Source organism: Microbacterium radiodurans (assembly GCF_008710705.1).
Lineage (GTDB): Bacteria > Actinomycetota > Actinomycetes > Actinomycetales > Microbacteriaceae > Microbacterium > Microbacterium radiodurans.
In genome coordinates, this window is sequence record NZ_VYRZ01000003.1 from 515,532 (window position 1) to 628,312 (window position 112,781).

Genomic DNA, 112,781 nt, shown 5'->3' on the forward strand with positions numbered 1-112,781 from the left:
TGCCGGTCGAGGAACAGGACCTGATGACCTCGGGCGTCGTCGACGGCCGCATCCTGCTCAGCCTCGCCCAGGTCGCGGCGATCGGGCGCGTCGACATCGCCGACATCGCCCAGCTCGACGGCGATCCCTCCGGTGTGCACCGTCAGCTGGTCATCAGCTCGTTCGTCGGTGAGGATGCGCGCGGAAACGGGGCCGGGGCGGATGCCGCGCTCCGCTTCTTCCGCTCGCTCACCGGCGCTCTCGCTCCGCTGTCCGTGGAGCGCGGGGATGCCGGGGTCGTCGTGACCTTCTCTCCCGTCGAACCCGCCGACCTCCTGCCGCGACCCGCGGCGTGACCCCCGTGCCGGGCGGAACCCTTCCCGGCTCAACCCCGAAGAAAGGATCACCATGATTCGGAACACTTCGCACATCGACCCCACCGCTCGCACGTCGCGGCGCGGCATCCGCGGTCTGGCGCTCGCCGCCGCTGCGGTCATCCCCTTCGCGATCGGCGTGGCCGTCGCTCCGGCCGCATCCGCCGCACCTGCGGAGCCGGGCGGGTGGGCCCGCGTCGCCCACCTCTCGCCCGACACGAAATCCGTTGACGTGCAGATGACCGCGCTCGCCGGCGGCGCCGTCGTCTACGAGCTCGACGACGTCGCCTACGGCGCGGTGAGCGATTACATCCCGCTCGCGGAGGGCACGTACGTCGTCTCGATGGTGCCCTCGGATGCCGCGGACGACGCGGAGCCGGTCGTGCAGCAGTCCGTGGATGTCGCCGCCGGCGGCCCCGTGACGGTCGCGGCCTACGGCGTCAACGCCGACCTGCAGACGGTCGTCTTCCAGGACGACCTCTCGGCACCGGCCGCGGGCGAGGCGCGCGTGCGCGTCATCCAGGCCTCGACGGTCGAGCCGACTGTGAGCGTCGACACCGCGCAGGGTCGACCGATCGCGCGTGACGTGCCGACCGGGTCGGCCACGGATTACGCCGCCGTCGCGGCGGGATCGTGGAACCTCGAGCTCACCGGCGCCGACGAGGTCTCGTCGGCGGCCGTCGATCTGCCCGCCGGATCGGTCTCGACGCTGTTCGTGCTCGACACCGCGGCGGGATCGCTCACGGCATCGGCCGTGACCGACTCCGCCACCCTCGCCGACATGCCCGTCGGCGGCATCGAGACCGGTGGCGGCGGAACCGCGCGCGACGAGATCTCACCGGTCGGCATCGCCCTGGGAGCCGGCGCTCTGGTGGGCGGAGCCGTCATCGCGATCGTCGCTGTGCGACGCCGCGGATCGCGGGAAACCGTCTGATGCGGGCGCCGCGAGTTCTCGCGGCGGCCGCCTCGGCCGCCGCCGTCGCACTGGCGGTCACCGCCTGTTCCGGGCCGGTCACCGATGGTGCCGAATCGGAGCAGGGCGCCACGGCGGCGGCCGACGCCTTTTTGGACACGTACGTCGACGAGGGGCGCGTCGTGCGCACCGACCAGGGCGGCGACACGGTGAGCGAGGGGCAGGCGTACGGTCTGCTGCTCGCCGTCGTCGCCGGAGACGAAGCGCGCTTCGACGACATCTGGGACTGGACCACCGCGAACATCCAGCGCGACGACCTTCTGCTCGCGTGGCGGTGGGAGGGCGGTTCCGTCGTCGACGACGAGCCGGCATCGGATGCCGATCTCGATGCGGCGCGCGCTCTCGTGCTCGCCGGCGAGGCCTTCGGCCGGGATGACCTGACGGACGACGGTCTCGCCCTCGGCGAAGCTCTGCTCGACGAGATGACGGCGACCACCGATCTCGGCCGGATCCTGCTGCCGGGCACGTGGGCGACGGCCTCGCCGCACGCCTACAACCCGTCGTACGCGTCGCCGGCTGCTTACGCCGTCCTGGCGGATGCGTCGGACGACTCCCGCTGGGACGAGCTCGCCGACGGCAGCCACGCCGCCACCGAGGCCCTGCTGGATGCGAACGCCCTTCCCACGAACTGGGCGACGGTCGCCACCGACGGATCGGTGGCCATCGCGGGCGCAGCCGACGGTACCGGCGAGCCCGGCTACGGGTACGACGCGGCACGCGCGTCGATCCGTTATGCGGAGTCCTGCGACCCGGCCGACACCGTCCTCGCCGGGCGGATCGCCGCGGCGCTGCCGGGCGAGGAGCAGCTGCCCGCCGAGCTCGACTCCGGCGCCGGCGCAGTCACGACCGATCAGCATCCCGTCGCCTACGCCGCACGCGCTGCCGCATACGCCGCGGACGGCCGTGCCGACGACGCCCGCGCGGATCTCGCGCGGATGGGGGACACCGCGACCCGGACGCCGACCTACTACGGCGATGCCTGGAACGCCCTCGCCGAGGCGATGCTCACCGACGACGCACTGGCCGGGTGCCCCCCGCTCGAGTCGTCGTCGACGGCCGCGGCATCGAGCTCGAGCGCCGGGGCCCTCCAGGATCCGGTGCGGGCTGCGGCGGCGTCGGATGCCGTCCCGGTGCACGTCTCGATTCCCGCGATCGGCATCGAGTCCGACCTCATCGGTCTCGGACGCGGCGCGGACGGCTGGATCGAAGCACCGGCCGACTACAACGACGTCGGCTGGTACGAGGACGGGGTCGTTCCGGGGCAGATCGGGCCGGCGGTGATCGCCGCGCACGTCGACTCGAAGACGGCACCCGCGGTCTTCCACAACCTCCCGCAGCTGAGACCCGGCGACACGGTCTCGGTGACGCTCAGCGACGGGACCGTCGCCGACTTCGTCGTCACGGGCCAGCAGAGCGTCAAGAAGCACGGCTTCCCCACCGAATCGATCTACGCACCGGTGCCAACTCCGGAGCTCCGACTCGTCACCTGTGGCGGGCCCATCAGCTCCGAGACCGGGCTGTACGAAGACAACATCGTCGTCACGGCGATCGCGGCCTGAGACCCCCGCACCCCGACCGACCCACACGTGAATGGAGATTGCCGAGATGAACGTCGCGCTCACCATCGTTCCCACCTATAACGAGATCGAGAACATCGAGGGGATCGTCGACCGCGTCCTCGCGGTGGGACTGTCGGACGTCCTGATCGTCGATGACTCCTCGCCCGACGGCACGGGTGAGCTCGCCGACCGTCTCGCCTCGCAGCACGCGGGCGTGCACGTGCTCCACCGCACCTCGAAAGACGGTCTCGGCCGGGCGTATCTCGACGGATTCGCCTGGGGGCGCGCCCGCGGTTTCGATGTGCTCATCGAGATGGATGCCGACGGCTCGCATCAGCCGGAATCGCTTCCGACCATGCTCGACGAACTCCGGACGGCCGACATCGTGCTCGGCTCCCGCTGGGTGCCCGGCGGGCGCGTCGTCAACTGGCCGCTGCACCGCAAGGTGCTGAGCATCGGCGGGAACGTCTACGCGCGCCTCGCCCTCGGGATCGACATCCGCGACGCCACCGGCGGCTTCCGCGCGTACCGCACGACCGCTCTCGAGACGATCGGCCTCGACGGCGTCGAGTCGCACGGGTACTGCTTCCAGCTCGACCTGCTGTGGCGCGGGCTGGAGCGCGGTCTGCACGTCGTCGAGGTGCCGATCACCTTCGTCGAGCGCGAACACGGCGAGAGCAAGATGAGCAGTGACATCGTCCGCGAGTCCCTGTGGAAGGTCACGGTCTGGGGAGTGCGACGGCGTCTGACGGCCGTGCGCGAGCTGGTCGTGAACCACCGCCGGCTTCCGTCGGTCCGCGCCAACACGCGGCGGCTCGCCCCTTCCTGACCCGTCAGCCGATCTCGAAGCCGACGGCGTGCAGCGTCTCCTCGCGCGAGGAGGGGCCGATCAGGAGATCGAAGGCGCCGCGCTCGACGATGCGCTCACCCGAGGCGTCGACGATCGTGCAGTCGGCCGCGGCCACCTCGAGGTCGATCGTCCGCGTCTCGCCGGGAGCCAGATCGACGCTCCGGTACGCCTTGAGCTCGCGGTCGGCCCAGCTCACCGACGTCACGCGATCGCGGACGTAGACCTGGACGACCTCGTGCGCCGGACGCTTCCCGGTGTTGCTCAGCGTGATCCGGGCGCGCACCGCGTCATCGACGCCGACCCGCGGCGTGCGGATCGCCGCATCCCGGTACGCCACCGTCGAGTACGACAGTCCTTCGCCGAACGCGAAGGCGGGCTCCTGCGTGAGATCGGCGTACCGGTCGCCGTGCTGACCGCGGATCTGGTTGTAGTACGTCGGCTGCTGGCCGGCATGGCGGGCGAACGAGATCGGCAGACGGCCCGCCGGCTCGATGCGTCCGAGCAGCAGCTCGGCGATCGCGCGACCGCCCTCCATCCCGGGGTTCGCGACCCAGATCAGCGGTGCACCCCGCACCGCCTCGGGCAGCACGAGCGGCTTCGACGCCATCAGCACGACGACGAGCGGCGTGCCGGTCGCCGCGAGGGCCTCGAGCAGGGCGCGCTGCCCGCCGACGAGTTCGAGCGTCGCCGTGGAGCGGCCCTCGCCGACGAGTTCGATGCGGTCGCCGACGACCGCCACGACGACGTCCGAGCGTCGCGCCGCAGCGACGGCCTCCGCGATCTGCGCCGCGTCGGGCTCCCGGGGAACCGCGATCGGCGGCCGGGGCTGTCCGTCGGGAAAGGTGCCGGCCGGGTCGTCCGTCAGGTCGAGGATGCCGGCGCCCTCCACATGCTCGAGCGACCAGTCGGCCGGGGCGAGCCCCCGGAGGCCGTCGAGCACGGTCGTGATCTGCGCGCGCGGGTGGCCGTCCGGCATCCAGTCGACCTGCCCCGACGATCCGGCCCAGTCGCCGAGCTGCGTCTGCGCATCGTCGGCCAGTGGGCCGACGATCGCGACGCGACGAGCGCCGGCCTCCGGGTTCAGGGGGAGTGTGCCGTCGTTGCGCAGCAGCACGAGCGATCGCCGCGCGACCTCGAGGTTCAGCGCCGTGTGATCGCGCGAGGCGATGACGGCGCGGATGCGTTCGGGGTCGGGCAGCCGCGGGTTCTCGAAGAGTCCGAAGCGGAACTTCAGGCTGAGGATGCGCGAGACCGACCGGTCGATGTCGGCCTCGTCGAGGAGGCCCCGTTCGACGGCCTCGAGCGCACCGGGGAAGAACCCCGGCGTCGACATCACCATGTCGTTGCCCGCCTTCACGGCGGCCGCGGCCGCGTGGGCGTAGTCGGGCTGCACGTGCTGCTCCCACACCATGCGTCCGACGTTGTCCCAGTCGGTGATGAGCGTCCCGGTGTACCCCCATTCGCCGCGCAGCACGTCGCTCAGCAGCCAGTCGTTGACCGTGATCGGCACGCCGTCGGTGCTCTGGTAGCCGAGCATGAAGGTGCGGCATCCCTCCCGAGCGACCCGCTCGAAGGGCGGCAGGAACCACGAGCGCAGCTTGCGCCGCGAGATGTCGGCCTCGCTCGCGTCGCGACCGCCCTGGGTCTCGGAGTACCCGGCGAAGTGCTTCGCGGTTGCGAGGATCGCGTCGGGATCGCCGAGGCCGCCGCCCTGATAGCCGCGCACCATCGCCGAGGCCAGCTCGCCGATGAGGAACGGGTCTTCGCCGAACGTCTCGTCGATGCGTCCCCACCGCAGGTCGCGGGCGATGCAGAGCACGGGCGAGAAGGTCCAATGGATGCCGGTCGCCGCCACCTCGGCCGCGGTCGCGCGCGCGACCCGCTCGACCAGGTCGGGATCCCAGGTCGCCGCCATGCCGAGCTGGGTCGGGAAGATCGTCGCGCCCTCCCAGAACGAGTGGCCGTGGATACAGTCGTCGGCGACGAGCAGCGGGATCCGCAGCCGCGTCTGCGCCGTGAGCTCCGCGGCGCGCAGCACCTTCTCGGGCGAGGTGTGGAGGATCGAGCCGGCGTGGTGCTCGAGCACGATGCCCTCGAGCTCCTCCCGGGCGTCGTACTGCATCATCTGCCCGACCTTCTCGGGCAGCGTCATGCGCGACAGCAGGTCGGCGACGCGGTCGTCGACGGACAGCCGGGGGTCGAGGTAGGCGGCGGTCGAGGTGTCGACGGCGGTCATGCGGTGGGGTCCTTCGGGGTGACGGGACGGACGGCGGTGACGGGACGCACGGCGGCGACGGGACGGACGGCGGTGACGGCGTCGTTCACGTCGAGCCCCTTCTTCTTCATCGCGCGGGCGCGCTCGCCGGCCGAGCGCAGGCGCGGGTTGACGTACTCGTCGATGCCGAAGTTGATGAGCGAGAGGGCGACGCCGATCGCGGCGATGCAGAGACCCGGGGGCAGGTACCACCACCACTGGTTCTGACGGAAGGCGCCCTGGGCGCTCGCCCAGTTGAGGATCGTCCCCCAGTTGTAGGTGTTCACCGGGATGACGCCGATGTACGACAGGGTCGTGAGCCCCAGGATCGCGGCGGTGACTGTTCCGACGAAGCTCGCGGCGATGAGGGCCATGAGGTTCGGCAGCATCTCGACGGTGATGATGCGACGCAGCGGCTCGCCGTTCGCGCGGGCCGCCTGGATGAAGTCGCGGTTGCGCAGCGACATCGTCTGCGCGCGGAGCACGCGCGCTCCCCAGGCCCACCCGGTGATGCCGAGCACCGCGGCGATCAGGATGAGCGACGGGTCCTCGAACATCGAGGCGACGATGATGATGAGCGGCAGCCCCGGGATGACGAGGAAGACGTTCGTCAGCGCCGACAGGCTCTCGCTCCGCCATCCCCGGACGTAGCCCGAGACGACACCGACGACGATCGCGATGACGGTCGCGATGATCGCGGCGAGGAATCCGACGACGATGACGCCGCGGGTTCCGTAGATCACCTGGCTGAGCACGTCCTCGCCGATGTGGGTGGTGCCGAGCCAGTGCGCGGCCGAGGGCGGCTGGAAGCGCGCGGTGTTGTCGACTTTCGTCGGCGAGAACGGTGCGAGCACGTCGGCGAAGATCGCGATGAGGACGAAGAAGCCGAGGATCGCGAGCCCGGTGATCGACTTCGCGTTGCGGAACATCGCGAACGCGGCGCCGAGCCGCGCCCAGAACGTCGTCGGCGTCGGGTCGTTCTCGCGGGCCATGCGGATGGTGGAGGTGGTCGTCATGTCAGGCCTCCGTCTGGCGCGTGCGCGGGTCGAGGAACGCGTAGGCGACGTCGGCGAGGATGTTCGCGACGAGCACCGAGAGCGTGATCACGAGGAAGACGCCCTGCATGAGCGCGTAATCCTTCGCGTTGGTGGCGTCGAGCAGCAGCTTGCCGACGCCCGGGTAGCTGAAGACCATCTCCATGACGATCGTCCCGCCGACGATGAATCCGATCGACAGGGCGAAGCTCTGGATCTGAGGGAGCACCGCGTTGCGGGCGGCGTAGCGCCACAGCACCCGGCGGTTCGGCATGCCTTTGGCCTGAGCGACGGTGATGTAGTCCTCGTCGAGCACCGTCAGCATCATGTTGCGCATGCCCAGCATCCAGCCGCCGAGCGACGCGATGATGATCGTCACCGCCGGCAGCGTGCCGTGATGGATCACCTGGCCGATGAACTCGATCGAGAACTCGGGCGAGATGCCGACGCCGTACGCCTTGCCGATCGGGAACCAGCCGAGGTTCACCGAGAAGAGCGCGATGGCGAGCAGTCCGAGCCAGAAGTAGGGGATGGTGCTCAGGAACGTCGTGATCGGGATGAGCACCTCGGCGCGGCTGCCCCGGCGCCAGCCGACGATCGCGCCGCCGACCGTGCCGATCGCGAACGAGACGATCGTGGCGAAGCCGACGAGGCCGACCGTCCAGGGCAGCGCCTGACCGATCACCTCGGTGACGGGGCGGAGGCCATGCAGCAGCGAGATGCCGAGGTCGCCGCGCAGCAGCAGCGCCCAGTAGTCGAGGTACTGCTGCCAGAGGCTCTTGTCGGTGTCGAGCCCGAGCAGGGCGCGCAGGGCGTCGGCCGCTTCGGGTGTGACGGTGCGGTTGCGGGCGAGGTACTGGTCGACCGCGTCGCCTCGCATGAGACGCGGCAGGAAGAAGTTGATCGTGATCGCGGCCCACAGGGTGAAGAGGTAGAACGCGGCGCGGCCGCCGAGGAAGCGCCACGGCACCCGCGAGCGTCCCTTCACGGCCGTGGTCGCGGTCGTGCCGACCTCGAGCGCGTCGTCGACGGGCAGCTGGGGTTCGACGGCGGTCATCGCGCACCTCCGTCGATGCCGGGAGCCGTCGCGAAGAACCGCTCGGGATCGGGGGATGCCGCTCGCAGCTCGCGCGTGTAGGGGTTCTGCGGTCGGAGGATCACGTCGTCCGCCGTGCCGGTCTCGACGACCCGGCCTTGATTCAGCACGAGGATCTCGTCGCTGAAGTGCCGGGCGGTCGCCAGGTCGTGGGTGATGTAGAGCACGCCGAGGCCCTCTTCGCGCTGCAGGTCGGCGAGCAGGTTCAGCACGCCGAGTCGGATGGAGACGTCGAGCATCGAGACCGGCTCGTCGGCGACGAGCAGACGAGGCCGCGAGGCGAGGGCACGGGCGATCGCGACGCGCTGGCGCTGGCCGCCCGAGAGCTCGTGCGGACGGCGGTCGATGACGCTGTCGGGCTGCAGCCGCACGCGTTCGAGCAGGCGGCGCACCTCGTCGTCGAGCTCGTTCTTCGGCACGACCTTGTCGAGGCGCAGCGGCCGCTCGATGTGGTGGCGGATGGAGTGGTACGGGTTCAGCGAGGCGAACGGATCCTGGAAGACCATGCGCAGCTGCTGCCGGTAGGCACGGAGCCCCGCGCCGCGGCGGGGGATCGGCACGCCGTCGAGGCGCACCTGCCCGCTCGTGGGGGTCTCGAGCTGCGTGAGGATCTTCGCGATCGTCGACTTGCCGCTGCCCGACTGACCGACGAGGCCGATCGTCTGACCCGAGCTCAGGGTGAAGGTGACGTCGTCGAGAGCCCTGATCTGGCCGGCGCCGCGGACGTTGTAGATCTTCGTGACGCCGTCGAACTCGAGGGTGGTCATCGCACCACCACCCCCCGCTCGCCGGTGAGGCGGGGGAAGGACGAGAGCAGGGTCTGCGTGTACTCGTGCTGCGGGTCGCGCCAGATGCGCTCCGCGGTGTCGAGCTCGATGATCTCCCCTTCGCGCATGATCGCGATGCGGTCGCTGATCTCGAGCAGCAGCGGCAGGTCGTGGGTGATGAAGACGACCGAGAAGCCGAACTCGTGGCGCAGCTGCGAGATCTGGCGGAGGATCTCGCGCTGCACGAGCACGTCGAGCGCGGTCGTCGGTTCGTCCATCACCATGAGCTGAGGCCGCAGGGCAAGGGCCATCGCGATCATGACGCGCTGCCGCATCCCGCCCGAGAGCTCGTGCGGGAACGAACGGATGCGGGCCGCCCCGACCTTGACGATCTCGAGCAGTTCGATCACGGCCTCGCGGCGCTCGGCCCGGCGCATGTCGGGCCGGTGGATCTCGAAGACGTCCTCGAGCTGAGACCCGATCGTCGCGACCGGATTGAGCGCGTTCATCGCGCCCTGGAAGACCATGGAGATCTTGTCCCACCGGAAGCGGCGCATCTGCTCGGGGTCGAGCGCGTTGATGTCGATGTCGTCGCCCGAGGCGTCGTGGAAGACCACCGACCCGCTGGAGATCACGGCGGGGGCCTTCAAAAGGCGCTGCACCCCGTAGGCGAGGGTGGTCTTGCCGCATCCGCTCTCTCCGGCGAGACCGAGGATCTCGCCGCGGCGGAGCTGAAGGGTGACGTTCCTGACGGCTTCGACCGGGGGATCGACGTCGTAGACGACCGAGAAGTCGTCGATGGAGAGCAACGAATCGCGCATCGGTGCGTGCTCGCTTTCGGGGAGACGGGCGGGACGTGTGGGAGGGGAGTGGGGCGGATGCCGCGGCATCCGCCCCACTCGAACGGGTTTACTCGGCGGGCTCGAGCTTCGTGAGGATCTGGACGATCCCCGGCTGCGTCGGGTCTGCGGAGCTGTAGTGATCATCGAGCGACGGCCAGCCCACGTAGTTGCGCGTGTTGAATTCGCCCAGCAGCGGGTGCGCGCCGAGCGGGATCGCCGGCACCTGCTCGGCGAAGGCCGTCTCGAGCACCGCCGTGGCCGTCTGACGCTCGTCGTCGGACGAGGCGTTGGCGTAGGTGTTCAGCGCCTCGGTGACGGCGGGGTCGTCGAAGCGGCCGAAGTTGAACGAGGCGTTGCCGTCGACGATCCACTTCGGGTCCATGGTCGAGGTGTACAGGCCGTAGGCGTTGCCGGTGTCTTCGAGCCAGTGGATGATCGCCTGGAAGGTTCCCTCCTGGCGCGCGGCGTCCCAGCCGCCCCAGTCGGGCTGGTCGACCGTGACCTCGATGCCGAGGGCTTCGTCGAGCTCTTCGGCCAGCAGCGCCTGCTCGGTGTTCCAGTCGCTCCAGCCGGCGGGAACCGAGATCGAGAACGACACGGTCTCGCCGTCGGGGTCGGTCAGCGCGCCGCCGGGCCAGGTGTAGCCGGCGTCGGTGAGCAGCTGCTTGGCCTCATCGACGTCGACGGAGTACTCGACGCCCTTGTACTCGTCGATGATCTCGCTCTCGAGCAGGCTGCCGAGGCCGGTGACGTTCCAGATCGGCTCGCTCGCGCCCTCGCGGGCGATGTCGACGTAGGCGTCGCGGTCGATCGTCCAGGCGAGCGCCTGGCGGAGGGCCGGGTCGTTGAAGGGCTTGGTCTGCAGGTTCATGAAGAGCGTGCCGGCGCCGGCGGTGGGGGAGACGAGGAACTCGTTGTGCTCGTCGGCGGCGAGGAAGCTCGACTCGATCTGCGGGATGAACGCCTGCGCCCAGTCGGCCTCGCCCGAGACGAGGGCGGTCGTGAGGGCGGCGTTGTCGCCGTAGGAGACGTAGTTGAGCGTCGGCACCGCGAGGTCGCCGCCCCAGTAGTCGGGGTTGGCGTTGAGGGTGACGGACTCGGTCGACCAGTTCGCGAGGACGTAGGGGCCGGTGCCGACGGCGAGGCCCTCGTCGGTGAGGGGGTCGGTGTTGGGGTCGTCGATGTTCTCCCAGATGTGCTTCGGCACGATCGGGGTGTGCAGCACGCGCGCCTGCGCGGTGAACTTCGAGTCGGCGAAGGTGAGCGTGATGGCGTCGCCGTCGACCGTCGCCCCTTCGTAGTTGAGACCGCCGGTGTCGGTGAGCTTGCCGCTCAGGTACTGGTCGAAGGTGAAGACGATGTCGTCGCCGGTGAACTCGGTGCCGTCGTTCCACGTCACACCCGAGCGGGGGACGACCGTGAGCTGCGTGTAGTCGTCGTTCCATTCCACCGACTCGGCGAGCCAGGGTGTGGTGCCGAGGTCGCCGGTGGGGTTCACCAGGGCGAGGGGCTCGAACATGACCTTGGCGTAGCCGTACTTCGAGGCGGACGAGTCGCCGAGGTAGGGGTTGTGCGATTCGGTGGTGATCGCGCCGTCGGGCTTGGCGATCGTCAGGGCGGCGCCGTCCTGGCCGGAGTTCGACTGGTTCGCTGCGCCCGAGCAGCCGGTGAGCACGAGTGCAGCGGCGAGACCGGCGGCGGCGAGGGAGGTTTTCAGCCTCATTGCATCTCCTTCGTGAGTGGTTCCCGGCGCCGCGAACGTCCCCGAAGGGTGAGCACTCGGCGCTGAGTGTGATTGCATGGGAGAACTTACTACCCAGTAAGTAAGTTGACAACCACCGGTCGCCGGGGTGCGTCGAGGACGTGCGTAAACTCTGATCCGGCATTCGAGAAAGGGGCGGATCATGGTCGATACCCGCCGCCAACCGCGCTCGCGACCCGAGACGCTCGTGCGCCGTCGCGAGATCATCAACGCCGCCGTCGACATCTTCGGAGCGAAGGGGTTCGGTGGGGGGACCCTGCAGGACATCGCTGCTCAGGTCGGCATGACGCACGCCGGCATCCTTCATCACTTCGGTTCGAAGGAGGCGCTGTTGCTCGAGGTGCTCGAGCATCGCGACCAGGAGGACGTCGCCGACCTCGAGGGTCAGCACATCCCGGGTGGCATCGAGCTGTTCCGCCATCTGGTCCGGACGGCCGTGGCGAACGCGCGCCGGGCCGGCATCGTGCAGGCGTTCTCGGTGCTCTCGGCGGAGTCGGTGACCGACGGGCATCCGGGTCATGCGTACTTCCAGGAGCGGTACCGCAATCTGCGTGAAGAGGTGACCGCCGCCTTCGAGGAGGTGTGCGCCGAGCGCGGCGTCACCGATCGGACGACGGTCGTGGATGCCGCGGCGAGCATCCTCGCGGTGATGGACGGCCTTCAGGTGCAGTGGCTGTTGGCGCCGGATGCCGTCGACCTCGGCCGCTCGTCGGAGTTCGCCATCGAGGCGATCGTCTCGGCCGTGCTCGAGCCGCGGGGGAGAGTGCTCTAGGGCGCTGGGCGCTGGGTGGTTATGGCTGGGAGAGCGTGGCGGGTTCGACGACGGTGACAAGCGAGCCGGCGGCTCGGATGAGTTCGCCGTCGGCTGTCGCGAGGGCGTCGGCCTGCAATTTCGCGACCGCAAGGTACTCGGCGAGTCGGAGGTCGGGCCAGTCGTGCTCGCGGGCGAGGTTCCAGGCGCTGCGGCGCGAGACGCGATTGCCGAGGAGGCGGATCTTCGTCTCGGTCGCGCGAGTGTGGAGCGTGAGCGCGTCTTTCTCCGCGCGCTCGCCGGAGCGCACCTCGGTCAGGAGGATGCCGAGCAGATCCGGCAGTACGCGGTTCGGCGCGACGAGGGTGTGGCTGGGATGCAGCGTGATCTCGCCCATGGCGATGAGCAGCAGCGTCGGTGCATCGATGGCGTATCGCACGCCGTCACGCTACGCCTGGTCGGATGCCGATGGGTCTCTTCTTTGCCGGGGAGGACGCCGGTTGCATCGCACCGCGAGCACGATCGCCGCGGTGGCAGATGAGGCCGCGGCCGCGAGGAGAAGGACATCGTGGAGACGTACACCCCCCACTTGTCCGCGAGCATCCACGTCGTACCCGTAAGCCGTCACGCTGAACATCCAGACGATGAGGGCGACGACGGATCCCAACGCGAGGAGCGCCACGAGCCATGTGCAGCGAGTCGACTTCTGCTTTGTCATCGATCGTCAGTTCCAGTTGCACGCCTGAGGATTCACGCCCCACCAGTCGTTCGTACCACGCCAGCGTTCGAGGTTCCACGGGTTCTTGGCGGCCGCATACAGCGTGTGGCAGTCGTACTGCTGCCGGATCGTAGCTGCTGTGCTCAGTCCCTTCGACACAGCTTCGATCCAGCCTTGATCGCGCATGATGGCTGCGCCGAGCAACGGATCGTCGCCGCCGCCGAGACCATAGCCGAGGGAGATGCTCTGTCCAAATGTCGTCTTTCTGACCGAGTAGCGCGGATAACCATTCTCGGATCCGGTCGTAACCGAACTGATCAGAGCCTGGCCCGCATATGGATCGGCAACAACGGGATACGCGGAGCCGGCGTGCTCGACGACCTGAGTTAAGACGTTCCCTGCGACCTCGAAGTGCGTCGGCACTGTGGCTCCCGACGCGTCCAGCGCCCAAGGCGGAAGGATGATCCCGCTGTACACACCGGCCGCGTCGCTCACGACGATCACGCCGTTGTCGTCGACCCGCAGGGTTGATCCGGCGGAAAAGCTGTAGTCGTATCGGTGCGGGGCGTTGGGCCCCTCCAAGACCATTGCGAGTTGGACTGAGCCATCGTTCTTGATGGCGGGGATGATGCTGGCATCGTCGCCGGCTGGGTAAGAGGTGAGCCCGTTTTGACCGACGGTGTCGGGGTCAGAGTTTTCGATAGGAAGGACCAATGAGAGTTGCGCCGCCCCGTTTCGCATGATGAGCGGATCCGAGGCATGTTGCGGAAGAGACACGGTCGAGTCGGTTCCGATGACATCGATCGCCGAGGTGCTGGATCTCGCTTCCTTCTGGACGCTCGAGTGGGCCAGATCGTCCAGGACGAACGGCGCGACCGTCGCGACGGCCGCAACCGCTTCGTTCGGGTCCGACGGACTTGGCGGGGGCGCGACGACTCCGCTCAGGAGCGAGGCCGCTCCGATGAGGATGCTCGTGGCTCTATGAAGCCGAGAACTGGACATGGTCACCTCTGATTGCGTCTCGGGGCGGGCGTGGGTCCGCGCGTTCGAGTGTGCCGATCGGGGTGCTGGAATTCCAGGACAGACCTGGCAAAAAGCCACTGTTGGCAAGCGCCCAAACGTTGAGGGGGCGACATCCCGGCGCGGCTACTTAGACGAAGCGGCGGTAGTGTTTCCTCCCCGTCGAGTATCGGTCTCGAGACGGTTCAGGCTAGTTGGGTACAGGGGAAGCGAGGGGCAGAGCCTTCTGAGGTCGTCGATGTCCAGCTGACCGCTGAAAGCTTGCTGCGGTCGATGCGTGGGCGGAGCTCGAGCACAAGTGCGATCGGAGCCCTGTCAGGCTCGATGGCGACAAGATCAGCGAAGAACGACGTTCCCTCGCTTGTCGGCCCCGCGTATGAGAGTGGTCTTCGCCGCGCTCCGGGTGCCCTTGGAGCCGGTCTCGCTCTCGTAGGCGTCCCGCGGGTCTTGGTCTGCACACCTTGCCCCAAAGGGAGTGTCTTGCGGTGCGGTCACGCCTGAGGATGCTCGCTGTGATCCTCGACGTCGGGCTCGGCGCGCAGCACGTCGGCGACCTCTTCCTCCGGCCGGGGCGCGATCGTCTCGTCCGCCTCGATCTCGGGAACACTCGGCTCGTCCGCTGTTGGGATGTGGTGGTCAGGAGTGTTCTCGTGATGCACGGGGAATCCTTCGCTAGCTATCACTGACAGGGTATGCCGATATCTATTCAGGGATCGCTCGATAACGGGAAGCGAAATCGCATTGAAGACTCAACGAATCGCGGCGAATGAGAGGTGGTGGGCCCCGTGGGGCTCGAACCCACGACCCGCGGATTAAAAGTCCGATGCTCTACCGACTGAGCTAGAGGCCCTGAGCTTCCCAGCTTAGTAGTCCCCGCGAACGAGGCTTCGACCGGACGCGCAAGCCACACCAACGCGAACACCGCGAAACGACGGATGCCGCGACACTGCACAAAGGCAGCGCCGCGGCATCCGTCGGGTGAAACCACGAAACCGCCGGTGTGCTCGCACCGGCGGTCTCGCGTTCGGCCACTAATGTCCGAATGCTTGGCTGCAGGAACCCCTCACCGCAACCAAGTCGGGTGTCACATCGGGGGCATCAGGACCGTGTCGATGAGGTACACCGTCGCGTTGGCGGTCGTCACGCCACCGCAGATGACGGCGGCCTGGTCGCCGACCATGATGTCGTCGCCCGAACCGGTGACGGTCAGGTCGGCACCGTTAACGGTGGTGTGGGTGCCGTCGATCTCATCCGGAGCCAGCTGGCCGGGGATGACGTGGTAGGTGAGGATCGAGGTCAGCGTGGCCGAGTCGGTCTTCAGCGACTCGATCGTGGCGGGGTCGATCTTGGCGAAAGCGTCGTCGACCGGCGCGAAGACGGTGAACTCGTCGCCGTTCAGCGTGTCGACGAGGTTCACGTCGGGGTTGAGCTGACCGCTGACGGCAGCAACGAGGGTGGTGAGCAGCGGGTTGTTCGACGCTGCGACGGCCACCGGGTCCTGAGCCATGCCCTCGACCGAGCCGGCGCCGGAGGGAACGGCCTCGGCGTAGTCAGCACAGCCGGGTCCGACGAGGTTGGCGGCCGGGTCCATCGTGGCGTCGGGCGTAGCCGACTCCATGGGAGCTGCAGACGAGGGCGACGTGGTCTCCTCGGTCATGGCGTCACCCGAGCCCGACGAGCAGGCCGAGAGCGCGAGAGCTCCGGCGAAGCCGAGGGCCAGGGCAGCAGTGAACTTCTTCTTGGTGCTGAGCATGATTGCCTCCGTTGTTCTCCGCCGTGGGCCTCTCCCCGGCGTCGAGGGTTCTTCGGAGGCCCCCGACCATCGGATGGGAAAAACTCGAAAAAACTTTGCGGGAGAGTTTTTCGGCATCGGAGCTACCGCCCACTTACGCGCACGCGAGCACGCGCGCGTGGGCCGGCATCCACGGCCTCTCCGCGCCAATCCGATTCGCGCTCACCCTCGAAAGCCCTCACAACAGAACGCGAGACCGGACGAGCATCCGGCACCGAGGTAAGGAACCGATAACACCTCGGCGCCAAAGTCCGGATCGGGACAGGGGATGCGGCATGCTTGTCGAGATGGTCATCGATGGAATGGACGTGCCCGAGGACGGGCCGTCGACGGATCACGCCGCGGAGCTTCTTCTACGCTCCGCCGACGGTGACCAGGCAGCTTTCGCCCGCCTCTACGACATGCTCGCACCGCGTGTGTTCGGCCTCATCCTCCGGGTTCTCGTCGACCGCGCGCAGAGCGAAGAGGTGCTCCAGGAAGTGTTTCTCGAAGTGTGGCAATCCGCTTCGAGCTTCGCTCCGAAGAAGGGCCAAGGAAGGTCGTGGGTTCTCACGATCGCCCACCGCCGAGCGGTCGATCGCGTGCGATCGTCGCAGGCGAGCAGCGATCGCGATGTGCGTGCGGGCTACCGGGACCTCGCGTCGCCGCCCGAAGGCGTCGCCGAACAGGTCGAGCTGCGCATCGAGGGACGGCGCGTGGCCCGGGCTCTGAGCGTGCTGCCCGAGGCGCAACGAGAAGCAATCACCCTGTCCTACTACGGGGGATACAGTCAAAGTGAGATCGCGGCGCTGGTGGGGGCGCCTTTGGGAACGATCAAGACACGCATGCGAGACGGCTTGACCCGCCTGCGCAGCGAAATGGGGGTGACATCGTGAACGAACAGACTTTCGCCGAACTCTCGGCCGGCTACGCCCTGGGCGCGCTGTCGCCCGAAGACGAGCTCGCCTACCACGAGGCGCTCGACGCCCACCCCGAGTGGGCCCACTACGTCGCTGACGACTCGTCCGCCGCCGCTCTTCTTGCCGACGGTGTCGCCGAGGTCGCACCTCCTGTCGACATCCGCTCGCGTCTGCTCTCGCAGATCTCGCGGCCCGATGCGACGGACGCCTTCTTCGCCGAGACGGATGCCGCGGCATCCGACCTCGATGACGACGACGACGACCGTGCTCCGGTCTCGGCGCTGCCGACCGGATCGCCCGAGACCGAGCAGTTCCAGACCGTCGAGCGACGCAACTGGACCCGTGGCCTCTTCGCCCTTACCGCCTCGGTCGCGCTGCTCGTCGGTGTCGGCTGGGGTGTCGGCTCGCTCACCGAGGGGATGCGCGCGCCGACCGCGGCAAGCGTCCTCGCGCAGATCCAGGACGCCGACGACGCCCAGTCGCGCACGACCGAGCTGGCCGAGGGGGGAGAGGCGACCGTGCACTGGTCGCCGAGCGTCGACGGCGTCGTGCTCGTGGCCGACGGCCTTCCCGACATCGCCGACGACCAGTCGTACGAGGCGTGGTTCGTCCGCGGCGAGGCTCCGATCCCCGCCGGTGCGTTCGACTCGACCGACGGCTCGGCCCAGATGCTGCTCGACGGCGACATGGAGCCCTCGGACATCATCGCTCTGACCGTCGAGCAGGAGGGTGGATCACCCACCGGCCTGCCGACCTCCGACCCGCTGTTCGCCATCCCGACAGCCTGAGACTGCCCAACCCCGTTGTTCGGCAGCGAAGCGGCCGGTCCTTCTCGGACCGGCCGTTTCGTCATGTGCGGGCGGTGGCGGTGGCGGGCGGTGCGGAGGGGATCTGCCGTTCGGAGGGCGGCTCGACGGCATCCCGGCCTGTGGACGGCGGATCTCCTCCGAAGCGAAGGCATCGCGGGGCCGTCGCGGGTCCGTCGCGGGCAGGGAGCGCTGGCTGGACAGGGGACTCCCGCCCCCGGATGCCGCGGCCTCGCCTAGCCTGGAATGATGACTGATCCCCGGGAGTACCACCGGCCCGTGCGCCGCCCCGCCGACGAGTTCGACCGGCACTTCGCCGGCGAGGACCCGGCCGAGGTCTCGCGGGTCGCCCACGCCACCGCTGGCGCTCTGCTCGCCCGCGTCCGCGAGGATCCCAGCGACGACGTCGTCGAGCGTCTCGTCGGCTTCACCGCCGAGCACGGCATCGACACCCTGGCCGAGCTGTGGTCGCGCTCGCCCGCGAAGTCGCTCCCGGGGGCGCTGTGGCGCCTGTACCTGCTGCAGCTGATGATCCATAAAGACCCGCGCACCGCGGCGCTCCTCTACGAGCGCGGCCGCCTCGCCCTGTCTTCGGCGGACGAGGTCATCGCGGGGGCTCCGGCGCCGGCGGGTCCCGACGAGCTCGTCGCGCTGATCGACATCATCCTGCGCGGCGTCTTCCGCGGTGACTTCGCGGTGGCCCTCGAGCGCGCCGCATCGTTCTGCCGCGTCCAGGCTGCCGGCGCCACCACCGTCGCCGACGACCACGACGTCTCGGAGCCCGATCGCGCATCGGCGATGACCGCGCGCGCTCTGCGCCTCGACACCTATGCCGACGATCTGGGAGCCTGTGCCGGACTGTGGCGGCGCGAAGGTCTCACCTGATCAGGTGCGCGCGCGGCGTGTGCGTGGCGCCTGCCTGCGGGCAAGAAAGCGCCGGGCCGCAGAACGCCTCTCGGCGCGTGGCCGCTCGCAGCGGCTGAAGATGGAGCCCGGGGTTACTGCGGCCCGGCACATACAAGTCTAACGGAGCCCGTCCGTGACGCATTCCCTCAGCGACGTGAAGCGGATGCCGCGGGCCGACCCGGGCGTGTCGCTCGGGCCTTGCGGCGCTCGGCGCTCCGGCCCGCGCCGCATCGATCGGGCCTGCGCCGCATCGCTCGCGCGCCGCGGCGCGCCGCGCTCGACGTCGCGCCGCGCGTCGCCTCTGCACCGAACCGGGCTCGAGCGCAAGCCCGCCCTCCTGGTCGCGGTCGCGCGCCGCCGCGCGCGTAGGCTCGCCCCATGGCTCTGCGCACCGCCCTCATGATCGCGCCCCTCGGGGCCGATGAGACCACCGACGACCTCGCCGCGACGTTCACCACTGTCGACCCGGCCGCGCCGGCGCTGACCGTCGGAGAGCTGAGCACCCAGCGCGGAGACGGCATCTTCGAGTCGATCGGCGTCGTCGACGGTCACCCGCAGGAGGTGGAGGCGCACCTCGAGCGTCTCGCCCATTCCGCGCAGCTCTGCGATCTGCCCGCCCCGAATCTCGAGCAGTGGCGCGGCGCCGTCCTCACCGTCGCCGCCGAATGCGGACCGGGTGAGAGCGTCATCAAGCTCATCCTCAGTCGTGGAGTCGAGCACGGTCCGAGCCCGACAGCGTGGGCCACGGCCGCCTCGGCGGCGGATTTCAGCCGGGTGCGCACCGACGGCATCCGCGTCGTGACGCTCGACCGCGGATACTCGATCGACGCGCCCGCGAGCGCGCCGTGGCTGCTGCTCGGCGCGAAGACCCTGTCGTACGCGGTGAACATGGCGGCCCTGCGCGAAGCGCACCGGCGCGGCGCGGACGACGCTGTGTTCACGAGCTCGGACGGCTACGTGCTCGAGGCGCCGACCGCGACGCTCATCCTCCGTCGCGGAGACACGTTCGTCACACCGGCGCCGAACGGCGGCATCCTGCATGGCACGACGCAGCTGAGCCTGTTCGAACACCTGGCCGACCGCGGCTTCACGACCGTCTACGAGACGATCCCCGTCGCGGACCTCCGGACCGCGGATGCCGCGTGGCTCGTCTCGAGTGTGCGCCTGGCGGCCCCGATCACCGAGCTCGACGGCGCGGCGCTCACGGTCGATGCCGAGTTCACGGCATCCCTCAACGACTACCTGCTGTCCCCGCGCGACTGACCTGGGCCGCGCCGGGCCGCGCCGCGCCCGGCCTCGTCCGCGCGCCCGCTCAGGTACCGCGATGCAAGGGATCGTGCACGACACGCCGTCAGCCGTGGGCGACCGGCGGTGTGTCGCGGTCGAAACCTTGCATCGCGGCACCGCGACGCGCGGCCGGGCCGCGATCTGTGGTTGGCCTGCGTCCGGTCCGAGCTCGGCACCGGCCCGATCGAGCCCGACCGGCCCGTGCCGCGATGCAAGGGATCGTGCGCGACGCGCCGTCAGCCGCGGGCGACCGGCGGGGTGTCGCGGTCGAAACCTTGCATCGCGGCACTGAGCCGCGTGGCCGACCCGCGATCCAGGGCGCCGAGAATGGCGGCCTCGACGAGGTCCCAGTCGTGGACGATGTGGGAGTAATCGAACCTCAGCGACGTGTAGCCCCACGCGGCCGCAGCGGCGTCGCGCACGAGGTCCTTGTGCCTGAGCGACGGGCCGTCGTGGTTGTCGCGCCCGTCGACCTCGACGATCAGTCGATCGCCGATCAGCGCGTCGACCCTGCCGACGCCGTAGACCGACACCTGCGTGCGCACCCGTAGTCCGTGCCGGCGCAGCCGCCACCGCAGCAGCGACTCGAGACCGCTGTCGGCGTCGGATCGCGCGAGCCGCAGCGCCTCGCGTCCCCAGGCGTTGCTGCGCTGCCGGAGCCAGCGCAGGTCGTCGCGCGTGAGGCGGCCGAGTCTCAGCGCCGATTCGAGTGTCACGAAGAAGGTCTCAGCGCCGCGGCATCCGAGTATCTGACGCAGCACCTGCCGCAGGGGGAGCGGGCCCGTGGGTGCCTCGCGCTGATCGTGATCCCAGTGCTCGATGCAGCCGCAGTTTGAATCGTGGTGCGCCCGTTGGCCCTCACGCAGCCAGACGTGAGAGGCGTCGTCGTCGTCGAGCACCCAGAGGCCGTGGTGTCGCGCGGCGGTCACGCACGCCATCCGGCCGCCGTGCGCAGCGACGCCTCGAGCCGCATCGCACGCGCCGGATGCGGCGTACATCCCGATCCGCATGCGCTCCAGCCGCCCGCTCCCCACCGCGTCCGCGATCTCGCGACGCGATAGGCCGTCGTCCCGCAGCTGCCGGGTGGTGAAGATCGACGGGGCCTCGCACATGCTTCGACCATCGGGCGTCTGCGGGTGAGGCGGCGGCGGGCAGGGACGGGTTGTGGTCAACCAGGCCGTCGGCGCTCCCGGGGAGGAAGTGCTGCGCAGTTCAGACCCCCACCCGCTCGGCCCCGATGCAAGGGAATGGGCACGACACCCCGGTGTTCGATGACGGATGCCGGGGTGTCGCGCCGAATCCCTTGCATCCGGGTACGGGGGCAGAACCGGGGCGGAGGGAGAGCCCGACCGAGCCCGGGCCGGCAGCCACACGGGGCCGGAGCCCCGCCGGGCCAGCACACGGGCCGGAGCCCCACCGGGCCGGAGCCCCGCGGGGCCGGAGCCCGACCGGGCCGGCAGGGTGCGGGGCGGGGAACTCCGCACCCGGGGCTGGCCCCGCCGCGTGCCCGGATGCAAGGAGAAATGCGCGACGCGCCGGGCGAGAGGGTCTCGCACCGGCGCGTCGCGCACGATTCCTTGCATCCCGGCACATGCGGCGGGGCAAGCGGTACACGCGGCGGGGTGCCCGGCACGCCCGGCACGCCCGGCACGCCCGGCCCGGCACGCCCGGCCCGGCACGCCCGGCCCGGCATACCCGGCCCGGCACACCCGGCCCGGCAAGCACCCCCCCGGGTCACCCCGGAAGCGGGGTCATCCGAAGCGGCCGGAGACGTAGTCCTCGGTGGCCTGGACCGACGGGGTCGTGAAGATCGACGTCGTGTTGTCGTACTCGATGAGCTTGCCGGGCTTGCCGGTGCCGGCGATGTTGAAGAACGCGGTCTTGTCGGAGACGCGGGAGGCCTGCTGCATGTTGTGCGTGACGATGACGATCGTGTAGTCGCTCTTGAGCTCCTCGATCAGCTCCTCGATCGCGAAGGTCGAGATCGGGTCGAGGGCCGAGCAGGGCTCGTCCATGAGGAGGACATCGGGCGACACCGCGATCGCGCGAGCGATGCAGAGGCGCTGCTGCTGACCGCCCGAGAGACCGGAGCCCGGCTTCTCGAGACGGTCCTTGACCTCGTTCCACAGGTTCGCGCCGCGCAGGGACTGCTCGACGAGCGCGTCGGCGTCCGAGCGCGAGATGCGCTTGTTGTTGAGCTTCACGCCCGCCAGCACGTTCTCGCGGATCGACATCGTGGGGAACGGGTTCGGGCGCTGGAAGACCATGCCGATCTGACGGCGAACGAGCACCGGGTCGACGCTCGGGCCGTACAGGTCGTCGCCGTCGAGCAGCACGCTGCCCTCGACGCGGCCACCGGGGATGACCTCGTGCATGCGGTTCAGCGTGCGGAGGAAGGTCGACTTGCCGCAGCCCGAGGGGCCGATGAATGCGGTGACGCTGCGCGGCTCGATCTGCAGCGAGACACCCTCGACTGCCAGGAAGTCGCTGTAGTAGACGTTGAGGTCGTTGACTTCGATGCTCTTGGACACTTCTGAATTCCTCTAACTGGCTTCGGGATGCCGGTTCAGCGGCCGAACTTGGGGGCGAACTTCTTCGCGACGAAGCGCGCGACGAGGTTCAGGACCATGACGATGATGATGAGGGTGAGAGCACCGGCCCACGCGCGCTGGAGCGCCGCGTCGATGTTGGTGCCGGGGTTCTGGAACTGGTCGAAGACGAAGACCGGGAGGGTCATCATCGGCTGCGACGCGAGGTTCATGTTGAGCGAGTTCGTGAACCCGGCGGTCAGCAGCAGCGGCGCCGTCTCGCCGATGACACGCGAGACCGACAGCATGATGCCCGTCGTGATGCCGGCGATCGAGGTGGGGAGGACGACCTTGAGGATCGTCAGCCACTTCGGCACACCGAGCGCGTACGACGCCTCGCGCAGCTCGTTGGGAACCAGGCGCAGCATCTCCTCGCTCGAGCGCACGACGACCGGGATCATCAGCACAGACAGGGCGAGCGCGCCCATGAAGCCGGTGTTCAGGCCCGGGCCGAAGAGCAGCGCGAAGAGGGCGACGATGAACAGACCCGCGACGATCGAGGGGATGCCGGTCATCACGTCGACGAAGAAGGTGATCGACTTCGCGAGCCGCCCGCGGCCGTACTCGACGAGGTAGATCGAGGTCATGAGGCCGATCGGCACCGAGATGAGCGCGGCGACGCCGGTGATGAGGAGCGTTCCCCAGATCGCGTGCAGCGCGCCGCCGCCCTCGCCGACGACGCTGCGCATCGTCCAGCTGAAGAAAGTGCTGTCGAAGCGGGCGACGCCGTTGGCGACGACCGTCCACAGCAGCGACACGAGCGGGAGCAGCACGATGAGGAACGCGATGCTCACGACGACGGTCGCGAGGCGGTTCACCGCGTGGCGGCGCGACTCGACGATGGCGGAGAGCGTCACGAGACCGATCGCGAAGACGACCGCGGCGACGACCGTCGCGCCGGCGATGTTGAAGTCGGCGAGCTCGTTGCCGATGTTCAGCACGGCGAAGATGACGATGCCGATGAGGGCGCTCAGCCCGAGCAGAGCCCACGGCATCCACTTCGGCAGGCGACCGGCGGTCAGCGAGCTGCGCGCCGGGCGGGACTCGGCCGCGCGGGGCGGGCGAACAGCGGTGGTCGACATCTCAGTTCGCTCCAGAGAACTCGGCGCGGCGGTTGACGATATACCGGGCGATGGCGTTGACGGCGAAGGTCACCACGAACAGGATCAGACCCGTCGCGATGAGGACGTTGACGCCCGTGCCGTAGGCCTCGCCGAAGTTCAGGGCGATGTTGGCCGGGATGGGGGTCGGGTTGCTCGAGGTGAGCACCTGGAAGGTGACGATGCCGGTGGCCGAGAGCACCATGGTGACGGCCATCGTCTCGCCGAGCGCACGACCGAGCGCGAGCATCGCGGCCGAGACCATGCCGCCGCGGGCGAACGGGAAGACGGCCATGCGGATCATCTCCCAGCGCGTCGCGCCGAGGGCGAGCGCTGCCTCTTCGTGGAGCTTCGGCGTCTGCAGGAAGACCTCGCGGCAGATGGCGGTCATGATCGGGAGGATCATGACGGCGAGCACGAGGGATGCCGTGAGGATCGTGCGGCCGGTCGGCGAGGGCTGACCGGAGAAGACGATGAACCAGCCGCCCGCTTCGTTCAGCTCGACGTAGAACGGCTGCAGCAGGCGGGAGAACACCAGCGCACCCCAGAGGCCGTAGACGACCGAGGGGATCGCCGCGAGCAGGTCGATCACGTAGCCGATCACGGAGGCGAGGCGACGGGGCGCGTAGTGCGAGATGAAGAGCGCGACGCCGATGGCGAGCGGCGCGGCCACGAGCAGCGCCATGAACGACGCCCAGATCGTGCCGAACACGAAGGGCCAGACGTACTGCAGGAACGGCACGCCGTTCAGGAACTGCGTGCCCTCGGGATCGGCCGTCAGCGCCGGGATGCTCTGGGCGATGAGGAAGAAGGTGACCGCCGCGAGGACGGCCAGGATGACGATACCGGCGCCGAGCGCGGTACCGGAGAAGGCGAGGTCACCAGGACGCTTCTTCGCCTTCGTCGTGACCGGCGCCGACGTGTCGGCGGCCGGGGGAGCTGAGGTGGTCATCTTCTCCTCTGTGATCCGTTATCTCCGCGCGAAGCCGGGTGGCGCCCGAGGAGGCACCACCCGGCTCGCTGGGGTGACTTACTGAGCGGTCCCGATCAGGGCGACGGCGTCGGCGACCTGCGAGCGCAGGTCGGCCGACAGCGGAGCGGAGCCGGCAGCCTCAGCGGCGGCGTTCTGGCCCTCTTCGCTGGCGACGTACTCGAAGTACGAGCGCACGATGTCGGCGGTCGCCTCGTCCTCGTACTGCTCGCACGCGATGAGGTAGCTCACCAGGGCGATCGGGTACGAGCCGGCGGGAGCGGCAGCCGGGTCGACCTCGAAGACGAGGTCGCCCTCGCCGCGGCCCTCGGCCAGCGGCGATGCGGAGACGAGCTGCGCAGCGGCCTCGGCCGAGAACGGCACGAAGTCACCGGCGACGCCGATGGCGACCGAGCCGAGGTCACCGGCGCGCGAGGCGTCGATGTAGCCGATGGTGCCCTCACCCGCGGTCATCGCGGCCTCGACACCCGAGGTCTGCTGAGCCGACTCGGAGCGCGTGGTCGAGACGGGCCACTCGTCGCCGTCCTCGTAGGGCCACGCCTCGGGCGCGACCGAGGCGAGGTACTCGGTGAAGGTGCCGGTGGTGCCCGAGGCGTCGCCGCGGTAGACCGGGGTGATGTTGGTCGACGGCAGGTCGGCGTCGGGGTTCAGCTCGGCGATGGCCGGGTCGTTCCAGGTGGCGATCTTCTCGTCGAAGATCTGGCCGATGACGTCGGGCGTCAGGTTCAGCTCGGTGATGCCGGGCAGGTTGAACACGACGGCGACCGGCGAGATGTAGGCCGGGATCTCGACGATGTCGGGGGTCACGCACGAGCCGAACTCGCCGGCGGCGAGCTCCTCCTCGTTGAAGGCGCGGTCGGAGCCGATGAACTGGCTCGAGCCGGCGATGAAGTTCTCGCGGCCCGTGCCCGAACCGGTGGGCTGGTAGTTGATCGTCACGCCGCCGTTGGTGTTCTGGAACTCGGCGGTCCAGGCCTGCTGCGCAGCGCCCTGCGACGAGGCGCCGGTCGCGTTGACCGTGCCCGACAGCGACGAGGCGTCGCCCGAGGCGTCGCCGCCCGGAGCGGGCTCGTTCGCCGGGGTGCAGGCGGTGAGCGCGAGGGCGGCAACGGCGCCGAGGGCGCCGATCTGGGCGAAACGGGAAAGCTTCACGTTGTGATTCCTTCGGGTATGAGGGACTGCCCTTGGTGCAGGGCACGGAGAGAACGTAGACACCGTGCCTTACGAGAGTGCGCTGTGAGGGTGAACGGAAGGTGAACGGCCGGCGGGCAACCGAGGGCGTTCCCCGTGTGGGTGCGGGCGTGCCGTGCGTCGATCGTTTACCTGGCATCGGTACGGTGTGCGCCATGTCGAAGACCCCGAAGGTCGAACGCGCGGCGCGTGATGCCGTCGACGAGACCACTGCCGCCATCACCGATGCCCGCAAGACGGCCAAGAAGCTGCCGAAGAAGATCGCCCGTCCGGTGCACGCCGCGATCGACGACGCGCGCGACGCGACCGACGTGTCGAAGAAGGACGTGCGGAAGAGGCCCAAGAAGGTCGCGAAGCGTGCGCGCGCCGCCGCCGAGCGCCTCGAGAAGGCGGTCGCGACCGCTCTCGCCCGCGCCGCCGAGAAGGCGCGGCTGCGCGCGGAGGCGGATCGCGCCGAGCGCGAGGCCCGCCGGGCCGAGGACGAGGCCGCCGCCAAGAAGGCGGAATCGAAGGCCCGCCGCCGTGCCGCGGCGAAGGCCGAGAAGGCGGCCGCGCGTGCCGCGCTGGCGTCGCGCGAGGCGGACGACGAGCTCGCCGCCGCCCTCGGCGCCCCCGGGGCGGATGACGACGACATCGAGACGCCGGTCGACGACGACGCCGAGACGCCTGCCGAGACGACCGGCGCGGACCTCGCGGCGCTGTCGGACCTCACCGTCGCCGAGCTCCGCGCCCGGGCGCGCGCGGCCGGGCTGACCGGATACTCGCGCCAGACCAAGGCCGAGCTCGTCCAGCGGCTCAGCTGAGGTGGACGCCACGGCGCCGGCCACGACGCAGGCTTCACTCGACCGGAGCGCGCGCACCCCTCCCGAGCGCACGCTCCTCGACGTGCTCCGGGCCACGGCGGCCCGTCACCCCGAAGCGTCCGCCCTCGACGACGGCTCGGGTGCGCTGAGCTACCGCGAGCTGATGGCCCGCGTGGGGCGTCTGGCCACCCGGCTGCACGAGGCCGGGGTCGGTCGCGGCGACCGCGTCGGCGTGCGAATGCCGTCCGGCTCCCAGGAGCTGTACCTCTCCATCCTCGGCATCCTCGCCGCCGGCGCCGCCTACGTGCCCGTCGACGCCGACGACCCCGACGATCGCGCCCGGCTGGTGTTCGGAGAGGCAGGGGTCCGCGGGATCATCGGCGGCGACGGCGACTTCGTGCCCTCGGCGCAATTCGCGGACTCGGCCGGGGCCGGCGAGACGTCGGCCGCCACCGCGCCCGCACCGCTGTTCGCGGGCGATGCGCCGCATCCGTCGACCGACACCCTCGGCAGCCTGCCGCAGCCGACTCCCGACGACGACGCCTGGGTCATCTTCACGTCCGGGTCGACCGGTGTGCCCAAGGGCGTCGCGGTCTCGCACCGGTCGGCCGCGGCCTTCGTCGACGCCGAGGCGCGGCTCTTCGTCGCCGCCGCGCCGCTCGGCCCGGGCGACCGCGTGCTCGCGGGACTCTCGGTGGGTTTCGACGCCTCGTGCGAAGAGATGTGGCTGGCCTGGCGTCACGGCGCCTGCCTCGTGCCCGCCCCGCGCGCTCTCGTGCGATCCGGCGAGGACCTCGCCCCGTGGCTCCTCCGCCAGGGCATCACCGTCGTCTCGACGGTGCCGACCCTCGCCGCGATGTGGCCGGCCGCGCTCATCGAGAATGTCCGGCTGCTCATCTTCGGCGGGGAGGCCTGCCCGCCCGAGCTGGCCGCACGGCTCGCCTCGGCCGATCGCGAGGTCTGGAACACGTACGGGCCGACCGAGGCGACGGTCGTCGCGTGCGCAGCGCCCCTCACCGGCGAGGGGCCCGTGCGCATCGGGCTGCCGCTCGACGGCTGGGACCTCGCCGTCGTCGACCCCTCCGGAGCGCGCGTCGCCGAGGGCGAGACGGGCGAGCTCATCATCGGCGGCGTCGGCCTGGCGCGCTACCTCGACCCGGTGAAGGATGCCGAGAAGTACGCGCCGATGCCGAGCCTCGGCTGGGAGCGCGCCTACCGTTCGGGCGACCTCGTCCGCTTCGAATCCGCGGGGCTGGTCTTCCAGGGGCGCGCCGACGACCAGGTCAAGGTCGGCGGCCGCCGCATCGAGCTCGGCGAGGTCGAGTCGGCGCTGCAGGATCTGCCCGGCGTCTCGGGCGCGGCGGCCGCCGTCCGCACCACCGAGGCGGGAGTGCCGATCCTCGTCGGCTACCTCGCCGCCGCCCCGGACTTCGACCGCCTGGCCGCGCGCGCCCTCCTCGCCGAGCGCCTGCCCGCGCCCCTCGTGCCGCTGCTCGCCGTGGTCGACGAGCTGCCCGTCCGCACGAGCGGCAAAGTCGACCGTGCCGCGCTCCCGTGGCCGCTGCCCGAGCTCGACGCGCCCTCCGCCGACTTCACCCCGGCCGAGGCGTGGCTCGCGCAGCAGTGGCAGGCCGTGCTCGGGATGCCGGTGCCCGGCCCCAAAGCGGACTTCTTCGACCTCGGGGGCGGCTCGCTCGCCGCCGCTCAGCTCGTCTCGCTCATCCGCGTCCGCGTTCCGGAGTTCGCGGTCGCCGACATCTACGACCTGCCTCGCCTGGGCGCGATGGCGCGCGCGCTCGGTCCGCTGCCCGCCTCGGACGAGGCCGGCAGCTATCACCGCCCGGCGCCGACGCCGCGGCGCACCCAGTGGGTGCAGACGCTCCTCGGCATCCCGCTGTTCGTGCTCTCGGGCGCTCGATGGCTGCTTTACCTGATGACCGCCTCCGCCATCCTGCGCCTCGCACCCGGATTCGAGGTGCTCCCCGAGGTGCCGTGGCCCGTGCTCGTGGCCGGACTCCTCGTCTTCGCGACGCCCTTCGGCCGCATGGCCGTCGCGGTCGTCGCTGCCCGCTTGCTGCTGGGCGGCCTCCGCCCGGGCGACTACCCGCGCGGCGGCGCCGTGCACCTGCGGCTCTGGCTCGCCGAGCAGGTCGCCGACCAGATCGACGCCGTCGGCCTGTCGGGGGCGCCCTGGGCCGTCGCCTACGCGCGTGCCCTCGGCGCCCGCATCGGCCGCGGCGTCGACCTGCACAGCCTGCCCCCGGTCACCGGGATGCTCGAGATCGGCGACGGCGCGGCCATCGAGCCCGAGGTCGACCTGTCGGGGTACTGGATCGACGGCGATGTCGTACGCATCGGCGGCATCCGGATCGGCGCCGACGCGAGCATCGGCGCGCGCAGCACGCTGGCTCCCGGGACGAAGATCGGCCGTCGAGCCGAGATCGCGCCCGGCTCGGCCGTGTTCGGACGGGTGCGGGCCGATCAGACGTGGGCGGGTTCGCCCGCCGTACGCGTGGGCGGTGCGGCCGAGTCGGGCTGGCCGACGCACCGTGCGCCCGCCGGGCGGCGCTGGCTCGTCGCGTACGCCCTCGCCGCGGCGGTCCTCGGCCTGCTGCCGCTCACCGCGCTCGCCGCGGGCGGTCTGGTGCTCGCGCAGGGTGTGCGCGGAGCCGAGACCCTCGGGGCGGCGCTCGCCGGTGCGATGGTGTGGCTCGTGCCTGCGACGCTGGCCGCCGGCATCCTGTTCGCGCTCGCCGTCGTCGTGCTCGTGCGCCTGCTGAGCATCGGGCTCGTCGAGGGCGTCCATCCGGTGCGCAGCCGCATCGGATGGCAGGTGTGGGCGACCGAGCGCCTGCTCGATTCGGCGCGCACCGTGCTCTTCCCGATCTACTCGAGCCTCGCGACACCGGTCTGGCTGCGTCTGCTCGGCGCGCGCGTCGGTCGCGACGTCGAGGCCTCGACGGTCCTGCTTCTGCCGTCGATGACGCGCATCGAGGACGGCGCCTTCCTCGCCGACGACACGATGGTCGCGTCGTACGAGCTGCACGGCGGCTGGATGCGGATCGGTCCGGTGCGCATCGGTCGCCGCGCCTTCCTCGGCAACTCGGGCATGGCGGCTCCCGGGCACCGCGTTCCGCGCGACGGTCTCGTCGCGGTCCTCTCGTCGGCGCCGGCCAAGGCGAAAGCGGGAACCTCGTGGCTCGGATCGCCCGCGGTGCGTCTGCGGCGTCAGACCTCCGACGCCGACGAGAGCCGCACGTACCGTCCGCCGGTGCGCCTGCGCGTCGCGCGAGCTCTCTGGGAGATGTGCCGCATCGTCCCCGTCGTCGTCACGTGCGGGGTGGGAGTGCTCGTGCTCTTCGCGCTCGCAGCCCTCACCCTGACGGCGGGACCGCTCGTGGCGCTGCTGCTGTCGGGCGTCGTCATGCTCGCGGCGGGAGCGGTCGCGGCCGGTGTGTCGGCCGCCGCGAAATGGCTGATCGTCGGGCCCATCCGTGCGGGGGAGCAGCCGCTGTGGTCGTCGTTCGTCTGGCGCACCGAGGTCGCCGACACCTTCACCGAGATGGTCGCCGCGCCCTGGTTCGCGCGCGCGGCGGCGGGAACTCCCGCGCTCGCGGTGTGGCTGCGCGCGCTCGGTGCCCGGATCGGGCGCGGCGTGTGGTGCGACAGCTATTGGCTGCCCGAGCCCGATCTCGTCGAACTCGGCGACGGATCGACGGTGAACCGGGGGTGCGTCGTGCAGACGCACCTGTTCCATGATCGAATCATGAGCATGGATGCCGTTCGACTCGAGCCCGGGGCGACCCTGGGTCCGCACAGCGTCATCCTCCCCGCAGCGACCATCGGCGCTCACGCCACCGTCGGCCCGGCGTCGCTCGTGATGCGCGGCGAGACCGTCCCCGTCGGATCGCGCTGGAGCGGCAACCCCATCGGCCCCTGGCGCGTCGTGCGCGTGCGCTCCTACCAGTCGACGTCGTGACGGACCGCTCGTGAAGGATCGCACATGACCGCGCCGGTGCGCACCGACGCGTACGCGCCCCAATCGGGCGATGCCTCGTGGGATGCCCTCGCCTACGACCTCGACCTCGTGTACCGCGTGCGCACGAACCGGCTGCACGGCACGGCGACGATCACCGCGCGGGCGCGCGAGGACCTGACCGCGGTTCGCCTCGACCTCGTCGGTCTGCGGGTCGAGCGGGTCGAGGTCGACGGTGTGCGCGTGCGCGGCGTGCGTCAGGGGCCGCGGTCGGTGCGGGTGGCGCTGCCGGCCGAGGTGCTCTCGGGCGACGCGTTCACGGTGCGGGTGACCTACGCCGGGGCTCCCGCGCCGCGCCGTTCCCGGTGGGGGAGCATCGGGTGGGAGGAGCTCACCGACGGCGCCCTCGTGGCCGGTCAGCCGACCGGTGCTCCGACCTGGTTCCCCTGCAACGACCGCCCCGATGCCCGTGCGCCGATGCGCATGTCGGTCACGACCGACGCCGAGTACACCGTCGTGGCGACGGGGACGCCGGCACCCGTCGAGCGCGCCGGGGGTCTCCGCACCTGGCGGTTCCGGTGCGATGAGCCGGTCGCGACGTATCTCGCCGCTGTGCACATCGGCCGCTATGCGCAGTCGGCCGTCGGGGGCCGCCCGGCCGGCGGGTCCGCCGTGCCGGTCAGCCTGGCCGTACCCGTCGCCCACCGCGCCGCGGCCGAGCGCGCGTTCGGGGAGGTCCCCGGCATCCTCGCCCTCTTCGCGCAGAGCTTCGGCCCGTACCCGCAGGCGGCCTGCGCCCTGGTCGTCACCGACGACGAGCTCGAGATCCCGCTCGAGGCGCAGGGTCTCGCCGTGTTCGGTGCGAACCACCTGGCCCCCGAGCACGCGCGTCTGATCGCCCACGAGCTCGCGCACCAGTGGTTCGGCAACAGCGTCGGCGTCGCCGCGTGGCGCGACATCTGGCTGAACGAGGGCTTCGCCTGCTACGCCGAGTGGCTGTGGTCGGAGCGCTCGGGCGGACCGTCGGCCGACGACTGCGCCCGCAGCCATCACGCACGCCTCGCCGCCCTGCCCCAGGACCTGCTGCTCACCGACCCCGGCCCCGACCTCATGTTCGACGACCGCGTCTACAAGCGCGGCGCCCTGACGCTGCACGCCCTGCGTCTCACCGTCGGCGACGACGCCTTCTTCGGCCTGCTGCGCGCCTGGACCGGCGAGAACCGGCACGCGCTCGTCGACACCGCGGACTTCCGCGACCTGGTCGAGCGCCGGCTGGGGGCGGCGTCGACCGTCCTCAGCCCGTGGCTCGACGCGCCGGCGCTTCCGGCGCTGCCACCGCGACGCTGACGACGACGTCCGCGGGACCGGGCAGCGGATGCACCGCGTACCTCCGCGGCGCCGGCCCCGAGCCTGCCGCCGGCCCGGTGCTGGCCGCCGGCGCCGGGACCTCCGCGAAGACGCACCCGCCGCGGGTCGACAGCCGCACCGTCGCCGGATCGACGCGCAGTCCGCGCCCGTCCGCCTTGAGCGCGGCCTCCACGCGGGTCCACGTCGTCGTGTCGGCGCGGTCGTCGTGCAGAGCATCGCGGATGCGGCGGACCGCCGCCGCGTCGAGGTTCGCGGGGGCCGCGTCGATCGCGAACCCGGCCCCGAACCCCGAACCGCCGCCCGCCCTGCCCGCGGCCCCGCCCTCGAGGTCGGCCGTCGTCGCGACGATCGCCCATCCCGCCGCGTAGGTGACCGACACGGCGCCCGGCCACCCCGCCGCCCGCACGGCCCCGTGGTCGCCGCCGCACCACCCGCACACCCGCGAGAAGCGGATGCCGGCGGCATCCGCGCCCTGCCGCGACAGCGACGCGCGCAGCGCCTCGTCCGCGGCGATCCGGCGGTCGCCGCCGGTGCGCCGCCAGCCGACGTCGACGGCGATACGTCTGTCGGAGCGCTGGGGCTCCTGGGGCTCCGGCTCGAGGATCAGGCGACACCAGTCCCGCGCGTCCGACGAACGCATCGCGTCGGGGTCCGCGGAGAGCATCAGACCTTCGGCAGGTGCGTCTCGATCGACACGATGCCGGCGCCGGGGGTGAGCCGCGACAGGTGGACGACCGAGAAGGCGCCCGTCTCGAGCGCCGAGGCGCTGCCGAGGTACGAGCCCCGCAGGGTTCCGGTCGCGAGGGCCATCTCGTTCAGCAGGTCGGGCAGCACCGGGCCGTGGCTGCAGAGCACGACGGGCTTTCGCGCGCGGACCCGGGCGCCGACGACGCTCCGCACATCGGCCTCGCCGCGCTCCCACGCGTCCTGCCCGAGCGCGGGCAGACGTTCGGTGTGCTTGCCGATCGCGCCGGCGAGCGGGGCGACCGTCCGCAGGCACCGTTCGGCGTCGGATGACGCGATGCGCCGCACCCCGAAGGCCAGCAGCGGACCGACGATCGCGTTCGCCTGCTTCTTGCCGCGCGAGCTGAGCGGCCGCGCAGCATCCTCGCCGTCCCAGTCCTCGCGCGAGACCGCTTTGGCGTGCCGCAGCGCGATGAGCGGGAACGTGTCGATCGCGTTCTCGTCGACGAGGCGCACGAACTCGTCGAGGATCTCGATGTCGACCGGGTAGCTCAGGCGGCTCCGCGCCTTCTTGAGCCCCACCCACTCGACGGCGGCGATCTCCTTGTTCGGCACGAAGCTCGACATCCGGATGGCGAGATCGGTCGCCTCGGTCGCCCAGTAGTGCACGATCTTCTGCTTCTTGCTCGGCAGACGATAACGCGAGACCCCCACGGGAGGGCCGAGCCGGACGGCGATGCCGGTCTCCTCGCGGATCTCGCGCACCGCGGTCTCGGCGAGCATCTCGCCGGGCTCGACCTTGCCCTTGGGCAGGGTGACGTCCCGATACTTCGTCCGGTGGATCAGCAGCACCTTGATCTTGTTGTCGACCACCCGCCACACGACACCGCCAGCCGCATAGATCGCGGTGTCGGTCATCGCACCGCCCGAGCGCGCCGGCGCCGCTGGACCTGGGTCATCGTCCGATCCTGCAGGTCGATGAGCGGCTTGCCGTCGGCGTCGAACGCGTGACGCGTCCAGACGCCGCCCTCGCCGAGGTGCCACGAGCTCGTCTCATCGCTCATGGCGAGGTCGAACAGGGCGATGAGCTCCTTGACGTGTGCCGGAGCGACGACGCGGACGAGCGCCTCCACACGGCGGTCGAGGTTCCGGTGCATCATGTCGGCGCTGCCGATGAACGCCAGCGTGTCGCCGTCGTTGTGGAACGTGAAGATGCGCGAGTGCTCGAGGTAGCGACCCAGGATGGAGCGCACCGTGATGTTGTCGGTGACGCCCGGCAGGTCGGTGCGCAGGGAGCAGATGCCGCGCACCCAGACGTCGACGCGGACGCCCGCCTGGCTCGCCCGGTACAGCGCGTCGATGATCTGCTCGTCGACCATCGAGTTGACCTTGATGCGGATGTGCGCCGGCTTGCCCTCGAGCGCGTTGCGGCGCTCGCCGTCGATGTGGCGGAGGAGGCCCTTCCGCAGGTGCAGCGGAGCCACGAGCAGACGCTTGAACTTCTTCTCGATCGCGTAGCCGCTGAGCTCGTTGAAGAGGCGGGTGAGGTCGCGGCCCACCTGCTCGTCGCAGGTGAAGAGGCCGAAGTCCTCGTACAGCCGGCTCGTCTTCGGGTTGTAGTTGCCCGTGCCGATGTGGCTGTAGTTGCGGAGCTTCCCGTCCTCTTCGCGGATGACGTGCAGCAGCTTGCAGTGGGTCTTCAGCCCCACGAGCCCGTAGACGACGTGCACGCCGGCCTTCTCGAGCTTGCGCGCCCAGACGATGTTCGCCGCCTCGTCGAAGCGCGCCTTCACCTCGACGAGCGCGAGCACCTGCTTGCCGCGCTCGGCGGCGTCGATGAGCGCCTGCACGATGGGGCTGTCGCCCGAGGTGCGGTAGAGGGTCTGCTTGATGGCCAGCACGTGCGGGTCGCGCGCCGCCTGCTCGAGGAACGCCACGACGCTCGTGGTGAACGACTCGTACGGGTGGTGGACGAGCACGTCGCCCGCGCGGATCGCGCTGAAGAAGTCGGTGCGCCCGTTCTGCTCGCCCGGCTGGAAGGCCGTCGCGGTGGTCGGCACGTGCGGCTGGTACTTCAGCTCCGGGCGGTCGATCCGCGTGAGGTCGAACAGTCCGCGCAGATCCAGGGGCCCCGGGAGGCGGTAGACCTCCTGGTCGGTGATGTCGAGCTCGCCGAGGAGCAGATCGAGGGTGACGTCGTCGATGTCCTCGGTCACCTCGAGACGGATCGGCGGACCGAACCGGCGGCGCAGGAGCTCGGCCTCGAGCGCCTGGATCAGGTTCTCGGTCTCGTCCTCCTCGATGACGACGTCCTCGTTGCGCGTCAGGCGGAACGTGTGGTGCTCGAGGATCTCCATTCCCGGGAAGAGGTCCTCGAGGTTGTTGGCGATCAGGTACTCGAGCGGCAGGTAGCGCGTGCCGGGGCCCTCGGTGTCGAGCTCGACGAAGCGGGGGAGCATCGGCGGCACCTTGAGGCGCGCGAACTCCTGGCGACCGGTCTTGGCGTTGCGGATGCGCACCGCGAGGTTCAGCGACAGGCCCGAGATGTAGGGGAAGGGGTGCGCGGGGTCGACCGCCAGCGGCATGAGGACGGGGAACACCTGCGCCTGGAAGTACTCGTACAGACGGGTGCGTTCGGCGTCGTCGAGGTCGTCCCAGCCGATGATCCGGATGCCGGATTCCGCCAGGGCCGGCATGACGTCGTCGGCCCAGGCCCGCGCGTGGCGCAGCTGCAGCGCATGGGCCTCGGCCGAGATGTCGGCGAGCACCTCCTGCGGCGCGCGGCCGACGTTGGTGGGCACGGCCAGCCCGGTGATGATGCGGCGCTTGAGACCGGCCACGCGCACCATGAAGAACTCGTCGAGGTTGCTCGCGAAGATGGCGAGGAAGTTCGCCCGCTCGAGCACGGGGAGCGTCGGGTCCTCGGCCAGTTCCAGCACGCGCTGGTTGAACGCGAGCCAGCTGATCTCGCGGTCGGTGTAGCGGTGGTCGGGCAGCTGCGCGTCGCCGGCTTCGAACGCGGGCTCGAAGTCGTCGTCGTCGGCGTCACCCAGTCCGGAGTCGAGAGCCTCGGTGTCGATCATCCCCTCATCATGGCAGTCCCGCGTGTCCTGCCGGTGAACGAGGCGTGGTCAGCTCTGCGCGGACTCGCGGGGGGTCGGCACCTGGTCGTCCTCGTACACGTTGAACCGGTACCCGACGTTGCGCACCGTGCCGATGAGCTGCTCGAGGTCGCCGAGCTTGGCTCGCAGGCGCCGGACGTGAACGTCGACGGTCCGGGTGCCGCCGAAGTAGTCGTAGCCCCACACCTCGCTGAGCAGCTGCTCGCGCGTGAACACCCGCGACGGGTGCGTCGCGAAGAAGTGCAGCAGCTGGAACTCCTTGTAGGTCAGATCGAGCGGCTTGCCGTGGACCTTCGCCGAGTACGACGACTCGTCGATCGAGATCCCCGAGGTCTGGATGCGGGTCGACACCTGCTCCTGACTGGTGCGTCCGGCGACGAGGCGGATGCGCGCGTCGACCTCGGCGGGACCGGCCGTGGCGAGGATGACGTCGTCGACGCCCCAGTCCGGCGAGACGGCCGTGAGGCCGCCCTCGGTGACGATGAGGACGAGCGGAGCATCGAGCCCCGTGGTGCTGAGGATCTTGCAGAGCGACTTCGCGCCGACGAGGTCCTGCCGCGCATCGAGGAAGATGACGTCGGCGCTCGGGGCGCTGACGAGCTGGGCGGGTTCGGCCGGGATGAGGCGGACGCGGTGGCTGAGCAGCTCGAGGGCGGGCAACGGCATCCCACCGCCGGGGGTGGAACTCAGGATGAGAAGCTGGGCCAACGGGGATTCCTCCGGGAGCTGCCGGGACGTGACCTCATCTTAGGCGCTGCCCGACGAGCCGCCGCGCGCGGCGGATCGGCGCCGGCCGGCGCGGTGCGTCACAATGGACGGGTGACCGCGCCCGATCTCGCCCCGCCCCGCACCGTCGGCGGAGTCGTCGCGGTCTGGGTCGTCGCCGCGCTCGCCGCCGTCGCGGTGGGGGTCCTCGCCCCGGTGGAGGATCGCGCGCTCTGGATGCCGATCGCCCTCGGCGCGTGCGTCGTCGTCGCCTTCGTCGTCCAGCTCGCGGTCGGCCGTTCGCGCGGTTTCATCCAGCGGGTCGCGGCGAGCGCTCTGGGTGCCCTGCTCGTCATGGGCCTCATCGGCGTCGGGTTCGCTCTCTCGGCCCTGATCGCCGCCTGAACGCACGCTCGGGCGTAGAGTGGAGAACATGGATCTCCTCGCGCTCGAACTGTTCTTCGTGGGCCTGCTCGGACTCGCCTCGCTCGCGATCTTCTTCGTGTCGGGCGTCGTCCTGAAGAATCTCTACCGCGGCCAGCGCTGACACCGTGCTCGAGCTGCCCACGGATCTGCCATCGGACCTCGTTCCGCTGTCGTGGCTGATCGGCGTGTGGGAGGGGTCGGGCGTCATCGACTACGAGACCGCCGACGGCCGGCTCACCGGCGAATTCAGCCACCGCGTGAGCTTCAGCCATGACGGCGGCGACTTCCTGAACTACTCCGCCACGGCGCGCCTCCGAGGCGACGACGGCACCGCGGGAGCCCCGCTCGTCGCCGAGACCGGCTACTGGCGTCTCGCCCGTCCCGCCGGGCCGTCCGACGCCGGACCCGGTCTGCTGCCGCCGTCCGCCGCCGCTGTCGAGCGCACCGTCGACGACGTCGAGGGCCTGCGCAACGGCGAGGGCGCCTTCGACATCGAGGCGGCGATCGTCCATTCCGACGGCATCAGCGAGCTCTACCTCGGGCAGGTGAACGGCCCCCGCATCGACATCGCGACGGATGCCGTCGTCCGCACCGCCGGCGCGAAGGCGTACACGGCCGCCACCCGCATGTACGGCTACGTCGACGGTCACCTCCTCTGGGCCTGGGACATCGCGGCGCTCGGCGGCGAGCTCGCCGCGCACGCGTCGGCGCGCCTGGCGCGAGCGGACTGATGGGCGGCGAGACGGACGTCTTCGCCGGGGTCGCCGGTGCCGTGGCCGACGAGCGCGGACTCGTCCACGTCGGCAACCCGCTGCGCGAGCAGCAGCTGCTCGAGCGCGGCACCGCCGTGGCGCCCCTGGGCGACCGCCGTGTCGTGTCGGTCGCGGGTCCCGACCGGCTGTCGTGGCTCGACTCGCTCACCTCGCAGGCGCTCGCGCAGCTCGCTCCCGGGGCGAGCACGGAGCTGCTCGTGCTCGATCCCCACGGCCACATCGAGCACGCGGCATCCGTCGTCGACGACGGCGAGACCGCGTGGCTCATCGTCGACGCCGACCGGGCGGCGGCTCTCGCGACCTGGCTGCAGCGGATGCGCTTCCGGTTGCGGGTCGAGATCGCCGACCGCGGCGACGAGTTCGCCGTCGTCGGCGGAACGGCCGCTGCCGTGGATTCCCTGGCAGCCGTCGCGCGGTGGCGCGATCCCTGGCCGAGCGTGTCGATCGGCGGCTGGGGCTACGCGTCCGGTGACGGGCACCCCGGCGTCGAGCGCGACTGGTCCGAGGCGGTCGTCTCCCACGAGGTGCTCGCGTCGATCGTCGCCGAGGCGGCCGCGAGCGAGCGCTCGCTCGCGGGGCGTCTCGCCGCCGACGCGCTCCGGGTCGCCGCCTGGCGTCCCCGCGCCGCGAGCGAGGCCGACGGGACGACGCTCCCGCACGAGGTGGACTGGCTGCGGACCGCCGTCCACCTGTCGAAAGGCTGCTACCGCGGCCAGGAGACCGTCGCGAAGGTGCACAACCTCGGTCACCCGCCCCGCCGGCTCGTCGCGCTGCAGCTCGACGGCAGCGACGCGGTGCTCCCCGAGCCTGGCGCCGCGGTCTTCTCGGGCGACGACGAGGTCGGGCGCGTGACGTCGGTCGCGCGCCACTTCGAGCAGGGGCCGATCGCCCTCGCGATCGTGAAGCGGAGCGTGCCGACGGATGCCGCGCTCACGGTCGCGGTCGACGGCGAGCCGGTGGCCGCCGAGCAGGAGACGATCGTCCCGCCGGATGCCGGGCGCACGGCGGCGCCGCCGCGGCTGCCCCGCCTGAGCCGCCGCCGCTGACGTGGCGCCCGAGCGCGCCGGCGAGCCGCCCGCGGTCACGGCTCCCGTGACGACCGGGTGGCGCCGCCACATCCGGCCTCGCCGCGGATTCGATCGCTCACGCGAATCGATCCCGGCCATCGTGCAGATCACGGTCGCGGCATCCGTCGCCTACGCCTTCGCGCATCTGGTCCTCGGTCACGCGGCGCCCCTGCTGGCCGCGACGGTCACGATCTCGAGCCTGGGTCTCGTCCGCGACGCGCGCCCCCGGCGCGTGCTCGAGACGGTCATCGGCATGCTCGTGGGCGTCCTGGTCTCCGAGCTCATCGTCGTCGCTCTCGGGTCGGGAACGTGGCAGCTCGCGGTCGCCCTGATCACGACCCTCATCATCGCCCGGTTCCTCTCCGCTCAGCCGAGCTTCGCGATCGCCGCGGCCATCCAGTCCGTCATCGTGATCGCGATCCCGGGCAGCATGCCCTTCATCCGCCTCGTCGACGGACTCGTCGGCGCCGTCGCCGCACTCCTCGCGACGGCGCTCCTCCCGCGTCGTCCGCTGCGCGAGGCAACGCGCGCCGCCGACGCGCTCTTCGCCGCGTTCGACGGTGCGGCCACGACGGTCATCCAGGCGATGCGGCGGGGCGACCGCGTCCGCGCCGACCGCGGTCTCGAGAAGGCGCGGTCGCTGCAGCCCCTCGTCGACGACTGGCGGACGTCGCTCGATTCCGGACTCGCCGTCGCCCGGATCTCGCCGTTCCTGCGACGACAGGGCGCCGAGCTGCAGCGGCAGGAGCGGATGCGCGCGGCGCTCGATCTCGCCACCCGCAACCTGCGCGTCATCGCGCGGCGGGTCGTGTACTCCCTCGACGACCGCGAGCCGCGGCCCATCGCGGCGGACCTGCTCGCGCACATCATGCGCGGTGCCGACACGCTCGGGCAGTCGGTCCACGACATCGCGCTCGAACCCGTCGCCCTCGAGACGCTGCGGGCCGTCGCGGCGCGGCTCGACCCCCGCGACCTCGCGCCCGAATCGTCCCTCGGCGACCAGAACATCATCGCGGCGCTCCGTCCCCTCGTGGTCGATCTGCTGACGGCCGCCGGGATGCCGGTGGCCGAGGCCCGCGCGACGATGCCCCGCATCTGACCCTTCGTGCTCCTGCGGCCCCCTGTGGACCGTGCCGACAGGGCAGATGAGCGGGGGTACCGGCGAAGGCGGCCGGATCGGCCCCGGCGGCCCCGGAGTGGTGTCAGATGGAAGCGGAGGTATCGACGAGATGACACAGGCGACACCGGATGCCGCGGCCGACCGGCTGCGCGCCGCGCTGCAGCACGCCGACGGTTCGGAGCGCGTGCGCAGCGCCCTGGCCGCGGGAACCTACCCGCGCGGATCGTACGTTCGCGTGCTGGTCGACCGTTGCGCGGCCGAACCGGACTTCACGGTGCGCGAGACCCTGACGTGGGCGCTGACCCGGCAGGACCGCGACCTGACGCTCGCCGCCCTGCTGCCGGAGCTCCGCTCGCCCGTCGCCCAGGCCCGGAGCCAGGCCCTCCACACGCTGTCGAAGCTCGGCGACGAGCGGGCGTGGCCGGAGATCACGCCCGCCCTGCTCGACGACGCCGATCCGGACGTCGCCAAGACGGCGTGGCGCGCGGCATCGGGCCTCGCCCCCGACCGCGACCGCCCCGCCCTCGCCGACGCGCTTGCGACGCATCTGGGGCGCGGCGAGCCGGATCTCCGCCGCAGCCTCAGCCGCGCGTTCGTCGCGCTGGGCGCCGACGCCGAGGCGGCCGTGGATCGAGCTGCCCGATCGACGGAGTGGGAGGTTCGGATGCACGCACTCGCGACCGCGCATCTGCTCGAGAACCCCGAGGACAGCTTCGAGACGGCGGTGGCCGAGGCCCGTCGCACGTCGGCCCGTCGTGACGCCGCCGGCTGGGACGACGGGGCCCGGTCCGACCGCGCGAGCGGCGACGGCCCCCCACCCGCGCGCTAGGACCCGGCTGACGGGCGCACCGTCTCCCACGGCACCGTGACCTCTCCGAGTCGCCACCGCGCCCGCGGGCCGAGGTCGACGCCGCGCCCGGCGAGAGCCTCGACCGCGGTCCGCCACCGCTGCACCGGCCCGAACGCGGACGCCGGCGCCGCCCGCATCCATTCGTCCTCGAGCGCGCTCAGCAGCTCGTGCACCCGCTCGCCCGGCACGTTCCGGTGGATCAGCGCCTTCGGCAGACGCTCGGCGGCGATTGCGGGGGAGTCGAGTCCGGCGAGCCGCAGCGAGATCGTGAGCGAGCGCGGGGCGGCGTCGGCGCCGACCTCGATCCAGGTGCTGACGCGTCCGATCTCGTCGCAGGTGCCCTCGACGAGGATGCCGCCGGACGCCAGCCGGTTCGCCATGCGCGCCCACGCGGCGGCGACATCGCCCTCGTCGTACTGGCGGAGGACGTTGAAGGCGCGGATGACCGCGGGCCGCCGCCCGCCGGCGACGGGAACCTCGAAGCCGCCGCGCTCGAACCCGACGCGCGCGTCGGTCGCGAACGGCGTCCGCCCGGCGCGGACCTCGGCGAGCTGCGCGCGGGCGCGCGCCACGCGCTCGGCGTCGATCTCGAGGCCGAGCACCTCGACGTCGGCCCGCTCCGGGCGCAGCCGCGCCTCGAGTTCGAGAGCCGTGACGCCGCTCGCGCCGTAGCCGAGGTCGACGACGAGCGGATCGGCCGCGCGTCGCAGGGCCGCGTGGCGAGCGATCCAGCGATCGACCCGACGCAGCCGGTTGGTGCCCGTCGTGCCGCGGGTCGCCTGGCCGATGGGGGCGGGGGTCACCTCCCCATGATCGCAGGCTCCGGCTCGGTAGACTCGGGTGCATGAGTGCGCCGTACACGCTGATCCTCCTCCGCCACGGGCAGAGCGAGTGGAACAAGTCGAACCAGTTCACCGGATGGGTCGACGTGCGACTCACCGAGCAGGGCAGAGCCGAGGCGCAGCGCGGCGGTGAGATGCTCGCCGAGGCCGGACTCGAGCCCGACGTGCTGTACACGTCCGTGCTCAGCCGCGCCATCCAGACCGCGCAGATCGCGCTCGACGCGGCGGATCGCCTGTGGATCCCGGTCAAGCGCTCGTGGCGCCTGAACGAGCGCCACTACGGCGCGCTGCAGGGCAAGGACAAGGCGCAGACCCTGGAGGAGTTCGGGAACGACCAGTTCATGCTCTGGCGTCGCTCGTTCGACGTGCCGCCGCCGGAGCTGGCCGACGACGATCCCTACAGCCAGGTCGGCGACCCGCGATACGTCGGCATCGACGGCGAGGTGCCTCGCACCGAGTCGCTCGCGCTCGTCATCGATCGGCTGCTGCCGTACTGGGAGTCCGACATCGCCGCCGACCTGCGCGAGGGCAAGACCGTGCTCGTCGCCGCGCACGGCAACTCGCTGCGCGCGCTCGTGAAGCACCTCGAGGGCATCAGCGACGACGACATCGCCGAGCTGAACATCCCCACCGGCATCCCGCTCGTCTACAAGCTCAACGAGGACCTCACCCCGGCAGGGCCCGGCGAGTACCTCGACCCCGAGGCCGCCGCTGCCGGCGCGGCCGCCGTGGCGAACCAGGGCAAGGCCTGACACCCGACCCGGTGCCGGGAACGACGGAGGGGCGGTGCCGATCGGCACCGCCCCTCCGCGTTCGTCGGATGCGGGTCAGAGACCGGCCTCGCCGACGATGACGTTGATCGTCTCGGTGTCGGGACGCCATTCGCCCGTCGCGAGATAGGCGACGCGCTTGGCGACGGTGACCGCGTGGTCGGCGAAGCGCTCGTGGTAGCGGCTCGCGAGGGTGGCGTCGACCGTGGCCGCCGCCTCGCCCTGCCAGTTCTCGCTGAGCACCTTCTCGAACACGCTCAGGTGGAGGTCGTCGAGGCGGTCGTCGAGGTTGCGCAGCGTCTCGACGAGCGCGAGGTCCTCGCTGCGCAGCAGCTCAGTGAGCGTGCGCGCGACCTCGACGTCGATCTCGCCCATCTGGGTGAACGTGTTCTTCAGGCCCTTGGGGATCGCCCGCTCGGGGAAGCGCATGCGCGTCAGCTGCGCGACGTGCTCGGCGATGTCGCCCATGCGCTCGAGCGAGGCGCTCATGCGGAGGGCGGCGACGACGATGCGGAGGTCGCGCGCGACCGGCTGCTGACGGGCGAGGATCTCGATCGCGAGCTCGTCGATCGCGATGGCCTTGTCGTCGATGATCGCGTCGGCGTCGATGACCTCTTCGGCGAGCGTGATGTCGCTGGTGCCGAACGCGCGGGTGGCCTTCTCGATCGCGACGGTCACCAGCTCGGAGATCTCGACCAGGCGCGCCTGGACGTCCTCGAGGGACTGGTGGAAAACTTCGCGCATCGGAGCACCTTCCTCATTGCGGAGACAGCACGAGGCCGCGAATGCGGCTCGGCGATTGTCCCCCTCTCAGGTTAACGAACGGTGCCGACACGGTGAACATCGCGGCGGGAGGGGCGATATGGCCGGGAGGTGAACGATCCGGCCGGATGCGACGTCCTACTCTGGATTCATGGATCCGACGCAGCTGGCGCTGGTGGCACTGCTCGCGGGAGCGATCGTCGGGGTCCTCGTCACCGCTCTCGTCGTCGTGGCCCTCCGCGCCCGGGATCGAGCCCGCGAGCAGGCGGATGGGGACGTTCCCGCCGGCGCGCGCGAGGTGCTCGCCGCGATGGACGAGGCGGCCCTCATCGTCGACGCCTCCTTCCTGATCGTCGCGAACTCGCCGACGGCCGAGCTGTTCGGGCTGCGGGCGGGTGAGTCGATCCCCGGTGACGAGCTGCGCGAGCTTCTGCGCGCGTCGCGGGGCGTGTCGCATTCCGAGACCGGCACGCTGCGCCTGCGCCGCGGGGTGGCGCCGGCCGAGCCGCGCCTGATCGTGGCCCGCGCGAGCAGCATCACCCCGCGCCTGACCCTCGTCCTCGTGCGCGACATCACCGAGCGCGAGCGGGTCGAGGAGATGCGCCGCGATTTCGTCGCCAACACCAGCCACGAGCTCAAGACGCCCGTGGGCGCCGTCACGCTCCTGGCCGAGGCGATCGAGTCGGCCGCCGACGATCCCGAGCAGGTGCGCTCGTTCGCCACGCGTCTGAGCGGCGAGGCGACGCGGCTCGGCAACCTCACCTCGCGCATCATGAGCCTCTCGCGCCTGCAGTCCTCGGACGAGCTCACCGAGCTCCGCGACGTCGCGGTCGACGAGGTCATCACCTCGGCCATCGAGACGCACGCGATCGCGGCCGAGTCCGCCGGCGTCACGCTCGTGCGCGGGGGCACCCGCGGGCTGTACGTGCGCGGCGACGTGCAGGTGCTCAGCGAGGCGGTGGGCAATCTCATCGCCAACGCGATCGCCTATTCGCCGCCCGCCAGCCACGTCGGCATCGGGGTGAAGAGCGCGCCCGAGGCCGTCGAGATCGCCGTGACCGACCGTGGCATCGGCATCCCCGAGAGCGACCAGCAGCGCGTGTTCGAGCGCTTCTACCGCGCCGATCACGCCCGCTCGCGCCGCACCGGCGGCACGGGGCTCGGGCTGTCGATCGTCAAGCACGCCGTGCAGCGCCACGGCGGCGAGGTCCAGCTCTGGTCGCGTCCCGGACGGGGCTCGACCTTCACCATCCGCCTTCCCGCCGTCGCGGGACCCGAGGGCGCCGCGCCGGTGAAGAAGGCCAAGAAGAGGATCGCCCGGGCGACGCCAGCCCGGACGAAGGGAGAAACCGCATGACCCGTGTTCTGCTCGTCGAGGATGAGCCCGATCTCGCCGAACCGCTCGCCTACCTGCTGCGTCGGGAGGGCTTCGAGGTCGAGATCGCCGAGGACGGCCCCGCCGCCCTCGAGGCCTTCGACGCCCGCGGCGCGGACATCGTGCTGCTCGATCTGATGCTGCCGGGGATGCCCGGCACGGAGGTGTGCCGCATCATCCGGACCACCTCGAAGCTCCCGATCATCATGCTGACGGCCAAGGACTCCGAGGTCGACATCGTCGTGGGCCTCGAGCTCGGCGCCGACGACTACGTCACCAAGCCCTACTCGTCGCGCGAGCTGCTGGCGCGGATGCGCGCGGTGCTGCGCCGAGCCGCCACGGCCGAGGTGGACGTCGACGAGCGCGTGCTCGAGGGCGGCCGGGTCACGATCGACCTCGACCGCCACACCGTGGCCGTCGACGGCGGGGAGATCAACATGCCCCTGAAGGAGTTCGAACTCCTCGAGGTGCTCATGCGCAACGCAGGACGCGTGATGACCCGCGGCCAGCTCATCGACCGCGTGTGGGGGAGCGACTACTTCGGCGACACCAAGACGCTCGACGTCCACATCAAGCGCATCCGCTCGAGGATCGAGTCCGACCCCGGTGCGCCGTCGATGCTCCTGACGGTGCGGGGGCTCGGCTACCGCTTCGAGGCCTGACGCCCGCTGCGCAGACGAGCGAAGGCCCGGCGAGCGATCGCCGGGCCTTGTCTCGTCGTCCGGCTTCGGCCGAGACGCGAGCGGGTCACTCCACGAAGGGGACGTACTCGGTGTAGTAAGGGAGGCCGCCGTCGAGCACGGGCACGTCGATGCGGACGCCTTCGCCGTCGCCCGACTGGAACGACATGGGCAGCGTCGCGCCGGCCGTCGTGTCGAGGTCCTCGAAGAGGATCGGCTCGTTGCCGTCGACGCCGAGGAGCAGCTGCTGACGCGCCGGGACGCGCACCGTCTCGCTCGCACCTGCGACGCCGAGCACGAGGGTCTGCGCCTCGTCGGTGTCGTTGACGATCGACGCGAGGAAGTTGCCGGCCGTGCCCGACTCGTCGGTGATGACCATCGCGTTGCGGATCGCGAGCGGACCGGAGGGCGGCACGTTCACGCCATCCGAGGCGGAGTAGTCGATGGTGGTCGCCTGAGGGGAGATCATGCTGCACCCCGTGGCTCCCAAGGTCAGGGCGGCGCCCACGGCAATCGACGCGACGATTCGCAGTTTCACGGATCCTCCAGGCTGGGCAGACGGCATCCCCAGCAGTCTACGGGGTAGGTGTGCGAGCGGTGGGACGCGGGGCGCCCGCCCGCGCGCGGGCAGAAGGGCGGCAAAGCCTACTGTATGCCGCCTGTGGTATCCTGGATGTTGCCGAAGGGACATAACTCCATGCTTTTTGAGGTTGGCGAAACCGTCGTCTACCCCCACCACGGGGCAGCCACGATCATCGAGGTCAAGGACCGGATCATCAAGGGCGAGACGAAGAAATACCTGAAGCTCAACGTCACGCAGGGCGACCTCGTCATCGAGGTCCCGGCGGACAACGTCGACCTGGTCGGCGTTCGCGATGTCATCGGCAAGGACGGCCTCGAGAAGGTCTTCGATGTGCTCCGCGCGCCGTTCACCGAGGAGCCGACCAACTGGTCGCGCCGCTACAAGGCGAACCTCGAGAAGCTCGCGTCGGGTGACGTGATCAAGGTGAGCGAGGTCGTCCGCGACCTCTGGCGCCGTGACCAGGACCGCGGCCTGTCGGCCGGCGAGAAGCGGATGCTGGCCAAGGCGCGCCAGATCCTCGTGTCCGAGATCGCGCTCGCGCTCAAGGCCGACGAGGAGCACGCCTCGGGCGTGCTCGACGAGGTCCTCGCCTCCTGATCCCGGCTCGGCGTCACGAGCCGTGGACCTGATCCCCGTACCGCGTGTCGCGGTCATCGTCGTCGCGGCCGGCTCCGGCACGCGTCTGGCGGGCGGAGCGCCGAAGGCCTTCGTCGGCATCGACGGCAGCTCGATCCTGCGGCACGCGCTCGACGGCATCGCAGCGGCGCCTCCCGCGCAGGTCGTGATCGTCGTGCCCTCCGGACGTGAGGGCGACGCCCGCACCGAGGCGCTGTCGGTGTTCGGCGACCGGAACGAGCTCGTGACGGTCGTTGCGGGCGGGGCGACCCGGCAGCAATCGGTCGCCGCCGGGCTCGCCGCACTCTGGGCGGACGTCGACACCGTGCTCGTGCACGACGCCGCGCGGGCTCTCACGCCGCCCGCGGTCTTCGCCCGTGTGATCGACGAGGTCCGGCGCTCCGGCGCCGGGGTCATCCCGATGCGACCGGTCGTCGACACGCTCAAGCGCGTCGCGGATGCCGTCGTGACCGAGGCCGTGGATCGTACGCCGCTCGTCGCCGCACAGACGCCGCAGGGCTTCCCTCGGGCCGCGCTCGAGGACGCCTACGCGCGAGCCGGAGCGGAGCACACCGACGACGCGGCGCTCTTCGCGGCGGCCGGTCACGAGGTGCGCACCGTGGACGGCGACGACCTCTCCTTCAAGATCACGACGCCGGCCGATCTCGACCGTGCGCGACACCTGCTGCGGTCGGGGGCGCCGGCGGCATCCGCTGCGCCGCTCGCGCTGCCGCGGGTGGGAACCGGGACCGACGTCCACGCCTTCGGCGGAGACGCGCCGCTGCGCCTCGCCGGGCTCACCTGGCCCGGTGAGCCGGGACTGCGCGGCCACTCCGACGGCGATGCCGTGGCGCACGCGATCGTCGACGCCGTGCTGTCGGCTGCCGGGCTCGGCGACATCGGGACCCACTTCGGCGTCGACCGGCCCGAGTTCGCGGGTGCGACCGGCGAGGTGTTCCTGCGCCGCACCGCCGAGCTCGTCGCCGAGGCCGGATTCGCGGTCGGCAACGTCTCGGTGCAGGTGCAGGCGAACCGTCCGCGCTTCTCGGCCCGCCGCGCCGAGGCCGAGGCCGTGCTGTCGGCTGCGCTCGGCGCCCCGGTGTCGGTCGCGGCGACGACCACCGACGGCCTGGGCTTCACCGGCGCGGGCGAGGGCGTCTCGGCGACCGCGGTCGCCCTGGTCCACCCGGCGCGCTGAGGCGCGGCATCCGCATCGGGCGCACTTTTTCACGTCGGGCGCGCACATCCCCGCGCGCGACGTTCAGATGTGCGCCGCATCCGGCCGCCGGTGGCGCGATCAGGCCGCGAGGGTGCGGGTCATGAAGACCGAGAGCGGATCGGGGGAGTACTCGCCGAACGGCTCGCAGTACGCGAACCCCGCTCGCTCGTAGAGGCGGCGGGCGGCGGCGAACTCGGGTCCCGAGCCGGTCTCGAGCCAGACGCTCCGGATGCCGGCGGCACCGGCCTCGAGCAGCAGACGGGCCAGCACGGCCCGACCGATCCCGCGGCCGAGGTGGGCCTCGACGACGCGCATCGACTTCAGCTCGGCGCGCTCGGCGTCGAGGAACGCGAATGCGCCCACGCCGGCGATCGCTCCGTCGACCCATGCCGTGTAGACGCGGACGGACGGATGCTGCAGTCCCGCCAGGTCGAGCGCATGGACGCTCTCGGCCGGGGTGTTCTCGTGCATCCCGGCCAGGTGGGCGGCGACGAGCGCGCGCGTGGCGTCGCCGGTCAGGTCGTCGCGGACGATGACGGGGTCGGTGGTCATCTCAGGCCTCCAGGGGAGTCGGGTCGGGATTGCGGCGAGCGCGCGAGGTGAGCGCGAGCAGGACGAGGCCGGCCGCGAGGACGACCAGGCCCGAGACCGCGAGGGGGGCGAGCCGCTCGCCGAGCAGCAGCACCCCGAGCAGGCTCGCCGTCAGCGGTTCGGCGAGGGTGAGGGTCGCGGCCGTGGCAGCGCTGAGACCACCGAGCCCCCACGTGAACAGGGCGTATGCCAGGGCCACCGTCGCGAAGCCGAGCCACAGGGCCATCGCGATGCCCCGGGGCTCGACGATCCAGCGCATGTCGGCGAACGGCAGCATGACGAGGCCGCAGACGGCGGCACCGGCGCCCATCGCGCCCGACACGGTGAACGCGTCCCAGCCGCCCGCGATGAGGCGGCGCTGCGCGTTGGCGATCACGGCGAACGACGCGCCCGCGCCGAGCGATCCGAGGACGCCGACGGCATCGGCGCCCGTGGCGCCCCCGCCGGCGACGGCGAGGACGACGACGCCCGCGGTCGCGAGGCCCGTCGCGAGCAGCCACGACGCGGTCGGTCGGCGGCGCGTGAGGAGCCACTCGAGCAGCCCGGCGAGCACGGGGGCGGATCCCAGCGCGACGACGGTGCCGACGGCGACGCCGTTCCGCGCGGTGCCGAGGAAGAACAGCGGCTGGTACAGCGCGAGACAGAGCCCGGTGAGGGCCATCAGCGCGAGGGCGTGTCCGCGCACCGGGGGAGCGGCGGCCGGCTCACGCCGGCGACGCCGTGAGCCGATGAGCAGTCCGACGAGGGCCAGGGCGGCGCCGCCGACGAGGAGGCGTGCCGTTCCCACGGCGAACGGCGTGGTGCCCTCGGGGCCGAGCGCCTGAGCGGTTCCGGTCGTCCCGAACAGCACGGCGGCGACGAGGACGGCGACCACGAACAGCACCCTCCAGTTCTACCGTCTCGTCGACGCGCGCTTCGACGGACCGCCTGGGCCCGGCCGACCGGTGCACCGCGGGCGCTCGCCGCCCCCGCCGGTAGGCTTGTGCGGTGACCGTTCGCCTCTACGACACCCGCGCGCAGGCGCTGCGCGATTTCGCGCCCCGCGACCCGTCGAACGTCACCGTCTACGTCTGCGGCCCGACCGTCCAGTCCGGCCCCCACATCGGGCACGTCCGCGCGGCCGTCGGGTTCGACATCCTGCGCCGATGGCTCGCCCACCGGTTCGGCCAGGTGACCTTCGTCCGCAACGTCACCGACATCGACGACAAGATCCTCGCGAATGCGACGGACGCCGAGCCGTGGTGGGCCGTGGCCTACCGCGTCGAGCTCGAGTTCACGCGGGCATACACGGCCGTCGGGGCGCTGCCGCCGACGTACGAGCCGCGGGCGACGGCATCCGTGCCCCAGATGATCGAGCTCATCGAGACGCTCATCGAGCGCGGTCACGCCTACGCCGCGCCTGACGGGTCGGGCGACGTCTACTTCGACGTGCGGTCGTGGCCCGCGTACGGATCGCTGACCCGCCAGTCGCTCGACGCGATGGAGGCGGCGGCCGACGCCGATCCCCGCGGCAAGCGCGACCCCCGCGATTTCGCGCTCTGGAAGGGCGCGAAGGCCGACGAGCCGGCGGATGCCGCCTGGTCGTCGCCCTGGGGCGCGGGACGCCCGGGCTGGCACATCGAGTGCTCGGCGATGAGCCGCCGTTACCTCGGCCCCGAGTTCGACATCCACGGGGGCGGACTCGACCTGCGCTTCCCGCACCACGAGAACGAGCTCGCGCAGTCGACGGCGGCCGGCGACGCCTTCGCCCGGTACTGGGTGCACAACGGTCTCGTCACCGTCGGTGACCAGAAGATGTCGAAGTCGCTCGGCAACGTCCTGCTCGCCGACGAGGTGCTCGCCGAGCGCGATCCCGTCGTGGTGCGCTACGCCCTCGGGGCCGCTCACTACCGCTCGAGCCTCGATCTGTCGCCGGCGAGCTTCGACGAGGCCGAGGCGGCGCTGAACCGCATCCGCTCGTTCCAGCAGCGCGCGCAGCGCTCGACGGATGCCGCGACCGACGCCATCGCACCGGATGCCGCCGGCGCCGACGTGCCCGCCGCGTTCGCCGCGGCGATGGACGACGACCTCGGCGTGCCGCAGGCGCTCGCCGTGCTCCACGAGACGGTGCGCGCCGGCAACGCCGCGATCGACGCGGGTGACGGTGCCGCCGCCGCCGCGGCCGCTCGGGAAGTGAGCGCGATGCTCGCGGTGCTGGGGCTCGACGAGTCTGAGACCACCGGCACCGCCGGCGGCGAGACCGCAGCGCTCGACGCCCTGGTGCGCACCATGATCGACCAGCGCGCCGACGCGCGCGCCACCAAGGACTGGGCGACGGCCGACCGCATCCGCGACGCGATCGCGGCGGCCGGCATCGTCCTCGAAGACGGTCCCGAGGGGACCCATTGGAGTGTGAACCGTGGCTAAGCCAGGAAACCCGTCCGCCGGACGCGGCAAGAAGAAGGGCCCCACCAAGGGCACCGGCGGCAAGAACCGCCGCTCGCTCGAGGGCCGCGGCCCGACCCCGAAGGCGGAAGACCGCGCCTGGCACCCCGCCGGCAAGCGCAAGGCCGCCCAGGAGCGTTTCGTCGCCGCCGGCGGCAAGCCGCAGCAGCGGCAGGGGAGCGCCAACCGCGCGCCCAAGGCCAAGGCCGGGGACGACACCGAGACCGTCACGGGCCGCAACAGCGTGCTCGAGGCGCTGCGGGCGAAGATCCCCGCGACGGCCTTCTACATCGCCCAGCGGGTGGAGATGGACGACCGCGTGAAGGAAATGCTCTCGATCGCGACCGGCCGCGGCATCCCGGTGCTCGAGGTCACGCGTCAGGAGCTCGACCGGATGGCCGGCTTCGACGGCGTGCACCAGGGCGTCGCGATCAAGGTGCCGCCGTACGAGTACGGGCACCCCCAGGACCTGCTCGAGCAGGTCATCGACCGCGGCAGGACGCCGCTCTTCGTCGCGCTCGACGGCGTGACCGACCCCCGCAACCTCGGTGCGATCATGCGCTCGGCGGCCGCCTTCGGCGCGCACGGCGTCATCGTGCCGCAGCGCCGCTCGGCCGGCGTCAACTCGGCGGCCTGGAAGACGAGCGCCGGCGCGGCCGCGCGCATCCCCGTCGCGATCGCGTCGAACCTCACGAGCATGCTCAAGGACTTCAAGAAGCAGGGCGTCTTCGTGCTCGGTCTCGACGGCGACGGCGACGTGTCGCTGCCGTCGCTCGAGCTCGCCGACCGCCCCGTCGTCATCGTCGTCGGATCCGAGGGCAAGGGCCTCTCGCGACTCGTGACCGAGACGTGCGACCAGGTCGTGTCGATCCCGATCTCGGCGGCCACTGAGTCGCTCAACGCCGGCATCGCCGCCTCGGTCGCGTTGTACCAGGTCGCGACGCTCCGCGCCGCGGCGGAGTGATCTGTCGCGCGCTCTCGCGCGTGACGGCATGATCTGTCGCGCGCTCTCGCGCGTGACCGGCAGGATCGTCGCGCGCTCTCGCGCGTGACGGCATGATCTGTCGCGCGCTCTCGCGCGTGACCGGGCTATGACCTTCGTGTAAATTCCCGCCTGCTCCGGCAGGCGGGCTCTCGCTCCCGGGGGCGAACCCGGTAGTTTCGAACGGTGTCCGAGAACAGCAAGCTCCCCGCATCCCGCCCGCTGACGGCGACGCACCCGCTCGCCCTCGCCCCGGTCAGTTCGCCGCCCGCGACGGTCGACGGGTTCGTCCGCGAATTCCTGGTCAACCTGAACCTCGAACGCGGGGTCGCGCTGTCCACCTCGACGGCGACCGACCAGTACTCGGCGCTCGCGACGACGGTGCGCGACTACCTCGTCGCGCGCTGGCTCGAGGACCAGCGTCGCCAGCGATCCGCCCAGGGCAAGGGCGTCTGCTACCTCTCGGCCGAGTACCTGCTCGGTCGGCAGCTCGACAACAACCTGCTCGCCTCGGGCCTCACCGAGATCGCCGCCGAGGCGATGGCCGCGTGCGGCATCGACATCGACATGCTGCGCGAGCAGGAGGTCGAGCCGGGACTCGGCAACGGCGGACTCGGACGCCTCGCGGCCTGCTTCATCGATTCGCTCGCGACGCTCAGCGTGCCGAGCATCGGCTACGGCATCCGTTACGAGTACGGCATCTTCCGCCAGACCTTCCAGGGCGGCGAGCAGGTCGAGAAGCCCGACGCGTGGCTCGCGCTCGGCTCGCCGTGGGAATTCCCGCACCCCGAGGCGGCTCAGACCGTGTCGTTCGGCGGCCACAGCGAGACCTACGACGACGAGGGCGTCATCCGCAGCCGCTGGGTTCCCGCGTGGAGCGTCCGCGCCGTTCCCTACAACTACATGGTGCCGGGCTACCAGAACGGCCGGGTGAACACGCTGCGCCTGTGGAGCGCCGAGGCGACCAAGGCCTTCGACCTCCGCACCTTCAACAGCGGCGACTACGTCGAGGCCGTCCGCGCGCAGACCTTCGCCGAGAACATCTCGAAGGTGCTCTACCCCGAGGACTCGACGCCCCAGGGCAAGGAGCTGCGTCTTCAGCAGCAGTACTTCTTCGTCGCCGCCTCGATCGCCGACTTCCTCGACAAGGTGCTGCCGGCCGACTTCGACGTCACCGACCTGCCCGAGCGCGTCATCTTCCAGCTGAACGACACCCACCCGGTGATCGCGGTGCCCGAGATGATGCGCGTGCTCGTCGACGATCGCAAGCTCGACTGGGATGCCGCCTGGGCCATCACCCAGCAGTGCTTCGCCTACACGTGTCACACGCTGCTGCCCGAGGCTCTCGAGGTCTGGTCGGTCGACCTCCTCGGTCGCCTGCTGCCGCGCCACCTCGAGATCATCTACCGCATCAACGACGAGTTCCTCGTGCGGGTGCGGGAGCGCTTCGGCGACGACGAGCAGCGGCTGCGCGACATGTCGATCGTCTCCGAGCACCGCGCGGTGCGGATGGCGTACCTCGCGACGGTGGCGGGCGCGAAGGTCAACGGTGTGGCCGAGCTGCACTCCCAGCTGCTGCGCGAGAAGGTGCTGCACGACTTCGACGAGCTCATGCCCGAGAAGTTCACGAACGTCACCAACGGTGTGACGCCCCGCCGCTTCGTGCGCCTGGCGAACCCGCGCCTGTCGGAACTCATCACCGATGCGCTCGGCACCGGGTGGCTGACCGACCTCGAGCGGCTGCGCGAGCTCGAGTCGTACGCCGAGGATGCCGACTTCCGCTCCGCCTTCGCCGAGGTCAAGGCGGCGAACAAGCGCCGGCTCGACGAGGTGCTGCGCGCCCGCGACGGGTTCGAGATCGCCGATGACCACCTGCTCGATGTCATGGTCAAGCGCCTGCACGAGTACAAGCGCCAGATGCTCAAGGTGCTCCACATCGTCACGCTCTACGAGCGCGTCGTGTCGGGGCGGGTCGCGGCATCCGATCTCCAGCCGCGCACGTTCATCTTCGGCGCGAAGGCGGCCCCGGGGTACGCGATGGCCAAGCGGGTCATCCACCTGATCAACGCCGTCGGCTCGGTCGTCAACAACGACCCACGGCTCGAGGGGCGACTGAAGGTCGTCTTCCCGCCGAACTACAACGTCACGCTCGCCGAACGCGTGATCCCGGCGGCCGACCTGTCGGAGCAGATCTCGCTCGCGGGCAAGGAGGCGTCCGGCACCGGCAACATGAAGTTCGCCCTCAACGGCGCGCTGACGATCGGCACCGACGACGGCGCGAACGTCGAGATCCGCGAGCTGGTCGGCGACGACAACTTCTTCCTCTTCGGGATGAGCGAGCCCGAGGTCGAGGAACTCTGGGCCAGCGGCTATCGTCCGGGCGAGTTCGCGCAGGGCGACGACGAGCTGCGCCGAGCGCTCGACCTGATCTCGTCGGGCACCTTCTCGGGCGGCGATCGCTCGACGTTCGAGCCGATCGTGTCGAACCTGCTCTACGACGACCGCTTCATGGTGCTGGCCGACTACACGTCGTACATCGCGGCCCAGGAGCGGGTGGATGCCGCCTACGCCGACCGCGACGCGTGGACCCGGTCGGCCATCCTCAACGTCGCTCGCACCGGCTACTTCTCGTCGGACCGCTCGATCCGCGACTACATCGACCGCATCTGGCACACCCCGCCGGCGCTCTGACCGCGGCGCCGCGACCGGCCCGCCGAACCGAATCAACCGAACGGAAGGAACTCTCATGACACGCATCGCCGTCATCGGAGGAACCGGCTTCGCCGGCAAGCACATCGTCGCGGAGGCCGTCTCGCGCGGCCACACGGTCGTCTCCGTCGCTCGCTCGGTGCCGACCGAGCGCGTCGAGGGCGCGACCTACATCGAGGGCACGCTGCTCGATGTTCCCGCGCTCGTGACGCAGCTCGAGGGCGTCGAGGTCGTCGTCTCGGCCGTCGCGCCGCGCGGCGAAATGGCGGGGCAGGTGCGGCCGAACACCGCGCTCCTCGTGCAGAGCCTTCCCGAGAATGTGCGCGTCGGCGTCATCGGCGGCGCCGGCGGAAGCCTGGTCGCGCCGGGTGGTCCCCGCGTCGTCGACACCGGCTTCCCCGAGGAGTTCAAGGCGGAGGCGCTCGAGGCCATCGGCGTGCTCGAGGACCTGCAGGCCGACAGCAGCGGACACGACTGGTTCTTCGTCCACCCGGCCGGCGGCTTCGGCGCCTTCAACCCGGGCGAGCGCACCGGCAGCTACCGCGTCGGCGGCGACGTCCTGGTGACCGACGAGAACGGCGAGTCGTTCATCTCGGGCGCCGACCTCGCGATCGCTGTCGTCGACGAGATCGAGACCCCGAAGCACTCGCGCGAGCGCTTCACCGTCGGCTACTGACGCTCGGACCTTCGGGGGCTCACACCCGCGGACGATCGGACCCTCCGACGATCAGACGAGGTCGCGCCAGTCGACCGCGGCCTCGTCGTCGTCTGCCGTCGGCACCGCATCGGTGATGATCGGCACCGACATGGTCTCGGTCGGCGGACCCATCACGGTCGCCTCGTCCCGGCGATGGCGCAGCACGTTCTCGATGTACGACGACAGGACCTCGGCCAGCGGCACCGATCTGCTCTCGGTCTGCGACAGGTACCAGCGGTGCTCGAGCACCTGGTGGAAGAGCTCGGCAGGCTCGAGCTTCGCGCGCAGGTCCCACGGGATCGACAGGACGACCGGCTCGAAGACCCGGGTGAGCCACTCGTGAGCCACCATCTCCTCGTTCGAGCCGAGGCGTGACACGCGCGCGCTGAACTCGTCGAGGTCGTTCAGCAGACGACGCGCCTGATTCTCCTCGACGTCGAGTCCGGTGAGCCGCAGCAGGCGGCGCTGGTGATGCCCGGCGTCGACGACCTTCGGCTGGATCTGCACGCGCGTGCCGTCGGAAGTCGCGTCGATCGACATCTCGCCGATGTCGAAGCCCAGGTCGTTCAGTCGCTGCACGCGCTCGGTGATGCGCCACGACTCGTTCGCCGAGAAGGTCTCCTCGTCGGTGAGGGCGGCCCACAGCGAGTGGTACGACGACATGATGCCGTCGGCGATCGCGATGGCGTCGACACCGCCCTCGAGGCGGCCGCCGGCCTCGAGGTCCATGATCTCGCCCGCGATGTTCGTGCGCGCGATGTCGAGGTCGTGCATACGCTGGCCGCGCGTGAGCCCCCGTTCGTGGAGCTCGCCGGTCTCGGCGTCGACGAGGTAGGCGGCGAACGCCCCGGCATCCCGTCGGAAGAGCGTGTTCGACAGCGAGACGTCGCCCCAGAAGAAGCCCACGTTGTGCAAGCGCACGAGGAGCACGGCGAGGGCGTCGACCAGGCGGGTCGCGGTGTCGGGCCGCAGCACCTGCGTGAAGAGCGCGCGATAGGGGAGCGAGAACTTGAGGTGAGCGGTGACGAGGGCGGCCGGCAGTTCTTGGCCCTTGGCGTCGCGTCGACCGTCGATCGCGGCGACCCGTTCGACGCAGGGGACGTCGAGGCGCTGCAGCGACCCGAGCATCTCGTACTCGCGCCGTGCCATGACCGCGGTCGTCTCCTTGATGGCGACGACCCGGCCCGAGAGGTTCGCGAAGCGCACGAGGTGACGGGAGATGCCCTTCGGCAGGTAGACGATGTCGGGACTGGACCAGTCGGCGAGGGTGGTCGACCACGGCAGAGCGAGGAGGCCCGGGTCGACGCTGCTGGCGGTGATCGAGAGCGAGGTGGGCACGGGGTCTCCGTTCAGGTTCTTCGATCGCGACGCGACGGGCGCCGGCACGAAACACTGCGGCGCGGACGGCCGAAGCCATCCGCGCCGCAGCGTACGAATCTACCGGATCAGGCCGAGACGACCGGCTTGTCGTTGAGGCGGTCGCCCGACTCGACGTCGAACGCGTGCACGTGGCCCGGCTTGGCGGCCAGGGTCACGGTCTCGCCGGCGTTCGGGTGGTTGCGGCCGTCGACGCGAGCGACGATGTCCGAGCGCTTGCCGTTGATCTCGGTGTGGCCGTAGAGGTAGCCGTCGGCGCCGAGCTCCTCGACCAGGTCGACCTTGATCGACAGGCCGCGACCGTCGGCCGGGCCGACCTCGATGTCCTCGGGGCGGACGCCGATGGTGACCTGGCTGCCGTTGGTGCGGCCGACCGTGTCGCGGTCGAGCGGAACGATCTCGGAACCGAAGCGGACGCCGCCGTCGGCGAGGTCGGCGGGGAACAGGTTCATCGCGGGCGAGCCGATGAAGCCGGCGACGAAGACGTTGTTCGGCTTCTCGTACAGGTCGCGCGGCGTGCCGACCTGCTGGAGGAGGCCGTCCTTGAGCACGGCGATGCGGTCGCCCATGGTGAGCGCCTCGGTCTGGTCGTGCGTGACGTAGACCGTGGTGACGCCGAGGCGGCGCTGCAGCGATGCGATCTGGGTGCGGGTCTGCACGCGGAGCTTGGCGTCGAGGTTCGACAGCGGCTCGTCCATGAGGAAGACCTGGGGCTGGCGGACGATGGCGCGACCCATCGCGACGCGCTGACGCTGACCACCCGAGAGGGCCTTCGGCTTGCGGGTCAGGTACTCCTCGAGGTCGAGCAGCTTGGCGGCCTCGAGCACGCGCTGAGCGCGCTCTTCCTTGCCGACACCGGCGATCTTGAGGGCGAAGCCCATGTTCTCGGCGACGGTCATGTGCGGGTACAGCGCGTAGTTCTGGAACACCATCGCGATGTCGCGGTCCTTCGGCGGGACGTCGGTGACGTCGCGCTCACCGATGCGGATGGCGCCCGAGTTGACCTCTTCGAGGCCGGCGAGCATGCGCAGCGAGGTGGACTTTCCGCAGCCGGAGGGGCCAACGAGAACGAGGAATTCGCCATCGGCGACTTCGAGGTTCAGCTTGTCGACCGCGGGGCGGGTGCCACCGGGGTACAGGCGGGTTGCGTTGTCGAACGTGACGGACGCCATTGTTTCTTCTCCTTCACCGGCAGGTACGTGCCGGACGATCCGTTGTGATGGAACGGGGGTCTCCCCGTACGCCCGCCATCGGACGCAAGCTCAGTATGCCACGCGCGGGCGCGATCCGAGACCGGCGCGATCGGCGGGATGCTCTGGGCTTTCCCAGACAGGCTGATTACCATCGGAACAGCCCGCGCCGCCCGACGGATCGAGCCGAACGACCCAGCCGCTCGAGGCAGCCGCCCGACGCAGCCGCCCGACACGGCCGTCCGCCGCAGCGCTTCTCCACGATCTCCCGCTCACCGAGGTTCCATGTCATCCGACGACACTCCCGACGCAGCCGACTCCGAGGCCGGCATCGACCGCCGCGAAGCGGTCCGCGAGAAGGCCCAGCAGGTGCACACCCGCCAGTCGCGGGCACGGCTCGCGCGTCGGTCCGGTCTCGGCGTCCTGGCGCTCGGCGCCGTCGCCGCCGTCGCCGTCGTCGTGACCTGGACGGTGTCGACGGCGGGCGCGAGGCCGCAGCTGTCGCCGACCAACGCGTCGGGCGACGGCTTCGTCGTCGCCGACGTCGTCAGCGGAGCCGTCTCGAGCGACCTCACCGCCGAGGCCGCCGTACCCGTTCCCACCGAGACACCCGAGGCCGCCGAGGCGGAGGCGACGCCCGCCCCGTCGACGTCCGCGGCCCCGCCCGTCGAGATCCGCGTGTACGTCGACTACCTGTCCGCCGGTGCCCGCGACTGGCAGGTCGCCAACGCCGCTCAGCTGACCTCGTGGGTGGACGACGGCGCGGTCACCCTCAGCTACTACCCGGTCGCGATGCTGACGGCCAAGTCGAACGGCACCAAGTACTCGCTGCGCGCCGCGAGCGCCGCGGCGTGCGTCGCGACGAACTCGCCCGACGCCTTCTTCGCCTTCAACAACGAGCTGCTCGTGCGCCAGCCCGAGGTCGACACCGACGGCTATTCGGACGTCCAGCTCGCCGACATGGCGCAGGCGACCGGCGTCGACGCGACCAAGCAGGTCCGCGAGTGCATCGAGTCGGGCTCGTACGCCGCCTGGGCGAAGTCGGCCACCGAGCGCGCGGTCGCCGGCATCCCCGAGACCGACGGTCTGTCGCTCACGGGCACGCCGATGGTGCTCGTCAACGGCAAGCAGTACATCGGCGACATGTCCGACCCCGCCGAGTTCTCGCAGTTCGTCCTGACGAGCGCGAGCGACGCCTACTACCGGTCGGCGCCGACGCCCACGCCGACGCCGACGGCCACGCCCGCTCCCTGATCCGATCCGATCCGCGCACGGCGGTCGTCGCGACGGTCGATAGACTGGGGCTTCTGCCGACTTGGCGCAATTGGTAGCGCACCGTACTTGTAATACGGGGGTTACGGGTTCGAGTCCCGTAGTCGGCTCCACAGGGGTCGCGCGCCGGGCGCGACCAGCCGAGGGCGGAGGGCCGATGACCGACGACGCACGACACTCCGCGGGATCGCCCGATGCGCCGCTGCACCTGCCGCTGCGGGGCGCGAGCTTCGCTCAGGCGTTCAGCCGGTTCTGGCGGAAGTACGCGACGTTCTCGGGGCGTGCCAGCCGGAGCGAGTTCTGGTGGTGGTACCTCGCCAACGTGATCGTCACGACGGTGCTCGGGCTCGCCACCGGCGCCGGCGGCTTCGCCGGCGCCACCTACGACGCAGCCACCCGCACGAGCCAGCCGGGGCCCCTGATCGGTGTCGGCGCGATCCTCCTGACGATCTGGGGCATCGCCACGCTCGTCCCCTGGCTCGCACTGTCGTGGCGACGGCTGCACGATGCGAACCTCCCGGGCGCGCTGTGGTTCGTCGGTCTCGTGCCGGTCCTCGGCGGTCTCGCGCTGATCGTGCTGTTCGTCCTCGCCAGCAATCCGGCCGGCGCGCGCTACGACGCGTGAGCGGCGAACAGTCGGCCGCCCGCAGCGTTCTGCCGCTCGGCGTCTCGCTGCCCGTCGCCGTCCTCATCGGCATCCTCACCGCCGTCCAGGCGCGCATCAACGGATCGCTGGGCGCGGCGATCGGCAACGGACTCGTCGCGGCATCCATCTCCTTCGGCTCGGGCCTCGTCCTCATCGTCGCGCTGTGCTGCGCGCTGCCGCAGGGACGCGCGGGGCTGCGGCGTCTCGGTTCGGGCGTCGGTCGCGACATCCCGGTCTGGATGCTGCTGGGCGGTCTCGCCGGCGCCGTCACCGTCGCGACCCAGGGGCTCACCGTCGCGACGATCGGGGTCGCCCTCTTCACGGTCGGACTCGTCGCGGGCCAGACCGTCGGCGGGCTCGTCATCGACCGTGTCGGATACGGACCGGGCGGCGTCGTCGCCGTCACGGTGCCCCGCGTGGTGGGTGCCGCCCTCGTGCTCGCGGGCGTCGCGCTGTGCGCGCTCGGCCCCGGCAGCTCCGCGGCCGCGGTGTGGATGATCGTCCTCCCGCTGCTCGCCGGCGCCGGCGTCGCGTGGCAGCAGGGAACCAACGGGCGGCTGCGGCAATCGCTCGGGAGCCCGTTCGCGGCGACGGCGGTCAACTTCGCGTCGGGCACGCTCGTGCTCGTCCTGGCCGCGGTCGTCAGCGTCGTCGTGTCGGGGATGCCGCAGACCTTCCCGGCCGCGCCGTGGCTCTACCTGGGCGGCCCGCTCGGGGTGACCTACATCGTGATGTCGGCCGCCATCGTGCGCCACACGGGGGTGCTGCTGCTGGGGCTCGGCTCGGTCGTCGGGCTGCTCGCGGCATCCATCGCCCTGGACGCGGTCGCTCCGGCATCCTCGGCGCCCACTCTGGCGATCGCGTCACTCGCCGCTGCCGTCGCGCTCGTCGGAGTCGCGGTCGTCGTCGTTCCCCGGCGTCGGCGCTGATACCGCGCGGGTCGCCGTCTCAGCGCACGGCGTACGAGCGGGCGAGGCGTGCGAGCCCCTCGTCGAGCGAGACGGCCGGCTGCCACTGCAGGTCCCGACGGATCGCCGTCTGATCGAACCAGTGCGCGGTCGAGAGCTGCTCGGCGAGGAAGCGCGTCATGGGCGGCTCGTCGGCGCCGGGCCGGACGGCCCAGACCTTCTCGACGGCCGCACCGGCCGCACGCGCGAGACCGGCCGGCACGCTGAAGCGGGGCGGGGTGACGCCGGCGGCTCGGCAGATGCCGGCCATGAGGTCCCCGACGGGGCGCGGCTCGCCGTTCGTGAGCACGTATGCGCGGCCACCCACCTCGGGTGCTCGCTCGAGCGCCGCGACGATGCCGGATGCCGCGTTCTCGACGTACGTCGAGTCGATGAGCGCCGTGCCGCCGTTCAGGAGCGGCAGGGTGCCGCGCTTCGCGCGCGCGACGATGCGCGCGACGAGCTGCGTGTCGCCCGGCCCCCACACGAGGTGCGGCCGGATCGCGACGACACGCATGGCGGCGCTGTCGCGCGCGAGGGCGACGAGCTCGGCTTCGGCCTTCGTCCGGGCGTACTCGCCGCGCGCGTGGACCGGGTCGGCGGGGTCGGCGCCGGCGCCGGCGAGAGCGGAGCCCGCGTGGGCGACCGACGGCGACGACACCTGCACGAAGCGCTCGACCCCGGCACGGGATGCCGCGTCGAGCAGCATCCGGGTTCCGTCGATGTTCACGGCGACGAATTCGCGCGGGTCGCCCGCGAGCGACACCTTGGCGGCGAGGTGCACGACGGCGTCGGCACCGTCGACGGCGGTCTCGACGGTCGCGCGATCGGTGATCGAGCCGGTGATGTCGCGCGCTCCCTCAACGCCGCTCGGTCGGCGCTGGAGCGTCCGCACCTCGTGGCCGGCCGCGAGCAGCGAGCTCACGACCGCCCGGCCGAGGAAGCCGGATGCACCGGTGGCCAGGACGATCACGGCGCGTCCGGCTTCTCGCCCGCGAGGACGCGCTCGGCCCACGCCGCCAGCCGGGACCGATCGATCTTCGAGTTGTGCCGGATGTCGGTGGGCAGCGACGGCACCACCAGCACCGCGGTGAGCGGCTGCATGCTCGCCGAGCGGACGAGGTCTGCGACGTCCGCGGGTGCGAGGCCCGGCCGGCGCGCGCCGGCGACGGTCTCGATCACCGCGACGCAGACCTGACGGCCGCGCGGACCCACGCCGATGACGGCGGCGCGGCGCACCGCGTCCACGGTCTCGACCTGCTGCTCGGGTCCGACGGGCGTGACGGGCCCCTGCGCGGTCGTGACGACGTGGGGGAGTCGTCCTTCGATCCACAGGCGCCCGTCGGCGTCGAGGTGACCGACGTCGCCCGTGCGGTGCCACCGGTGACCCGTGTCGGCACCGGCTTCCGCCGGATCGCCGGATGCGTCGGCCGAGGCTGTTTCGCGGGCCGCCACGCGATCGGTGGCCCACAGGCGGTGGTAGCCGCGCTTCAGGTGGGGAGCGGAGATCACGACCTCGCCCGTGACGCGGGCGGCATCGGACGGCTCGCCCGACGCGGCGCCCGACTCGTCGAGCGCGCTGATGCGCACGAGACCCGAGCCGATCGGACGACCCACGCACACACCGGCATCCGGCGCGTCCTGGGCCCCTTCGAGGTCGTCGAGGGTCACATCGGTGACGAGGAGGCACTCGGTCATGCCGTAGGGCGTGTGCGCGGTCGCATTCGGCATGAGCCGCTGGGCGCGGCGGAGGAGCTCGATGCCGACCGGTGCGCCCGTCGACAGGAACGTCGAGACCTCGCCGAGAGCGCGATGATCGTCGGCCGTGAGGGCATCGGCGGTCGCGGCGACGTTCGCGAGGGCGGCGGGGGAGAGGAAGACGATCCGCGCCTTCGAGCGCCGGACGGCCTCGGCCACCGCGTTCGCGGTCAGTGTGCGCGGTGCGGACACGTCCATCCGCGGCGTCGCCGACCGCGTCCCGAGGGCGGGGCCGAGCAGGGCGAACGGAGCGAAGCCGGTGACGAGCCCCGTGTCGGGGCCGACCTCGAAGTGGGAGCCGATGGCGTCTCGGAGCGCGGACAGCTGCCGGTGCGTGTAGACGACGCCCTTCGCGGGCCCGGTCGACCCCGAGGTGAACAGGATGGCTGCCTCGTCGTCGGCGTCGGGCGATGCGGGCAGGGTGGGAAGCGTCGACGCGCCGGTGCGAGCCAGCTCGACGAGGCTCGTCTCGACACCCAGGAGGCGCTTCGCCGCCGCGGGCAGGTCGGGCGCGGAGATCCGCCGGCCGGGCCAGCCGAGCGCGCGTGCGGCGGCGAGGCCCGTCTGCTCGCCGATGATGACCGACGGAGACGATCCCCGCACCGCGCGGGAGAGACCGTCGACGCCGAGCCCGCGGTCGGCGACGACCACGACGGCGCCGATGCGCAGGCACGCGTACAGCACCGCGGTGAGGGTCGGACCGGGCTGCACGAGCAGCGAGACGCGGTCGCCCGGCCCGACGCCGAACGCCGTCAGGCCTGCCGCGAGCTGCTCGACGCGCTCGGCGAGAGCGCGCCAGCTCACCTCGACCGCGGGTGCGTCGCCGCCGCGCCCGAGGTCCACGACGGCGGTGGCGTCGTCGTCGCGACGCTCGAACAGGCGCGACCACAACGGCGAGAAGGTCCGCGAGTCGATCTTCCTCGCGCGAGTCGATCCGCCATGCGGGATGGATTCGGGCGAGGAAGATCGATTCGCGGGCTGGGCGGGGGCGGTGAGCACCCGGTCGTCGAGCCAGTCGAGGAACGTCGCGGCGTAGGGGCGCTCCTCGGCCAGCATGTGGCCGGCGCCTTCGAAGCGGTGCACGTCGGCGTGCGGCATCCGCTGCGCGAGGTCCTCGAGGTGGTGCTCGCCGAAGACGGGGTCCTTCGGGCCGCGCAGCAGCAGCGCCGGGACCTCGATCGAGGTGAGCGCGGCGGCGATGCGGTCGAGCTCGGGCGTGCTCGGATGCCGCGGGGTCGCCGGGATGTCGGCTACGAAACCGCCGATGCCGCGCCGGCGTGCGGCATCCCGATACGGCGCGCGGTATGCGGCGCGCACCTCGGGCTCGAGGGCGGGACGGGCGAGCGCGAGCGTCGTGTCGAGGAAGGCGGTGGTGCGGGTGGTCGCGGTGGCCAGCAGTCCGCGCGCGCCGGCGACGCGGAGGGCGACCGGGAGCGGCCTGCCGTCCGGATGGTGGATCGCCGTGTTGAGCACGGCCAGGGCGCGCAGCCGTTCGAGGTGGCGCGTCGCCCAGCCGAGCGAGACCGGGCCGCCCCAGTCGTGCCCGAGCGTCACGACGTCGCCGGTGACGCCGGCGGCGTTCACGACCGCGTCGAGGTCGGCCACGCGCTGCTCGAGCCGCCGGTCGAGGTCGGTGCGCTCGGAGTAGCCCATCTCGAGCTGGTCCACGGCGAGCACGCGCCAGGCGGGGCCGCCGGCGCGTGCGCGTTCGAGGGAGGCCGCGATCAGCTGCCGCCACAGCAGCGACCACGTGGGGTTGCCGTGGACGGCGACGATGGTGCCCACGGCCGTGTGACCCTCGCGTTCGAGCGCGCCCGCTGTGTCGAGCACGTGCCAGCGGCGCGTGCGACCGGAATCGGCGCCGACGCCGGGAACGTCGACGAAGCGCGAGATACCGGGTTCGATGCCCGGCAGGGCGCCCGGCGCGGCCGTAGCGGTGTCGAGCGCCTCGCTCACCACTGGAGCTCCAACGTGCTCGTGTTCAGTCCCGATCCGACGCCCATCAGGAGCACGCGATCGCCGCGGTCGAGCGTCTCCTGCTCGGCGGCGAGGGTGATGGGGATCGAGGCGGGACCGACGTTGCCGAGGGTCGGGTACGTGGTGGGGACGCGCCCGCGATCGAGGCCCACGGCCTTGACGATCGCGTTGGTGTGCACCGACGAGACCTGGTGGGTGATGTAGCGGTCCATCCCGGACCACGAGAAGGTCGACTGCGCCTCCTCCCACGCATCGACGACGAGAGCCAGGCCGCCCTTGAGGAGCGCCTTGGCGTCCGTGAACATGCCGTCGACGCTCCCGACGCACAGCTCGTGGAACTGGGTGGCGGCGCGCGTCACGCCGCCGATGATCCGGTGACCTTCGGGATGCGCGCTGGCGCGACCCAGAACCGCGGCGGCCGACCCGGACCCGAGCGTCAGGGACGCGAACTCGCTCATGAAGGCGTCGCGGTCGAGTCCGCCGCGGGTGAGCCGCTCGACGGTGTTCACCTGGATCTCGTCGGCATCCTCGCCGTTGACGACGATCGCGTACTCGATCTGCCCCGACTGGATCATGCCCGCCGCCAGCGTCATGCCGTTGATGAAGCCGAGGCACGCGTTGGCGACGTCGAAGTTGATCGCCGACGACGGCAGGCCGAGTCCGTGGTGGAGTCGGACCGCGACGGACGGCTCGAGGTGCTTGCGGGTGACGGAGGTGTTGATCAGCAGCCCCACGCGGGACGGGTCGACGCCCGCCTCGGCGAGGGCTCGCTCTCCGGCGGCGATCGTGGCGTCGTCGGACGACTCGCCCTCGGCCCAGTTGCGCCGCTCGTTCACGCCGGCGACGCGGCGGAGCAGTCCCGGCTTCAACCGCAGCCGCTTCAGGACGTCCGTGAGTCGGTCCTCGATCTCATCCGACGTCGTGACCCGGCTGGGGAGCACGCTCGCGACCGAGAGGAGGGCGACGTCGTCGTAGCGAACTGTGGCGTTTCCGTGCAAAGCATCTCCCGCTGACGAGCCCGGTGGTCGACGACGGGGGCCGTCCACCGACGCTCCTCCGACGGAGCCCGGGCATCATACGAGCTTAATTCGACCCGCATGCTGCGTGACGCATGGGTCCGCTGCTCCCAGGAATCTGCTAAGCCCCGCTCGTCGCCGACCGGTGGCGCCGCGACGGATGCCGGGGGGCCGGGCGCGACTCGACGGCGTCCTGCGCGAGGAGCCGCCGGTAGGTGTCGACCACGTCGACCGTCACCTCCAGCTCGAGGGCGATCGCCTGGACGTGGCCGCCGTGGAGCTGTTCGGCGCGGATGTAGGACGCCCGCTCGATCAGTCGACGGGCAGCCCATTCGTCCGCGCGACGCTCCTGCCGTTGCGCCGCGACCCCGGCGGGGAGCGCTGCGTCACCGCGGAGCGCGTGTGCGCACTCGTGCGCCAGCACCGAGCGGTGGAGACGGCGCGGCATGTTCGGGCGTAGCCGGATCAGCCGGTCGGCCGCGCAGAACTCGCCGTCGCGGTCATCGGGGAGGTCGGCGTAGGCGACGCGTACACCGAGCTGCTGCAGCAGAGCGTGCAGTTCGTCATCCGTGTCCATCGTCCCCTCCGCGGTCGGACGACCGCTGCTTCGCGACCGCACGATCATTCTGCTCGGCGGGTCGGACACCGATGCGGGGCAGGTCCGATCCTGCGGCGTCGTCCATCGTCACGACCTCCGAGATGGACAGCCCGAGGTAGTCGCAGAGGCCGTGGAGCTGATCGATCGTCAGGACTTTTCTCGCCGCGAGCGTGCGCGACAGCTGCGAGGGAGACATCCCGACGGCGGGTGCCACCTCGATCTGTCTCTTGTGCTGTCGCGCCATCTCGCGCGTGAGAACGCGGGCGACATGGTGGCTGAGGGGTCCGGGGACGGGTTTGGTTCCAGTGGGCACCCGCCAAGTGTGGCATTGAAGGTTGCCAAGTGGCAAGGGTTCACCCTACCCTTGCTGTATGGCAGACACTTTGCTAAGTGCGCGCGTAGCGCGTCAGGTGCGTGCGATTCTCGCCCAGCGAAAGATCACGCAGGAACGCCTCGCGGAAGCGACCGGCATCCCGATGAGAACGCTGGCGCGGCGGCTCCATCGCACGCACCCGTCGGCGCTCTCGATCGAGGAGCTCGCGCTCATCGCCGATGCGCTCGGGCTCGGCATCGTCGACCTGCTGCCGGACGCGATCGCCAAGACGGCGGCTGCGCGCACGCCGCCGACGGCCGCCCGCCCGGCCGCGTCGGCGATCGAGCGTCCCGCCGCCGTCGCCGTGCGCTGAACGGGGCGCACGGCAGCAGCGTGCGGGTCAGCCCGGCAGACGCGTGAGGAACGCGGCGCCGTCGATCTGCCGACGCCGACCGGAGTCGCGGCCGGCGGGCTTGCCGCCGACGTAGAGCCACCCCAGCAGCTCTTCGCGCTTGCCCAGTCGGTGGAGCTTCGCGACGGGCTTCGAGCGGGTCGCTCCGCCGGTGCGCCACAGGACGCCCCAGCCGGCTTCGTCGAGCAGGAGGCTGAGCATGTGCGCGACGCCGGAGGCGACGGCTTCCTGCTCCCAGCGCGGCACCTTCGACTTCTTGCTGTAGCTCGCGACGACCGCGACGAGGAGCGGTGCGCGCAGCGGTTTCGTCGACGACCCGCGGTCGCCCTCCGCCTTGTTCAGCGCACGGCCGAGCCGGCGTCGATCGTCCCCGCGCAGCTCGATCAGCCGCCACGGGCGCAGCGACGAATGGTCGGCGACGCGACCGGCAGCCGACACGAGGCGCGCGAGCTCCTCATGCGTCGGCGCCTCGTCGGTGACCTTCGACCACGATCGGCGGCCGCGCGCAGCCTCGTAGGCGCCCGTCACGGCTGCTCGGGGCTGAACGACAGCGACAGCGAGTTCATGCAGTAGCGGTCGCCGGTAGGCGTTCCGAATCCGTCGGGGAACACGTGGCCGAGGTGCGAGCCGCATGTGGCACAGCGCACTTCGGTGCGCACCATGCCGTGCGACCGGTCCTCGATGAGCTCGACGGCCTCGGGTCGCACCGATTCGTAGAAGCTCGGCCATCCGCAATGGGAGTCGAACTTGGTGCCGCTCTGGAAGAGCTCGGCGCCGCACGCCGCGCAGGCGTAGAGGCCCGCTCGGCCCTCGTCGAGGAGTTCGCCGGTCCAGGCGCGCTCGGTGCCCGCCTGGCGCAGCACCGCGTACTGCTCCGGGGAGAGCTCGTCGCGCCACTGCTCGTCGGTCTTGTTCACGGAATACGTCATGTCTGCTCCTTGCCTCGACCTATTCAACTTCACGAATGGCCCGGGTGTTCCCGGACAATGGCCGAATGGATGTCGAAACCGCCGCCGTCGCCGACCGCTACCGGCGATTCGCGTCGACCGAGGCGCCGGGCCGATCCGATCTCTACGCGTCGTGGGCGCATCGCGTCGCGGACGATGCCGAGCTGAGCGGCATCCTCTCGTCGCTCCCGAGTCCGCACCGTCAGCCGCCGCTGGTGTTCGCCGTGACGCGACTGCTCGGCTCCGGCGACGTCGCGGCGGACGCGTGGGCGGCGTGGTTCCGAGAGCACGCGGATGCCGTCGTGCGGGAGTGCGGACATCGCGCGATCCAGACCAACGAGCCGCTGAGGTGCGCCGCGCTCCTTCCCGAGCTGACGCGCGTCGAGGGGCCGATCGCGCTCCTCGAGATCGGCGCGAGCGCCGGCCTGTGCCTCTACCCCGACCGGTACTCGTACCGGTACGTGGGATCCGACGGAGAGTTCCGGCTCGACCCCGTCGACGGCCCGTCGTCGGTGGAGCTCGTCTGCGAGGTCCGCGGCGATCGGATGCCGGAGGTCGTCATGCCCGACGTCGTCTGGCGCGCGGGGATCGATCTGAACCCCCTCGACGTCACCGACCCGCGCGACGTCGACTGGCTCGCAGGGCTGGCGTGGCCGGGCGAGACCGGTCGGGCCGACCGCATCCGCGCCGCTGCGCGTATCGCCGCCGCCGATCCACCGCATCTGTCCGCCGGCGACGCCTTCGAACGCCTGAGCGAGGTCTCCGCGGCGGCCCCCGCCGATGCCACGCTGGTCGTGACGACGCCGGGGGTGCTGGTCCACGTTCCCCGCGCCGGCCGGGGCGCGCTCATCGAAGCCGTCCGCGCCGCCGGACGGTGGATCACGATCGACGCCATCGGAACGCACGACGGCTGGGCGCCCGGGGAGCCCGATGCCGCCTCCTCGGGATTCGCGGTCGCCCTCGACGGCCGCATCCACGCCTTCGCCGATCCGCTCGGCGGATGGTGGGAGTGGCGTCACGGCTGACGGCGGTCGCGGGCATAGCGTTGTGGCGTGCCTCTCTCCGACCGCGACCGCCGGCTCCTCGACTTCGAGGCGCGCTGGAACGGCCACAGCGGTGCGAAGGAGGAGGCCGTCCGCTCGGATCTCGGGCTGACCCCGGCGCGGTACTACCAGCTCCTGGGGCGTCTCATCGAGACGGCGGATGCCGTCGCCGCCGAGCCCCTGCTCGTGCACCGACTGCGGCGGCTGCGCGACGCGGGTGAGCGCTCGCACTCCCATCGACCCGCCATGTGACACCGACCGCCGACAGATAGCATTCCCTGGTGCCGAGAACGACATACCCGAAAGACCGCTTCGACGAGCTGCCCGACGGTTCCGAGCGGGTCGGTGCCCACCGAGCGGAGAACCCGCGGCTGCGTGCGGGTCTGCTGTTCTTCTGGTCGATCGTCGCGATCCTCGTCCTCGTCGGCGCCGGGATCTTCGGCACGCTGCTCGTGACCGGACGGGTCGCGCTCTTCCCGTCGACGGAGCAGTCGGCCGGGCCGACGGAAGCGCCGCCGGAGGCGGCCGAGCCCGTCGTCGACACGACCTACCCGGTCCTCATCCTCAACGCGACCCCGCAGCGCGGGCTCGCGAACGCGCTCCGCGACACCGTGGTCGGCGCCGGCTGGGACACGGGCATCGTCGATGCGGGCGAGGCGGGATCGCAGGACTTCGCGACCACCACGATCTACTACCTCGACGCCGCCGACGAAGGCGCCGCCCGCGGTCTCGCGCAGGTCATCGGAGGGGCGAACGTCGAGCTGAGCGACGCGTACCCCGGGACGGTGGGCGAGGGCGGCAGCGCCGGCAAGCAGCTGACGATCGTCATCGGGCTCGATCGGTCCGACGGCTCGACCGGCACGGACGAGACCGACGGGGCCGACAACGAGGGCTGACGGCGAGGCTCACGCGGTGCGTGTTTCACGCTCGTGAAGATCTCGATGCGGCCGTGTCAACAGTGCCCGGAAATGCCCGGTCGCGGCATCCGCGCCTGCATATCCTGACGCTGTCCCACAGCCTCAGGAGATTCGCATGACCCAGGGAACCGTCAAGTGGTTCAACGCCGAGAAGGGCTTCGGCTTCATCACCGTCACCGACGGTCAGGACGTCTTCGTCCACTACTCCAACATCGAGATGAGCGGATTCCGCGTCCTCGAGGAGGGGCAGGCGGTGGAATTCACCGTCGGCTCCGGACAGAAGGGGCCGCAGGCGGAGTCGGTGCGGCCGCTCGCCTGAACCACGGCTGACGAACGACGGAGCGCGCCGCGATGCCGGCGCGCTCCGTCGTTTCGTCGCCCGGCACGGCGGCTTGCACTCCCCATGGGCGAGTGCCAGAATGATTTAGCACTCGCAATCGTCGAGTGCCAACAGACTGACAGCCACTGGTCCGGAGGGACGACACACACATGGCAAAGATCATCGCTTTCGACGAGGAGGCCCGCCGTGGCCTCGAGCGCGGCCTGAACATCCTGGCCGACGCCGTCAAGGTGACGCTCGGCCCGCGCGGTCGCAACGTCGTGCTCGAGAAGAAGTGGGGCGCTCCCACGATCACGAACGACGGCGTCTCGATCGCTAAGGAGATCGAGCTCGACGACCCGTACGAGAAGATCGGCGCGGAGCTCGTCAAGGAGGTCGCCAAGAAGACCGACGACGTCGCCGGTGACGGAACCACCACCGCGACCGTCCTCGCTCAGGCGCTCGTCCGCGAAGGCCTGCGCAACGTCGCAGCCGGCGCCGACCCCATCTCGCTCAAGAAGGGCATCGAGAAGGCCGTCAAGGCCATCACCGAGCAGCTTCTCGCGGACGCCAAGGAGGTCGAGTCCAAGGAGCAGATCGCCGCCACCGCCTCGATCTCGGCCGCCGACGCCTCGATCGGCGAGCTCATCGCCGAGGCGATCGACAAGGTCGGCAAGGAGGGTGTCGTCACCGTCGAGGAGTCGAACACCTTCGGCACCGAGCTCGAGCTGACCGAGGGCATGCGTTTCGACAAGGGTTACATCAACCCCTACTTCGTCACCGACCCGGAGCGCCAGGAGGCGGTCTTCGAGGACCCGTACATCCTCATCGCGAACCAGAAGATCTCGAACATCAAGGACCTTCTGCCGATCGTCGACAAGGTGATCCAGGAGGGCAAGGAGCTCCTCATCATCGCCGAGGACGTCGAGGGCGAAGCTCTCGCGACGCTGGTTCTGAACAAGATCCGCGGCATCTTCAAGTCGGCCGCCGTCAAGGCTCCCGGCTTCGGCGACCGTCGCAAGGCGCAGCTGCAGGACATCGCGATCCTCACCGGTGGTCAGGTCATCACCGAAGAGGTCGGCCTCAAGCTCGAGAACGCGACCGTCGACCTGCTCGGCCGCGCGCGCAAGGTCATCATCACGAAGGACGAGACCACGATCATCGAGGGCGCCGGCGACTCCGGTCAGCTCGAGGGTCGCGTCACGCAGATCCGTCGCGAGATCGACAACACCGACAGCGACTACGACCGCGAGAAGCTCCAGGAGCGTCTCGCCAAGCTCGCCGGTGGCGTCGCCGTCATCAAGGCGGGCGCTGCGACCGAGGTCGAGCTCAAGGAGCGCAAGCACCGCATCGAGGACGCCGTCCGCAACGCGAAGGCCGCCGTCGAAGAGGGTGTCGTCGCCGGTGGTGGCGTCGCGCTGATCCAGGCCGGCAAGCACGCCTTCGCCGGGCTCGAGCTCTCGGGCGACGAGGCGACCGGTGCGAACATCGTGCGCGTCGCCATCGAGGCTCCGCTCAAGCAGATCGCCCTCAACGCCGGCCTCGAGCCGGGCGTCGTCGCCAACAAGGTGGCCGAGCTCGAGGTCGGCTTCGGCCTCAACGCGGCGACCGGCGAGTACGGCGACCTGTTCGCGCAGGGCATCATCGACCCCGCCAAGGTCACGCGCTCGGCGCTGCAGAACGCGGCCTCGATCGCCGGCCTGTTCCTGACGACCGAGGCGGTCGTCGCCGACAAGCCCGAGAAGGTCGCGGCTCCGGCCGGCGACCCCACGGGTGGCATGGACTTCTGAGTCCGGACACAGCCCAGCAGAACGGCCCCTCCTTCGGGAGGGGCCGTTCCGCGTTCCGGTGCGCTCTCAGCGGAAGAGCCCTGTGGCGGCCTGCTCCGCCTGCAGGTACTGCTGACCCGCCGTGTCGAGCGCGGCCGCGATGTCGGCCAGAGCCGTCTCGACCTCGCGCTGCGCGGCGCTCCAGCGCTCGGCGACGCTCTGGAACGCGAGAGCGGCGCCGCCCGTCCACGATGACTGGAGCTGGACGAGCTGCGCCATCATCGCGGCCGTGTCGCTCTCGATGCGGCTCGCGGTTCCGCGGATGCCGGCCGTGGCGGTGAGGACGGCGTCGCTGTCGACGGAGAAAACGGTCATGCGGTACTCCCTCTCTCGGATGCCGTCACGCTACGGTGCGCGCTCCGAGCACCGAGGCCGGCGGCATCCGGTCGGGGAGAACCACGTCGCCGCGGCGATCGGGGAGGGACGCTTCTCGTCCGGGTCTCAGCCCGCGGAGGTCGGCGCCGTGTCGTCCGTGTCCGTGCTGCGCCGGTCGTCGCGCGCCCGGGCCTCGGGCCGGAGCCGCGGCAGCGGCTGCGTCTCGATCCACAGGTGCTCAGCCGCCTCCCGCCGATCGGCGAGGGGGAACGAGACGCGGAACGTCGCACCCCCGCCGGGCGTGCTCTGGACGTCGATGGCGCCGTGGAGGGCTTCGACGATCGAGGCGACGATCGAGAGGCCCAGCCCCGACCCGCCGGTCTCGCGGGTGCGCGAGGTGTCGGCGCGCCAGAAGCGCTGGAAGATCTTCTGCCGCAGCTGCTCGGGGATGCCCTCCCCGTGGTCGATGACCGAGATCCATCCCATGCGGCTCGCGCCGTCGACGCCGACGGCGATCTCGATCGGCGTCCCCGCCGGGCTGTACCGGCGGGCGTTGCCCAGGAGGTTCGCGACGACCTGGCGGATGCGGTTCTCGTCGCCCAGGACGACCGGGGCCAGCGGCGAGGACGCGGGCTGGAGAAGGGGCTGCTCGCCCGTCGCGGCGCTCTCGCGCGGGCGCCGGCGCAGTCGCGAGAGCCCGCTCGTCGCGAGCGTCCGCGTCGGCGTCGGTCGCCGCTTCGCGCCCCGTGGCGTCTCGGCCGGGTCCGGGAGCGGCGCGACGGTCATCGCACCCGAGAACTCCAGCACGTCGATCGCGCGTTCGGGGTCCGACGCTCGGGTGTCGAGTGCGGCATCCCGCGCGATGGGACGCAGATCGACGGGGGCGACGACCAGGTCGCGGCGCTCGTCGAGGCGGGCGAGCGCGAGGAGGTCCTCGACGAGGCCGCCCATGCGCATCGCCTCCTTCTCGATGCGCTCCATCGCCTGCGCGGTGTTCTCGGCGTCGGTGATGGCGCCCATGCGGTAGAGCTCGGCGTACCCGCGGACGGTGACCAGGGGCGTCCGAAGCTCGTGGCTCGCGTCGCCGATGAAGCGGCGCATCTGCCGCACGGTGGCGTCGCGTTCGGCGAGGGCGGTGTCGATGCGGTCGAGCATCGCATTGATGGCGATCTTCAGCCGGCCGACCTCGGTCGCCGGCGCGATGTCGCCCATGCGCTGGCTGAAGTCGCCGGTCGCGATGGTCATCGCGGTCTCTTCGACCTGCCCGAGACTCCGGAATGTCAGCGTCACGAGGGCGCGCGTGCCGAGCGCTCCGGCGATGAGGATGAGGGCGGCCAGCACCGTGTAGATGCTGATGAAGTTCGCCACGGTCTGCGTCACCGACGTCAGCGGGAGCGCGACCAGCTGGGTGTACGACAGCCGGGATCCCTCGATCTCGAGCACGTCGACGCTCGCGTGGAATGTGCCCGATCCCTCGACGGCGGCGAGCTCGAACGGCTCCGTGCCCTTCACGACCGTGCGATCGAGCGGGAAGGTGTCGGGCACCGCGGGCTCGGAGAGGCCCGTGCCGCCGGCGACCTCGAGCAGGGTGCCCTCGGGGGAGTAGACGGCGACGATGAAGTTGGTCGGCGGGGCGTCCTCGTTGGCCGTGAACTCGGCCACGCCGTCGGTGACGTTCACCTCCATGACCGTGCTGGCCAGGTCGGTCGGCACGAGGGAGCGGAGGCTGCTGTCGAGCGTGGAGATCTGCGAGTTGCGCAGGAAGATCATCGTCCCGGTGCCCGCGGCGATGAGTCCCATCGCCAGAAGCGTCACGGTGACGCCCGTGACCTTCGCGCGCAGACTGATGCCGCGCCACCAGCGGGTGACGCGGTCGGTCTTGGGCGCGTTCAGGATGCCGCTCCCCGCCGCCGGCGGATCACGCCGACTTGTCGGCCTTGAGCATGTACCCGAAACCGCGCTTGGTCTGGATGAGCGGCTCGGAGGAGTGCGGATCGATCTTGCGGCGCAGGTACGAGATGTAGCTCTCCACGATGCCGGCGTCGCCGTTGAAGTCGTACTCCCAGACGTGATCGAGGATCTGGGCCTTGCTGAGGACGCGGTTCGGGTTCAGCATGAGGTAGCGCAGCAGCTTGAACTCGGTGGGCGACAGATCGATCGACGCGTCGCCGACGTGGACGTCGTGGGTGTCCTGATCCATCGTCAGCTCGCCGGAGCGGATGATCGACTCCTCGTCGGCCTGCATCGTGCGGCGGAGGATCGCCTGGATGCGCGCGACGATCTCGTCGAGGCTGAACGGCTTGGTGACGTAGTCGTCGCCGCCCGCGTTCAGGCCCTCGATCTTGTCCTCGGTCTCGTCCTTCGCGGTGAGGAACAGGATCGGCGCGGTGTACCCGGCACCCCGCAGCCGCTTCGTGACGCTGAACCCGTTCATGTCGGGCAGCATCACGTCGAGCACGATGAGATCGGGTTCTTCCTCGAGCACGGCGGAGATGGTCTGGGCGCCGTTGCCGACGGCTCGGACCTGATAGCCGGCGAACTTCAGGCCCGTGATCAGCAGGTCCCGGATGTTCGGTTCGTCGTCCACGACGAGGATGCGCGGTGCTGTCATGAACTCATACTGGCACCGGAATCGATCCGTTTGCTGGATATCGCGCCGCGATGCCACGACCTGGTAGGTCGACGCGGGAGGATGGGAGCATGCCCCGACCGATCGACGCCGACCGTCTCGCCTTCCATCGGCTCGTCTTCGCGCGTCGCCGATCGGGCTGGTGGACGCCGCTCGCCGTCGGGGCGCTGGGGCTCGTCTTCTACCTCGTGATGCTCGGCGTCGTGCTGGTCGTCACCCTGGTCCTGACCCTCGCGGGCGGACCGGCGGCGGACGCGGTCGAGCAGCTGTCGACGGGCGCGATCCTCGACACTTCGTCGCCGTTCGCCCTCGCCCTCGCGCTCGGCACGATCGCCCTGATGCTGCCGGCGTACGTGCTCGCCTCCCGGATCGTGAACGGGCCCCGGGTCGGCTTCGTGACCGCGGTCTACGGGCGGATGAGGTGGCGGTGGCTGCTCGTGTGCGGCGGCCTCTCCGTCGCGACCGTCGTCGTCGTGACGGCGATCTCGCTCCTGCTGCCCGCGGACGACGCCGGTGCCGATGCCGGTCCGTCGGGCGCGACGGTGTGGGTCAGCCTCGTGGTGATCCTGCTGCTCGTCCCGGTGCAGGCGACGGCGGAGGAGTACGTCTTCCGCGGGTATCTCATGCAGGCGATCGGGCGGTGGCTGCGGCATCCGCTCTTCGCGATCCTGCTGCCGGTGCCGCTTTTCGTCATCGGCCACCTCTACGACCCGGTCGGTCAGGTCGGGGTGGGCGCGTTCGCCGTCGCAGCCGGATGGCTCACGTGGCGGACGGGCGGGCTCGAGGCCGCGATCGCCCTGCACGTCGTCAACAATCTGCTGGCGTTCTCGTTCGACCTCGCCGGACGCGGGGATGCCGCGGCGACCGAGGTCGGCTGGACGAGCCTCGTCACGAGCCTGCTCCTCATCGGGCTCTACTGCGCCGCCGTCGAGCTGGTGCTGCGCCGGCGCCCGATCACGCGGACGTACCGGATGGCGCGTCCGCCGCTGCCGGCGCCGATCCCGATGCCGACTCCGACCGCGACCGTGCCGCTCCCCGGCGAGCCGCGGCCGAACCTCACCCGTCCGTAGGACCGGGCCGCGCCGGACCGCGTGGTCTCACGCCGCGGCGACCGCGTCGCCGTCGAGGATCGTGTAGCTGTATCCCTGCTCGGCGAGGAACCGCTGACGGTTCTGGGCGAAGTCCTGGTCGACCGTGTCGCGCGCGATGAGCGTGTAGAAGCTCGCCGTGTGACCGTTCGACTTCGGGCGCAGAAGGCGACCGAGGCGCTGCGCCTCCTCCTGCCGCGAGCCGAACGATCCCGACACCTGGATGGCGACCGATGCGTCGGGGAGGTCGATCGAGAAGTTGGCGACCTTCGAGACGATGAGCACGGGGACCTCTCCCGTGCGGAACGCGTCGTAGAGCTCTTCGCGCTCGTCGACGGGCGTCGCACCGGTGATCTTCGGCGCACCGAGCGCTTCGGACAGCACGTCGATCTGGTCGAGGTACTGGCCGATCACGAGGATCTGCTCGCCCGGATGCTTGGCCACGAGATCCCGTACGACGCCGATCTTGGCGTGCGCGGTGGCCGCGAGGCGGTAGCGCTCGTCGTCTGCCGAGGCGGCGTACTCGAGGCGGTCGCCGTCGGGCAGGTCGACGCGGACCTCGTAGCAGACGGCGGGGGAGATGAACCCCTGCGCCTCGATCTCCTTCCACGGCGCGTCGAAGCGCTTGGGTCCGATCAGGCTGAACACATCGCCCTCGCGGCCGTCCTCGCGGACGAGCGTCGCGGTGAGCCCGAGGCGCCGACGTGCCTGCAGGTCGGCCGTCAGCTTGAACACCGGGGCCGGCAGCAGGTGCACCTCGTCGTAGACGACGAGACCCCAGTCGAGGGCGTCGAGCAGCGCCAGGTGGGCGTACTCGCCCTTCCGCTTCGCCGTGAGGATCTGGTACGTCGCGATGGTGACCGGCTTGATCTCCTTCGACTGGCCGGAGTACTCGCCGATCTCCTCGGGCGTCAGGCTGGTGCGCCTGAGCAGCTCATTGCGCCACTGCCGGGCGCTTACGGTGTTCGTCACGAGGATGAGCGTCGTCGTCTTGGTGTCGGCCATCGCGGCCGCGCCCACGAGGGTCTTGCCGGCGCCGCAGGGGAGCACGACCACTCCCGAGCCGCCCTCGGAGAAGATGTCGACGGCCTTCCGCTGGTAGGGGCGGAGGGTCCAGCCGTCCTCGTTCAGCTCGATCTCGTGCGGCGTGCCCGGGGTGAAGCCCGCGAGGTCCTCGGCCGGCCATCCGATCTTGAGCAGCTCCTGCTTGATCTGACCGCGCGCCCAGGCGTCGATGACATAGGAGTCGGGCGTGGGATGGCCGAGGAGCAGCGGCTGGATGCGCTTGTTGCGCGTGACCTCGGCGAGGACGGCGGGGTCGGTCGAGCGCAGGACGAGCGTGCCCTCGGCATCGCGCTCGATCACGAGTCTTCCGTAGCGGTTCACCGTCTCGCGGATGTCCATCGACACCGACGGCGGCACGGGGAACCGCGACCACCGGTCGAGGGTCGCGAGCATGTCCTCCGCGTCGTGCCCGGCGGCGCGGGCGTTCCACAGGCCGAGCCGGGTGATGCGGTACGTGTGGATGTGCTCGGGAGCGCGTTCGAGCTCGGCGAAGATCGCCAGCTCGTGCCGCGCGTCCTCCGCGTTCGCGTGGGCGACCTCGAGCAGGACGGTGCGGTCGCTCTGGACGATCAGGGGGCCATCAGCCATAGCGAGCCAGTCTACCGGTGACGCGTGCGGGTCGGCCCGCGTCGTCACCGTCGGAAGCGTATGGGCTCAGGGAAGCCGGACGGCGGAGATGCTCGAGACCGGCAGGGTGCGCTCGACGTCGGCGGCGCGGTCGCGTCCGCGCAGGCGCCCGCCGCCGAGGCCGGTCGCCTCCAGGACGAAATCCCGCGCCGCGCCGTCGGGCAGCCGCACCGTGACGACGACGACGGCGCGCGCACGGACGGCGTGCTCGAGCTCCCGCACCAGCCAGGCGGCCTCGTCATCGGTGCCGCGCGCTCCGCGCAGCCGTGCGACGAGGTCGTCGTGGCGCGGTCGTTCCGGCTCGGGTGCCGCGGCCAGTCGGAGCCGCCGCAGGACGCGCGATTGCCCGTCGGCGTCGACGGCCACCACCGGGTACCGTGCGTCGCTCAGCATCCAGAACACCGTGTCGAGCGAGCTGCGGCTCACGAGCGCGCCGGTCTCGCCGACGAGTCCGAGGGGTCGGAGGGCCTGATCGACGCGCAGCGTGTCGAGGAGCGGCTCGTCGGCTTCGACGCGGGTGCCGCCGTCGGCGTTCGCCCGGACGCGGATGCGACCGTGTCGCGCCGCGGCGCGCTCGAGCTCGTACGCGAGGGGCTGCGGCAGGCCGGTGAGCGAGATCGTCCGCAGGAACTCGGTGAGGGATGCCGCATCCTCGCCCGCTGCCAGGGCTGCACCGATCGATTCGGCCGAGAACCGGTAGGTCGAGGCCTGCGCGCGGGACTCCCGCTTCGCCGCCCGGCGCAGCCGCGCGTCGATCGCCGGCTCGAGGGGGCCGGGCGCGATCGCGGTCAGGTCGTTCTGCAGGAAGATGCGGTCGACCTCTCCGGGCAGCAGGTCGGTGAGGAGGGCGGTGTCGACCGGGCCGCCGGCCACGAACTTCGTCGACCATCCGCTCGGCCGTCCGGCCGCGTCGATGATGGCCCAGGCGCGCCAGCGATCGGCGAGACCGCGGGCGCGCGCGGCCCAGGACGGGTCGAGGGGGTAGGCGCGCTCCCACTCGCCGGCGTCGAGCACCTCGCCGCGCGATCCGCGCAGCGCCGGGGGGAGGGCGTCCCGGAGGTGCTGCGCGATGCTCACCCATCGATCGACGGTGTTCCGGGTCAGCCAGGCGGCCCCGTCGGCGGTGACGCGCCAGTCGCGCTCGGCGGAGCGCAGCAGCTCCGCCTCCGCGCCGATCGCCACGAGCTGTTCGGCGGTCTCGGCATCGTCTGCCGCTCCGAGCTCGATGAGGCGGCGGCGGTCGCTCGCACCGAGCGTGCCGGCACCCGTGCGGGCCAGGGGCGCGGGACCCGTCGCATGGATGACGTCGGCGAGGGCGGCGACGACCGCGAAGGCGCGCTCGGCGAGCTGTGCGTCGTTCTCGGTACCCGACGCCGAGGCGATCGCGTCGGTCGCGGGCCGCGCGGCCGGCTCCCGCTCCGCCTCTGTCGTCGCCGCGGTCGTCAGCGCCGGCCACGCGTCGGCGACCGAGCCATACGGCGTCCCGTCGGGTCGCACGAAGGCCCGAGCCACGAGGGAGTCGCGCTCGGGTCCCGCGGCGACGCTGCCGCCGGTGGCGACGGCGTCGCCCAGAGCGGCGACCAGGTCGCGAGACAGCAGTGCGGCCCCGCGCGCGATCGAGGCCGATTCCAGCAAGGCCTCGGCGGCGTCGAAGAAGTCGTTCCAGCCCGGCGCCGCGGGCACCTGGCGCGCCGCGAAGAGGTCCGTCAGGACGCGATCATCGGCGGATGCGAGCCAGCTCGCGAGCGCACGCGCGTCGACGGGTGACACGTCACCGGCCCTTGTTGGCCCGGCCCCGTCGCACGAAGGTCATGATGAGCACCGTCAGGAGCAGGGCGAACGCGACGGGCGGTGCGACGTAGACGATCGCGCTCACGGTCGGCCAGATGCCGGCACCGAAGTCGGCCTGTTCCATCCCGGTCGCGGTCCCGATGATGATGGCGAAGAAGCACACGATCGCCAGCAGCAGCAGCCCGAGCGACATGAACGCCAGGATGCGGTCGATTCGGCGGACCGGCAGGTCATCGCTCGGCGCGGGAGTGCTCATCCGCACCAGCGTAGCGGTTCGCGCCCGTGGCGTAGTCTGGAGGTCGGGGCGGAGCGCCCCGGCACTCAGCCCCACCCGCCACGGCGGGCCGTCTCAGCGAGGTATCCACATGCCCACCGGCAAGGTCAGGTTCTACGACGACGAGAAGGGGTTCGGCTTCATCTCCACCGATGACGGCCAGGACGTCTTCCTGCACGCCACCGCCCTTCCCGCCGGCACCGATTCGCTCAAGCCCGGCACCCGTCTCGAGTTCGGCGTCGCCGACGGCAAGCGCGGTCTCCAGGCGCTCGCGGTCCGCGTGCTCGAAGCTCCCGTGAGCCTCAGCAAGCGCAACCGCAAGCCTGCGGACGACATGGCGATCATCGTCGAGGACCTCGTCAAGCTGCTCGACGGCATCGGCGCGGACCTGCGTCGCGGTCGCTACCCCAGCGCCGGCCACGGCAAGAAGATCGCCGCCGTGCTGCGCAAGGTCGCCGATGACCTCGACGCCTGAGTCGGTGGACGAGCGGCTCACCACCGCCCACGACCTCGCTCTGGCCGCGCTGCGCGAGGTCACCCCCGCGACGACGGTCGGCGACCCGGTCGACTACGTGATCGAAGCCGACGGTGTCGTGTCGCTGCGCTTCGCCACCACTCTCCCGGGTTATCCCGGCTGGCTGTGGACCGTGAGCGTCGCGGTGGTTCCCGACTCCGAGCCGACCGTGCTCGAAGTGGAGCTGCTGCCCACCGAGGGCGCGCTGCTCGCGCCCGAGTGGGTGCCGTGGGCCGTGCGTCTGGCCGACTACCAGGCCGCACAGGCCGCTGCGGCCGAGAACGCCGAGGACGACGACGCCGACGACCTCGATGACGAAGACGACGAGGTCGAGAACGATCTCGACGACCACATCGTCGATGACGACGACCTCGACGACGACGATGACGAGGTGGATGCCGATGACTTCGCCGACGGCAGCACCGCCGTCACGCACGGCGGCGACGTCGACGGCGTCGACATCGACGAGCTCGACGACTCGGACGAGGACGACGACTCGGACGACGACTCCGACGAGGACGACGACTCCGACGAGGATGACGACTCGGGCGACGACGATTCCGATCACGACGAGTCGCCATACGAGCGCTGAGCTCGACGTCTCGACAACGAAGAACGGATGCCGCGAGTTGCGGCATCCGTTCTTCGTTTCACCCTGACGACGAGGTCAGAGGCGTTCGATCGTGTAGTCGATGCACTTGATCAGCTGGCGCACGTCGTCGGGATCGATCGACACGAAGGTCGCGACGCGGAGCTGATTGCGGCCGAGCTTGCGGTAGGGCTCGGTGTCGACGATGCCGTTGCCGCGCAGGCTCTTCGCGACCGCTGCCGCGTCGACCGAGTCGTCGAAGTCGATCGTGACGACGACGGGGGAGCGGTCGGCGGGGTCGGCGACGAACGGCGTCGCGTACGACGAGGCGTCCGCCCATTCGTAGAGCGCGTTCGACGACTCCGCCGTGCGATCGGCCGCCCACTGCAGTCCGCCGTTGCTGTGGATCCACTCGAGCTGCTTGTCGAGGAGGTACAGCGTCGCGACGGCCGGGGTGTTGAGGGTCTGGTTCAGGCGCGAGTTGTCGAGCGCGTTCTTCAGGCTCAGGAACTCGGGGATGTAGCGCCCGGATGCCGCGATCCGCTCGATGCGCTCGATCGCCGCCGGCGACACCGCCGCGAACCAGATGCCGCCGTCCGAGCCGAGGTTCTTCTGCGGGGCGAAGTAGTACACGTCGCACTGCGACACCGAGAAGTCGATGCCGCCCGCGGCGCTTGTCGCGTCGATGACGGTCAGGGCGCCGTCGTCGCCGACGACCCGCTCGACGGGCGCCGCGACGCCGGTCGAGGTCTCGTTGTGCGGCCAGGCGTAGACGTCGACGCCCTCGACGGCCTCGGCGCGCACACTGGTGCCGGGCTCGCTCTTGCGGATGTCGGGGGCGTCGAGCCAGGGCGCTTCGGCGGCTGCGCCGAACTTGCCGCCGAACTCGCCGAAGACGAGGTTCTGGCTGCGCTTCTCGATGAGGCCGAATGCCGCGGCATCCCAGAACGCCGTCGACCCGCCGTTGCCGAGGATGATCTCGTAGCCCTTGGGCAGACGCAGGAGGTCGGACAGACCCGAACGCGCCTGGCCGACCAGGCTCTTCACGGGCGACTGGCGGTGCGACGTGCCGAGCAGGATCGAGCCGGGACCCGAGAGGGCCGCGACCTGTTCCGGGCGGATCTTCGCGGGACCGCAGCCGAAGCGACCGTCGCGGGGAAGGATGTCTCGAGGCAGGGTGACATGCGCCATGAGGCGATTCTAGGGGGCGGGCGCTGCTCCTCTCGCGCCGTCGTCGGTGGCAACGGATAGGGTTGAGTCCCCACCATCGCGCGCAAGGCAAAGGCTGAGATGACCGACCTCATCGACACGACAGAGATGTATCTGCGGACCATCCTCGAGCTCGAAGAAGAGGCGATCGTGCCTCTGCGCGCGCGCATCTCCGAGCGGCTCGGCCACTCCGGACCGACGGTGTCGCAGACCGTCGGTCGCATGGAGCGCGACGGTCTCGTCGTCGTGTCGGAGGACCGCTCGCTCGAGCTGACCGACAGCGGCCGGCAGAAGGCCGTCGACGTGATGCGCAAGCACCGCCTCGCCGAGCGTCTGCTCAGCGACGTCATCGGCCTCGATTGGGCGTACGTCCACGAAGAGGCGTGCCGGTGGGAGCACGTCATGAGCGAACTCGTCGAGCGCCGTCTCATCGAGCTGCTCGGCCACCCGACCGAGTCGCCCTACGGCAATCCGATCCCGGGACTCGACCAGCTCGGCGACGTTCCGGCGCGCACCTTCGACGACGGCGTCGTCGGCCTCGTGCGCCTGCTCAACGAGGCGGGCGGCCCGATCACGGCGACCGTCCGCCGCCTCGCCGAGCCGGCGCAGGTCGATCCCGAGCTCCTGCAGCAGCTGCGGGCGGCGGGCGTGGTACCCGGCGGCACCGGCACCTTCCAGTTCTCCGAGGGCTACGTCCTCGTGCAGATGGACGGCAACGGCGAGGGGCTCGAGCTTCCCGTCGAGGTCGCCTCGCACATCTTCCTCACCCGATCCTGACACCGTCGCGGCGCTGGATCGGAGCGAGCAGCAGCACAAGCGCCCACCCGAGTGCGCCGCCCGAGAGCTGCGCGGCGACGTACATCACTGCGCTGCCCGGAGCGATGCCGGCGAAGGTGTCGGAGAAGACCCGTCCGGCTGTCACGGCGGGGTTCGCGAAGGATGTGGAGCTGGTGAACCAGTAGGCGGCGCCGATGTAAGCCGCTACCGCGGGCGCGGCGTATCTCGCGCGACCTGTTCGAGCCAGGACGAACACGACCACGACGAGACCCGCCGTCGCCACCACTTCGGAGAGTGCGTGCGACCACGTGAGCCTCTCGTTCGAGCTGACGCTCACCGCGTCGAGTCCGAACATGGCGTTCGCGAGGATCGCGCCGCCGACGGCTCCCGCGATCTGTGCCGGGACGTACGCGAGCACATCCCGCCAACGCCGGTAGCCCAGGGCGGCGTCGACGACGGACACCACCGGATTGAAGTGTGCGCCGCTGATGGGCTGGAAGACGACGATGAGCACGAACAGGCCCGCCGTCGTCGCCAGAGCATTCTCCAAAAGCTGGAGGCCGGCATCAGCCGGCGAGAGCCGCGAGGCAGCGATGCCGGAGCCCACGACGACGGTGACCAGTCCGAGGGTTCCGATGAACTCTGCGGCTACCCCGCGGGAGGACACCGGCTAGACCGTCGCGAGCAGCGCGGCGACGCCATCGAGCGAGCCCGGCACGAGCCGGTAGTACGCCCACGTGCCGCGCTTGGAACGGGACAGGAACCCGGCATCGGTGAGCACACGCAGGTGGTGCGAGACCGTCGGCTGCGAGAGGCCGAGCGGCTCGGTGAGATCGCAGACGCATGCTTCATCGCCCTCGTGGGATGCGACCATCGAGATCAAGCGCAAGCGAGCCGGATCGGCGAGCGCACGCAGCGTTCTCGCCAGCGACTCGGCGTTGTCCGCACCGATGGGTTCGCGCGTGAGCGGCGCGCAACATGCTTGGAGGTCGCGCACGGGCAGCAGTTCACCGACGGGCATGAACATAGACAAACATCAATATTGACAGCTGTCTATGTCCGCGCGCAGACTGGCCACGCCGAGCGCCGGGGAGAGCCCGGTCCGACCCGAGGAGTACGAGAGATGCCGGAGACACCCACCGTCCTGTTCGTCTGCGTCCACAACGCGGGACGCTCGCAGATGGCCGCAGGCTACCTGCGCGAACTCGCGGGAGGCCGCGTGCGGGTGCTGTCGGCCGGCAGCGAGCCCGCGGATCGGATCAACCCGGTCGCCGTCGCCGCCATGGCGGAGGAAGGCGTCGACATCACCGCGAACACGCCGCAGATCCTCACGACGGACGACGTGCGCGCATCGGATGTCGTCATCACCATGGGATGCGGCGACGCCTGCCCGATCTTCCCCGGCAAGCGCTACGAGGACTGGACGCTCGAGGACCCGGCCGGTCAGGACCTCGACGCGGTGCGCCCCATCCGCGACGACATCCGGGCGCGGGTCGAGGCGCTCATCGCCGAGCTCGCAATCTGATCGGTCGCCGCATGCGCGTCTTCGCCGGGGACGGGAACGTGACTTATTCGTTACCTTCCGGTAGCCTCGAGAAGTCTCCAGGCGAGAAGCCCGCCCGAGACCGCTGCGCGGATTGCCTTTTCGGCTCGTCGTCCGCCCGGTGACACCCGAACGTCGCGTGCCCGTCACGCAGTACCGACGAGCCAGCGCCCAGAAGGCGCGGAGGCGCCGGAGGACTGATTTGGCTGAACACAACGATTCGTCGGCAGACACGCCCGAAGTCGACCCGACGAGTCCCGACCGTCCCGGTCGAGCGATGCGCATCGGATTCCGACGCCCCGTCGCTAAGACCGCGGGAACGGTCGCCACGACAACTCGCGCCGCGCGCCGGCGCAGCGTCCAGCATCCCGTTCGCAGCACCGTGACCCTCGCGGCCGTCGTCGGCCTCGTCGCCACCGTCGCGATCCCCGCCTTCGCCGCCGTCCGCGGCGAGACGGCCGAGGCGCAGACGCTGCAGCAGGTCGCCGCGAGCAACGCGCAGTCGCTCGTCGTCGGCTCCGAGGCGGCTCCGGCAGCCCTCGACCGCAGCGGCTTCACGGCGACCACGCCGGAGGAGATCCAGAAGAAGAAGGACCAGGAGGCAGCCGAGAAGGCCGCCGCCGAGGCTCTCGCCCGCCGCCTCTCCGCCGCCAGCTCGACCGCCTCCTCGTCGTCGTCGTCGACCTACAGCGACCCGATCCCGCTCGTCGCTCCCGGCTCGGGCCTCGTGCGCCGGCCGCTCATGAGCTTCAACAACTTCGGCACCCCGTACGCCGGGCACCGCGGCACCGACTACATGGTCGGCGGCGGCACGCCGATCTACTCCGTCGCCGACGGCACCGTCGTCGCGTCGAGCGAGAGCGGCCCGGGGTGGGGCGTCTACGTCAAGGTCGCGCACAACATCAACGGCGTGAACGTGACGAGCCTCTACGCGCACATGACCTACGGCACCCGTGCCGTCCAGGTCGGCGACACCGTCAGCGCGGGTCAGCTGCTCGGCCAGGTGGGCGACACCGGCCGCGCGTTCGGCACGCACCTGCACCTCGAGATCGTCGTCGACGGCACCTATGTCAACGCGGAGAACTGGCTCGTCACCAACGGCGCCTGATCCCCTCGTCCGAACGGCCGGAGCGCATCGCGCCTCCGGCCGTTCGCATGTGCGGGAGGAGCGCGGTCGCGCCCGGGAGGACACGCTCCGATTCGTTCATCCCGCGTTGGCCTCCGTCCGGCCGGGGTGTATTACCCTGATCCCGACACTCGCGTACGTCGAGGGGGAGCCGATGGGACATCAACCAGGCATTCGAACCGTGAATGCTCTCGGTCGCTACGTCCTGCGGCATCGTGTGCACACCTGCGGCCTCGGCCGTGATTCAAGGCGCTGTCTTCATGACGGCGCCTTTTTTCGTGCTCGCTCCCGTTCAGCACGCGCGGCGTCACTCGCATCGGACAACCGCTGAAGCCGTCAGGGCGGTTCGAGAGGACATCATGCGCACACTGGTTCTGAACGCCGGATACGAGCCGCTCGCGGTCGTCTCCTTCCGCCGAGCACTGATCCTGGTCATGAACGACAAGGCCACGGTCATCGAGCACGACGACCGAGATCCGGTCCTCGGGATCGACGGCGTCTACGACAGACCGGCGGTGATCGTGCTGACCCGCTACGTGCGCATTCCGAACGTGCGCCGCGTGCCGGTGACGCGTCGGGGCGTCCTGCGCCGGGATGCGCACCGCTGCGCCTACTGCGGCAAGGCGGCCACGACGATCGATCACGTGCTGCCGCGCTCGCGCGGGGGCAGCAACTCGTGGGAGAACCTCGTCGCGTGCTGTCTGCGATGCAACAACGCCAAGAGCGACCACACCCCGCAGGAGATGGGGTGGGCGCTGCGCTGGGCGCCGCAGCCGCCTCGCGGCGCGCACTGGACGGTGCGCGGCACCGAGCGCACCGACCCCAGCTGGGAGCCGTACCTGACCCTCGCGGCGTAGCCGTCGGCCGGTGGCGGCCGCGCTGCGGTCGGTGCTGACGTCGGGTGTGCGGCGCAGGTTTGTGCGTGAGGCGCGGTCTTTTCCGCGCCTCATGTATGGAACTGCGCCTGATCCCGTCCCCACCGTTGGGCGCACGTTCGGCTCGGGGGGAGATGCCGGAGGCGATGTCGGAGGTCGTGCGTATCTTCGAACTCACGGTTGAGGGCTTAGAACACATGTTCTAGCCTGGATGAGTGAGGTCGATCATGCGCAATCCCGCTGCCGCTGCAGACGTGCAGCGTCTGCGCGCGCAGATGGAGCGCATGCAGGGGCGCCGGCTCGACGCTCCCTCGCTTCCCACGCATCCCGCCCTCGCCGGTCTGCTGCCCGGGCGGGGGCTGCGTCCCGGCTCGGCGTATTCGCTCGGGTCGTCGCTGTCGCTGCTGTTCGCGCTGCTCGCGCAGCCGTCGCAGGCGGGGTCGTGGTGCGGTGTCGTGGGGATGCCGGGATTCGGCGCCGAGGCGGCGGAACGCGCCGGAGTCGATCTCTCCCGCGTCGTGCTGATCCCCGAGCCGGGGCCGCGCTGGCTGGCGGTCACCGCCACGATCGCCGACGTGCTGCCGGTCGTCGCGGTGCGGCCGCCCGAGCGGGCGAAGGATGCCGACATCTCCAAGCTCGCGGGACGGCTCCGCGATCGCGGGGCGGTGCTGCTCGTGCAGGGGCCGTGGCCGCAGACCGAGGCGATGCTCGACGTCGCCGACGCCCGGTGGTCGGGACTCGGCGACGGCGACGGCTACCTCAGTGAACGGGAGCTGACGGTGACGGTCTCGAGCCGGCGCTCTCCGGTGCCGCGCTCGGCGCGGGTGCTGCTGCCCGCAACCGACGGGGCGCTCGCCGAGATGCCGCAGCACGACCTCGGCGCGCGCACGGCGCCAGCCGGAACACCGCTGTCGGAGCCGATCCCGATGCGACGGGCGGTCTGAGGTGGCGACCGCGACACGGACGGTCGAGAAGGCCGACGCGGGGACGATCACGGAAGCCCCGGCCGCATCGCGAGCCGGAGCGGTGACCGCCCCGGCTGCTTCGGAGCCACCCGTGCCGGCTGCGCCGCCGGCTTCAGCTGCGCCGCCGCCGCCGGCGAGCGACGCTCCGGCTCCCGTCCGCAGCCTCGTGATCTGGGTGCCCGACTGGCCGGTCGTGGCGCTGCGGCGCGAGAGCGGCGGCGAGCCGGGCGAACCGGTCGCGGTCTTCGCGAAGGGCGTCGTCGTCGCGTGCTCGGCGGCGGCTCGGGCCGACGGTGTCCGGCGGGGGCAGCGCCGTCGCGACGCGCAGGCGCGGTGTCCGGGGCTGCGCGTGGCCGAGGCCGACGAGGCGCGCGATCACCGGCAGTTCGCTCCGCTGGTCGCCCGGCTCGAAGAGATGGCACCCGGGGTGCAGGTGCTGCAGCCGGGGCTGTGCGCGCTGCGCGCCCGCGGCCCGGCGCGGTTCTACGGCGGCGAGACCGAGGCGGCGGGCGCGCTGCTGGCGGCCGTCACCGAGGGTGACATCGACGCGCGCGCCGGCCTCGCCGATGGTCCGTTCACCGCGCAGCAGGCGGCGCGGGCGCGCACCCGGGCCGGCCGGCCGATCCACGTCGTCGAGGCCGGGCGGTCGGCCGAGTTCCTCGCGCCGCTGTCGATCGCGGTGCTCGACGACGACACGGTCGACCTGTTCGCCCGGCTCGGCGTGCAGACCCTCGGCGACCTCGCGGCGATCCACCCCGACCGTCTCGTCGAGCGGTTCGGGTTCCGCGGCGCGCGGCTGCACGCCCTCGCGGCCGGAGCCGACTCCCGCCCCGTCACCCCGCGCACGCCGCCGCCCGAGCTCCATCGCGAGGTGGCCTTCGAGCCGCCGCTCGAGATCGCCGACCAGGTGGCGTTCGGCATGCGCGTCGCCGCCGAGGACTTCATCGCCGGGCTCGGCGCGGTCGACCTCGTCTGCACCGAGCTGCGGGTGATCCTCACGGGAGACCGGGGCGAGACCAGCAACCGGGTGTGGCTGCATCCGGGCACCTTCGACGCCGCCGCCGTCGTCGACCGCGTGCGCTGGCAGCTGGCCGAGAGCGGCAAGCTCGTCAGCGGTGTCGCGAAGGTGACGATCGAGCCCGAGGCGGTGGATGCGGCATCCCACCACGCCGTCTCGCTCTTCGGCTCCGGACCCGAGCAGCGCGTGCACCACGCCCTGTCGCGGGTGCAGGCGATGCTCGGGCACCGCGGCGTCGTGACCCCCGTGGTGGGCGGCGGGCGCTGGCTGAGCGAGCGGCAGGTGCTCGTGCCGTGGGGCGACCGGTCGCCGAACAGCGACAGCGACCGGCCGTGGCCGGGAAGCCTGCCCGACCCGCTGCCCTCGACCGTCTACGCCGCGGCGCTCCCGCTCGCCGTCGTCGATCGCGACGGCGACATGGTGGCCGTCGACGGCCGCGGCGAGCCGACGGCCGTGCCGGCGGCGATGGTCTCCGCGAACGGATCGCGCGGCATCCGCTCGTGGGCCGGGCCCTGGCCGGTGTTCGAACGGCTGTGGGATCCCGAACGCGCCCGGCGCGCCCACCGCTTCCAGGTCGTCGACGCGACCCAGACGGCCTGGCTGCTCGTCTGCGACGGCGGCGAGTGGTTCATCGAGGGGCGGTACGACTGATGGGCTTCAACAACCCGTCGGTGTCGTGGTCCGAGATGGAGCGGCTGCTCAGCGGCAACCGCGCCCCGAGCGCGCCGCCGGGAGCCGACGGGGGAGACAGCCCCGCCTGGTCGCGCAAGCGCGGGGCCTACACCGCCCCGCCGATCGAGCGTCCCGACAATGCGGTTCCGTATGCCGAGCTGCACGCGCACACGTCGTACTCCTTCCTCGACGGCGCGTCGTCGCCCGAGGATCTCGTCGAAGAGGCCGAGCGGCTCGGGCTGCACGCGCTGGCCGTCACCGACCACGACGGCTTCTACGGCATCGTCCGCTTCGCCGAGGCCGCCGAGCACTTGTCGGTCAAGACGGTGTTCGGGGCCGAGCTCTCGCTCGACCTGCCGCAGCGCGTCGGCGCGGCACGCAACGAGGCGGATCCACCCGGTGCCCACCTGCTCGTGCTCGCGCGGGGCGAGGAGGGGTACCACCGGCTGGCCGGCGCGCTGACGCAGGCCCAGCTCGCCGGCGCCGAGAAGGGCAAGCCGCGCTACCGGCTCGATGACCTCGCCGACGCCGCCGACGGGCACTGGAGCATTCTCACCGGATGCCGCAAGGGCGCGGTGCGGCAAGCTCTCCTGCGCGCGGGGGCCGGTGCGGCCGCCGCCGAGCTCGACGCGCTCGTCGCGCGCTTCGGCCCCGATGCCGTCGAGGTCGAGCTGATCGACCACGGCGAGCCGCTCGACACCCGGCACAACGACATCCTCGCCGGCCTCGCCCGCGAGCGGGGGCTCGGCGTCATTGCGACGAACAACGTCCACTACGCCGTCCCCGAGAAGGCGCACCTCGCCGCGGCGATCGCGGCCGTGCGGGCCAGTCGCGGTCTCGACGAGCTCGACGGCTGGCTGCCCGCCCACGCCGGCGCGCACCTGCGGTCGGGAGCCGAGATGATGCGACGGTTCCGCCGGTACCCCGGCGCCGTCTCGCGCACGGTCGATCTGGCCGACGAGCTGGCGTTCCCGCTGCGACGGGCGAAGCCGGCCCTGCCGAAGCTGCCGGTGCCCGAGGGGCACACGCCGATGTCGTACCTCCGGCAGATCGTGTGGGAGGCGGTTCCGCGGAAGTATCCGAACCTTCCGCCGCAGGATCGCGACCGCATCGAGCGCGAGCTCGCCGTGATCGAGCAGAAGGACTTCCCGGGGTACTTCCTCATCGTCTACGGGATCGTGCAGGAGGCGCGGCGGCGCGGCATCCTGTGTCAGGGGCGCGGATCGGCCGCGAACAGCGCCGTCTGCTATCTGCTCGACATCACGGCGATCGACTCGATCTACTACCAGCTGCCGTTCGAACGGTTTCTCTCGGCCCTGCGCGAGGAAGAGCCCGACATCGACGTCGACTTCGACTCGGACCGGCGCGAGGAGATCATCCAGTGGGTCTACGCCGAGTACGGCCGCGACCGGGCGGCGCAGGTGGCCAACGTCATCCAGTACCGGCCGAAGAACGCGGTGCGCGACATGGCCAAGGCGCTCGGGCACTCGCCCGGGCAGCAGGACGCCTGGTCGAAGCAGGTCGAGCGCTGGGGGGCGACGCTCGACACCGGTCCCGACCACGACATCCCCGAGCGGGTGCTCGCATACGCCGCCGAACTGCTCAAGGCTCCCCGGCACCTCGGCATCCACTCCGGCGGCATGGTGCTGACCGATCGGCCCGTGGGCGAGGTCGTGCCGATCGAGCACGCCCGGATGCAGGATCGCACCGTCATCCAGTGGGATAAAGACGACGCCGCGTGGATGGGGCTCGTGAAGTTCGATCTGCTCGGGCTCGGCATGCTCGCCGCCCTGCAGTACTGCTTCGACCTCATCGAGGGCGCGACCGGTGAGAGGTTCGAGCTGTCGACGCTGCCGAAGGAGGAGGCGGCCGTCTACGACATGCTGTGCCGGGCGGATTCGGTCGGGGTGTTCCAGGTCGAGTCGCGCGCGCAGATGGGACTGCTGCCGCGTCTGCAGCCGCGCCGGTTCTACGACCTGGTGATCGAGATCGCGCTGATCCGGCCGGGACCGATCCAGGGCGGCGCGGTGCATCCCTATGTGCGGCGCAAGCTCGGCTACGAGAAGACGACGTATCCGCATCCGAAGCTGAAGGGCGTGCTCGAGCGCACCCTCGGCGTGCCGGTGTTCCAGGAGCAGCTCATGCAGATGGGCATGGTGATCGGCGGGCTCTCGGGCGAGGATGCCGATCTGCTGCGGCGCGCGATGGGGTCCAAACGCGGGATCGAGCGCATCGACTCCCTCAAGCAGAAGCTCTACGCCGGCATGGCCGAGAACGGACTCGTCGGGGATGCCGCCGACGACATCTACGCGAAGATCCAGGCCTTCGCGAACTTCGGCTTCGCCGAGAGCCATTCGCTGTCGTTCGGTCTGCTCGTGTACGCGAGCTCGTGGATCAAGCTGCACTATCCGGCGGCCTTCCTGGCGGGACTGCTGCGCGCTCAGCCCATGGGCTTCTACTCGCCGGCGACCCTCTCGGCCGATGCGCGGCGGCACGGCGTGCAGGTGCGTCGGCCCGATCTGCTGCTCTCCGGCGCGCAGGCCGTGCTCGAGCCCGTCTCCACCCCGGACGTCGAGCGAGCCGCAGGCGAGTCAGAACGCGTCGCCCCCACCGGACTCGACTCCTGCCTGGGGGAGCAGCCCCCCGTGCCGGTGTTCGACATCAAGGCGCCCGATGAGTCTGCCGCGCACCGGCGGGACGGCAACGTCGCGGTGCGGCTGGGGCTCGCCGCCATCACCGGCATCGGCACGGCATTCGCCGAGCGCATCGTGGCCGAGCGCGAGGCGTCGGGTCCGTACCGCGACATGCGCGACCTCGTCCGCCGCACCGGCGCCGACACGACGCAGCTCGAGGCGCTGGCCACCGCGGGCGCGCTCGAGTGCTTCGGCCACTCCCGCCGCGAAGCGATCTGGCTGGCGGGATCGGCGGCGCAGGACCGCATCGAGTACCTGCCCGATTCGCTGATCGCCGTCCAGCCGCCGCTGTTCACCGATCAGTCGAGCTACGACGTGCTCGCCTCCGACCTGTGGGCGACGGGCATCTCGCCCGATGACCACCCGATGACGCACTACCGCTCGCAGCTCGATGCGCGGGGCGTGCTCACGGCGGGCGATCTCCGCGAGCACGAGACCGGCCGCCGGGTGGAGGTCGCCGGGCTCGTGACGCACCGGCAGCGTCCCGCGACGGCATCCGGGATCACGTTCCTCAACCTCGAGGACGAGCACGGGCTCATGAACATCATCTGCTCGACCGGCATGTGGCAGCGGTACCGGCGGGTCGTGCGCGACAGCCCGGCGCTGATCGTGCGCGGGATGCTGGAGCGTTCCAACGAGGGGGTGGTGAACATCCTCGCCGACGCGTTCGAGGATCTGCGGGTGAGCGTGCAGCACCGGTCCCGCGACTTCCGGTGAGGTGACGCGGGACCGCCCCGCGACCGCGCCCACCGCGCAGGCCGCGACCCGCGCCGCCCGCGCCGGCTTACGAGGAGAGCACGGCGAAGCCCCGCGGCGGCAGCTCTGCGTGCGAACCGTCGAGCCGCGCGTCGCCCGCGAGTACCTCCCGAGCGTCGGCCACGGGAACCGTCACGGCGTCGTCGGCGAGGTTGAGCGCCGTCACGATCGCGCCCGAGCCGGTCGCGGTCCGCAGCACGATCGCCGTGTTGGCGGTGTGGATGACGTCGGTGTGCGCCCGGTGGAGCCACGGATGCTGCCGCCGGATCGCGATGAGCTGCTGGTGGAGGCGCAGCATCCGCTCGGCGTCGTCGCCCAGCGTCTCGGGCGCCGGCGGATGCTCGGCGAACTCGGGCCGCACGGCGTCGTCGCCGCCGAGGCGTTCCTCCTTCTGGCCGAGGTAGGCGTATTCGTCTCCCGCGTAGACCGAGGGGATGCCGGCGACGGTGAACAGCACGGCGATCGCGTGCGGCGTGAAGTCCACGCCGACCGCCGACGCGATGCGGGTGACGTCGTGGTTGCCGACGAAGGTCTGCGGCGCGAACTCCGACAGCAGATCGACGTGGCGCTCGATCGCGTGCGCGAGCTCGAACAGGTTGCGGTCCGCGATGCCGTGCCAGATGCCCTGCCACAGCTCGTACTGTGTGAGGGAGTCGATGGTCGAATCGCGCACGATGCTCGGCGCGTCGCCGTGGATCACCTCGCCGAGGAACCAGGCGTCGGGGAACCGCTCGCGCACGCGCGGGAGCACGCGTGCCCAGAACGCCGGCGGCACGGCGTACGCGGCATCCAGTCGCCAGCCGTCGATGCCGCGATCGAGCCAGTGCGTCATGACGTCGACGACGAGGTCCGCGACCGCGGGGGAGTCGTGGTTGAGGGCGACGAGCGCGTCGTGGCCTTCGAAGACGTCCGCGCGGATCGAAGCGCCGGACGTCCAGCCGTTCCAGTCGACCCGGAACAGCTCGGCGGTGTCGGCGTCGGGTCCCGCCTCGGTCAGGGCCTGGAACGACGGGTGCGCGCGACCGACGTGGTTGAACACGCCGTCGAGCAGCACCCGGATACCGCGCTCGCGAGCCGCAGCGATGAGCCGGTCGAGGTCACCCTCGTCACCGAGGCGCGGGTCGATGCGGAAGTAGTCGACGGTGTCGTAGCCGTGCGTCTCGGACGCGAACACGGGGCCGAGGAGGAGTCCGTTCAGTCCGAGCTCGACGACGTGGTCGAGCCACGCCTCGATGCGCGGGAGGCGATGCACGGTGTCGGCAACGGGCTCCTCCGGACGGATCGGCGCCCCGGTGAACCCCAGCGGGTACACGTGCCACCACAGAACGGTCTCGGTCCAGCTCGTCATTCCCGCAGTCAACACGACCGCCCCCTCCTGCCGCCCGGGCTTGCGCTCGGCCGTGCGGGCCGCAATGCCGAAGGAGTGCGGATTCGGGCTTGACCTTGATGCTGCATCAACCCCGCATCCTGATCTCGAGTCGCCCGATGGGCGGGCGGCGGCGAGAAAGGAGCGGACCGTGACGGATGCAAAGCAACAGATGACCGCGTCGAGCGGGCCGGTGATCCGGGTACGGGATCTTGAGAAGTCGTTCGGGAAGGTGAGCGTGCTGCGCGGGGTCGACCTCGACGTCGAGCGCGGCAGCATCGTCGCGCTGCTCGGATCGAACGGGGCGGGCAAGACGACGCTCGTGCGGATCCTCTCGACGCTCGCGCGGGCAGACGCGGGCTCGGCCGGCGTCGCCGGGTTCGACGTTGCGACCCAGCCCGCGCGGGTGCGCGAGTCGATCAGCCTGACCGGGCAGTTCGCCGCCGTCGACGAGATTCTCACCGGGCGCGAGAACCTCGTGCTCGTCGCGAAGCTGCGCCACCTCGCGCAGCCGAGACGGGTCGCCGACCGTCTGCTCGACCGGTTCGGCCTGACCGATGCCGCCGGCCGCAAGGCGGGGACGTACTCGGGCGGGATGCGGCGCCGCCTCGACATCGCGATGAGCCTCATCGGCGACCCGCCCGTCGTGTTCCTCGACGAGCCGACGACGGGTCTCGACCCGGAGCGGCGCATCGAGGTGTGGCGCGCGGTCGAGGAACTCGCCGCCGGCGGCGCGACCGTGCTGCTCACCACCCAGTACCTCGACGAGGCGGAGGCGCTCGCCGACCGCATCGCGATCCTGCACGAGGGGCGCGTCATCGTCGACGGCACTCTCGAGGAGCTGAAGCGGATGCTGCCGCCGGTGCGGGTCGAGTACGTCGAGAAGCAGCCCTCGCTCGAAGAGATCTTCCTCGCCGTCATCGGCGACACCGCGACAGGACGGGACTAGGACCATGGCCGCACACTTCTTCGCCGACACCGCCACCCTCACGGGGCGCTCGCTCCGGCACGTCCTCCGCAGCCCCGACACGATCATCACGACGGCGGTCATGCCGATCGCGATCATGCTGCTGTTCGTCTACGTCCTGGGCGGGGCGATCCGGACGGATGCCGGCGGCGGCAGCTACATCGACTACATGCTGCCCGGCATCCTGCTCATCACGGTCGCGATGGGCGTCTCCTACGCCGGGTACCGCCTCTTCAGCGACCTGAGGGGCGGGATCTTCGACCGGTTCCACTCGATGCCGATCGCACGGTCGGCGACGCTCTGGGCGCACGTGCTCACCTCTCTCGTCGCGAATCTCGTCTCGGTCGCCGTCGTGGTGGCCGTCGCGCTGCTGATGGGGTTCCGCACCGGGGCGGGGGTCGCGGCGTGGCTGGCGGTGATCGGCATCCTGGTGCTCTTCGTGCTGGCGCTCACGTGGCTCGCCGTCATCGCGGGGCTGTCGGCATCGTCGGTGGAGGGCGCGACCGTGTTCTCGTATCCGCTGATCTTCCTGCCGTTCGTGAGCTCGGCGTTCGTGCCCACGGATTCGATGCCGGGGCCGGTGCGGTGGTTCGCCGAGAACCAGCCGGTCACCTCGATCGTGAACTCCCTCCGCGCGCTGTTCGCGGGACGGCCGGTGGGCGGCGAGGTCGTGGTGGCCGTGGCGTGGTGCGTCGGCATTCTGGTGGTGGGTTTCGTCGCGGCGCTCGCTGTCTATCGGCGCAGGATCACGTGATGATCGTGGTGCGGATGTGATGACGGCGAGGCGGACACGGGAGGCGGACGGATGCTGACGATCGGCCAGCTGGCGGCGTACGCGGGCGTGACGGTCGCCGCCGTCCGGCACTATCACCGGGTCGGTCTGCTGCCCGAGCCCGAGCGCGACCGGTCGGGGTACCGGAGTTACGACGCGGACGCGGTCGTCCGGCTCATCCGCATCCACGTGCTCGCGGCGGCCGGTGTGCCGCTGGCGCGGGTGGCCGACCTGCTCGACGCCGACGCGGCGGAGTTCGGCCGCGGCATCCGCGAGATCGATGCGCGGCTGCGCGCGGAGGTGCGACGGCTGCAGGACGCCCGCGCGCGCCTCGCGCAGCTGGCGGCGGGGGAGCAGCTCGCGCTGCCGGCGAGTGTCGTCGGCTACCTCGATCGGCTGCGGGCGATGGGGGTGGCCGAGGGGTACATCGAGGAGGAGCGGGACGCGTGGATCCTCGTCGCGGCGCAGCTGCCCGACACGATCGACGAGGTCATCGCCGGCAAGCATCGCGATCTCGACGACCCGGACCTCGTGAGGCTCTACGGGCTGCTGAGCGACGCCCTGTCGTGGACGGCCGATGACCCGCGCGTGGTCGAGGTCGCCGACATCCTCGATCGCATCAACACCCGGGCGCTCGCGTCCGGGGCGGCCGATGAGCTGGGGCTGGAGCAGGGGCTCATCGACCTGCTCGATTCGCGGATGCTCGCGTCGTCCCCGGCTGCGGGGCGCCTGATCGAGCTGCTCGAGGAGCGCGGCTGGCGCGGGTGGACGCGGCTGCGGCGCGTCGCGGCGGCCCCGGACCAGGACGACTGATCAGCGTGCGTCGTCGCTGTCGAGCCAGTCGGCGAAGGTGAGCGTCGCGCGGTCGGCGTCGGGGGTGCCGCGCAGGTGCCCCGATTCCATGGCGTGACCGAACAATCCGGGCAGGCGCACTTCGAACGTGGGGCGGCGGATGCCGCGGGCCCGGATCACGCGGCGGATCATGTCGAGCAGCCGCTCGTCCCGCGGTCCCGAGAGGTCGCGCGCGCGGCCGAGCGGTTCGCCCTCGGCGAGGGTGACGAGGCGGTCGGCCACGTCGCGGGCGGCGATGGGACGCACCCGCGCTGCCGGGACGAGGGTGATCGGGCCGAGGGATCCGCGCGCCATCGTCTGCTCGGCGAACTCGTGGAACTGGGTCGCCCGCAACAGCGTATGCGGCAGGGCGCCGCGCTGCACGGCGCGCTCCTGCGCGAGCTTGCCGCCGTAGTACGAGGCGTCGACGCCGTCGATCCCGACGATGGAGAGGGCGACGAGGTGGCGGACGCCCGCCGCGACACCGGCGGTCTGCAGGGCCTCGGAGACGGACTCGAAGAAGCGGATGGAGCGGTGGCGCGAGAGGGTCTGGATGCCGCTGACGTCGATGATCGTGTCGACGCCGGTGAGGGCATCGGCGAGGGCACTGCCGGTACCTGCGGCGTGTTCGAGGTCGTGTCCGGTGCTGCGCGAGAGGGGGACGACCTCGTGGCCGCGCTCGCGGGCGATGCGGTGCACGTGGGTTCCGACGATGCCGGTTGCGCCGGCGATGGCGATCTTCACGGGATCAGTCTCGGTGGTGTCAACCGTCCGCGGCAATCCCGGGGATCTGAAAGCGTGGCTGTGCGCGGTGCTCGCCGCGCGCGATACGTCACCCCGCGCGCCGAGCGCGCTTTCCTCGAGGAGCCTCATGTCGATCCCGCACCGCATCCGTCTGCTCGCCGTTCCGCTCGTCGCCGCCACGGCGCTGCTGTCGGCGTGCTCGGTCAGCGCGAGCGCGAACCTGACCGTGCCGTCGTCGGAGATCGCCGACCTCGCGGCCTCGGCCTTGGAGGAACAGGTCGGCATGCGTCCCGAGATGGACTGCGGGTCGGACTCGGTGGATCTCGTCGACGGGACGCAGGTGGACTGCGTGCTCACCGATCCGACGACCGGCTCACAGTTCGACGCGCCCGTCACGATCAGCGACGTCGACGGCACGGACTACCACGTCGAGGTCGAGGTCGCCGAGACCCCGCGCGGCTGACCGGCGCGGCGGTGCCGCTGACGGCGCCTTCGCGGGGACTACTCCGGCGCCGTCCACGCGCCGTAGCGCTCCGCCATGTCGACGAAGCTCACGCCGCCCTGACCGGCGTCGGTGTGACCCATCGGGGCGAGTTCGGCTGCGGCGGTCCGCAGGTCGACGGGTTCGGCATCGCCCTCCGTGCCGACGCCCGCGACGAGGGCGATGGCATTGGGCTCCCAGGGCAGCGTGCGCCAGATGGCTTCGACCGCGGCGTCCAGCTCCTCCGCGTCGAGGGGGTCGGGACGGTCGACGAGGAGCGTCAGCTGCAGGCGCTCGCCGAGGCCGTTCTGCGAGCGTGCCGGATCGGTCACGTCGGTGATGCGCGGGACGGCGGCGATCACGGCGGCGGCCAGATCGCCGAACTCGGTAGCTGCGGCAGATTCGGCGGGCTCGGTGATCGTCGGGGGCTGCGGGTCCGTTGCCGCGCATCCACTCAGGCCGGCGCCGAGGACAGCGGCGAGCAGCGTCATCGTGGCGATCGGGCGGGTCGGCGGCATCCGTCGCATACGGGTCACTCGTTCCATCGGTCTCGGAAGTGGTCGTTGTCTCCATCCTGGCCGACGGTCACCTCGGATCGGTTGCTCCGGGGCCGAGCGGGCGCGAGGATGCCAGGGTGTCCGTCTCGCTTCGTCCCGTCCGCTCGCTGGTGGCCATGCTGCGCGCCGATCGGCTCCGAGCCGCTTTTGCGGAAGTGCTCAGCGGTTCGGCAGCGGCCGGTGACCCGCGTTTCGACGGTTTCGTGTCGAGCGGTGTGGCCGACCGCGTCGACGGGCGGGTGGTGCTGAGCGAGGCGTTCGTGCGTGACGCGGTGGCGGCGCTCGATGCGCGGCTGGGCGCGCTCGCGGTGCTCGGGGGTGAGCGGATCGCGGTGTCAGATCTGCCGATCGACGGTGTGGATGCGGCCGTCGCCGCCGTGGCGCGTCGGGTGATCGAACCGGGGGAGCGCGTCGCTGAATCGGCGCTGAACGAGCGGTTGCGGATGTTCGTGGCCGACCCGGCGTTCTTCCGTCGCCGCGCCGTCGACATGGGCGTGCTCGACCGTGCGCCGGACGGCTCGCTCTATTGGCGGGTGGACCTCGGCGGTTGAGGCCGGGGGCGGCGGTTGCCGCCTTCGAGATGCGGCTGGTGGTGCAGAACTCAGGAGAATCGGTCGTGAGGGGTCGCGGCACCCGCGTGAAACCGGGGTGAAGCGGCGTCGTGAACGGCCATTCTCCTGAGTTCGGTTCGCCGCGCTACGGCGCGGTATTCGCGGCTCGAGCCCCGACGCGCGCGCCGTAGAGCACGAGGACGAGCATCAGGATGCTGCCGCCGATGACGATGGCACCGAGGACGGCGGGAGAGACCGGAAGCATTGCCGCGAGGCCGACCACGATCGACGCGTAGCCGGCGAGAAGCGTGGGTCGCTTCGCGCGGCGGTGAGCCAGGAGCCAGGCCTCATCGCTGGCCATCGTGCTCGGGATGCGGATGCCGGCCAGGCCGTTGCGTCCGAGGCGCCCGCTGGCCGTGGCGTTCGCCATCCAGATGAGAAGGATGCCGGACCCCACCATCACGACGAGCAGAACGATGCGTACGACCAGGTCTTCCATCTGTTCCACCCTACGGGCGGGGAGCGGAGACCGATCAGCCCGAGGCGGGCGGTTCCCCGTCATCGGCGTGTTGGCGGAACCACCAGAACTCCCGACCCAGGGTTCGCCCCGTGGGCGGTCTCGTGTCAGCGCGCCTCAACGAGATCGGGCGAGGAATGCGCGAGCCGGGCGGCCCGGATCGTGGCGAGCAGGCTGCCGATCACCAGTGCCGAAGCGGACCCCACGGACGCGTACAACAGACCTAAGCCTCCGTTCTGCCTCTCGATCGACAGGCAGACGAGACCCGACAGCAAGACCAGAGGGGCGACGATGCCGAGTGCCGACCGGTGCGCGCGTGATCGGCGGACGAGGCTTACAACGCCGACGATCACAGCGAACAGCGTCCCTCCGTAGACCGCGGCAGCGCAGATCCAGCCGCCTGCCGCCTGCACCGCTGTGGGCGCACCGCACGTCGCGAGCGGCGGCAGAAGCGTGACGGCAAGCCCGGCGACGCAGTCGGGTTGTCGTGCGATGCTCACAGCGCTTGAACAGATGATGCACAGCAGCACGACCGCAACGGCGAGCGCTACCCAACCGAGGCGAGTCGCGCGCGAGCTTCGGGTCATGTGACCGTCCCGTCGAGGTTGGTGCTGTTATCGTGTCGCAACAATCGATGATGTTGCAACCATGGGGCGTACATGGTCCGGTTCAGCCGTCCGTCAAGGGTTCCCCGAATCCCGGCGGACAGGCGACGTGAACGAACTCGACCGTCGATCCGGGCGACACGGTGAACTCGCGGCAGGCGGTGCCCCACGGTGTCGGATTGGGGAGCAGGACGCTCGGGACCTGGCTCTCGCGGTACACGACGCCGACCGTTACGGTCGAGCTGGTCTGGCCGAGGATCTCCCACGTGATGCCCGGCGGCACGGAAGTGCCTGCGGGTAGCGCGAGCTCATATCGGATCGCGGCAATCGGATACGCCTCAGCGGTGGCCGCGACGGCGCTCGTGCGTTGGAGTAGGTCGTTGTCAGCAAAGTCGCCGGCGATCTTCTCGTTGGCTGTTGTCACCTCGCTCGACCATCCGTTTGCGGCTGTCGAGACGACGCTCAGCACGACGAAGGTCGCCGCCGTGACCAGCAGCATCACGGTGCGGTGGCGAGAGCGAGGTGCGGAGTCGACAGTCGTTGTGTCCAACGGCGGAGCGGGCACGCGCGACCCCGCGGGCACACCAGTCTTGCTCTCGAGCTCGGTCATCCCGCGGGCGGCTCCCACGGGAACGGATTGTGCATGAGGTTGTCGTACGAGTCGAAGTCGCCGTCGCGCATCGCGCCGTGCATGTTGTCGTACCACTTGGACGGTATGTCCCCGGCGTAGTTGTTGGGGAACGCGGCCGACAGATACCCGTCGCGGATGACGTCGAAGTAGGCGGTCGCGGCCTCGTTGTCGCCGTGCGAGAGGGCCGTTCGCGCGGCATCCACGTTGGCGAATTCCCAGTACCAGAAGATGCGGTTGGCCGTAACGATCTCCGACCAGTACGGGCCGTCCTCGGGCCGGTCGTAGTAGCCAGGGTCGACAGGGAAGGTGTAGCCGTCGGGGAGGGTGAATGGGAAGGCGGCCGCGGCCTCGGTGTAGTACTCGAGGATGCCGTCGAGCTTGCGATGCTGGGGGTTGTGCGGGTTCGCCTGCATGAAGGTCGCGGCATACTCCTCGGGCGAGATCGGGTTCGAGGGCAGTCCGTCCCAGGTGGGCAGGCTCGGCTCCCAGGCATCGGCGGGTTTCGCCGTCTCCGTGCGGGTTTCGGATGCCGGTGACTCGTCAGCGGCTACGAAGGCACATCCGGAGAGGAGCGATGCGGCGAGAGTTAGCGCGACGACTGCAGTGACGCGGATAGCGGTCGCTGAACGAGCTCCGCGACGGCCGATCTGCGCCGTGGGCGCGGGTAAGGCGTCAATGGCGAGCTGGGGGCGCATGGTCGGACGCTACCGGGCCTACTCGGTGCTCTCAACTCTGGAGGGTGTTCCATGCTCTCGATGCCTACGCGGTGGCGCAACGCACGAAGGCCCCCGGCATCACGCCGGGGACCTTCGAAAAGTGCGCGCGTCAGCCGCGGACGCCGAGGGCGAAGCTCACGCCGCCCTCGCTGTCGACCTGTGCGTCGAGGACGCGGTCGTCGAGCGCGACGGCTGCTGCCTGGTCGACGAAGATGCGGGCTCCGTCAGCCTCGACGACGGAGTCCGCCTCGTGAGGAGCCTCGGCGAGGGAGAGGGCGAAGCCGGTCTCGGGGGAGCCGGAGTCGCTGATGCGGATGCCTCCGGTGTCAGCCGGGATCTGAGCGGTGAGGTTCTTGACCGCGGTGGCGGCGTTCTCGGTGAGCGTGAGCATGAAGCTCTCCTTCCGTGGATTGCTGCGGAGTCGGCCACGATTCCGAGAAACGCGAGCGAACGCAAACGCGAGCGCCGACTCCCAGGGGATTCGGAAGGTCCCGGACGTTTAGACTCGGTGGTGCCTAGCCTCTGTAGCTCAGTGGAAGAGCCACTCCGTCCTAAGGAGCGGGTCGGGGGTTCGAATCCCTCCAGGGGCACTAGTTCCTGCCGTCCCAGCGGCACACGTTGGCAGCGTCGAGCAGCGAGCGGTTGAGGATGTCAGAGGCGTCTGTTCGTTGCCTACAGTAGGAGTGCCCAGCAGTGGTGAATCACGTCGCCTTCATCTGGAACATCGCCGAATCCCTTCGCGGGCCGTTCAAGCCGTCCGAGTATGGCTCGGTCGTTCTCCCGTTCACGGTGCTCCGCCGCCTCGACGCGGTCCTCGCCGACACGAAGGCCGATGTGCTGAAGGTCGCGGCCACGGTCGCGACCTCACCAGAGATGCTGCAGCAGATGAAGCTGACGGATGCCGCGGGCCACCAGTTCTACAACACGTCGCCGTTCGACTTCGCCAAGCTCGTCGCCGACCCGCAGGACCTCCGCGCGAACCTGTCCGCCTACCTAGCCGGATTCTCCCCGAACGTGCGGGACATCTTCGAGCGGTTCGAGTTCGACAAGACGCTGAACAAGCTAGCTGAGAAGAACAAGCTATTCGCCGTGACGGAGAAGTTCGCGCAGGCCGACTTCCACCCCCGCACCGTCAGCAACATCCAGATGGGTCTCGTTTTTGAGGAGCTCATCCGGTGGGCGAACGAGCGCTCCAACGAGACCGCCGGTGACCACTACACCCCTCGTGAGGTGATCGCGCTGATGGTGCAACTGCTATTCGCCCTCGACGACGACGCCCTGTCGAAGTCGGGTGTGGTGAGGTCCATCTATGACCCGACTGCCGGCACGGGCGGGATGCTTTCAGTCGCGGACGAGTACCTGCGCAAGATGAACCCGGGCATCCAGCTCAGCCTGTACGGGCAGGACTACAACGACCAGTCGTACGCGATCTGCAAGGCCGACATGGTCATCAAGGGGCAGGACGTCGACAACATCGCCCTCGGCGACACCCTCACCGAAGACCACTTCGACGACAAGAAGTTCGACTACGGGCTGTCCAACCCGCCCTTCGGCGTCGATTGGAAAGACCAGCGCACCTATGTCGACGACGAGCACGCCAAGCTCGGCTTCAACGGACGGTTCGGACCCGGAACCCCCGCGGTGAGCGACGGCGCGATGCTGTTCCTGCTGCACCTGGTGTCGAAGATGCGCAAGCCCGAAGACGGCGGCTCCCGCATGGCGATCGTCCTGAACGGGTCGCCGCTGTTCTCCGGCGGTGCCGGTGGCGGCGAGTCGAACATCCGCAAGTGGCTGCTCGACAACGACCTCGTCGAAGCGATCATCGGCCTGCCGAAGGACATGTTCTACAACACCGGCATCTCCACCTACATCTGGGTGCTCACCAACCGCAAGGAAGCGGACCGCAAGAGCCGAGTGCAGCTCATCGACGGCCGCGAGATGTTCACAAAGCTCCGCAAGGGCCTCGGCTCCAAGCGCAACAAACTGTCCCCGAAGAACGTCGAGACCATCGTCGGCCTGTACGCCGGCTTCGAAGACGGCGAGCACTCGAAGACCTTCCGCAACGAGGACTTCCTCTACCGCACCATCACCGTCGAACGCCCCCTCAAACTCAACTGGCAGGCGACCTCCGAACGCATCGACGCGGTGTTCGAAGCGAAGGCGGTCCAGAAGCTGAGCGAGGTGGATGCCGCAGCCCTCCGCGCCGCGCTCGACCGGCTCGGCACCGACGCGGTGTGGAAGAACCGCGCCGAGTTCCAGAAGGTGCTGAAGGATGCCGCGAAAGCCGAAGGCCTCACCCTCCCCGCGCCGCTGCTCAAGACGGTGACGGCCGAGCTCGGTGAGCAGGACGACACCGCCGACATCTGCACCGACGCCAAGGGGAATCCGGAGCCGGACGCGTCGCTCCGTGACACCGAGAACGTGCCCTGGGACGAGGAGGTCGACGCCTACGTCGCCCGCGAAGTCCTCCCTTACGCACCCGACGCGTGGGTCGAATACAGCAAGACTAAGGAGGGCGCGGAGATCCCCTTCACCCGCCACTTCTACCAGTACATCCCGCCCCGCCCGCTCGAAGAGATCGACCGAGACCTTGAGGCGGTCATGGAGGATCTGCGTGCCATGCTCTCGGTGGTCGAAGCATGACTCGAGCGCTCCGTGATTCCGGCGTGGGTTGGCTCGGCATGACTCCTGACGACTGGCCGGTTCTCCCAGCGCGAGCCCTGTTCGGGGAGCGGAAGCAGAAGAGTAATGCGGCCGACGTGCACCTGACGCCGTCACAGAAGTACGGCGTCCTCCCACAGGCCGAGTACATGGCAATCACCGGCAACAAGGTCGTACTGAACCTGTCCGGCGCAGACAACATGCGGCATGTCGAGGAGGGCGACTATGTCAGCCACCTCCGAAGCTTTCAAGGTGGGCTCGAGTTCGCCGGCATGTCGGGCAAGGTGAGCGCTGCGTACACCGTCCTAAAGCCGAAATTGCCGGTCGAGCCGCGATTCTTCAAGTACCTCTTCAAGAGCGACCTCTACATCCAGGCGCTTCAAACCACGACCGACCAGCTCCGAGACGGCCAGTCGATCCGGTACGGGCAGTTCACGCTGATTCCGCTGCCGTACCCGGAGCTCGGCGAGCAGCGGGCGATTGCGGACTATCTGGAACGCGAGACGGCGCAGATCGACGCCTTCATCGCGAAGAACGAGGAACTCATCGCGCTCCTCACCGAACGTCGCGCAGCTGTCATAGCCCGCGCGGTCACACGCGGTGTTGATGCCTCAGCCTCACTGAAGTCGAGTGATGTGGAGTGGCTAGGAGATGTCCCGATCCACTGGTCGGTTCAGCGATTGGCCTCGACTGTGGCTCGCGCACGCAACGGCGTCTGGGGCGCGGACCCAGAAGGAGGCGGGGAGGATCTCCGCTGCGTGCGAGTCGCCGACTTCGATCGACCAAAGCAGCGCATCCACGATGATGCGCATACCCTCCGGAAGCTGACTGCATCCGAGCGAGCCGGTCGGGTTCTGCGCAACGGCGACCTTCTGCTTGAGAAGTCTGGGGGCGGCGAGAAGTCGCCGGTCGGCTTCGTGGTGCTGTACGACAGGGACGAGCCTGCCGTGTGCTCAAACTTCGTCGCTCGGGTGCAGTTGCGCGAAGAGATGGATCCGAGGTTCTGGACCTACGTTCACGGGTCGATGTACAGGTTGAGAATCACCGAGAAGTCGCTCAAGCAGTCGACTGGAATTCAGAACCTAGACCAGGCGGCCTACTTCAACGAGTACGTCGCTGTGCCGCCGTACGCCGAGCAGTGCGCCATCGCCGAGTACGTTGAGCGTCGAGCGGCGGAGATCGATGCAGCGATGGAGACGGCGCGGCGCGGTGTTGATCTCGCTCGCGAGCGCCGTTCCGCGCTGATCTCAGCTGCGGTGACGGGTAAAATCGACGTGGGGGTGGCTGAATGACGTGCGTGACTGGGGCTCATTTGGAGTCGGTGCTGGAGAACGAGATCGCCGAGCATCTGGCCGTGAGTGGCTGGTTGTACTCGCCCACCGATGCCGGCTACGACCGCGAACTCGCGCTATTCCCCGGAGACGTGCTCGGCTGGCTCGAGGACTCGCAGCCGACCGAATTCGCGAAGGTCGTTCGCCCCGGCGATAGCGAAACGCAGCGTGACGCGGCGGGTCGCAGCATCCTGAATCGTCTTTCGAAGTCTCTCGACAATGATCCGTTGAAGAACGGTGGGACGATTCGCATCCTGCATGAGGGGTTCCAGATGGTGCCGCTTCATGGCGGTGCGGTGAAGTTCCAGCTGGCGCAGTTCCGGCCGGCGACGACGAACAACCCGGACACTCTCGCGGCGTACGGGATGATGCGGGTGCGGGTGATGCGTCAGGTGCATTACTCGATGAAGCATCCGAACAAGGCTCTGGATCTGGTGCTGTTCGTCAACGGCATCCCGGTCGCGACGATCGAGTTGAAGACCGACTTCACGCAGCCGATAGGCAACGCAGTGACGCAGTATCAGTTCGATCGGAACCCGGCGGGTGAGCCGTTATTCGCGTTCGCGAAGCGGTCGCTGGTGCATTTCGTGGTGTCGAACTCCGAGGTGCGGATGACGACGAAGCTCGCCGGCGCCGCCACACGGTTCCTGCCCTTCAATAAGGGCAACGATGAGGGCGCGGGGAACCCGCTGAACCCGAACGGGTCGGCATCCGCGTACTTCTGGGAGGAGATCCTGCAGCGCGACACGTGGCTGCAGTTGCTGGGGTCGTTCGTGCATCTGCAGGTCGAGGTCGACGTGGACCCCGACACGGGCAAGAAGACCCGCACGGAGAAGGTGCTGTTCCCGAGGTATCACCAGTGGCGGGCGGTGACCCGGCTGGTGGACGCGGCGCGGACAGAGGGCCCAGGCAATCGGTACCTGGTGCAGCACTCGGCGGGGTCGGGAAAGACGAACTCGATCTCGTGGCTCGCGCACCGCCTGTCCCAGCTGCACGATGACGCGAACGCGCGGGTGTTCGACACAGTGGTGGTGGTGACCGACCGGACGGTGCTCGACAAGCAGCTGCAGGACGCGATCGCGCAGTTCGAGAAGCAGGCCGGGGTGGTGCAGTCGATCACGAAGGATGCGGGCGAGTCGAAGTCGAAGCAGCTTGCGGCGGCGTTGACCGGTGGCAAGAACATCGTGATCGTGACGATCCAGTCGTTCGAGGCGCTGATCACCGCGCTCCAGACGCTGCCCGAGCTGCAGGGGCGCCGGTTCGCGGTGATCGCGGATGAGGCGCATTCGTCGCAGACCGGGTCGACTGCCGGTGCGCTGACGAAGGTGCTGTCGCCTTCGGAGCAGGCGGCGGTGGCGGAGGGAGCGCCGATCGACTCGGACGCGTACCTGCAGTGGGCGATGGAGGTCACGGCATCCGCTCCCAACATCTCGTACTTCGCGTTCACCGCGACGCCGAAGGCGAAGACGCTCGAGCTGTTCGGGCGGATCCCGGAGGGTGGGGATCTGCCGGAGCCGTTCGATCTGTATTCGATGCAGCAGGCGATCGAGGAGGGGTTCATCCTCGACGTGTTGCAGAACTACACGCCGTACAAGGTGGCGTGGAAGCTGCAGCATCCCGATGGGGACTACGACGGTGCCGGGGAGGTTGACGAGTCGACCGCGGTGAAGGCGCTGGTGCAGTACGTCAGGTTGCATCCGACGAACATCAGCCAGAAGGCGAAGATCGTCGTCGCCCACTTCCGCACCTTCGTGCAGCCGCTGCTGGACGGTAAGGCGAAGGCGATGGTCGTCACCGGGTCACGGGTCGAGGCAGTCCGGTGGAAGAAGTACCTCGATTCCTACATCGCGGATGCCGGGGTGCAGGGGGTGCGGTCGTTGGTCGCCTTCTCGGGCACCGTCGAGGACCGGGGCGATGTCGGGGAGGGACTGACGGAGCGCACCCAGAACCCTGGGGTGCCTTCGGATCTGGCTGAGGCGTTCAAGCCGGCGACGTTCAACGTGATGATCGTGGCGGAGAAGTTCCAGACCGGGTTCGACCAGCCGCGCCTGGTCGCGATGTACGTCGACAAGAAGCTCGGCGGGGTGCAGGCCGTGCAGACCCTGTCGCGGCTGAACCGGACGTACCCGGGCAAGGACAAGACGTTCGTCCTCGACTTCGTCAACGATCCCGAGGACGTGCTTGAAGCCTTCAAGGTTTACTACCGCAAGGCGTTCCTGACCGCTACGACCGATCCGAACCTGATCTACGACCTCGTGATGAAGCTCGACGGCGCGGGGATCTACGACATGTCAGAGGTCGAGCAGGCGTTCGACGCCGCCCTCGCAGGTGGAGTGAACGTGAACTCGAAGGTGTCGGCGGCGACTGCGCCGGCGGTGGACCGGTTCCAAAAACGCTGGGTCGCCGCCGTCCTGGATGACGACAAGACCGAGCAGGATGAGCTGCGGCTGTTCAAGGCCGACGTGGGGAACTTCGTGAAGTTCTACGACTTCATCTCCCAGGCCCGCAACCTCGAAGACACCGACCTGCCGCGCCGGCACTACTTCTTCCGCCGCATCCTCCCGCAGCTGTCGACCGCGACGGTCCTCGAACCGGTCGACATCTCAGATGTCTCGCTCGTGGGCTACAAGATCAGCGCCGGCGAATCGGTGGCGTTGAAGTTGGAGCAAGGGCCGGGGCTGGACCCGATCACCGCGATCGGCTCGGGCGCGATCCACGAGAAGCACCGGTCCGCGCTCGAGGAGATCATCCACAAGCTCAACGAACGCCTCGGCGACAAGTACGGCGTCGGCGTCATCGACATCACGATGAACCACATCGTCGGCAAGCTCGCGCTGGACTACGACCTCGCCAAGCAGGCCGAGGTGAACAGCCCGCAGCAGTTCGCTGAGTCGCCAGCGCTGCCAAAGGCATTCAAGAATGCCGTCGTCGAGGTGCGGGAAGAGACGCCCGCATTCATCGACGACTTACTCGGGGACAATGAGTTGTTTGCGGAACTCGCGAAGGTCTTGCCGGCGATGCTGTATGAGCACCTGAACGAAAGGCGAGCGTGAGAGTCCTCCGGAGATTGTCGATGGTCAGAGCGAGATTGGGTCGCCCGACCTGGATACCGACTTACGCGCAAGGTTCCCTCGTATGGGTGGCGATCGCTGCAATTCTGAGCATCGTTCTTGGTTGGGCCCTGTTTCGATCTCAGGCCTGGTCGGTGCAGGCAATGAGTCGCTAAGTCTGGTGGTTGTCGTTGGTGTCCTGACGGCGTCGATCGGCGCCATCTCCCGTTCGATGGCGCATCAGCACCCTGAGCGCAGTCGGCTTGATCACACGGGGAAGCTGCTTGCTGTCGGGGCGTTGACTTTTTCGATCTGGGCCGCGTTGTTCCAGATCCCGGAGACTGTCGCACGACTTTCGCCGTTCGCCTGGTGGATTGTCGGTGGATGTGCGCTCTTGCTTGGAGCGGGCCTCTGGGTCGAGTTTTGTCGCCCCGCGAAATTCTCAACCGAGCCTGAGGTTGGCGTTAGTGAGCAGGGCCCTGAAGCAAGTCTCTAGCGTCGAAACTCTGATGCGTTCAGACGTCGCCAGCGGCCTAAACAGAAAAGGCTAGAGCGGCACTGGCGTGACCGGAGAGCGCACGTCGTTGGACGGTGGCGCCGAGGAGCCGGTCATCGTGGATGTACTCTTCCGATGTGGAGCGAGCCGATCAAACTGACGTCACACTACAAGATGTATGGCTATTTCTAGATGAGGCAGGTACCTCGGCGAACGACGCTATGACGTTAGTCGGAGCGACTGCGTTTCAAAATGTGCTCGACGCGGAAATGGCGATCAGGAACGCGTACCATCGCGCTCTCGGCGATGCTTCGATCTGGCCGGATGAGACTAAGAGGCGCAAGTTCGCCGAGACAGGCTTTCACTTCACGGAGGATAGTGAGTCGGTACGCCAGGTACTGCTGGCCGCGCTCTCACAACTTGAGTTTCGGGCCTACGTCGCTTACGCGAGGAACGACCTCTCACAGGAAGTCGGCGCCAGGCTGGTCGCGATGTACGGCACTCTCCTCTCCAGTGTGCTTGCACGCTATCGAGAGACCGCGCTCACCGTCGTATTCGAACAGAACTCGACGATGGATCCACTGTACGGAAAGCTGTGGAACGTTCTCACCCGTGACGTCGCGCTGAGCGATGCAAGAGCGTTTCGGGGGACGAAGTCCGCACCGTGCCTCGCCGCCACTGATTACGTACTCGGCGTGACCCGCATTCACCTCGCCGGGAACGCGCACGATTTCCAGGAGAATCGGTATGTTGCTCTTGGCAGGAACCTTGCCTACCTGATCGATTTCGACGATGACCGTCACCTCGGCGGCAACCGGCACCCTATTGTGTAAGTAGTCCGGGGGTGCCGCAGTTTTGGAGGCGAGTCGCCTTCGTTACCTAGTGATCTGTGAGCGACTATGGCACCCCTGGACCCCTTGTTCGAGTACCGCGTTCACCCGACCCGCGCATCCCTCGAGGCCCCCCTCGGGCGAGACTCGATGACGCTTGAGGGACTGGCGGCGCGCTGCGACGAGGGAGATGCGTACGTGACCGGCTTCATGACCATCCGTGGCAAGTCTCGGTTCATCGCGGCGCCAAGGCCAGAGTTGGACGCAGTTCAGCGACGAATCAATCTACTCCTCTATCCGATCGACCTGTCGCTGGGTGCTTCCCCGCATGGTTACGTCGCGCGAAGGTCGACCCTGACCAACGCACGTCCGCACGTCGGCGCTCGATTTCTTCAGAAGTTCGACGTGAAGGACTACTTTGCGAGCATTACCGCCTCACGCATCGCGACCGCACTCACTGAGCTTGGATTCGGATCTGAGGCCGCGACTCTGATCTCACGGCTTACATCGCATCGTCTGCGTCTGCCGCTCGGCGCCCGCACCAGTCCGAGGATCTCAAATATCCTCCTCATCGACTTCGACGACCAGATGGAGAACCTCGCGCGAGAGCAAGGCCTTCGATACACGCGGTACGCGGATGATCTCGCTTTTAGCTCGCAGATCGCATTCGATGTGAGCGATCGCGTCGAGCAGGCGATTCGGGCTGCCGGCTTCGAACTCAATCCGATGAAAACTAAACAGTTCAAGCATGGCCAGCCCATGTTCGTGACTGGCCTTTCTATCCAGGATGCGACGCGTCCAAGAGTTCGGCGGAGGTTGAAAGCGCGCCTCCGTCAGGAGTTCTACTACATCGAGAAGTTCGGAATCGAGGATCATGCGGCCGCAGTCGGAGAGAGTTGGCGCGGCGTCTTGCATCGCCTAACCGGCCAGTTTCATTACTGTCGCACGATTGAGCCTCAGTTCACTGCTCAGCTGACACTCGACTTTCCGGCTGCGAGCAGTTCCGTTGCTCCGGTGCACGAAGATTCGCGGGTGGAGCGAGCGCAACGCCATCGACGTGAGTTCGTGGCGGAGGTCATGCGACAGCTGCCGACCGCGATTCCGTTCTATGTGCCGCAAGCTGATCTATTTGAAAACTGAGTCACGGGTTGGTGTGCCCCGTCTATCGGATACTGGCGCTCGAGTAACCCGCGGGCGCGCTCTTGAGCGGCTGCCGCGCGCGGCGACGCGGCCTTCGCGGGGTTCTTGGGCGCATCGCTGAGGGACGGAAGTGGGATCTAAATTCGCTGTTCGAGCGAACGGATGGCCCCGACGCGCGCAGCCAGGGCAAAGCATGCCGGCCATCTTTCAATCAGCCTCGCCGTCATCGCTCCATACGATCTACCTGATCGAGCTGCCCATGCCCGACGAGTCGCCCATGATCGAACATTCGAGTAGTCCAGCAATGCACGCAGGCATCACTGATGGGCGGCGCCATCCAGAGACATCGCGATCCACTTGCCTGCATCCAGGAAAAATACCTGGATAGACGGCAAATCACGAGTCTATTCTGGCGGCGTGCGAGGCGGACTTGAACGGTGGAAGCGGGGCGTCGGATCCCGCGGCGTCCGACAGGCGATCGCCTACGCACTTGAAGGATTCTGCGACGCGCACCGCCCGGACACGACAGGTGTCGAGGCGCTCGAGGCGTATGCCGAGGCATCCGACGCCACCGTCACCAGGTTCATCGTCGCCAGCGGCCGGATCGGAAGCGATCAACTCACCGCCGGTGGCCTGCGTGTCTGGGCCACCGCGCACGACCCGATCACGGGGGAGGAGCGCGGTCATGAGCGCCTGAGCCCCGACGCCGATCTACTTCTTGACGGGACGATCAACCACCCCAAGACATACAGCATCGCCGCGCTCCTGCATCCGGAGCTCGCAAACGAGATCGAAGCCCTGCAGGACCGCCTTCGCGACCGCATCCTGCTCACCTGGCAGTCGGAGCTCAATGCGCGTCGCGGGCACAACGGGATCATCCGTGAAGACATCGCCCGGATCGAGGTCGTCGAGCTGCAGCACCGTCGATCGCGCGCACTCGATCCGCACATCCACCGGCACCTCTGGCTGAACATCAAGGTGCTCGGTGTCGACGGCAAGTGGTCCAACCTCGACTCTCGGGTCGGGATGAAGCTGCACACCGTCATCAACGCGGAGGGCGAGCTCGCCGCCCGCACCGACCCCGCATGGATCGCCGCGCTCGCGCGCCACGGATACACACTCAACGACGTGGGCGAGATCGCCCAACTCGCCGGCGCCGTGCGGCCTCTCTCGCGCCGGTCAGCGCAGATCGAAGCGAACCGTGCCCGGCTGATCGCGGAGTGGTCGGCGGCGCACAGCGGGTCGGCGCCGAGCATCCACGCTCTAAAGCAAATCGACAGACGCGCCTGGGCCATGGCGCGTCCGAACAAGCCGACCGATCTCGACGAGATGTCATGGGAGACGAGATGTCATGGGAGACGACGGCCCGCGATGAGATCGCAGCGATCGACCCGAGCCTAGTCCTGCCGCGCGCGGCTGTTCCGGTCGCGGCTCGAGAGCTACACGCCGTCGAACTCGATCTGCTCGCAGCGCAAGCGGTCGTTGACGCGGATGAGCGGTCCACTTCGTCGGGCGGGTGTTTCGGCGTCTTCGATCTCCGCGCCGGCGCGATCCGCGCGCTCTCTCGCTCCGGCATCGTTGCCGAGCGCAGTGAGCTCGATGGGGTGATCGCCGACGTCGCCGAGCGTGCGACGCACGCAGTGCAACGCCTCGTCGATGGGGCCTCGCAGGCGCACGTGAAGGCCTTCATGGCGACCGCAACCGTGCGCGCCAAGATCCGCCTCGCCGGTCGTCTGGACGCTCCCGCCCGGCAGGGCCGCTCGTTGCTGCCGGAGGAGCTGCGCGGGTTCGCTGCTCACGAGAATCTGTCGACGTTGGATGGCTCACAGGTCGTCGCGTCGTGCGCTATCGCCGGCTCGGACGGACTCGTGACGGTGACCGGCCCCGCCGGCGCGGGCAAGACGACCATGCTCCGCGCCGCCTTTGCCGCTCTTACGGCGCAACGGCGGCGGATGCTTGTGGTCGCCCCCACGCGCAAGGCGGCGTCAGTCGCGTCGCGTGAGGTGGGAGCGTCGGCATCCAGTCTTCACGCTCTGCTTCGCGAGCACGGCTACCGATGGAGCCGCGACGAAGCCGGCGCCATGGTGTGGACGCGGCTACGTCGCGGGGATGTCGACCAGGAGACGGGAGGGGCTTACGTCGGCCCGACCCGCTACCTGCTGAATCCACGTGATCGGATCGTTGTCGACGAAGCCGGCATGGTCGATCTCCACACCGCGAATGTCCTCGTCGAGCTTGCGATCGAGCAGGGCGTCGGAGTCGCGATCGTGGGGGATACGCATCAGGCGACGCCGGTCGGGCATACCGGAGCGATGGGCTCCGCGATCCGGCACGCTAACGCTGCGGTCGAACTCGACATCGTCCACGAGTTCCGCGACCCCGACTACGCAGCACTCACGTTGCGACTGCGGAACCCCGGCGACCGCGTGCAGGCTATGACGGTCGCGCGGGAGCTCGCACACCGCGGTCACGGTGACCGTGTCGACCACCTCGAGGCGGCCCGCGAGCGGATGATCGAGGTGTACTTCGAATGGCATGGGAAGGGCAAGCGCGTGACGCTGGTGACGGCGACGAACGCCGAGGCGAATGCCATCAACGACGCTATCCAGCAGCGGCGCGTCGATCAGGGTGAGCTCGACGCCGGCGTCATCGCGGCGGGGATGGGAGAGCAGCGCATCCTCGTCGGCGACAGCGTCCAGACCCGACGCACCGACCGCACCACGGGCGTCGAGAATCGTGCGCAGTGGATCGTCCGCGACATCCGGG

The 112,781-nt window shown here is 70.3% G+C and carries 107 protein-coding genes and 3 tRNA genes (2 of these 110 cut by a window edge); 59 read left to right on the forward strand and 51 right to left on the reverse strand.

What is annotated here, in order from left to right; translation table 11 throughout:
* The 4 genes in view from F6B42_RS12675 to F6B42_RS12690 are tightly spaced (at most 52 nt apart) and all read left to right on the forward strand, a layout consistent with a single transcriptional unit that may run on beyond the window.
* Nucleotides 1-335: the final stretch of an ArnT family glycosyltransferase gene (locus tag F6B42_RS12675; protein WP_150420042.1), read on the forward strand. Its footprint begins 1,684 nt before the window's first position; the window shows 335 of its 2,019 coding nt (coding positions 1,685-2,019); its start codon lies beyond the left edge, outside the window; its stop codon occupies nt 333-335.
* 52 nt (nt 336-387) lie between these two features.
* Nucleotides 388-1,287: a DUF4397 domain-containing protein gene (locus F6B42_RS12680; protein ID WP_150420043.1), complete on the forward strand. Its 900-nt coding sequence runs from the start codon at nt 388-390 to the stop codon at nt 1,285-1,287.
* Nucleotides 1,287-2,885, forward strand: a complete 1,599-nt coding sequence (locus tag F6B42_RS12685; protein WP_150420044.1) for a class F sortase — start codon at nt 1,287-1,289, stop codon at nt 2,883-2,885. Before F6B42_RS12680 ends, F6B42_RS12685 begins: the two co-directional genes overlap by 1 nt.
* 46 nt (nt 2,886-2,931) lie before the next feature.
* Nucleotides 2,932-3,714 carry a polyprenol monophosphomannose synthase gene (locus F6B42_RS12690; RefSeq protein WP_223878491.1) on the forward strand — a complete coding sequence of 261 codons (783 nt, stop codon included), beginning with the start codon at nt 2,932-2,934 and terminating at the stop codon, nt 3,712-3,714.
* Nucleotides 3,715-3,718: 4 nt separating this feature from the next.
* Here F6B42_RS12690 and F6B42_RS12695 read toward each other — a convergent pair whose 3' ends face one another.
* The 6 genes from F6B42_RS12695 to F6B42_RS12720 form a co-directional block, all read right to left on the reverse strand.
* On the reverse strand, nt 3,719-5,971 hold the full coding sequence (locus F6B42_RS12695) for an exo-beta-d-1,3/1,6-glucosidase (RefSeq protein WP_150420046.1): 2,253 nt from the start codon (nt 5,969-5,971) through the stop codon (nt 3,719-3,721).
* The gene (locus F6B42_RS12700) at nt 5,968-7,005 is read right to left on the reverse strand and encodes an ABC transporter permease (RefSeq protein WP_223878492.1); all 1,038 of its coding nucleotides are present in this window, start codon (nt 7,003-7,005) and stop codon (nt 5,968-5,970) included. The genes F6B42_RS12695 and F6B42_RS12700 overlap by 4 nt, the downstream gene beginning before the upstream one ends.
* A 1-nt stretch (nt 7,006) precedes the next feature.
* Nucleotides 7,007-8,080 (reverse strand): ABC transporter permease, encoded by a 1,074-nt coding sequence (locus F6B42_RS12705; RefSeq protein WP_150420047.1) that lies wholly within the window; start codon nt 8,078-8,080, stop codon nt 7,007-7,009.
* Nucleotides 8,077-8,886 (reverse strand): ABC transporter ATP-binding protein, encoded by an 810-nt coding sequence (locus F6B42_RS12710; RefSeq protein ID WP_150420048.1) that lies wholly within the window; start codon nt 8,884-8,886, stop codon nt 8,077-8,079. The genes F6B42_RS12705 and F6B42_RS12710 overlap by 4 nt, the downstream gene beginning before the upstream one ends.
* Nucleotides 8,883-9,707, reverse strand: a complete 825-nt coding sequence (locus tag F6B42_RS12715; protein ID WP_150420049.1) for an ABC transporter ATP-binding protein — start codon at nt 9,705-9,707, stop codon at nt 8,883-8,885. Before F6B42_RS12715 ends, F6B42_RS12710 begins: the two co-directional genes overlap by 4 nt.
* An 88-nt stretch (nt 9,708-9,795) precedes the next feature.
* Nucleotides 9,796-11,451 (reverse strand): ABC transporter substrate-binding protein, encoded by a 1,656-nt coding sequence (locus F6B42_RS12720; protein ID WP_150420050.1) that lies wholly within the window; start codon nt 11,449-11,451, stop codon nt 9,796-9,798.
* A 181-nt stretch (nt 11,452-11,632) separates the two neighbouring features.
* Between F6B42_RS12720 and F6B42_RS12725 the strand changes: the two genes are divergently transcribed.
* On the forward strand, nt 11,633-12,262 hold the full coding sequence (locus F6B42_RS12725; RefSeq protein WP_150420051.1) for a TetR/AcrR family transcriptional regulator: 630 nt from the start codon (nt 11,633-11,635) through the stop codon (nt 12,260-12,262).
* Nucleotides 12,263-12,281: 19 nt separating this feature from the next.
* On the opposite strand, the gene F6B42_RS12730 is transcribed toward F6B42_RS12725, so the two are convergent.
* The 5 genes from F6B42_RS12730 to F6B42_RS12745 form a co-directional block, all read right to left on the reverse strand.
* Nucleotides 12,282-12,680 (reverse strand): PIN domain-containing protein, encoded by a 399-nt coding sequence (locus F6B42_RS12730; RefSeq protein ID WP_150420052.1) that lies wholly within the window; start codon nt 12,678-12,680, stop codon nt 12,282-12,284.
* 285 nt (nt 12,681-12,965) lie between these two features.
* Nucleotides 12,966-13,961, reverse strand: a complete 996-nt coding sequence (locus F6B42_RS12735; protein WP_223878521.1) for a DUF2599 domain-containing protein — start codon at nt 13,959-13,961, stop codon at nt 12,966-12,968.
* Nucleotides 13,962-14,470: 509 nt separating this feature from the next.
* Entirely contained in the window at nt 14,471-14,638 is a 168-nt protein-coding gene (locus F6B42_RS14830; protein WP_191089357.1) for a hypothetical protein, read from the reverse strand.
* A 115-nt stretch (nt 14,639-14,753) separates the two neighbouring features.
* Nucleotides 14,754-14,829: transfer RNA gene (locus F6B42_RS12740), tRNA-Lys, on the reverse strand.
* A 234-nt stretch (nt 14,830-15,063) separates the two neighbouring features.
* Complete coding sequence (locus tag F6B42_RS12745) at nt 15,064-15,732, reverse strand: fasciclin domain-containing protein (protein ID WP_150420054.1); 669 nt, start codon at nt 15,730-15,732, stop codon at nt 15,064-15,066.
* Nucleotides 15,733-16,046: 314 nt separating this feature from the next.
* Here F6B42_RS12745 and sigK point away from each other — a divergent pair, with 314 nt between their 5' ends.
* The 4 genes from sigK to F6B42_RS12765 all read left to right on the forward strand — a co-directional run bounded on the left by sigK (nt 16,047) and on the right by F6B42_RS12765 (nt 19,645).
* A complete protein-coding gene (gene sigK / locus F6B42_RS12750; protein ID WP_191089358.1) occupies nt 16,047-16,646 on the forward strand; it encodes an ECF RNA polymerase sigma factor SigK in 600 nt (199 codons plus the stop codon).
* Nucleotides 16,643-17,458 carry an anti-sigma factor gene (locus tag F6B42_RS12755; protein WP_150420055.1) on the forward strand — a complete coding sequence of 272 codons (816 nt, stop codon included), beginning with the start codon at nt 16,643-16,645 and terminating at the stop codon, nt 17,456-17,458. Before sigK ends, F6B42_RS12755 begins: the two co-directional genes overlap by 4 nt.
* Nucleotides 17,459-17,722: 264 nt before the next feature.
* A complete protein-coding gene (locus tag F6B42_RS12760; RefSeq protein ID WP_150420056.1) occupies nt 17,723-18,361 on the forward strand; it encodes a DNA-directed RNA polymerase subunit beta in 639 nt (212 codons plus the stop codon).
* Between the two features lie 399 nt (nt 18,362-18,760).
* Nucleotides 18,761-19,645 carry an aminodeoxychorismate lyase gene (locus F6B42_RS12765; protein ID WP_150420057.1) on the forward strand — a complete coding sequence of 295 codons (885 nt, stop codon included), beginning with the start codon at nt 18,761-18,763 and terminating at the stop codon, nt 19,643-19,645.
* Nucleotides 19,646-19,905: 260 nt separating this feature from the next.
* On the opposite strand, the gene F6B42_RS12770 is transcribed toward F6B42_RS12765, so the two are convergent.
* From F6B42_RS12770 to F6B42_RS12790, 5 genes are all read right to left on the reverse strand, one after another.
* Nucleotides 19,906-20,781, reverse strand: coding sequence for a type IV toxin-antitoxin system AbiEi family antitoxin domain-containing protein (locus F6B42_RS12770; protein ID WP_150420058.1), 876 nt, complete (start codon nt 20,779-20,781; stop codon nt 19,906-19,908).
* Between the two features lie 639 nt (nt 20,782-21,420).
* Nucleotides 21,421-22,200, reverse strand: a complete 780-nt coding sequence (gene pstB / locus F6B42_RS12775; RefSeq protein WP_150420059.1) for a phosphate ABC transporter ATP-binding protein PstB — start codon at nt 22,198-22,200, stop codon at nt 21,421-21,423.
* A gap of 35 nt (nt 22,201-22,235) precedes the next feature.
* On the reverse strand, nt 22,236-23,339 hold the full coding sequence (pstA, locus tag F6B42_RS12780) for a phosphate ABC transporter permease PstA (RefSeq protein ID WP_150420060.1): 1,104 nt from the start codon (nt 23,337-23,339) through the stop codon (nt 22,236-22,238).
* 1 nt (nt 23,340) lies between these two features.
* A complete protein-coding gene (gene pstC, locus F6B42_RS12785; protein WP_150420061.1) occupies nt 23,341-24,309 on the reverse strand; it encodes a phosphate ABC transporter permease subunit PstC in 969 nt (322 codons plus the stop codon).
* A 78-nt stretch (nt 24,310-24,387) separates the two neighbouring features.
* Entirely contained in the window at nt 24,388-25,500 is a 1,113-nt protein-coding gene (locus F6B42_RS12790) for a phosphate ABC transporter substrate-binding protein PstS (RefSeq protein WP_150420062.1), read from the reverse strand.
* Nucleotides 25,501-25,694: 194 nt separating this feature from the next.
* Here F6B42_RS12790 and F6B42_RS12795 point away from each other — a divergent pair, with 194 nt between their 5' ends.
* The 3 genes from F6B42_RS12795 to F6B42_RS12805 are packed head-to-tail and all read left to right on the forward strand — an operon-like array spanning nt 25,695 to nt 31,665.
* A complete protein-coding gene (locus tag F6B42_RS12795) occupies nt 25,695-26,342 on the forward strand; it encodes a hypothetical protein (RefSeq protein WP_223878493.1) in 648 nt (215 codons plus the stop codon).
* Between the two features lies 1 nt (nt 26,343).
* Nucleotides 26,344-30,321 (forward strand): Pls/PosA family non-ribosomal peptide synthetase, encoded by a 3,978-nt coding sequence (locus F6B42_RS12800; RefSeq protein ID WP_150420064.1) that lies wholly within the window; start codon nt 26,344-26,346, stop codon nt 30,319-30,321.
* A 24-nt stretch (nt 30,322-30,345) separates the two neighbouring features.
* Nucleotides 30,346-31,665: a M1 family metallopeptidase gene (locus F6B42_RS12805; RefSeq protein ID WP_150420065.1), complete on the forward strand. Its 1,320-nt coding sequence runs from the start codon at nt 30,346-30,348 to the stop codon at nt 31,663-31,665.
* Here the strand turns inward: F6B42_RS12805 and F6B42_RS12810 are convergent.
* From F6B42_RS12810 to F6B42_RS12825, 4 genes are read right to left on the reverse strand one after another with little or no spacing between them, the layout of a single operon-like run.
* Nucleotides 31,613-32,350 carry a 4'-phosphopantetheinyl transferase family protein gene (locus F6B42_RS12810; RefSeq protein WP_150420066.1) on the reverse strand — a complete coding sequence of 246 codons (738 nt, stop codon included), beginning with the start codon at nt 32,348-32,350 and terminating at the stop codon, nt 31,613-31,615. The two genes, F6B42_RS12805 and F6B42_RS12810, sit on opposite strands and share 53 nt — an antisense overlap.
* Nucleotides 32,350-33,288, reverse strand: a complete 939-nt coding sequence (locus F6B42_RS12815; RefSeq protein WP_150420067.1) for an NUDIX hydrolase — start codon at nt 33,286-33,288, stop codon at nt 32,350-32,352. Before F6B42_RS12815 ends, F6B42_RS12810 begins: the two co-directional genes overlap by 1 nt.
* Complete coding sequence (locus F6B42_RS12820; RefSeq protein ID WP_150420068.1) at nt 33,285-35,453, reverse strand: RNA degradosome polyphosphate kinase; 2,169 nt, start codon at nt 35,451-35,453, stop codon at nt 33,285-33,287. Before F6B42_RS12820 ends, F6B42_RS12815 begins: the two co-directional genes overlap by 4 nt.
* Nucleotides 35,454-35,501: 48 nt before the next feature.
* Nucleotides 35,502-36,200, reverse strand: coding sequence for a winged helix-turn-helix domain-containing protein (locus F6B42_RS12825; RefSeq protein WP_150420069.1), 699 nt, complete (start codon nt 36,198-36,200; stop codon nt 35,502-35,504).
* Between the two features lie 111 nt (nt 36,201-36,311).
* Here F6B42_RS12825 and F6B42_RS12830 point away from each other — a divergent pair, with 111 nt between their 5' ends.
* The 5 genes from F6B42_RS12830 to F6B42_RS12850 all read left to right on the forward strand — a co-directional run bounded on the left by F6B42_RS12830 (nt 36,312) and on the right by F6B42_RS12850 (nt 40,412).
* The gene (locus F6B42_RS12830; RefSeq protein WP_150420070.1) at nt 36,312-36,602 is read left to right on the forward strand and encodes a hypothetical protein; all 291 of its coding nucleotides are present in this window, start codon (nt 36,312-36,314) and stop codon (nt 36,600-36,602) included.
* A 146-nt stretch (nt 36,603-36,748) separates the two neighbouring features.
* The gene (locus F6B42_RS12835) at nt 36,749-37,354 is read left to right on the forward strand and encodes a nitrobindin family protein (protein ID WP_150420071.1); all 606 of its coding nucleotides are present in this window, start codon (nt 36,749-36,751) and stop codon (nt 37,352-37,354) included.
* Nucleotides 37,354-38,442 carry a CAF17-like 4Fe-4S cluster assembly/insertion protein YgfZ gene (gene ygfZ, locus F6B42_RS12840; RefSeq protein ID WP_150420072.1) on the forward strand — a complete coding sequence of 363 codons (1,089 nt, stop codon included), beginning with the start codon at nt 37,354-37,356 and terminating at the stop codon, nt 38,440-38,442. The genes F6B42_RS12835 and ygfZ overlap by 1 nt, the downstream gene beginning before the upstream one ends.
* Before the next feature lies 1 nt (nt 38,443).
* Complete coding sequence (locus F6B42_RS12845) at nt 38,444-39,562, forward strand: FUSC family protein (protein WP_223878494.1); 1,119 nt, start codon at nt 38,444-38,446, stop codon at nt 39,560-39,562.
* Between the two features lie 130 nt (nt 39,563-39,692).
* Nucleotides 39,693-40,412, forward strand: a complete 720-nt coding sequence (locus F6B42_RS12850) for a HEAT repeat domain-containing protein (RefSeq protein ID WP_150420073.1) — start codon at nt 39,693-39,695, stop codon at nt 40,410-40,412.
* Here the strand turns inward: F6B42_RS12850 and F6B42_RS12855 are convergent.
* Nucleotides 40,409-41,236: a class I SAM-dependent methyltransferase gene (locus tag F6B42_RS12855; protein WP_150420074.1), complete on the reverse strand. Its 828-nt coding sequence runs from the start codon at nt 41,234-41,236 to the stop codon at nt 40,409-40,411. The genes F6B42_RS12850 and F6B42_RS12855 overlap by 4 nt on opposite strands.
* 41 nt (nt 41,237-41,277) lie before the next feature.
* Between F6B42_RS12855 and F6B42_RS12860 the strand changes: the two genes are divergently transcribed.
* The gene (locus F6B42_RS12860; protein WP_150420075.1) at nt 41,278-42,027 is read left to right on the forward strand and encodes a phosphoglyceromutase; all 750 of its coding nucleotides are present in this window, start codon (nt 41,278-41,280) and stop codon (nt 42,025-42,027) included.
* Nucleotides 42,028-42,102: 75 nt separating this feature from the next.
* Here F6B42_RS12860 and phoU read toward each other — a convergent pair whose 3' ends face one another.
* Entirely contained in the window at nt 42,103-42,789 is a 687-nt protein-coding gene (gene phoU / locus F6B42_RS12865; RefSeq protein WP_150420076.1) for a phosphate signaling complex protein PhoU, read from the reverse strand.
* Between the two features lie 169 nt (nt 42,790-42,958).
* Between phoU and F6B42_RS12870 the strand changes: the two genes are divergently transcribed.
* Both F6B42_RS12870 and F6B42_RS12875 read left to right on the forward strand, forming a co-directional pair.
* Complete coding sequence (locus tag F6B42_RS12870; RefSeq protein WP_150420077.1) at nt 42,959-44,164, forward strand: sensor histidine kinase; 1,206 nt, start codon at nt 42,959-42,961, stop codon at nt 44,162-44,164.
* On the forward strand, nt 44,161-44,844 hold the full coding sequence (locus F6B42_RS12875; RefSeq protein WP_150420078.1) for a response regulator transcription factor: 684 nt from the start codon (nt 44,161-44,163) through the stop codon (nt 44,842-44,844). The genes F6B42_RS12870 and F6B42_RS12875 overlap by 4 nt, the downstream gene beginning before the upstream one ends.
* A gap of 85 nt (nt 44,845-44,929) precedes the next feature.
* Here the strand turns inward: F6B42_RS12875 and F6B42_RS12880 are convergent, their stop codons facing one another.
* Nucleotides 44,930-45,331, reverse strand: a complete 402-nt coding sequence (locus F6B42_RS12880; RefSeq protein WP_223878495.1) for a DNA modification methylase — start codon at nt 45,329-45,331, stop codon at nt 44,930-44,932.
* A 228-nt stretch (nt 45,332-45,559) separates the two neighbouring features.
* Here F6B42_RS12880 and F6B42_RS12885 point away from each other — a divergent pair, with 228 nt between their 5' ends.
* Nucleotides 45,560-46,042 carry a CarD family transcriptional regulator gene (locus F6B42_RS12885; protein ID WP_150420080.1) on the forward strand — a complete coding sequence of 161 codons (483 nt, stop codon included), beginning with the start codon at nt 45,560-45,562 and terminating at the stop codon, nt 46,040-46,042.
* A 22-nt stretch (nt 46,043-46,064) separates the two neighbouring features.
* Nucleotides 46,065-47,258 carry a 2-C-methyl-D-erythritol 4-phosphate cytidylyltransferase gene (gene ispD / locus F6B42_RS12890; RefSeq protein WP_150420081.1) on the forward strand — a complete coding sequence of 398 codons (1,194 nt, stop codon included), beginning with the start codon at nt 46,065-46,067 and terminating at the stop codon, nt 47,256-47,258.
* Between the two features lie 99 nt (nt 47,259-47,357).
* Here ispD and F6B42_RS12895 read toward each other — a convergent pair whose 3' ends face one another.
* Together F6B42_RS12895 and F6B42_RS12900 are read right to left on the reverse strand one after the other, a co-directional pair.
* Complete coding sequence (locus tag F6B42_RS12895; protein WP_150420082.1) at nt 47,358-47,831, reverse strand: GNAT family N-acetyltransferase; 474 nt, start codon at nt 47,829-47,831, stop codon at nt 47,358-47,360.
* A gap of 1 nt (nt 47,832) precedes the next feature.
* Nucleotides 47,833-48,753: a DMT family transporter gene (locus F6B42_RS12900; protein WP_150420083.1), complete on the reverse strand. Its 921-nt coding sequence runs from the start codon at nt 48,751-48,753 to the stop codon at nt 47,833-47,835.
* A gap of 104 nt (nt 48,754-48,857) precedes the next feature.
* Between F6B42_RS12900 and cysS the strand changes: the two genes are divergently transcribed.
* The 4 genes from cysS to F6B42_RS12920 all read left to right on the forward strand — a co-directional run bounded on the left by cysS (nt 48,858) and on the right by F6B42_RS12920 (nt 54,661).
* A complete protein-coding gene (gene cysS / locus F6B42_RS12905) occupies nt 48,858-50,276 on the forward strand; it encodes a cysteine--tRNA ligase (protein ID WP_150420084.1) in 1,419 nt (472 codons plus the stop codon).
* Nucleotides 50,269-51,258 carry a 23S rRNA (guanosine(2251)-2'-O)-methyltransferase RlmB gene (gene rlmB, locus F6B42_RS12910; protein ID WP_150420085.1) on the forward strand — a complete coding sequence of 330 codons (990 nt, stop codon included), beginning with the start codon at nt 50,269-50,271 and terminating at the stop codon, nt 51,256-51,258. The genes cysS and rlmB overlap by 8 nt, the downstream gene beginning before the upstream one ends.
* 240 nt (nt 51,259-51,498) lie before the next feature.
* The gene (locus F6B42_RS12915) at nt 51,499-53,967 is read left to right on the forward strand and encodes a glycogen/starch/alpha-glucan phosphorylase (protein ID WP_223878522.1); all 2,469 of its coding nucleotides are present in this window, start codon (nt 51,499-51,501) and stop codon (nt 53,965-53,967) included.
* A 55-nt stretch (nt 53,968-54,022) separates the two neighbouring features.
* The gene (locus F6B42_RS12920; protein WP_150420087.1) at nt 54,023-54,661 is read left to right on the forward strand and encodes an NAD(P)-dependent oxidoreductase; all 639 of its coding nucleotides are present in this window, start codon (nt 54,023-54,025) and stop codon (nt 54,659-54,661) included.
* A 51-nt stretch (nt 54,662-54,712) separates the two neighbouring features.
* Here F6B42_RS12920 and F6B42_RS12925 read toward each other — a convergent pair whose 3' ends face one another.
* A complete protein-coding gene (locus F6B42_RS12925; RefSeq protein WP_150420088.1) occupies nt 54,713-56,020 on the reverse strand; it encodes a DUF4032 domain-containing protein in 1,308 nt (435 codons plus the stop codon).
* Nucleotides 56,021-56,127: 107 nt separating this feature from the next.
* Nucleotides 56,128-57,231, reverse strand: a complete 1,104-nt coding sequence (locus tag F6B42_RS12930; RefSeq protein WP_150420089.1) for an ABC transporter ATP-binding protein — start codon at nt 57,229-57,231, stop codon at nt 56,128-56,130.
* 303 nt (nt 57,232-57,534) lie between these two features.
* On the opposite strand from F6B42_RS12930, the gene F6B42_RS12935 reads away from it, so the two are divergent.
* From F6B42_RS12935 to F6B42_RS12950, 4 genes are all read left to right on the forward strand, one after another.
* On the forward strand, nt 57,535-58,503 hold the full coding sequence (locus F6B42_RS12935; protein ID WP_150420090.1) for a DsbA family protein: 969 nt from the start codon (nt 57,535-57,537) through the stop codon (nt 58,501-58,503).
* A 55-nt stretch (nt 58,504-58,558) separates the two neighbouring features.
* Nucleotides 58,559-58,634: transfer RNA gene (locus tag F6B42_RS12940), tRNA-Thr, on the forward strand.
* Nucleotides 58,635-58,678: 44 nt separating this feature from the next.
* Nucleotides 58,679-59,146, forward strand: a complete 468-nt coding sequence (locus F6B42_RS12945; RefSeq protein ID WP_150420091.1) for a DUF805 domain-containing protein — start codon at nt 58,679-58,681, stop codon at nt 59,144-59,146.
* The gene (locus F6B42_RS12950) at nt 59,143-60,096 is read left to right on the forward strand and encodes a DMT family transporter (RefSeq protein WP_223878496.1); all 954 of its coding nucleotides are present in this window, start codon (nt 59,143-59,145) and stop codon (nt 60,094-60,096) included. The genes F6B42_RS12945 and F6B42_RS12950 overlap by 4 nt, the downstream gene beginning before the upstream one ends.
* 19 nt (nt 60,097-60,115) lie before the next feature.
* On the opposite strand, the gene F6B42_RS12955 is transcribed toward F6B42_RS12950, so the two are convergent.
* The 5 genes from F6B42_RS12955 to F6B42_RS12975 all read right to left on the reverse strand — a co-directional run bounded on the left by F6B42_RS12955 (nt 60,116) and on the right by F6B42_RS12975 (nt 65,776).
* Entirely contained in the window at nt 60,116-61,087 is a 972-nt protein-coding gene (locus F6B42_RS12955) for an NAD-dependent epimerase/dehydratase family protein (RefSeq protein WP_150420092.1), read from the reverse strand.
* The gene (locus tag F6B42_RS12960; RefSeq protein WP_150420093.1) at nt 61,084-63,828 is read right to left on the reverse strand and encodes an alpha/beta fold hydrolase; all 2,745 of its coding nucleotides are present in this window, start codon (nt 63,826-63,828) and stop codon (nt 61,084-61,086) included. The genes F6B42_RS12955 and F6B42_RS12960 overlap by 4 nt, the downstream gene beginning before the upstream one ends.
* Entirely contained in the window at nt 63,825-64,847 is a 1,023-nt protein-coding gene (locus tag F6B42_RS12965; protein WP_150420094.1) for a 3-oxoacyl-ACP synthase III, read from the reverse strand. Before F6B42_RS12965 ends, F6B42_RS12960 begins: the two co-directional genes overlap by 4 nt.
* Before the next feature lie 139 nt (nt 64,848-64,986).
* On the reverse strand, nt 64,987-65,442 hold the full coding sequence (locus F6B42_RS12970; RefSeq protein ID WP_191089359.1) for an ImmA/IrrE family metallo-endopeptidase: 456 nt from the start codon (nt 65,440-65,442) through the stop codon (nt 64,987-64,989).
* A complete protein-coding gene (locus tag F6B42_RS12975; RefSeq protein ID WP_150420096.1) occupies nt 65,429-65,776 on the reverse strand; it encodes a helix-turn-helix domain-containing protein in 348 nt (115 codons plus the stop codon). Before F6B42_RS12975 ends, F6B42_RS12970 begins: the two co-directional genes overlap by 14 nt.
* A 58-nt stretch (nt 65,777-65,834) precedes the next feature.
* Between F6B42_RS12975 and F6B42_RS12980 the strand changes: the two genes are divergently transcribed.
* Nucleotides 65,835-66,149 carry a helix-turn-helix domain-containing protein gene (locus tag F6B42_RS12980; protein ID WP_150420097.1) on the forward strand — a complete coding sequence of 105 codons (315 nt, stop codon included), beginning with the start codon at nt 65,835-65,837 and terminating at the stop codon, nt 66,147-66,149.
* A gap of 27 nt (nt 66,150-66,176) precedes the next feature.
* On the opposite strand, the gene F6B42_RS12985 is transcribed toward F6B42_RS12980, so the two are convergent.
* Nucleotides 66,177-66,716, reverse strand: a complete 540-nt coding sequence (locus F6B42_RS12985) for a nitroreductase family protein (RefSeq protein ID WP_223878497.1) — start codon at nt 66,714-66,716, stop codon at nt 66,177-66,179.
* On the reverse strand, nt 66,713-67,117 hold the full coding sequence (gene msrB, locus F6B42_RS12990) for a peptide-methionine (R)-S-oxide reductase MsrB (RefSeq protein WP_150420099.1): 405 nt from the start codon (nt 67,115-67,117) through the stop codon (nt 66,713-66,715). Before msrB ends, F6B42_RS12985 begins: the two co-directional genes overlap by 4 nt.
* A 65-nt stretch (nt 67,118-67,182) precedes the next feature.
* On the opposite strand from msrB, the gene F6B42_RS12995 reads away from it, so the two are divergent.
* From F6B42_RS12995 to groL, 5 genes are all read left to right on the forward strand, one after another.
* Nucleotides 67,183-68,160, forward strand: coding sequence for a DUF2332 domain-containing protein (locus tag F6B42_RS12995; RefSeq protein WP_150420100.1), 978 nt, complete (start codon nt 67,183-67,185; stop codon nt 68,158-68,160).
* 27 nt (nt 68,161-68,187) lie between these two features.
* Complete coding sequence (locus tag F6B42_RS13000; RefSeq protein ID WP_150420101.1) at nt 68,188-68,430, forward strand: DUF3263 domain-containing protein; 243 nt, start codon at nt 68,188-68,190, stop codon at nt 68,428-68,430.
* A 29-nt stretch (nt 68,431-68,459) separates the two neighbouring features.
* Nucleotides 68,460-69,074, forward strand: coding sequence for a LytR C-terminal domain-containing protein (locus tag F6B42_RS13005; RefSeq protein WP_150420102.1), 615 nt, complete (start codon nt 68,460-68,462; stop codon nt 69,072-69,074).
* A gap of 136 nt (nt 69,075-69,210) precedes the next feature.
* Nucleotides 69,211-69,414, forward strand: coding sequence for a cold-shock protein (locus tag F6B42_RS13010; RefSeq protein ID WP_150420103.1), 204 nt, complete (start codon nt 69,211-69,213; stop codon nt 69,412-69,414).
* A gap of 170 nt (nt 69,415-69,584) precedes the next feature.
* Nucleotides 69,585-71,204 (forward strand): chaperonin GroEL, encoded by a 1,620-nt coding sequence (gene groL, locus F6B42_RS13015; protein WP_150420104.1) that lies wholly within the window; start codon nt 69,585-69,587, stop codon nt 71,202-71,204.
* A 66-nt stretch (nt 71,205-71,270) separates the two neighbouring features.
* Here the strand turns inward: groL and F6B42_RS13020 are convergent, their stop codons facing one another.
* The 3 genes from F6B42_RS13020 to F6B42_RS13030 form a co-directional block, all read right to left on the reverse strand.
* Complete coding sequence (locus tag F6B42_RS13020) at nt 71,271-71,558, reverse strand: WXG100 family type VII secretion target (RefSeq protein ID WP_150420105.1); 288 nt, start codon at nt 71,556-71,558, stop codon at nt 71,271-71,273.
* Nucleotides 71,559-71,684: 126 nt separating this feature from the next.
* On the reverse strand, nt 71,685-73,358 hold the full coding sequence (locus F6B42_RS13025) for a sensor histidine kinase (protein WP_150420106.1): 1,674 nt from the start codon (nt 73,356-73,358) through the stop codon (nt 71,685-71,687).
* 118 nt (nt 73,359-73,476) lie between these two features.
* Nucleotides 73,477-74,169, reverse strand: a complete 693-nt coding sequence (locus F6B42_RS13030; protein WP_150420107.1) for a response regulator transcription factor — start codon at nt 74,167-74,169, stop codon at nt 73,477-73,479.
* Between the two features lie 89 nt (nt 74,170-74,258).
* Here F6B42_RS13030 and F6B42_RS13035 point away from each other — a divergent pair, with 89 nt between their 5' ends.
* Nucleotides 74,259-75,257 carry a CPBP family intramembrane glutamic endopeptidase gene (locus F6B42_RS13035; RefSeq protein WP_223878498.1) on the forward strand — a complete coding sequence of 333 codons (999 nt, stop codon included), beginning with the start codon at nt 74,259-74,261 and terminating at the stop codon, nt 75,255-75,257.
* Between the two features lie 27 nt (nt 75,258-75,284).
* Here the strand turns inward: F6B42_RS13035 and F6B42_RS13040 are convergent, their stop codons facing one another.
* From F6B42_RS13040 to F6B42_RS13050, 3 genes are all read right to left on the reverse strand, one after another.
* Complete coding sequence (locus F6B42_RS13040) at nt 75,285-76,928, reverse strand: DNA repair helicase XPB (protein ID WP_150420109.1); 1,644 nt, start codon at nt 76,926-76,928, stop codon at nt 75,285-75,287.
* A gap of 66 nt (nt 76,929-76,994) precedes the next feature.
* Entirely contained in the window at nt 76,995-78,737 is a 1,743-nt protein-coding gene (locus F6B42_RS13045) for a helicase-associated domain-containing protein (RefSeq protein ID WP_150420110.1), read from the reverse strand.
* A gap of 1 nt (nt 78,738) precedes the next feature.
* Nucleotides 78,739-79,014 carry a multidrug ABC transporter ATPase gene (locus F6B42_RS13050; protein WP_150420111.1) on the reverse strand — a complete coding sequence of 92 codons (276 nt, stop codon included), beginning with the start codon at nt 79,012-79,014 and terminating at the stop codon, nt 78,739-78,741.
* A 109-nt stretch (nt 79,015-79,123) separates the two neighbouring features.
* Between F6B42_RS13050 and F6B42_RS13055 the strand changes: the two genes are divergently transcribed.
* Complete coding sequence (locus F6B42_RS13055) at nt 79,124-79,507, forward strand: cold-shock protein (RefSeq protein WP_150420112.1); 384 nt, start codon at nt 79,124-79,126, stop codon at nt 79,505-79,507.
* Nucleotides 79,491-80,138, forward strand: coding sequence for a DUF3027 domain-containing protein (locus tag F6B42_RS13060; RefSeq protein ID WP_150420113.1), 648 nt, complete (start codon nt 79,491-79,493; stop codon nt 80,136-80,138). Before F6B42_RS13055 ends, F6B42_RS13060 begins: the two co-directional genes overlap by 17 nt.
* 75 nt (nt 80,139-80,213) lie before the next feature.
* On the opposite strand, the gene serC is transcribed toward F6B42_RS13060, so the two are convergent.
* Nucleotides 80,214-81,326, reverse strand: coding sequence for a phosphoserine transaminase (gene serC / locus F6B42_RS13065; protein ID WP_150420114.1), 1,113 nt, complete (start codon nt 81,324-81,326; stop codon nt 80,214-80,216).
* A gap of 99 nt (nt 81,327-81,425) precedes the next feature.
* Between serC and F6B42_RS13070 the strand changes: the two genes are divergently transcribed.
* On the forward strand, nt 81,426-82,121 hold the full coding sequence (locus F6B42_RS13070; RefSeq protein WP_150420115.1) for a metal-dependent transcriptional regulator: 696 nt from the start codon (nt 81,426-81,428) through the stop codon (nt 82,119-82,121).
* Here the strand turns inward: F6B42_RS13070 and F6B42_RS13075 are convergent.
* Both F6B42_RS13075 and F6B42_RS13080 read right to left on the reverse strand, forming a co-directional pair.
* Nucleotides 82,108-82,788, reverse strand: a complete 681-nt coding sequence (locus tag F6B42_RS13075) for an aquaporin (RefSeq protein ID WP_150420116.1) — start codon at nt 82,786-82,788, stop codon at nt 82,108-82,110. The two genes, F6B42_RS13070 and F6B42_RS13075, sit on opposite strands and share 14 nt — an antisense overlap.
* Before the next feature lie 3 nt (nt 82,789-82,791).
* Nucleotides 82,792-83,142: an ArsR/SmtB family transcription factor gene (locus F6B42_RS13080; RefSeq protein ID WP_150420117.1), complete on the reverse strand. Its 351-nt coding sequence runs from the start codon at nt 83,140-83,142 to the stop codon at nt 82,792-82,794.
* 102 nt (nt 83,143-83,244) lie between these two features.
* On the opposite strand from F6B42_RS13080, the gene F6B42_RS13085 reads away from it, so the two are divergent.
* From F6B42_RS13085 to F6B42_RS13110, 6 genes are all read left to right on the forward strand, one after another.
* Nucleotides 83,245-83,646: an arsenate reductase ArsC gene (locus tag F6B42_RS13085; RefSeq protein WP_150420118.1), complete on the forward strand. Its 402-nt coding sequence runs from the start codon at nt 83,245-83,247 to the stop codon at nt 83,644-83,646.
* 400 nt (nt 83,647-84,046) lie between these two features.
* On the forward strand, nt 84,047-84,772 hold the full coding sequence (locus F6B42_RS13090) for a M23 family metallopeptidase (protein WP_223878499.1): 726 nt from the start codon (nt 84,047-84,049) through the stop codon (nt 84,770-84,772).
* A 377-nt stretch (nt 84,773-85,149) separates the two neighbouring features.
* Nucleotides 85,150-85,647 (forward strand): HNH endonuclease, encoded by a 498-nt coding sequence (locus F6B42_RS13095; protein WP_150420120.1) that lies wholly within the window; start codon nt 85,150-85,152, stop codon nt 85,645-85,647.
* Nucleotides 85,648-85,892: 245 nt separating this feature from the next.
* Nucleotides 85,893-86,609: a hypothetical protein gene (locus F6B42_RS13100; RefSeq protein ID WP_150420292.1), complete on the forward strand. Its 717-nt coding sequence runs from the start codon at nt 85,893-85,895 to the stop codon at nt 86,607-86,609.
* A gap of 112 nt (nt 86,610-86,721) precedes the next feature.
* Nucleotides 86,722-88,299 carry a DNA polymerase Y family protein gene (locus F6B42_RS13105; RefSeq protein WP_150420121.1) on the forward strand — a complete coding sequence of 526 codons (1,578 nt, stop codon included), beginning with the start codon at nt 86,722-86,724 and terminating at the stop codon, nt 88,297-88,299.
* Entirely contained in the window at nt 88,299-91,730 is a 3,432-nt protein-coding gene (locus F6B42_RS13110; protein ID WP_150420122.1) for an error-prone DNA polymerase, read from the forward strand. Before F6B42_RS13105 ends, F6B42_RS13110 begins: the two co-directional genes overlap by 1 nt.
* Before the next feature lie 67 nt (nt 91,731-91,797).
* Here the strand turns inward: F6B42_RS13110 and F6B42_RS13115 are convergent, their stop codons facing one another.
* Nucleotides 91,798-93,117, reverse strand: coding sequence for an alpha-amylase family glycosyl hydrolase (locus F6B42_RS13115; RefSeq protein ID WP_150420123.1), 1,320 nt, complete (start codon nt 93,115-93,117; stop codon nt 91,798-91,800).
* 190 nt (nt 93,118-93,307) lie between these two features.
* Between F6B42_RS13115 and F6B42_RS13120 the strand changes: the two genes are divergently transcribed.
* The 3 genes from F6B42_RS13120 to F6B42_RS13130 are packed head-to-tail and all read left to right on the forward strand — an operon-like array spanning nt 93,308 to nt 95,687.
* Nucleotides 93,308-94,084, forward strand: coding sequence for an ABC transporter ATP-binding protein (locus tag F6B42_RS13120; protein ID WP_150420293.1), 777 nt, complete (start codon nt 93,308-93,310; stop codon nt 94,082-94,084).
* Nucleotides 94,085-94,088: 4 nt separating this feature from the next.
* Nucleotides 94,089-94,856 carry an ABC transporter permease gene (locus F6B42_RS13125; protein WP_150420124.1) on the forward strand — a complete coding sequence of 256 codons (768 nt, stop codon included), beginning with the start codon at nt 94,089-94,091 and terminating at the stop codon, nt 94,854-94,856.
* A gap of 51 nt (nt 94,857-94,907) precedes the next feature.
* A complete protein-coding gene (locus tag F6B42_RS13130) occupies nt 94,908-95,687 on the forward strand; it encodes a MerR family transcriptional regulator (protein WP_150420125.1) in 780 nt (259 codons plus the stop codon).
* On the opposite strand, the gene F6B42_RS13135 is transcribed toward F6B42_RS13130, so the two are convergent.
* Complete coding sequence (locus F6B42_RS13135) at nt 95,688-96,449, reverse strand: SDR family oxidoreductase (RefSeq protein WP_191089360.1); 762 nt, start codon at nt 96,447-96,449, stop codon at nt 95,688-95,690.
* A gap of 127 nt (nt 96,450-96,576) precedes the next feature.
* Here F6B42_RS13135 and F6B42_RS13140 point away from each other — a divergent pair, with 127 nt between their 5' ends.
* On the forward strand, nt 96,577-96,912 hold the full coding sequence (locus F6B42_RS13140; RefSeq protein WP_150420127.1) for a DUF4333 domain-containing protein: 336 nt from the start codon (nt 96,577-96,579) through the stop codon (nt 96,910-96,912).
* 38 nt (nt 96,913-96,950) lie between these two features.
* Here the strand turns inward: F6B42_RS13140 and F6B42_RS13145 are convergent, their stop codons facing one another.
* Nucleotides 96,951-97,448: a hypothetical protein gene (locus F6B42_RS13145; RefSeq protein ID WP_150420128.1), complete on the reverse strand. Its 498-nt coding sequence runs from the start codon at nt 97,446-97,448 to the stop codon at nt 96,951-96,953.
* A 155-nt stretch (nt 97,449-97,603) separates the two neighbouring features.
* Between F6B42_RS13145 and F6B42_RS13150 the strand changes: the two genes are divergently transcribed.
* Complete coding sequence (locus tag F6B42_RS13150) at nt 97,604-98,038, forward strand: DUF2087 domain-containing protein (protein ID WP_150420129.1); 435 nt, start codon at nt 97,604-97,606, stop codon at nt 98,036-98,038.
* 145 nt (nt 98,039-98,183) lie between these two features.
* Here the strand turns inward: F6B42_RS13150 and F6B42_RS13155 are convergent, their stop codons facing one another.
* The 5 genes from F6B42_RS13155 to F6B42_RS13175 form a co-directional block, all read right to left on the reverse strand.
* A complete protein-coding gene (locus tag F6B42_RS13155) occupies nt 98,184-98,537 on the reverse strand; it encodes an SdpI family protein (RefSeq protein ID WP_191089361.1) in 354 nt (117 codons plus the stop codon).
* Nucleotides 98,538-98,662: 125 nt separating this feature from the next.
* Complete coding sequence (locus F6B42_RS13160; protein ID WP_150420131.1) at nt 98,663-99,142, reverse strand: hypothetical protein; 480 nt, start codon at nt 99,140-99,142, stop codon at nt 98,663-98,665.
* Between the two features lie 82 nt (nt 99,143-99,224).
* Entirely contained in the window at nt 99,225-99,770 is a 546-nt protein-coding gene (locus tag F6B42_RS13165; protein ID WP_191089362.1) for a hypothetical protein, read from the reverse strand.
* Complete coding sequence (locus F6B42_RS13170) at nt 99,767-100,204, reverse strand: hypothetical protein (protein WP_150420133.1); 438 nt, start codon at nt 100,202-100,204, stop codon at nt 99,767-99,769. Before F6B42_RS13170 ends, F6B42_RS13165 begins: the two co-directional genes overlap by 4 nt.
* A gap of 412 nt (nt 100,205-100,616) precedes the next feature.
* A complete protein-coding gene (locus F6B42_RS13175; protein ID WP_150420134.1) occupies nt 100,617-100,898 on the reverse strand; it encodes a HesB/IscA family protein in 282 nt (93 codons plus the stop codon).
* Between the two features lie 127 nt (nt 100,899-101,025).
* Here F6B42_RS13175 and F6B42_RS13180 point away from each other — a divergent pair.
* From F6B42_RS13180 to F6B42_RS15025, 8 genes are all read left to right on the forward strand, one after another.
* Nucleotides 101,026-101,097 (forward strand) — tRNA-Arg (locus F6B42_RS13180).
* Between the two features lie 103 nt (nt 101,098-101,200).
* Nucleotides 101,201-103,150, forward strand: coding sequence for a type I restriction-modification system subunit M (locus F6B42_RS13185; protein WP_150420135.1), 1,950 nt, complete (start codon nt 101,201-101,203; stop codon nt 103,148-103,150).
* 38 nt (nt 103,151-103,188) lie between these two features.
* Complete coding sequence (locus F6B42_RS13190; protein WP_150420136.1) at nt 103,189-104,460, forward strand: restriction endonuclease subunit S; 1,272 nt, start codon at nt 103,189-103,191, stop codon at nt 104,458-104,460.
* Nucleotides 104,461-104,522: 62 nt separating this feature from the next.
* On the forward strand, nt 104,523-107,552 hold the full coding sequence (locus F6B42_RS13195) for a type I restriction endonuclease subunit R (RefSeq protein WP_223878501.1): 3,030 nt from the start codon (nt 104,523-104,525) through the stop codon (nt 107,550-107,552).
* A gap of 630 nt (nt 107,553-108,182) precedes the next feature.
* Entirely contained in the window at nt 108,183-108,878 is a 696-nt protein-coding gene (locus F6B42_RS13200) for a hypothetical protein (protein WP_150420138.1), read from the forward strand.
* A gap of 195 nt (nt 108,879-109,073) precedes the next feature.
* The gene (locus F6B42_RS13205) at nt 109,074-110,015 is read left to right on the forward strand and encodes a reverse transcriptase family protein (RefSeq protein WP_191089363.1); all 942 of its coding nucleotides are present in this window, start codon (nt 109,074-109,076) and stop codon (nt 110,013-110,015) included.
* A gap of 417 nt (nt 110,016-110,432) precedes the next feature.
* The gene (locus F6B42_RS15020; protein WP_223878502.1) at nt 110,433-111,416 is read left to right on the forward strand and encodes a relaxase domain-containing protein; all 984 of its coding nucleotides are present in this window, start codon (nt 110,433-110,435) and stop codon (nt 111,414-111,416) included.
* 287 nt (nt 111,417-111,703) lie between these two features.
* Nucleotides 111,704-112,781: the 5' portion of an ATP-dependent DNA helicase gene (locus F6B42_RS15025; protein WP_223878523.1), read on the forward strand. The gene runs 686 nt beyond the window's last position; only the first 1,078 of its 1,764 coding nucleotides appear in the window; it begins with the start codon at nt 111,704-111,706; its stop codon lies beyond the right edge, outside the window.

What these genes read in the sequence shown, in the direction of transcription:
- F6B42_RS13055 (WP_150420112.1), top strand. Translation starts at nt 79,124, where the DNA reads ATGCCCACCGGCAAGGTCAGGTTCTACGACGACGAGAAGGGGTTCGGC.
- pstC (WP_150420061.1), bottom strand. Translation starts at nt 24,309, where the DNA reads ATGACCACCTCAGCTCCCCCGGCCGCCGACACGTCGGCGCCGGTCACG.
- F6B42_RS13130 (WP_150420125.1), top strand. Translation starts at nt 94,908, where the DNA reads ATGCTGACGATCGGCCAGCTGGCGGCGTACGCGGGCGTGACGGTCGCC.
- F6B42_RS12770 (WP_150420058.1), bottom strand. Translation starts at nt 20,781, where the DNA reads ATGTGCGAGGCCCCGTCGATCTTCACCACCCGGCAGCTGCGGGACGAC.
- F6B42_RS12795 (WP_223878493.1), top strand. Translation starts at nt 25,695, where the DNA reads ATGTCGAAGACCCCGAAGGTCGAACGCGCGGCGCGTGATGCCGTCGAC.
- F6B42_RS12760 (WP_150420056.1), top strand. Translation starts at nt 17,723, where the DNA reads ATGATGACTGATCCCCGGGAGTACCACCGGCCCGTGCGCCGCCCCGCC.
- F6B42_RS13145 (WP_150420128.1), bottom strand. Translation starts at nt 97,448, where the DNA reads ATGCCGCCGACCCGCCCGATCGCCACGATGACGCTGCTCGCCGCTGTC.
- F6B42_RS13060 (WP_150420113.1), top strand. Translation starts at nt 79,491, where the DNA reads ATGACCTCGACGCCTGAGTCGGTGGACGAGCGGCTCACCACCGCCCAC.
- F6B42_RS13160 (WP_150420131.1), bottom strand. Translation starts at nt 99,142, where the DNA reads ATGACCCGAAGCTCGCGCGCGACTCGCCTCGGTTGGGTAGCGCTCGCC.
- F6B42_RS13175 (WP_150420134.1), bottom strand. Translation starts at nt 100,898, where the DNA reads ATGCTCACGCTCACCGAGAACGCCGCCACCGCGGTCAAGAACCTCACC.
- F6B42_RS13150 (WP_150420129.1), top strand. Translation starts at nt 97,604, where the DNA reads ATGCTGCGCGCCGATCGGCTCCGAGCCGCTTTTGCGGAAGTGCTCAGC.
- F6B42_RS13155 (WP_191089361.1), bottom strand. Translation starts at nt 98,537, where the DNA reads ATGGAAGACCTGGTCGTACGCATCGTTCTGCTCGTCGTGATGGTGGGG.
- F6B42_RS12880 (WP_223878495.1), bottom strand. Translation starts at nt 45,331, where the DNA reads ATGATCTCCCCTCAGGCGACCACCATCGACTACTCCGCCTCGGATGGC.
- F6B42_RS13085 (WP_150420118.1), top strand. Translation starts at nt 83,245, where the DNA reads ATGCCGGAGACACCCACCGTCCTGTTCGTCTGCGTCCACAACGCGGGA.
- F6B42_RS13030 (WP_150420107.1), bottom strand. Translation starts at nt 74,169, where the DNA reads ATGACAGCACCGCGCATCCTCGTCGTGGACGACGAACCGAACATCCGG.
- F6B42_RS12860 (WP_150420075.1), top strand. Translation starts at nt 41,278, where the DNA reads ATGAGTGCGCCGTACACGCTGATCCTCCTCCGCCACGGGCAGAGCGAG.
- F6B42_RS13190 (WP_150420136.1), top strand. Translation starts at nt 103,189, where the DNA reads ATGACTCCTGACGACTGGCCGGTTCTCCCAGCGCGAGCCCTGTTCGGG.
- F6B42_RS13100 (WP_150420292.1), top strand. Translation starts at nt 85,893, where the DNA reads ATGCGCAATCCCGCTGCCGCTGCAGACGTGCAGCGTCTGCGCGCGCAG.
- F6B42_RS12690 (WP_223878491.1), top strand. Translation starts at nt 2,932, where the DNA reads ATGAACGTCGCGCTCACCATCGTTCCCACCTATAACGAGATCGAGAAC.
- F6B42_RS12710 (WP_150420048.1), bottom strand. Translation starts at nt 8,886, where the DNA reads ATGACCACCCTCGAGTTCGACGGCGTCACGAAGATCTACAACGTCCGC.
- F6B42_RS12995 (WP_150420100.1), top strand. Translation starts at nt 67,183, where the DNA reads ATGGATGTCGAAACCGCCGCCGTCGCCGACCGCTACCGGCGATTCGCG.
- F6B42_RS13070 (WP_150420115.1), top strand. Translation starts at nt 81,426, where the DNA reads ATGACCGACCTCATCGACACGACAGAGATGTATCTGCGGACCATCCTC.
- F6B42_RS13140 (WP_150420127.1), top strand. Translation starts at nt 96,577, where the DNA reads ATGTCGATCCCGCACCGCATCCGTCTGCTCGCCGTTCCGCTCGTCGCC.
- F6B42_RS13080 (WP_150420117.1), bottom strand. Translation starts at nt 83,142, where the DNA reads ATGCCCGTCGGTGAACTGCTGCCCGTGCGCGACCTCCAAGCATGTTGC.
- F6B42_RS12870 (WP_150420077.1), top strand. Translation starts at nt 42,959, where the DNA reads ATGGATCCGACGCAGCTGGCGCTGGTGGCACTGCTCGCGGGAGCGATC.
- pstA (WP_150420060.1), bottom strand. Translation starts at nt 23,339, where the DNA reads ATGTCGACCACCGCTGTTCGCCCGCCCCGCGCGGCCGAGTCCCGCCCG.
- F6B42_RS13035 (WP_223878498.1), top strand. Translation starts at nt 74,259, where the DNA reads ATGCCCCGACCGATCGACGCCGACCGTCTCGCCTTCCATCGGCTCGTC.
- F6B42_RS12810 (WP_150420066.1), bottom strand. Translation starts at nt 32,350, where the DNA reads ATGCTCTCCGCGGACCCCGACGCGATGCGTTCGTCGGACGCGCGGGAC.
- F6B42_RS13120 (WP_150420293.1), top strand. Translation starts at nt 93,308, where the DNA reads ATGACCGCGTCGAGCGGGCCGGTGATCCGGGTACGGGATCTTGAGAAG.
- msrB (WP_150420099.1), bottom strand. Translation starts at nt 67,117, where the DNA reads ATGACGTATTCCGTGAACAAGACCGACGAGCAGTGGCGCGACGAGCTC.
- F6B42_RS12680 (WP_150420043.1), top strand. Translation starts at nt 388, where the DNA reads ATGATTCGGAACACTTCGCACATCGACCCCACCGCTCGCACGTCGCGG.
- serC (WP_150420114.1), bottom strand. Translation starts at nt 81,326, where the DNA reads ATGGCGCATGTCACCCTGCCTCGAGACATCCTTCCCCGCGACGGTCGC.
- F6B42_RS12695 (WP_150420046.1), bottom strand. Translation starts at nt 5,971, where the DNA reads ATGACCGCCGTCGACACCTCGACCGCCGCCTACCTCGACCCCCGGCTG.
- F6B42_RS12875 (WP_150420078.1), top strand. Translation starts at nt 44,161, where the DNA reads ATGACCCGTGTTCTGCTCGTCGAGGATGAGCCCGATCTCGCCGAACCG.
- F6B42_RS12885 (WP_150420080.1), top strand. Translation starts at nt 45,560, where the DNA reads ATGCTTTTTGAGGTTGGCGAAACCGTCGTCTACCCCCACCACGGGGCA.
- F6B42_RS12685 (WP_150420044.1), top strand. Translation starts at nt 1,287, where the DNA reads ATGCGGGCGCCGCGAGTTCTCGCGGCGGCCGCCTCGGCCGCCGCCGTC.
- F6B42_RS12850 (WP_150420073.1), top strand. Translation starts at nt 39,693, where the DNA reads ATGACACAGGCGACACCGGATGCCGCGGCCGACCGGCTGCGCGCCGCG.
- F6B42_RS12820 (WP_150420068.1), bottom strand. Translation starts at nt 35,453, where the DNA reads ATGATCGACACCGAGGCTCTCGACTCCGGACTGGGTGACGCCGACGAC.
- F6B42_RS13040 (WP_150420109.1), bottom strand. Translation starts at nt 76,928, where the DNA reads ATGGCTGATGGCCCCCTGATCGTCCAGAGCGACCGCACCGTCCTGCTC.
- F6B42_RS12930 (WP_150420089.1), bottom strand. Translation starts at nt 57,231, where the DNA reads ATGGCGTCCGTCACGTTCGACAACGCAACCCGCCTGTACCCCGGTGGC.
- F6B42_RS12765 (WP_150420057.1), top strand. Translation starts at nt 18,761, where the DNA reads ATGGCTCTGCGCACCGCCCTCATGATCGCGCCCCTCGGGGCCGATGAG.
- F6B42_RS12700 (WP_223878492.1), bottom strand. Translation starts at nt 7,005, where the DNA reads ATGACGACCACCTCCACCATCCGCATGGCCCGCGAGAACGACCCGACG.
- F6B42_RS13125 (WP_150420124.1), top strand. Translation starts at nt 94,089, where the DNA reads ATGGCCGCACACTTCTTCGCCGACACCGCCACCCTCACGGGGCGCTCG.
- F6B42_RS12720 (WP_150420050.1), bottom strand. Translation starts at nt 11,451, where the DNA reads ATGAGGCTGAAAACCTCCCTCGCCGCCGCCGGTCTCGCCGCTGCACTC.
- F6B42_RS12805 (WP_150420065.1), top strand. Translation starts at nt 30,346, where the DNA reads ATGACCGCGCCGGTGCGCACCGACGCGTACGCGCCCCAATCGGGCGAT.
- F6B42_RS12815 (WP_150420067.1), bottom strand. Translation starts at nt 33,288, where the DNA reads ATGACCGACACCGCGATCTATGCGGCTGGCGGTGTCGTGTGGCGGGTG.
- phoU (WP_150420076.1), bottom strand. Translation starts at nt 42,789, where the DNA reads ATGCGCGAAGTTTTCCACCAGTCCCTCGAGGACGTCCAGGCGCGCCTG.
- sigK (WP_191089358.1), top strand. Translation starts at nt 16,047, where the DNA reads ATGCTTGTCGAGATGGTCATCGATGGAATGGACGTGCCCGAGGACGGG.
- F6B42_RS13170 (WP_150420133.1), bottom strand. Translation starts at nt 100,204, where the DNA reads ATGCAGGCGAACCCGCACAACCCCCAGCATCGCAAGCTCGACGGCATC.
- F6B42_RS12715 (WP_150420049.1), bottom strand. Translation starts at nt 9,707, where the DNA reads ATGCGCGATTCGTTGCTCTCCATCGACGACTTCTCGGTCGTCTACGAC.
- F6B42_RS12980 (WP_150420097.1), top strand. Translation starts at nt 65,835, where the DNA reads ATGGCAGACACTTTGCTAAGTGCGCGCGTAGCGCGTCAGGTGCGTGCG.
- F6B42_RS13095 (WP_150420120.1), top strand. Translation starts at nt 85,150, where the DNA reads ATGCGCACACTGGTTCTGAACGCCGGATACGAGCCGCTCGCGGTCGTC.
- F6B42_RS13025 (WP_150420106.1), bottom strand. Translation starts at nt 73,358, where the DNA reads ATGGGACTCATCGCCGCGGGCACCGGGACGATGATCTTCCTGCGCAAC.
- F6B42_RS12725 (WP_150420051.1), top strand. Translation starts at nt 11,633, where the DNA reads ATGGTCGATACCCGCCGCCAACCGCGCTCGCGACCCGAGACGCTCGTG.
- F6B42_RS13110 (WP_150420122.1), top strand. Translation starts at nt 88,299, where the DNA reads ATGGGCTTCAACAACCCGTCGGTGTCGTGGTCCGAGATGGAGCGGCTG.
- F6B42_RS13165 (WP_191089362.1), bottom strand. Translation starts at nt 99,770, where the DNA reads ATGACCGAGCTCGAGAGCAAGACTGGTGTGCCCGCGGGGTCGCGCGTG.
- F6B42_RS12745 (WP_150420054.1), bottom strand. Translation starts at nt 15,732, where the DNA reads ATGCTCAGCACCAAGAAGAAGTTCACTGCTGCCCTGGCCCTCGGCTTC.
- F6B42_RS12705 (WP_150420047.1), bottom strand. Translation starts at nt 8,080, where the DNA reads ATGACCGCCGTCGAACCCCAGCTGCCCGTCGACGACGCGCTCGAGGTC.
- groL (WP_150420104.1), top strand. Translation starts at nt 69,585, where the DNA reads ATGGCAAAGATCATCGCTTTCGACGAGGAGGCCCGCCGTGGCCTCGAG.
- F6B42_RS13010 (WP_150420103.1), top strand. Translation starts at nt 69,211, where the DNA reads ATGACCCAGGGAACCGTCAAGTGGTTCAACGCCGAGAAGGGCTTCGGC.
- F6B42_RS12920 (WP_150420087.1), top strand. Translation starts at nt 54,023, where the DNA reads ATGACACGCATCGCCGTCATCGGAGGAACCGGCTTCGCCGGCAAGCAC.
- F6B42_RS13050 (WP_150420111.1), bottom strand. Translation starts at nt 79,014, where the DNA reads ATGAGCACTCCCGCGCCGAGCGATGACCTGCCGGTCCGCCGAATCGAC.
- F6B42_RS13020 (WP_150420105.1), bottom strand. Translation starts at nt 71,558, where the DNA reads ATGACCGTTTTCTCCGTCGACAGCGACGCCGTCCTCACCGCCACGGCC.
- F6B42_RS13115 (WP_150420123.1), bottom strand. Translation starts at nt 93,117, where the DNA reads ATGACGAGCTGGACCGAGACCGTTCTGTGGTGGCACGTGTACCCGCTG.
- F6B42_RS12935 (WP_150420090.1), top strand. Translation starts at nt 57,535, where the DNA reads ATGTCATCCGACGACACTCCCGACGCAGCCGACTCCGAGGCCGGCATC.
- F6B42_RS12735 (WP_223878521.1), bottom strand. Translation starts at nt 13,961, where the DNA reads ATGTCCAGTTCTCGGCTTCATAGAGCCACGAGCATCCTCATCGGAGCG.
- F6B42_RS12895 (WP_150420082.1), bottom strand. Translation starts at nt 47,831, where the DNA reads ATGACCACCGACCCCGTCATCGTCCGCGACGACCTGACCGGCGACGCC.
- F6B42_RS12945 (WP_150420091.1), top strand. Translation starts at nt 58,679, where the DNA reads ATGACCGACGACGCACGACACTCCGCGGGATCGCCCGATGCGCCGCTG.
- F6B42_RS12970 (WP_191089359.1), bottom strand. Translation starts at nt 65,442, where the DNA reads ATGGACACGGATGACGAACTGCACGCTCTGCTGCAGCAGCTCGGTGTA.
- ygfZ (WP_150420072.1), top strand. Translation starts at nt 37,354, where the DNA reads ATGGGCGGCGAGACGGACGTCTTCGCCGGGGTCGCCGGTGCCGTGGCC.